Raw genomic sequence first — 96734 nt, 5'->3', positions numbered from 1 at the left:
ACACCTTTCTGGCCCGCGCCCAACCCCGCCCCGGTCGCCACCCGGGTTGACTTGTCGCCGCTACCCCCCTCGCTTGGGGGCGCGGCGCGCCGGCCCCGCCGGCCCGCCGCGCCGCCGACGATCGATCAGCTGCCGAAGAAGACCTCGGCCTCGGCGTACCGCTCCAGCGGCACGGTCTTCAGCTCGCGGGTGGCCTCGGCGAGGGGCACCCGGACGATGTCGGTGCTCTGCATCGCGACCATCTTGCCCCAGTCGCCGTCGTTGACAGCGTCGATGGCCTGCAGGCCCAGGCGGGTGGCGAGCACCCGGTCGAAGGCGGTCGGGGTGCCACCGCGCTGGATGTGGCCCAGCACCACGGTGCGGGCCTCCTTGCCGGTCTTGGCCTCCAACTGCTCGGCGAGCCACTGGCCGATGCCGCCGAGGCGGACGTGGCCGAACGAGTCGAGCTCCTGGTTGGCGAGCACCATCTGGCCGTCGAGCGGCTGGGCGCCCTCGGCGACCACGACGATCGGGGCGTACTGGTGCTGGAAGCGCTTCTCGACGTAGCCGGCCACCTGGTCGACGTCGAACTGACGCTCGGGCAGCAGGATCACGTTCGCGCCGCCGGCAAGACCGGCGTGCAGGGCGATCCAGCCGGCGTGCCGGCCCATCACCTCGACGACAAGGGTGCGGTGGTGGCTCTCCGCGGTGGTGTGCAGGCGGTCGATGGCCTCCATCGCGATGTTGACAGCGGTGTCGAAGCCGAAGGTGTAGTCGGTGGCACCGAGGTCGTTGTCGATCGTCTTTGGCACGCCGACGACGTGCACGCCCAGCTCGTAGAGCTTGGTGGCCACGCCGAGGGTGTCCTCGCCGCCGATCGCGATCAGCGCGTCGACGCCCTGGGCGGCGAGGTTGTCCTTGATCCGCTCGACGCCGTTCTCGATCTTGAACGGGTTGGTCCGGGACGAGCCGAGGATGGTGCCGCCGCGGGGCAGGATGCCGCGAACGTCGGCGATGTCCAGCGGGCGGGACAGACCCTCGAGCGGGCCCTTCCAGCCGTCCCGGAAGCCCACGAACTCGTGACCGTAAGTGGCGACGCCCTTGCGGACCACCGCCCGGATGACCGCGTTGAGACCGGGGCAGTCGCCGCCGCCGGTGAGCACGCCGATACGCATGATCCGCTCATCCTCCTGGAGCATCAGGTAAAGCCCGATATGCCCCAGGGTATGTGTCAGGTCAGACCATCGGCGCCGTTGCCGGCCCGGGGCGGGCCGTCACTGCGAACTGTAGTCGGCCCGCCAGTACGACGACAGCGCGCCCCGGGCATCCACCCCCGGTCAGTAGGTCACCTCGTGGTTCTCGCCGGCCTTCGGTGGCCGGCCGGTGACCGCGGCCCTCGCGTAGTCGAGCAGGTTCACCACTGTGCTGTTCGGCGAGTCCCAGTACTCGGCGGAGCTGGCGTGCACCTTGATCAGCGTGAGACCGGAGGTGTCCAGCCCGTCGGGGAACCACGCCTTGAGCAGCGGGTTCCACAGCCGCTCGGCCCGAGCCCGGTCGAACCCCTCGGTGGCGGTGCCGGAGATCGACACCCAGGCGTTGTGCCTCTGGTCGGAGAAGGCGACGTTGACCTCCGGGTTCACCCGGATCTGGCGGACCTTGGCCGAGTCGGCGTAGGCGAAGAACCACAGCTCGCCGTCGAACTCGGCCTCCTGGAGCCCCATCGGTCGACTCACCTGCCGCCCGTCCAGGGCAGTGGTGGTGAGCATGCAGATCCGCGCGGCCCGGGCCAGGCCGGTGACCCGGGCGCGTGCCTCCGCAGCACTGCTCGGCTGGTCGCTCATGGCAATCTCCCTCGGCTCGGCTGGTCGAACCGTTGCCCGGGACAGAACCGGTCAAACCTACGGCGGCGCGGCCACCACTCAACGGGCTGTCATCGCCCGCCAGCGGGCCAGATTGTGCCGGGCGTCGACCAGAGCGTCGTGCCGGGCCGCGTCCGCGTCCGGCAGGGGCGGCCGACCCCGGTCGTCCCAGAGCTGCCGCAGCTCCTTGGTGTAGCGGGGAATCTCCCGGGGCAGCGCCGGCATCGCGCCCCAGAGCTGGGCGAGCACCACGTGGTCGTACGCGGCGAACCACGCCCACAGCTCCAACTGCTCCCCCGGCCGGTCCCGGATCGGCTCCATCAGGAAGTCGTACAGGTCGTCGCGGATGCGCTCACGCGAGCGCCAGGCCCGGTCCGCCGGGGAGGGCAGCTTGTCCAGCACGTTGCGTCGAACCCAGGGCACGGCGCGGGAGTCGTCGAACTCGGTGGAGACCGCGTAGAACTCGCGGCCGTACTCGTCGACGACACCGATCGAGACGAGGTCGACTGTCGTGCCGTCCTCGATGAACTCGCAGTCGTAGAAGTAGCGGTAGACCATTCCGGGCATCCTCGCCCACCGCCGGGCGGCCGCGTCCGGCGGGGCCCGCCCGGAGGGCGACCGGGTCACGGCGACACCTCGTGAACGGCGCGTCGCAGCTCGTGACGGTCACGGAAGTGCTTCGAGGGGTGTACAGCAAGCGACCGGACCGTCATGATCTGATGTGTACCGCTACCGGACGCCGAATCGGTGTCAGTTCACCTTGTCGGGGCCCATCAGGTTCGCCCGGTGAGCGAGTTGTGGTCCATGACCGGGGGAGGGGTTGGGCCGTGGAGGTTCGCCTGCCGGAGCCGGGTGACGCGCTCACGGGTGTTGAGATGTTCGCCGGGCTGGAGCCCGAGGTGCGGCAGCGCGTCATCGCTGCCGCCGTTCCGCGCACCTACCGCAAGGGCCAACTGCTCTTCGTGGAGAACGACCCCGGCGAGTCCCTGATCGTGCTGCGCCGCGGCGCGGTGGCGGTCTTCCGCACCGCACCCACCGGCGAGCGGGCAGTGCTGTCGGTTATCCGTCCACCGGACGTGCTCGGTGAGGTCTCCCTGCTCGACGCGTCCACCCGGTCCGCCTCGGCGGAGGCCATCGAGGACTGCGCGGCGCTCGCGCTCTCGCGGGGCGCGTTCATGGAGCTGGTGCACTCCAACCCCCGCATCCTGGACGCGGTGATGCGCTCACTGGGCGGGCTGATCCGCCGGCTCACCGAGCAGAACGCCGACCACGTCTTCCTCGACCTGCCTGGTCGGGTGGCGAAGACGCTGGTGCGGCTGGCCGGCGAGAGCCAGGCGCCGATGATCACGATCGAGCTCAACCAGAGCCAACTGGCCGAGATGGCCGGTGGTTCACGACAGAGCGTCAACCAGGCGATCGGCTCGTTCGCCAGCCGTGGCTGGCTGCGTACCGAGGGCCGCCGGATCGTGGTGACCGACGTGGCAGCGCTGCGCCGCCGCGCCGGCATGGCCGACCGCTGACCGACCGGCCCGCGCCGGCCGTCCCGACGACCCGGTCTCCGGTGTGGACGCCCGTCATCCGTTGCCGGCCAACCCACCCGCGCGCACCGTTGATGCCGGCCGCCACTGGCAACCGGCATCAACGAACGGGCTGGACAGACGGGTGCGGCCGGTGGACCGATGGCCCGCCGACCGCACCCGGGAAAATCAGTTCTCCGTGCTGTCGGCCGGCGGCGCACCCGGCCCCGGCCCGATCTTCTTCGGATCGGTCGGCTTACCAGCCGTGGACGTGCTCGACGAGGTGGTCGTGGTCTCCCCCGACCCGCCCGACTGACCCTCAGGCTCTTCCACCATGCCCTGCTCCTCCAGTTCGGCGAGAGTGACCGCATCGACGTCGATCGTGTCCCCCGGCGCCCACAGCGTGCCACCCGGATCGGTCCACGAGGCGGACAGTCGTACCTGCACGGCACTCTCCCTGACATGAAACTTCCTGGTACGGAACACTAACCCCGACCGATCGATGCCGTTGCCCGTCCGCACGTCGGGTACCCGACTGGGCCGATCGGCCGTGATACTGACCTCTTTCGCCGACGGAGCTGAACATCGACCTCAAGTGTGGACACTGCGCACGCGCGGCCGGGCCGGACGACCGCTTCTGCGGCGGGTGTGGCCAGCCGCTCGGGGTCAACTGTGCGCACTGCGGGCATGCCAACAGCACCGAGGTCAATTTCTGCACCAGCTGCGGTCAACCGCTGCGGGACCACGCCGTCGCGGTGCAGGAGGACCGGCGTCAGGTCAGCGTGCTCTTCGTCGACATAGTGGACTTCACCAGCTACGCGGAGCGGGCCGACCCGGAGCAGGCCCGCGGTCTGCAACAGACCTACTTCGCCACCGTCCGCCGGATCGTGCACCAGTACGGCGGGGTGGTCGAGAAGTACATCGGCGACGCGGCGATGGCGCTGTTCGGCGCGCCGGTGGCCACCGACAACGACGCTCTGCGGTGCGTCCGCGCCGGTCTGGAGCTGCAACGGAGCCTGGCCCGCCAGCCCGCCGGTCCGCAGCCGCCGCTGAGCTTCCGGGTCGGCATCGCGACCGGCGAGGCCCTGGTCGACCTCTCCGCCACCCGCGACGGTGGGCAGGCCTTCGTGACCGGAGACGTCGTCAACACCGCTTCCCGCCTACAGGGGTTCGCCCCGCCGGGCGGTGTCGTCGTCGACGAGAGCACCTGGTCGGCAACCCGACACGAGATGGAGTACGCCGACCAACCACCTGTCACCCTGCGCGGCCGGTCCGCGGTGAGCCGGATCTGGCTGGCCGTCCAGGTGCGACCGCACCGGGACCCGCGCGGCGCCGAACTGACCCCGATGGTGGACCGGGAACACGAGCGCGGCCTGCTGGTCAACGCGCTGCACCGGATGGTGACCGAGCGAACCTCCCAGTTGGTGACGGTGTTCGGCCCGGCCGGTGTGGGCAAGAGCCGGCTGTTGCGCGAACTGGCCCGGCACGCCGGCAGCCTGCCCGGCCCGCCGATCACCTGGCTCGTCGGGCAGTGCCCGCCGTTCGGCGAGAACGTCACCTGGGCCGCCCTGTCCGACATCGTGAAGACCTGGGTGGGCGTGCCGGAGGTCGACGACCCGGTTGCGCTGCGCGAGCGGCTGCGCTCCCGGCTGGGGCAGCTCGCCGACCCGCACGCGACCCGGCTGGCCGAGGCGCTCGGGCCGCTGATCGGCGTACCCGGTGAACGGCTCACCCCCGGCGAGACCGAGGCCGCCTGGCGGCGGTTCCTGCTCGCCCTGGCGACCACCGGCCCGACCGTGCTGGTCTTCGAGGACATGCACTGGGCCGACCAGGCGATGCTCGCCTTCGTCGAGCAGTTGGGCGCGTCGGCGCGCGGCGTACCGCTGCTGGTCGTCGCCACCGCCCGGCCGGAGCTGCGGGAACGACACCCGGCCTGGACCGGCACGATCAGTGGCGCGATGTCCATCTCGGTGCCGCCGATGCACGACACCGACATCGACACGCTCTACTCGCTGCTCCTCGGGCAGGCGACACTGCCCTCCAGCTCGCGTACCCCGTTGATCGAGTTCGCCGACGGCAACCCGCTCTACGCTCAGGAGTACGCCCGGATGCTGCTGGACGGCGGCCTGCTCGACGCTGTCGGTTCGGCCGCCCGACCCGACCTCGACGGTGGCGCGGAGATGCCCCGCACCGTGCAGGCGGTCATCGCCAACCGGCTCGACCTGCTGGACCCTGCCGACCGGGCGGTGCTCCAGGCCGCCGCCGTGGTCGGCGTGGTGTTCTGGGCCGCGCCGGTGGCGATGGCGTTGGGACGGCCGGTGGAGTGGGTGGAGCGTGCGCTGGACCGCCTGCAACGCCGCGACCTGGTGTACGAGCAGAGCACGTCGACGATGCCCGGCCAGCCCGAGTACCGGTTCCGGCACATCCTGGTGCGCGACGTCTGCTACCAGCGGCTGCCCAGGGCCGAACGGGTGCTGCGCCACCAACGCACCGCCGACTGGATGGCACAGCTCACCGACGGCCGGCAGTACGACCTGGCCGAGGTGCTGGCCAACCATCGCTGGGCGGCACACGAGATCGCCCGGACCGTCGGGTTGGACACCGCCCCCTACGCCCCGTCGGCGCGGGCCGCGCTGCACCGGGCGGCCCGCCGCGCGTACGAGCTGCACGCGCTGGACACCGCCGCCGCGCTGGTGGGCCGGGCGCTGGCCCTGGACGTCGGGCCGGACCCGGCGCTGGAGCTGTTCGACGCCGAGCTGGCGTTCTACCGGGACGGGGACGCCTTCCTGGTGGCGGGGGGCACCGACACCCTGACCCGGCTGGCCGGGCGGCTCACCACGAGCGGCGACCGGACGGGGGCGGCGCGTGCCTGGACGCTGCTCGCCACCGCCGCCTGGAGTCGGGCCGACCGCTCGACGACGCTGCACTGCCTGGACCAGGCGATCGGCATCTACGGCGACCTGCCGGACAGTCAGGAGAAGGCGGGGGCCCTGCTGGAGCTGGCCCGGGTGCACATGCTCAACGCGGAGACCGAGCCGGCGTGCACGGCGGCGCGGGCGGCGGCGTCCCTGGCCGAGCGGCTCCAGCTGCGCGAGGTCCAGGCCAACGCGCGGATCACCCTGGCCGTGGCGCGCTACCTGGCCGGCTCCGCCGAGGCGTTCCCGGAGCTGGCGGAGGTGACCGAGCACTGCCGGGTGGAGCGGCTGACCAGTCGACGCCGGGCGGTGCAGAACCTGGCCTGGGCGTTGCAGGAGGAGGGCGACCTGGCCGGCTCGGCCCGGTTGGTCGACGAGCAGCTCACCCTCGACCTGGGCGGTGAGCACAGCCTCGCCACCAGCTTCGCCGACCAGTGGGCGCGGTCGTACTACGCGGGTGACTGGACGGCGGCGCTGGCGATGGCGGCTGAGTCGACCCGACGGCCGACCGCGGAGTGGGATCTGCACATCGTGGCGGTCTCGGGTTGGATGCGCGGGCTGGCCGGAGCCGAGCTGGTCGGACCCGACGGGCCCGACGAAACTGCGGGGTCGGACGCAACGGGTGGGGATCTGGTCGAGCAGGCGCTGGTCGCGGCGCGGCGCACCGGATTCCACCGGGTGCTGCGCTCCACCCTGGCGCACGCCGCTCTCTGTCGGGCGGTGCAGGGCCGCCGCGCCGAGGCGATGGCGCTGCTCACCGAGTTGGACGAGGACTGGCAACGGACCCGGATGATTCCGTTCGCGGAGTGGGTGCCGGCCGTCGGGCACGTCGCCGGGGTGCTCGGCGCGGACGCGGCCCGGCTGGTCCGGAAACTGCTCGACCGGGCGCCCCGGATGACCCCGTGGGCTCACGCGGCCGGTCAGGTCGCCGACGCCACGTTGGCCCGGCACGCCGGGGACGCCTCGACAGCGGCGAACCTGTTGCGCTCGGCGGCGGCGAGCTACGCCCGGATGACCGACGTGACCGACGAGGTCATCACGCTGGCGCTGGCCGTCGGCCCGCTGGCCGAGACCGACCCACAGGCCGCCGCGGCGACCCGCGCCCGCCTGCACGACTTCGCCACCCACCACCACGCCCCCGCCCTGCTCCACCTGCCCTGAGCACCGAGCGGGCCGGCACGGCGACGACTCAGGCGGCCAGCGGCGTCGGGACGGGCTGCTTGAGCTTCTGGGCGTAGACGTCGACGTACTCCCGACCGGAGAGCTCCATCAACTCGTACATGATCTCGTCGGTGACAGCGCGCTCGACGAACCGGTCGCCGGCCAGCCCGGCGTAGCGGGAGAAGTCCAGCGGCGCCCCGAAGCGGATCCTCACCCGGTCGATCCTGGGGATGAGCTTGCCCGGCGGCTGGATCTCGTCGGCGTTGAGCATCGCCACCGGCACCACCACCGCGCCGCTCTCCAGGGCGAGCCGGGCCACCCCGGTCTTGCCCCGGTAGAGCCGCCCGTCCGGGGAGCGGGTGCCCTCGGGGTAGATGCCGGCCACTCCCCCGGCCCGCAGCACCTGCAACTGGGTGTCCAGGGCGGCGCGGGCGGCCCGGCCACCGGAGCGGTCCACCGGAATCGTGCCGGTGCCGACGAAGAACATCCTGGTCAGCCAGCCCTTGATTCCCTTGCCGGTGAAGTACTCGGCCTTGGCGACGAAGGTGACCTTCCGGGCGGTGATCAACGGCGTGAAGATCGAGTCGGAGAAGGAGAGGTGGTTGCTCGCGAGGATCACCGGACCGGTCGCCGGCACGTTGCGCAGGCCCTCCACCTGCGGGCGGAAGATCAGCTTGAGCAGCGGACCGAGGATGACGTACTTCAGCAGCCAGTAGAGCACCGGCGTCCTTTCCCGTGGTGTGCCCGCGACAGCGCCAGCCGTCGTCGCCGCCGAGCCTACGAAGCGAGCGCTCTCACCACAACGGACGACGTTCGGGGGCTGAGGCATCGACCCTTCCCGCGATCACCGAGATCGCACTTGTCGCGCAAGAACGGACAAAGGAGCCCCGCCGCGACCTGCGGGAGCAGCCGTGACTTTGGAAGACGCGACACAACGCACTCCCGGAACCATGCCCTGACGTGTCACGATTCAGAGCACGGCGTGCGGACTGGCGCCGAAGGGCAGCGGTGGCCGCGCCGGAAGGCGCGTTAAGGGGGATGTCCGGGTGTCAGCGGGTGGGGCCCGCCGGGGACGGCGGGACAACGGGCTCGACGCGAACGAGTACGCCGTCGTCGGCGATGTCGATCCGCGCGTCGGTGAGCACCTGCTCGACGTGCTGGCCGCCGGTGGGATCGCCGCCTACCTCCAGCCCTCCGCCGACCTCAACCCGGTCACCCGCACCACCACGGTGCCGGCCCGGCCGGTCGACAGGCTCTACGTCGACCGCTCGCACCTGACCACCGCACGGGACTACCTCACCCAGCTCGCCGACGAGACCGCTCCGGAGCAGCCGCCGGCTCGCGACGAACCGGACATCGACGCCGAGTGGGCGCGGATCGTGGCGGGTTTCCACACCACCTCCACGCCCGGTGACCACCCGTGGCCGGCCTCGGAGGACGTGGACGAACGGGACAGCCGGGACGAGCCGACCTCCGGGCCGCTGGCCCGCTCCGGCACCGACGAACCCGGTCCGACCGCCACCGACGTTCGCCGGCTGCCGTCCGCGACGGACATCTCCGGGATTTCCGTCGGGCGCGGCACCCGACCGGACGAGCCGTCGTTGCTGGACGGGCTGGACACCTTCGGCGCCGACCTGCCCGACGACGAGGACGACGAGGGCTACCACCCGCCGCCACCGCCGCCGCTGCCGCGGGTCAGCAAGTACGCGGTGATCGGCGTGCTCGGGGTGGTCGTCGGGTTCGTGCTGTTCCTCTTCCCGTGGCTGCTCCCGATCGACCGCTCTGCGGTCACGCTGTTCGGCTTCACCGGCATCCTGGCCGGTTTCGTCACGCTGATCTGGCGGCTGCGTCCCGGCGACGAGGAAGACGACGACCCGGACAACGGCGCCGTCGTCTGACGGTCGGCCCGCATCCCGGGACAGCAGCGCCCCGCCGGGTGCGTAACAGTGGTGTAACTTACTGTCAGTAGGAATACCGCTGTACGTCACTTCCCCCGCTGACTGACCGGTTTTTCCTTGCTCGCGGCGGTCAGTCCTCTGCTGATCGGAATGCCCGAGATGCGACAGAGTTCTCTCGTGGTGGTGGCCAACCGCCTCCCCATCGACGACAACCAGGCCCCGGACGGGGCCTGCGAGTGGCGGCGCAGCCCGGGCGGGTTGGTCAGCGCGCTGCACCCGCTCCTGCGGCACACCCCGGCGACCTGGGTCGGCTGGGCCGGTGGCACCGGGCCGGCCCCCGCCCTGCCGGACGTCGACGGCGTGCGGATGCACACCGTCGCGCTCAGCCCGGAAGACCTGCGCGACCACTACGAGGGGTTCGCCAACGCCACCCTCTGGCCGCTCTACCACGACTCCGTGGAACAGCCACAGCACCACCGCCGGTGGTGGGAGGCGTACCAGCGGGTCAACCAGCGCTTCGCCGAGGCGACAGCGGAGGTGGCCGAGCCGGGCGCCGTGGTCTGGGTGCAGGATTACCACCTGCAACTGGTCCCCGGTCTGCTGCGCGCGCTCCGCCCGGACCTGCGCATCGGGTTCTTCCTGCACGTGCCGTTCCCGCCACCGGAGCTGTTCATGCAACTGCCCCGCCGGGCCGAACTGCTGCGCGGCATGCTCGGCGCCGACCTGGTCGGCTTCCAGCGGGTGCAGGCGGCGCACAACTTCGCCCAGTTGGTGACCCGGGTGCTGGAGCTGCCGGCCACCGACCGGCGGATCGGCATCGACGACCGGGTCGTCCGCATCGGCGCGTTCCCGGTCTCCATCGACACCGCCGAGATGGCAGCGCTCGCCGACCGCCCGGACGTGGCCGCCCGGGCCCACCGGCTCCGTCAGGACCTCGGCGATCCCCGGCAGGTGGTCCTCAGCGTGGACCGGATGGACTACACAAAGGGCATCGAGCAGCGCCTCAAGGCGTACAGCGAGTTGCTCGCCAGCGGTGACGTCAAGGTCCGCGACACGGTGCTGGTGCAGGTCGCCATGCCGAGCCGGGAACGTGTCGGCCAGTACCAGATCCTGCGCGAGCGCATCGAACGCGAGGTCGGCCGGATCAACGGCGAGTTCGGCCGGGTCGGTGAGCCCGCGATCCACTACCTCACCCAGCCCTTCGACCGGGCCGAGCTGGCCGCGCTCTACCGGGTCGCCGACGTGATGGCGGTGACCCCGTTGCGCGACGGAATGAACCTGGTCGCCAAGGAGTACGTTGCCGCGCGGGTCGACAACACCGGCGCACTGCTGCTCAGCGAGTTCGCCGGCACCGCCGCCGAACTGTCCCAGGCGTACCTGGTCAACCCGCACGACCTGGAAGGGCTCAAGCAGGGCCTGCGCGCGGCGCTGCGGGCCGACCCGGCCGACACCACCCAGCGGATGCGGGCCATGCGCGCCCACCTGCACCAACACGACATCCGGGCCTGGGCCCGCTCCTACCTGCGTGCCCTGGACGAGGGCGGCAGCCTGATCAGTCGCCTGGCCGGCACCGACACCGGCTCCGACGGCGCGGCTCGGGTGCCCCGGCCGGCCACCCCGGCCGGCAGCCCGGCCGTCCACCCGGCCGGCGGCTGAGCGCCGACGGCTGAGCTCCGACGGCCTGGCCTCTCAGCGCGTCACCGGCTCCTTCTCCAGCCAGTCCAGGATCGCGTCGATCGGCTCCGCCCACCGCGCGTCCAGCATCAGGTCGTGGCCCATTCCGGGAAAGAGCAGCGGGGCCGACCCGTACCGGCGGGCCACCCGGGTCAATGTCGACGCCGGCACCACCCGGTCGTCCGGGCTGCCCAGCACCAACACCGGGGGCGAGCCCACGGCCGGCTCGGCCTCCGGCTCGCCCAGCAGCGCCCACTGGGCCCGCCGACCCGCCCGACCGAGGCGTCCGACATACCGCCGGGCCTCCTCGTCGGGCAACTCGCGGCTGAACAGCTGCCCCCGGTTGAGCCGCAACGGCCCACCGAACACCGCCGGCAACGTGCCCGCCGGGTTGCGACGCAACGCCGCGCCCAGCACCCCCCAGCCGCCGAAGACCGGAGCCACCAGCACCGCGCCCCGCGCCGGGTAGCGGGCCAACGCGTGTGCCACCACCAGGGCCCCGGCGCCGTGCCCCACCAGCACCGCCTGCCGCGGCAGGCTCGCGGCCACCTGGACCACGTCGTGGGCGTACGCCCGCAGCGTCGCATCCGGCGCCGGCTCGCTGCCACCGTGCCCGCGCAGGCTCACCGCGTACGCCGGGAACCCGCGCGACGCCACGTGACCCAACCAGTGCTCGGCGAACGCCCACGCGCCGTGCCCGAACCCGGGGACGAACAGCAGCGGCGGCCGCCCCTCCTCCAGCTCGGGGACCGCGCTGAGCACCTCCCGCCGGGCCGGCCGTACCGGCCGGGACCACTCCCGGCCCCGCATGATCCGCAGCTCGCTCGCGCTCACGGTGCCAACCTTTCGTTCGCGACTGCGGTGCTCGCGAGCTCACTCCTCGCGCTCACTTGCCCTCCAGCTCGACCAGTGCGCGTTGGATGGCGCGCAGGTAGTCGGCGTGCCCGACCTCGAACCAGTGCCGGCTGCTGTCCTTGACCGGCCCGGAGTACCGCTCCCCCGCCCGCTCCCGCACCCGAGACGCGAACGCGGTGGCCCGTTCCGGCCGGTCCCGGCGGGCCTGGAGCAGCCTGGCGAAGAGCACCGTCTGCCAGTGCGACAGGGTGAACAACCCGGAGTCAGGTTGCAGCAGGCCGGCGACGGCCAGGGTCGGATGCCCCGGGGTGAACGCGTTGAGCCACAGCGTGGGCCGGCCCGTGCCCGCGCTGTCGGAGAACACCGACGCGTCGAGGAACTCGAAGCGCGGCAGGTAACCGGTGGCGAAGACGACCACCTCGGGGTCGATCTCGCGGCCGTCGGCCAACTCCACCGCGTACGGGTGGAACCGGGCGACGTCCGGCACCGGGCCGATTCCGCCGTGGCCCACGTAGTAGACGAGCTGACTGTTCGCGATCGGGTGCGTCTCGTACACCCGGTGGTCGGGCTTGGGCAGGCCAAAGCGGGTCAGGTCGCCGACGGTCAGCCGCAGCGTCCAGTGGTAGAGCCACTGCCGCACCCGCAGCGGCACCCGCAGCGCCAAGAGGCTGTCGTTCACCTGGTCGGCGGGGCGACCGAGCACGTACTTCGGCGCGTACCAGTAGCCCCGCCGGGTGGAGTGCCAGCAGCGCGACGCCTGCTGGGCGGCCTCCACGGCGATGTCGCAGCCGGTGTTGCCGGCACCGACCACTAGCACCCGCTTGCCGCGCAGCTGCGCCGGGTCCTTGTAGGACGAGGCGTGCATGATCTCGCCGCGGAACTCCTCCAGGCCCTCGTAGCGGGGCAGCTTCGGCGACCAGTTGTGGCCGTTGGCGATCACCACGGCGGCGTACCGGGCGGTGCGCTCGGGGCCGTACCCGCCGGTGGAGCGGGTGGTCACGTCCCACCGGTCTCCGTCGACGGGCTGGACCCGGATCACCTCGGTGCCGAACCAGATGTGCGAACGCAGGTCGAAGTGGTCGGCGTACCGCTCGAAGTAGGACAGCAGCTGACCGTGGTGCGGGTAGTCCGGCCAGGAGTCCGGCATCGGGAAGTCGGGGAACTGGGTGAACGGCTTCGACGAGATCAGGTGGGTGCTGGCGTACACCGGGCTGCGGTCGTGCCGCCAGTTCCAGGCGCCGCCGACGCCCGTCTCCCGCTCGTAGCAGTCCACGCCGAACCCGTGCTCACGCAGGTTCTTGATGGCCGTCAGGCCGCTGGCCCCGGCCCCGATGACGCAGACCGTGTCGCCCCGGTCGGAGACCGGGCGGCCGTCGCTGTTCGCCGCGGGCGAGGTCGCCTCCGGGTCGGGCCGGCCGTGGTCGGTGGAGGTGGACACCGGGGACATCTCCTTTTGGTACGGCAGGCGTGCCGGTCGCCGCGAAATCCTCTCCACAACCGGGCCGGATGTCCAGTCCTGAGCCGGACGCGCCGACGGTCGAGCCGGGGTCGGGGGTCAGCCGGTGGTGGGTAGCAGCAGGTCGACCAGGACCGGGAAGTGGTCGCTGGCCCGGCGGGTCTGCGGGGTGTCCACCACGTCGTAGTCCACCACTGTGATCCGCCGGTCGACGAAGAGCGCGTCGATGCGTCGGCGCGGGTCGGCGCAGGAGTAGGTGAGCCGTTCGGCCCGGTCGGCCGCCACCGCCGCGTCGGTCAACCCGCGCGACACGGTGGCCCAGGCGGGCCCGTCCGGCCCCTCGTTGAGGTCCGCCCCGGCCAGCACCGGGCTGGTCGCCGCGTCCAGGCCACGCTTGAACTCGGTGGCCTGGGAGGGCCGCTCGGCCGGGTCGGTGGACAGGTGCGACCCGGCGAGTGTGAACCGGGCGTCACCGATCCGGCAGTCGGCGTACGCAGCGCCGCGCAGGTGCCGGCCGGGGGTCAGCGGAAAGCGCTGGCAACGGGTGCCCAGCACCTGGACCCGCAGGCTGGTCAGGAGCAGGTTGCCCAGGGCGGGCAGCCCACCGGCGGCCACCACCAGACCGAACGACTCGGCCAACGTGGCGGACTTCTGCCGCCACCGGAACCGGCGCGGCCCCTCCTGCACGATCACCACGTCCGGCGTCGCGGCCCGGACCACCGCCGCCAGCGCGGCGGTGTCGTCGCGCTGGCTGTGGATGTTGTACGACACCGCGCGCAGCGGCACGCCCATCCCGGACCGCCTCAGATCCGGCGGGCCAGGTCAGCGGCGCCAATCACCCCGGCGCTGTTGCCCAGCTCCGCCGGGAGCACCTCGGCCACCGGCAGGCGACCGCGCTGGGCGAGCGCGTCGAGGTACGAGCGGCGGGTGGGGCCGAGGAGCAGGTCACCGGCGTCGATCACGCCTCCGCCGACCACCAGGGTCTGCGGGTCGAGGATCTGCGCCATGTCGGCGAGGCTGGTGCCCAGCCACCGGCCGATCTGGGCGAACGCCTCGGCGGAGACCGGGTCGCCGCCCTGCGCGGCGGCGGTCACCATCGGGCCGGTGATCGCCTCGGCCTCCCCGCCGGCCAGCTTCAGCAGTGCGGTGGCCCGGTCGGGCTCCTGCCGGGCGCCGGCCCGGGCGAACCGCACCAGGGCGCTGCCGCTGGCGTACTGCTCGATGCAGCCCAGCCGGCCGCACCCGCACTGGTGCCCGTCCGGCACGGCCAGCATGTGGCCCAACTCGGCGGCGATGCCGTGCGCGCCGCGCATCAGGTCGCCACCGAGGACGATGCCGCCGCCCACACCGGTGCCGATGGTGAACATGATCATCGAGTCGTCGGCGTCGCGGGCCGCGCCGTAGCGGAACTCGGCCCACGCGGCGACGTTCCCGTCGTTCTCCACGATCACCGGCAGCCCGACGGCCTCGCTGACGTACTCGCGCAGCGGTTCGTCACGCCAGGCCAGGTTGGGGGCGAAGAGCACTGTCGAACGGCTGGCGTCGATCCAACCGGCCGCGCCGATGCCGACGGCCTCGATGGTCCGCCCGGCAGCCAGCTCGCCGACCAACTCGATGATGACGTCGCGGGTCTTCGCCACGTCATCGGCGGGAGTGTCCCGTCGGGTCTGCACGAGGACCGTGCCGGTGTCGTCCACGACACCGCCGGCCACCTTCGTGCCACCGACGTCGACTCCGATGGTCAGCGTCACCGCTACCGCCCCCCTCTGCTGTGCTGTCCGGCCCAGGTTCCGGCACAGTGCCGGTCCGGGTCGGAAGGTCCCGCGCTCAGGCGCCGTCGCCCGATGCTTCCGCGTCGGCGTCATCGGGCACCCGCGAGGCGGGCACCACGGGACGGGTGGTCGGTGCCGGTACGGTCGCCGTCCCGGCCTCGTCGACGGGTGGTGCGGCGGCCGGGGCGAGTGGGTCCGCCGTCCGGGTGGCGACCGACCAGACATCCCGCTCCGGCGCCGGCTGAGAATCATGCCCGGTACGGGTGGCATCGCGCCACACGTGGTCGTCGACTGTCGCGGTGGGCGGGGCGCTCGGGGGTGGTTCGGGGAGCACGTCGTCGGTGCTCGCGGCGGGTGCCGGCGAGGGCGGGCTGGTCTGCTCGGCGGCCGGCTCGGCGGGGCTCGGCGCGGCCGGTTCCGTCGGGGAGAACGCGCGGAGCAGGCTGGCGACGCCCGCGGCGAGGTCTCCGGCGCCGGTAGCGAGCCGCTCGGCGAATTCCGGACTCGGGTCCCGCAACGCGGCGATGCCCCGACAGACCGGACAGACGCAGCATTCGGCCGAACCGGTGGCGAAAGCACCACCGGCGCCGGGGCGGGCGTCCGGCCCGGCGCTGTGACCGAGGACACCGGACAGCATCCCGCCCAACGAGCCGAGCGCGCCGCCCGCCGAGCCGGCGGAGGCCAGTCGCGCCCCCGCCAGCAGGGTGGCGACCAGCCGCTCCGCCTCTTCCCGGGCCGAACCCGGATCCGTTCCGCCCACCGTCGGCTCCTCTACCGTGCCACCGGACACGTCACTGCGCCGCACCGGTTGCTTCTACCCGGCGCTTGAGCTGCTTCAACGCGGTGTCCATGATCATCTTCTCGGCTTTGCGCCGAAACATCCCGAGCATGCCGACCGACAGGTCGACCTCCAGCGTGTAGGTCACCGTCGTGCTGCCGTCCTGGTTACCCACCAGGTCGTACGAACCACGCTGGGCCTTCTGCATCTTCGACGGGGCGACCAGGTGCCACTCGATCCGGGACAGGTCCTCGGCGTACTCGTAGGCGAGCACGTACTCGTCGGCCATCACCCCGGCGTCGATGGTGAATCGCACCTGACTGGCGTAGCCGTCCTCGTACTCCTCGACGACCTCGGCGCGGCGCACCGCCTCGGTCCACTCCGGGTAGCGCGCGAAGTCGCAGATGACCGCCGTCACCCGATCCGGTGCGGCGCCGATGATGATCGACTGGGTGGAGGAGTCCGCCATGGGGGGAGGCTACCCGCCTCCTGGTTGTCTCACCCCGACCGCCCGCCGGGTAGGTTTCGACACATGCCGACGCCCACGGCGGCGGCCAGCCCGACCAGTGCGAGCACGAAGGAGTGCAGGTGCGCGAGTTTTCCGTCCCGCCGATCGTCACCGTTGGCGACGCGGCCAACCTCACCGATCCGGTCTGGGACAACGCCGAAGTCGCGCCCGACACCGTCCAGTTCGCCCGCCCCACTCCACGCACCGACGGCACCGTCACCGAATGGACCGAGGTGACCTGCCTCCAGTTCCGCGACGAGGTGGCCGCCGTGGCCCGCGGGCTGATCGCCGCCGGCATCGAGCCCGGCGTCCGGGTCGGGCTGATGAGCCGCACCCGCTACGAGTGGACGCTGCTGGACTACGCCATCTGGACCGTCGGCGCGGTGACCGTACCGATCTACGAGACGTCCAGCGCCGAGCAGGCCGCGTGGATCCTCGAGGACTCCAACGCGGTCGCCGTCGTGGTGGAGAGCGAGGCGCACGCCGCACTGGTCGCCGGTGTCCGGCACCGGCTGCCCGACCTGAGCCAGGTCTGGCAGATCGACAGCGGCGGCGTCGACGAGCTGGTCAGCACCGGCGCCGCGATCGAGCTGGCCGAGGTCGAGCAGCGGCGCAAGGCCGTCCGCGCCGACGACCTGGCCACGATCATCTACACCAGCGGCACCACCGGCCGGCCCAAGGGCTGCGTGCTCACCCACCGCAACATGTACGCCGACATCGCCAACGCGGTGCCGGTGCTGCCGAACCTGTTCAACGCCGGCGCGAGCACCCTGCTCTTCCTCCCGCTGGCGCACGCCTTCGCCCGACTCATCCAGATCGGCGTCGTGCAGGCGCGGGCCACCATGGCGCACTGCGCCGACACCAAGAACCTGGTCGCCGAGCTGCAGGCGTTCCGACCCACCTTCGTGCTCTCCGTACCCCGGGTCTTCGAGAAGGTCTACAACGCCGCCAAGCAGAAGGCCGAGGCGGACGGCAAGGGCGGCGTCTTCGCCCGCGCCGAGCAGGTCGCCATCGCGTACAGCGAGGCGCTGGAGACCCCGGGCGGACCGGGCCTGGCGCTGCGCGCCCAGCACGTGGTCTTCGACCGGCTGGTCTACCGCAAGCTGCGCGCCGCGCTCGGCGGCCGGTGCCGGGACGCGATCTCCGGCGGCGCACCGCTCGGCGCCCGGCTCGGCCACTTCTTCCGGGGCATCGGCGTGACGGTCCTGGAGGGCTACGGCCTCACCGAGACCTCGCCCGCCGCCGCCGCGAACCTGCCCAGCGGCACCCGGATGGGCAGCGTCGGCCGTCCGCTGCCCGGTGTGACGGTGCGGATCGAGGACGACGGCGAGATCCTGATCTCCGGTGCGCTGATCTTCCAGGGTTACTGGCGCAACGAGACAGCGACCGCCGAGACGATCAGCGCCGACGGCTGGTTCCGCACCGGTGACCTGGGCCAGCTCGACTCCGACGGCTACCTGAGCATCACCGGCCGCAAGAAGGAGCTGATCGTCACCGCCGGTGGCAAGAACGTCGCCCCGGCGGTACTGGAGGACCTGGTCCGGGCGCACCCGTTGATCAGCCAGTGTGTCGTGGTCGGCGACCGGAAGCCGTTCATCGCGGCCCTGGTCACCGTCGACGAGGAGGCGCTGCCGACCTGGCTGGAGAGCGCCGGGATGCCCCTCGACACCCCTGTCGAGCAGCTACGCGAGCACGAGAGCCTCCGCAAGGAGATCCAGGCCGCGATCGACGCCGCGAACCAGGCCGTGTCGAAGGCCGAGGCGATCAAGGTGTTCCGGGTCCTGCCCCGCGACTTCACCGAGTCGACCGGCGAGCTGACCCCGTCGCTCAAGGTCAAGCGCCAGGTTGTCCACAAGACGTACGCGGCGGAGATCGCCGATATCTACCGAGGCTGACTACCATCCGTCACGTGCCCGCATCCACAGCCACCGCCCCGCACCCGCATCCCCTCGCCGCGGCCGCCCGCGTGGTGATGCTGGCGCTGGTCGCCATCCTGACCCTGTTCGCCACCCGCGACGTCACCCAGCTGTGGTGGATCGCGCTGCTGGCGGTCGCCGGGCTGCCGTCACTGCTGGCACCGCAGCACCGGCTGGTCGGCCCGCTGAGCCGGGTGGCCGAGGTGCTGGTGCTGGGGCTGGCCGCGAGCCACGTCGCCGCGGTGGCGTCGATCGGTGGCACTGTCGACGGCCTGGGCGCCTCGGCGGTGCTGCCCTACCTGGCGGTTCCGGTGACCGTCACCGCGCTGCGCCGCCGCTTCCCGGAGGGCGCCGCGCTGCTCGTGGTCACCGCCGCCACCCTGCTGCTCAGCGGCGCGCTGACCCGGGTCGACGGTGGTCTCCAGCTCGGCCAGCTCGGTTACCTCGCGGTCTGCGCGCAGTGGCTGATCCTGGCGGCGCTGGGGCTCTATGCCGCCGGCACGCTGCACCGGGTGATGGCGGTCCGCGGTGAGGGCAAACCCCAGCCGTACGCCGAGGCGACCCGGCTGCTGACCCAACTGCGGACGGTGGCCCGGCAGCTGCCCGGGGCGACCCTGGACCCGGGCGGCATCTCCGAGCACCTGCTGGAGGAGCTGCGGACGGTGGCCCGCGCGGACCGGGGCGCGGTGCTGTCGGCCAGCGGCGGCGGTCGGCTCGTGGTACTCGCCCAGGCCGGCGTCGACCGGGTGGACTGGGAGACGACGCTGGACGCCGACTCGGCGATCGCCGACGCCTGGGCCACCCAGCAGGCCACCACCGCCGCCCGGTCGCAGTCCCGCTCGCACCGCGGCGGCGACGTGTCCGCGCTGATCATTCCGCTGGTCGCCGGGGTGCGCACGGTGGGTCTGGTGGTGCTGGAGGCTGACGCCGCGCACGCGTACCCACCGCCGGTGGTGTCCCGGGTGACCGCGCTGACCCGCCCGGCCGCGCTGCGGCTGGAGGCGGCGCTGCTCTTCGACGAGGTGCGCTCACTGGCCACCAACGAGGAACGGCAGCGGCTGGCCCGGGAGATCCACGACGGGGTGGCCCAGGAGCTGGTGATGGTCGGCTACGGCATCGACAACGCCCTGGCCACCGTCTACGACGACGCCGACGAGACCGCCGAGGCCCTGCGTACGCTGCGCGGCGAGGTGACCCGGGTGATCCAGGAGCTGCGGCTGAGCCTCTTCGAGTTGCGCAGCGAGGTGGACCGGCAGGGTGGGTTGGCCGCGGCGATCGCCGAGTACGCGCGCACCGTGGGCGCGTCCGGCGGGCTGCGGGTGCACCTCTCGCTGGACGAGTCCACCGCCCGGTTGCCGGCCGCCACCGAAGCCGAGTTGCTGCGCATCGCGCAGGAGGCGGTGACCAACGCGCGCAAGCACGCCGGGGCGTCGAATTTGTGGGTCACGTGTGAGGTCGACCCCCCGTACGCGCAAATAGAAGTGTCGGATGACGGTCAGGGGATGGCTGACCAGCGCCCGGACGGGCGGTACGGTCTTGCGATCATGGCCGAGAGGGCGGAACGTATCCGGGGCCGGTTGGAGATCAGGCCGCGGCAACCCAGCGGCACGACCGTGGCGGTGGTTCTCGGCACCTCGGCCCGGCGCGATAACGTGCGCGGCAGCGCAGCACCAGAAGGGGAGTAACCCGAGGATGACCACAAGTCCGATACCGGCCACCCGTACCAAGGTCCTCCTTGTCGACGATCATGACCTGATTCGCAAGGGTTTGCGGCACGCCTTCGAGCGCGACCGCCAGTTCGAGGTCGTCGGTGAGGCGGCCACGGCGGCGGAGGGAGTACGCCAGGCCGGCGCCTTGCAGCCGGACGTGGTGATCATGGATCTGCGGCTGCCCGACGGCAGCGGCCTGGAGGCCACCCGCGCACTGCGCAAGTCCAGCGCGTCGATGGGCATCGTGGTGCTGACCATGTACGCCGGCGACGACCAGCTCTTCGGGGCCCTGGAGGCCGGCGCGAGCGCCTTCGTGCCGAAGACCGCCCCGGCCGACGAGGTGGTGGCCGCCGCACGGCACGCCGCCTCCTCCCCCAGCGCGTTCACCGCGGCCGACCTGGCCGAGGCGATGAAGCGCCGGCTCGCCCCGTCCGGCCCGCAGTTGTCTCCGCGGGAGGGGCAGGTGCTGCGGCTGCTCGCCGACGGGATGAGCGTGGCGGGCATCGCCAAGCAGCTGTTCGTCAGCGAGTCCACGGCGAAGACGCACATCTCGAAGCTCTACGAGAAGCTCGGCGCGGCCAACCGGGCTCAGGCCCTGATGACCGCGCTCCGGCTGGGCCTGCTCGAGGCACCGGACGCGCCGAAGTTCTGACCTGCCTCCCGCTCGTCGAGCGGGACGAAACGACCGACGGTCCGCGCCAGCTTCTCCCCGGCGCGGACCGTCGCGCATCGACCGACGTCGGCGAGCAACCTTCGGCGCGCTATGGTCTGGCGTGCGTGGCGGGTGCACAATACCCGCGCGGGCGACGATGCTCGCGTCGCGGATTCGAGGGGTGAAACGCATGCAGCGGCCGGACTGGGCACCCGACACCATCGACATCGAGCGCCCGAGCGTCGCGCGGATGTACGACTACTACCTCGGCGGCTCGCACAACTTCGCCGCCGACCGGGCCGCCGCGCAGGCCATGGTCGCCGCGGTGCCCGAGGCACCTCTGATGGCCCAGGCCAACCGGGCGTTCCTGCGTCGCGCCGTGCACCACCTTGCCGACGCCGGGATCAAGCAGTTCCTGGACATCGGTTCGGGCATCCCGACGGTCGGCAACGTGCACGAGATCGCCCAGCAGCTCGACCCGCAGGCGCGTGTGGTCTACGTGGACGTCGACCCGGTGGCTGTGGCGCACAGCCGCGAGATCCTCGCCGGCAACGAGCAGGCCGCAGTCGTACAGGAGGACCTGCGCAACCCGGAGGCGATCCTGGCCCATCCGGACGTCCGCAAGCTGCTCGACCTGAGCCAACCGGTGGCCGTGATGGTCGTGGCCGTCCTGCACTTCGTCTCCGACGACGACCGGCCGGCGGAGCTGCTGCGGACGCTGCGGGACGCGTTGGCGCCCGGCAGCTACCTGGTGCTGTCGCAGGCCAGCGACGACGGGCGCAGCGAGGACGAACGCGCCGAGGCGGAGCGGGTCTACCGGCGTACCGACAACCCGCTGTCGGTGCGCAGCCGCGCCGAGCTGACCACGCTCTTCGACGGCTTCGAGCTGCTCGACCCCGGCGTGGTCTGGGTGCCCCAGTGGCGACCGGACACCCCGGAGAGCGCGGAGGACGCCGAGCGCGCGGTCTTCATGGGCGGCGTCGGGCGCCTCGGTGGCTGAGTCGCCCGGGGCGAACCCCTGCCCGGGGACGTTCGCCCGGGCCTGGGCGAAGGCGGTCTCCGGCACCAGCTACCTACCGATGACCCAGGCCCAGTTGGAGTCCTTGCTGGACCGGCTCACCGGGCAACTGGCCGGGGCGTTGCTCACCGAGCCGTTCGACCTGCGTGCCGGGCACCGGGTCGGCGCCGAGTTGGTCGCCGCGCACATCGCTTCCGCCGAGGGGCTGGGTCGTACCGTCGAGGTCATCCAGCTCCGCCTGGTGCGCGACCTGGGCTTGGTGGCCGAGGACGTCGAGGACCGGATGGCCCGGCTGCTGGCGGCCGTGACGACCGGCTACGCCCGCGCCCTGCGCGACCGGACCCTCGACGAGCAGGAGTCGATCCGCCGCGCCGCCATGCGCGCCCGCACCCAGGCCGAGCGGGCGCTGCGGGCCAGCGAGGCCCGGTTCCGACATCAGGCCACCCACGACCCGCTCACCGGCCTGCCCAACCGGACGCTGTTCACCGAACGGCTCGCCGCTGCGCTCAACGAGCCGGGCCGGGGCGCGCAGCGGGTCGGGGTCTGCTTCCTGGACCTGGACCGCTTCAAGGTGGTCAACGACACGCTGGGGCACCAGATCGGTGACCTGCTGCTGGCCACTGTGGCCGAGCGGCTGCGCAAGTCAATGGGTGAGCACCTGGTGGCCCGGCTCGGCGGCGACGAGTTCGTCATTCTGGTGGAACGCACCGCCGGCACCGACGACATGGTGGCGGTGGCCGAGACGGCGCTCGCCGCGGTACGCACACCGGCCCTGGTCGACGGGCACGAGCTTCAGATATCGGCGAGCATCGGCATCGTCGAGCGCCAGGTGGCCGGGGCGAACCCCACGGACCTGATGCGGGCCGCCGACAGCACCCTGCACTGGGCGAAGTCCGCCGGTGGGGCGCGCTGGGCGCTGTACGACGCCGAGCGCAACCAACGTGAACTGGCCCGGTACGCGCTCTCCGCGGCCATCCCGGCGGCGTTGGAGCGGGGCGAGTTCTACCTCGACTACCAGCCGCTGACCTCGCTGCGCGACGGCAGCCTGGTCGGCGTGGAGGCGCTGGTCCGGTGGCGCCACCCCGAGTTGGGGGTGCTGCGCCCGGACAGCTTCATCGGGTTGGCCGAGGAGACCGGCCTGATCGTCCAGTTGGGCGGTTGGGTGTTGGCCGAGGCGTGCCGCGAGGCCGAGGCGTGGTCGGCCGGGGGTGTCGCCGCGCCCTTCGTAAGTGTCAACCTGGCGGTACGGCAGGTGCACCGGCCCGGGTTGGTGCAGGAGGTCCGCGCGCTGCTGCGGCGGACCGGCCTGCCACCGGAGCGACTCCAACTGGAGATCACCGAGAGCACGATGATGAGCACCGCCGAGGAGCCGGTCCGCGCCCTGCGGGTCCTCGCCGACCTCGGGGTCCGCATCGCCATCGACGACTTCGGCACCGGTTACAGCAACCTGGCGTACCTGCGGGATCTGCCGGTGACCGAACTGAAGGTGGCCGGGGAGTTCGTGGCGGGCCTGCGGTCGCCCTCCGTCGGCCGCACCGACGAGCGGATTCTCGCCTCCCTGGTCTCGCTGGCGCACGCGCTGGACCTGACCGTCACCGCCGAAGGGGTGGAGACCGCCGGGCAGGCCGAGCGGCTACGCGCGATCGGCTGCGACGCGGCTCAGGGTTGGCACTTCGGCCGCCCGGCCCCCGCCGATCGCATCCTGGCCCGCATCCGCTGAACCTGCCCGGCCCAACCACCCCGACCGACGCACATGATCCACTCGTCTTTCATGATGTCGGGGTATCCCTCGCGCCACGACACCCCGACTTCACGAAACCCCTCACCGGTCTGCGGACGGCAGACCGACCGGGGAGATCCGGCACGGAGGTAGACAGCGTCTACCTCGACTGGTAGACAGTGTCTATGGACGCGGACGAGACAGGGCTGCGGGCGCGGTTGGTGGCCGCCGGGGTGGACCTGGTGCTGCGCGAGGGCCAGTCGGCGGTGTCGCTGCGGGAGATCGCCCGTACTGCCGGGGTCTCGCACGGCGCACCGCGCCGCTACTTTCCCACCCACGTCGACCTGCTCTCCGCCATCGCCCGGGAGGGCTTCGCCGACCTCACCGCCCGGGTCGAGCGAACGTTGCGCGACGCCGACCCGGATCCCCGTACCCAATTGACAGCGTTGGCCCGGACGTACCTGGACTTCGCGGCGGCCCACCGCGGCATGTTCGAGCTGATGTTCCGCCACGACCTGCTGGACAGCGGCCGACTGCGGCTGCGCGAGACGAGCCTGCCGCTGTTCGCCGTGCTGGCCGATCTGGTGGCGCAGGCGCGCCGGCCCACCGACGCGCCAGCGGCGGTGCTGGCCGGCGTGCTGTGGGCGAACCTGCACGGCATCGCCCAACTCTGGGCCTGGGGCAGCCTGCCGCTGGCCACCGGCGCCACCGACGACGATGCCCTGCTGCGCGCCGCGTTGGACGCCCACCTCGGCCCGGCGCGGGCCTGAAACCCGACCCGGAGGACACGTGCCCCTGCTGTACGACGTCACCAAGCTGACCGTCGGCGCCGCACTGCGGTTTGGCTGGCAGCCCCGGGTGGAAGGGCTTGAGCATCTGCCCCGACACGGCGGCGCGATCCTCGCCGGCAATCACCTCTCGGTCGCCGACGAGCTGTTTCTCGTCACCTCGACACCCCGACACGTCACCTTCTGGGCGAAGGTCGAGTACTTCAACGGCCAGGGCCCGGCCGGTTGGCTCAACCGGCGGATCGTCGCCGGCATGGGCGCCATCCCGGTCGACCGCACCGACGGCCGGGCCGCCCTGCGCGCCCTCGACGCCGCCGTCCCGGTGCTGCGCGCCGGCGGCCTGGTCGCCGTCTACCCGGAGGGCACCCGTTCCCCGGACGGGCGGCTCTACCGGGGGCGGGTCGGGATGACCCGACTGGCCCGCGACGCCGGGGTGCCGATCATCCCGGTCGGCGTGCTCGGCACCGCCGAGGTGCTGCCGGTCGACGCACGGCTGCCCCGTCGACACCCGATCACCCTGCGGTTCGGCCCGCCGATCCCGGTCGCCGAACGGATCAACGGGCCGCGGGACATCCGAACTGTCACCGACGAGGTGATGGCGGCGATCCAGCAGCTCACCGGCCAGGAGTACGTGCCGCGCTACGCGCCCGCCCGGGAGAGCTGAACGCGGGCGGCGATCAGCCGGCGAGCAGTGCCGCCATGCGTTCCGCCTGCGCCTCCCAGCGCCACTCCCGTTCCACCCACGCCCGGCCGGCCGCGCCCAGCTGACGGGCCAGGTCCCGGTCGGCGAGCAGCCGGGCTACCCGGTCGGCGAGCTGGGCGACATCCCGACCGCGCACGACGTAGCCGGTCTCCCCCTCGCGGACCGCGTCCGGCGCGCCCCCGGAGTCACCGGCCACCACCGGCAGACCGGCCGCGGATGCCTCCAGGTAGACGATGCCCAGCCCTTCGACGTCGAGGCCACGGTTGCGGGTGCGGCACGGCATCGCGTAGACGTCACCGGCCGCGTAGTGCGCCGGCAACTCGACCGACGGCACCGTGCCGGTGAACACCACATCCCGTTCCACACCGGTCTGGCGGGCCAGCTTCTCCAAGGTCGCCCGGTACGGCCCGCCGCCGACGATCAGCAGCGCCGCGTCGGGCACCCGGCGGCGGATCTCCGGCAGCGCCCGGATCAGGGTGTCCTGACCCTTGCGCGGCACCAGCCGGGACACACAGACGACCACCGGCCGGTCGGTCAACCCGAGCCGGGCCCGGACCTGTTCACCGTCCACGCTCGGGTGGTAGGTGTCCACGTCGACCCCGGGCGCGAGGCGGCGCAGCTCAGTCACCCCGTCCAGCACCCGGGCCAACCGGCTACGGGTGTACTCGCCGAGATAGGTGGTCACGTCCACACCCCGACCGATGCGCCGCAGCGCCGGCCGGGCGGCCGGCACCGCCGCCCAACCGATCTCGTGGCCATGGGTCTGCGCCACCACCCGGCGGATGTCGGCACGCCGCCGCAGGCCGGCCGCGAGAAGGCCCAACGGGGCCGCCGCGCCGAACCACACGGTGTCGCAGTCGTACGAGCGAGCCAACCGGGCCGCCCTGCGGGCGATCAACGGGGTGGGCAGCAACACCCGGGTACGTTCCCGGATCACCTCGAACGGCTGGTCGGCGTCGAACTTCGCTGCCCCGCGCCAGCTCGACGCGTAGACGACCACCGAGCCGGCCGGTTGACGGACCGCGAGGTTGTGCACGAACGACTGGATCCCACCCGGACGGGGCGGAAAGTCATTGGTGATCAGCAGGGTGCGGTTCATCGGCCGGCCTCCCGGGCGTACGCGCGGGCGGCGGCCATCCGCTCCACTGTCGACGGATGTGAGGCCGAATAGAGGTATTCCCAGCGGGGCGGGTCGGGGTCGCCGAGGTTGACCGAGCCGAGCCGGCGCTGCATCGACTCGAAGGACTCCGGGTCGTTGGTGAGCGCGAGCGCGTGCGCGTCGGCCCGCGCCTCCACCCGGCGGGACATCAGCGCCTGCACCGGAGCGGCAACCAGCCCGGCCACCGTGACCAGGGCGACCAGCAGCGGGAACGCGCGCGGCTGGGCCACCGAGTCGACACCCGCCAGCCGCAGCAGCGGCCCCCACGAGCCCAGCAGGTAGAGCGCCACCACGGCGGCCGCGGCACCCAGCGCCCCGGTCAGCGTGCCGGCTGCCACGTCGGAGTCCTTCGCATGCCCCAACTCGTGCGCCACGACGGCGGTCACCTCGGCCGGGGTCGCCTCACGCAGCAGCGTGTCGTAGACGACCACCCGTCGGGTCGGACCGAGACCGGAGACGTACGCGTTGACCGCCCTGGTGCGCCGGGAGGCGTCGGCGACCAGCACGTCACGCACCGGCACCCCGTCGCGGGCGGCCATGCTCATCAGCTCGGTGCGCAGCGGGCCCTGCTCCATCGGGGTGAACCGGTTGAACACCGGCTCCACCAGCACCGGCAACACGAACGACAGCAGCCCCACAAGCACCGCGGCGCCGGCCGCCCCGAACGCCCACCACCAGCGTGGCGCGAGCCGGATGACCGCGTAGAAGGCGAACAGCGCCACCGCGCCGATCACCGCGCTGACGGCGTACGACTTGAGCAGGTCGACAGCCCAGCCGCTCCAGCCGTTGGTGCTCATCCCGTAGCGGGTGAGCACGCTCTGCCGCCAGGCGGCGAACGGGAGCGTCACCAGGTCGGCGACGAGCACCACCGCCAGCCCGCCGAGCACAGCCTGCGCTGCCCAGTGCCCACCGAAGGGCCGGCCCACCAGCTCGACCAGGCGACCGCCCAACGGGGTCAACCCGAGCGCGAGGGCGATCAGCAGCCCAACGGCGAGCGCGGCGTAGCCACCGGGACGCAGCGCGGCCCGGAACTCCCGCCCCTTGGCCACCTGCTCGGCCGGCAGGTCGCCCAGCGCGGCGAGCTGGTCGGCCCGGGGTGCCGGCGGGCGGTGCCACGGGATGAGCAGCGCGGCCAGCACGACCAGCGCGAGGGCCAGCCCGGCCAGGGTCAACAGCGCCCAGCCGCGCGGGGTCACCGCGTCACCACCAGTTGTTCCCCGTTCATCGCGCCGCTCCTCCCGCCGTGACCGATCATCCTATGGCCCGCGAAAAGCCCGCTTCCGGGCGCGGTGTCGCGCTCAGGCGACGCGGCGGGTGGCGCGACGGCGGGCTGCCTGCGGGCGCGCGGGCGCGGCCAGCACCTCCACGTCGAAGCCGGCTCGGGCGAGCACCTCGATGGCCTCGACCTCGGCGGCGACCAGCCCGGCCGCCGGGGACGTCTCGTCGAACAGGGCAGTCAGCGGGCAGCCGGAACAGCCGTCGGCCCGCTTCGCGCACCCGTCGCAGTCGATGAGCATCACGCCCTCCTGATCGGCTCGCGGCGCTCGGGCGACTCCTGCCGTCGCCGAGCGAGCACCGTCGGTGACATCGACACTAACCACCGGGTACGACAGGAACCCAGTCCGACCGCCCGTTTCGGGGCTAGATCCACTCCAGATCAGCGATATCGGGGTATCCCACCCGGCCGGAACCCCCGACATCAAGGAACCGCCGCCGACTACCGACCACCTGACTGGCGGCCGGCCGAGCGTCCGACCGGCGAGCGCCGAAGAGGCCGAGCAGCCGTCGGGGCGAGGGCTCAGCCCTGCGCGTCGAGGTCACGCAGGGCGAAGCGGAGGTGCTGCCACTCCTCGTCGAAGATGACGTGAAGGCAGTGCAGCACCGACACCTGCTTCTCGGGCCACCAGGGGGCCGGCCGAGTCTCGGCGAGCAGATCCGGCGTGACGGCTGCGAGAAAGTCGCGCACCATCGCCTGCCGCTCGGCTCGCAGCTCCGAGGTCGCGGCGAACGTCGGTTGCTCGACGGCGAAGATCGACATGTCGAAGCCGTCCGTCTCGTACTCGGCATGTGGTTGCCCGAGCGGGTGGAAGGGCTGCGGCAGGCGCCGGATCGCCTTTCCCAACCAGGTGTCGGCGGCGAACGCGAGGTGGCGCAGCGTCTGCGCGAACGACCACTCCCCGTCGATCGAGACGTCGACCGCACCCTCGGGCATGGACACGGCCCTGTCGACCGCCGCCGCCCAGGCCCGTTCGAGTGCCGCCCACGCCTCGCGGAGGTCGTCCGGATTCTTGGCCCGGCGGAGGTCGCGCCCGGGGAATCGTCGGTTGAGCTCGGCCTCGACCAGCGGCACGACATCGACGCCGTTGATCAGGAACGTGCCCTCGGCCAGCCACGGCGCGTCGACGTCAAGAGCGTCCACATCGACGCCGCGCATCACCGCACCGGCAAGCGTCGACCTGTTGAACCGGGCACCCCGCAGGTCCCGGTCGACGAAGACCTTCACGTCGTCCTGTGCCATGGCGACTCCCGTCCCTCGGCGGTCGCGGCGATGATAGCGCCGGGGTGGGACAGGTGAGACACAGCGCGACGTGTGGCGCACCGGCCGGGCTCGCCGGGACCGACCCGTCGACCTGTCGGCCCGCTGCGCTCAGGAGCGCGCGAGCCGCCGCAGCAGCGAGTCAGCGCCCAGCGGGTACGCGCCGTGCCGGCGTACCCCGTCGGCGACCTCGCGGTCCGACGAGACCACGACCACCGGCCGGCCCGCCGGCTCGGCGCGGACCAGTCGCCGGATCAGCTCGTCGGCGGTCTCACCCTTGCGGGAGAAGAGCACCCGTACGCCGCGCGGCGCGGGCGGCAGCCCGTGCATCCGCTCGGCGCCGTCGAAGACCACTGTGACCTCGTCGCCGGTCTGCGCGGCGATCCCGCCCAGCCCGGTGATCAGTCGTTTGCGCTGCTGCTCCAGGGACATCTCGCCGAAGCCACGCTTGGTGACGTTGTAACCGTCCACCACGAGGTGCGCCCGGGGCAGGGCGAGCAACTGGTCGAGCCGGGCCGGGTCGTCGGTGTCGCGGGCGCGGGCGGCGGGGCCGGCCGGGGCGGTGCCCGGCTGCTCGGCGAACGCGTCGGCGACGAAGTCGGCGGGGAGCTTGTCCACCGGGTCGAGCGCCAGCTCCCGGCGCAGCCCGACGGCGGCCTGACCGATGGTCTCCAGGAGCAGCCAGAGCCGGGCGTCGTCGACCGAGCGTGCCTCCTTGGCGCTGGCCCGGGCCACCCCGGCGGCGGCCTCGGCCTCGGCCAGCCGGGCCCGGGCACGGCGGAGTTCGGCGTCCACGTCGGCGCTGGCCCGGGCGGCCCGGCCGCGCTCGGTGGCCAGCAGCTCGGTGGCCTTCCGCTCACGGGCCTGGGTCTCCCGCAGGGTGCGGGCCACCTGTCGGGACTCCTCACGCAGCTGACCCAGCTCCTCGCGGACGCGGGCCAACTCGTCGCGGAGCTTCTCGGCCTCGACCCGGGCCACAGCGCGGTCGTGCTCGGCCCGGGTGGCCCGCTGCTCGGCCTCGCGGACCAACTCGGCGACGACGGCGCTGTCCGCCTCGGCGCGCACGGCCGCGCCGCTGGCGTCGATCAGCCCCCGCCAGCCGCGGGGCCGGGCCAGGTAGGCCAGCGCGGCCACCTCGACCGGGTCGGCGGCGGCCGGCGCGGTGCCCTCGACCACTGCCGCGCCGAGGTCACCGGCGTCGGACAGGACCCGCGCGGTGACCCGCTGCCGGAACAGCGGGTCGGCGGTGAGCTGGGCGGCGATGACCGGCGCGCCGAGCCGGGCGCGGCGGTTGGGGGCGAACTTTGCCACCCGGCGCAACGGCACCGGGACCTCGTCGGTGGGGAGGGTGGGCAGCACCGCAGCGGTGAGCGTCACGATCCGCTGCCGGACCGGCTCGGGCAGGGTGGGCTCCGGCTCGGCGGTGGGGCCGTCGTCCGTTGTCGGGTCCGATGCGCCCGATGTGTCGGTGACTACGTTGTCGTCCGGGTTGCCCACAGCACCGTCGAGCGCGACCGGATCCTCCTGCGGGAGGTGGTCGTCGTAAGGCTCGGTGAGGGGCATGTGGCAAGTCTCCCACCGCGACCGGGCCCACCGCCCGGTGAGTGAGCCGATCTCTCATCCTAGCCCCATGGTGACGGATGGGACGGCTGCGACGGGAGTGTCGGACCGGGGCGCTAGCGTGCCGCCGATGGCACAGGCGGAGTACGTCCAGGAGTCACTGGCCGGTCTCGACCCGGCGGTGGGCGGGGTGGACCCGGCGCTGCCGCTCTACGCGACGACCTTCGTGGTGGTCGACCTGGAGACCACCGGCGGCGCGCCGGACGGCGGCGGCATCACCGAGATCGGCGCGGTCAAGGTGCGCGGCGGCGAGCAGTTGGGGGTGCTGGCGACCCTGGTCAACCCGGGCCAGCCGATTCCGCCGTTCATCACGGTGCTGACCGGCATCACCCAGGCCATGCTGGTGCCGGCGCCACCGATCGAGCAGGTGCTGCCGAGCTTCCTGGAGTTCATCGACGACGCGGTGCTGGTGGCCCACAACGCCCCGTACGACGTGGGCTTCCTCAAGGCCGCCTGCGCCAAGCACGGCTACCGCTGGCCCAACCCCCGGGTCCTGGACACGGCGGCGCTCGCCCGCCGGGTGCTGACCCGCGACGAGGTGCCCAACCGCAAGCTGGGCACCCTGGCCGCCTACTTCCGCACCGCCACCCATCCCACCCACCGGGCGTTGGACGACGCGAAGGCCACCGTCGACGTGCTGCACGGGCTAATCGGCCGGCTCGGCGGGCACCGGGTGGACACCGTCGGCGACGCCATCGAGTTCGCCCGCGCGGTCACCCCTACCCAGCGCCGCAAACGGCACCTGGCCGAGGGGTTGCCCAAGGTCCCCGGGGTCTACATCTTCCGGGCCGCCGATGACCGGCCGCTCTACGTGGGCACCTCGGTCGACATCGCCACCCGGGTGCGCAGCTACTTCACCGCCGGCGAGAAGCGTGCCCGGATCTCCGAGATGCTGGGCGCGGCCGAGCGGGTCGAGGCGGTGGTGTGCGCCCACTCGTTGGAGGCGGAGGTCCGCGAGCTGCGGTTGATCGCGGCGCACGCCCCGCCGTACAACCGCCGGTCCAAATACCCGGAACGAATGCTCTGGCTGAAGCTGACCGACGGTCCGTACCCTCGGCTGTCGATCGTCCGCGACCTCTCCCCCACCGACACCGCGTACCTCGGACCGTTCACCTCCCGGCGGGCCGCCGAGCTGGCCGCCGCCGGTTTCCACGACGCGGTGCCGCTGCGCCAGTGCACGCACCGGCTCTCGCTGCGCACCGTCACGCCGGCCTGCGCGCTGGCCGAGCTGGGTCGCTGCCCGGCACCCTGCGAACACAAGATCACCCCCGAGGAGTACGACGACAGCGCCGCCGCGCCCTTCCGTACCGCGACGTCCAGCGACCCCCAGCCGGTGGTGGACGCGCTGCTCGCGCGGATCGACGTGCTCTCCCGCGACCAGCGCTACGAGGAGGCCGCAGTGGTGCGGTCCCGGCTGGCCGCCGTGCTGCGGGCCACAGTGCGGATGCAGCGGCTGGCCGCGCTGACCGGGATCGTCGAGTTGGCCGCGGCCCGGCCGGCTGCCCGGGGCGGCTGGGAGTTGGCGCTGGTCCGGCACGGCAGACTGGCCGGCGCGGGGGTGTCCCCGCCGGGCGTCCACCCGCGTCCCACGTTGACCGCGATCCGGGCCACCGCCGAGACGGTGTCGGGCGGGCACGGTCCGGTGCCGGCCGCGACCGCCGAGGAGTCGGAGCGGATCCTGTCCTGGTTGGAGCGACCGGAGACCCGACTCGTCGAGTTGTCCTCCGGTTGGTCGTCTCCCGCGAGTGGCGCGGGCCGGTTCCGTGACCTGCTGGCGAAGGCCGAAGGCGGCGCGTCCCACCAACTCTCGACCGAACGCTCATGACCAACTGACCGATCGGACTACGTCGACTCGCTTAGGCTGTTAGAGAAGTGCAGTCCTGCCCGATTCGTGGGCCTGCTCCCCCGCCGGGTTCCGGCGATGTGGAGCCGGGGTGAGGAGGTGTCCCTCGTGGACGTCGACGCCGGACACGGCGCCGCCCTGGGGGGCGCCCTGCCGACACAGCCGGGTGAGCTGCCGCTCGCCCGCCGGCTGCGGTCGCTGCTCAGCTGGCCGACCACCGACTCGGACCCGGTCACCCAGCTGGTCCGCACCCACCGGGGCATCCATGCCGGCACCGACCCCGCGGTGCTGCGCCGCGCCTACACGATCGCCGAGAACATGCACCGCGGGCAGTTCCGCAAGAGCGGGGAACCGTACATCACCCACCCCCTCGCGGTGGCGCAGATCTGCGCCGAGCTGGGGATGGACACCACCACCCTGGTCGCGGCGCTGCTGCACGACACCGTGGAGGACACCCGCTACACGCTCCAGGCGCTCTCCGAGGACTTCGGCGGCGAGGTGGCCCACCTGGTCGACGGGGTGACCAAGTTCGACAAGGCGTTCTACGGCAAGGCCGCCGAGGCGGAGACGGTCCGCAAGATGATCGTCGCGGCCGCCAAGGACGTCCGGGTGCTGATCATCAAGCTGGCTGACCGGTTGCACAACATGCGCACGCTCGGGGTGCGCTCCGCGTCGTCGCGGGAACGGATCGCCCGCAAGACCCAGGAGGTGCTGGTCCCGCTCTGTGACCGGCTGGGCATCCAGACCCTCAAACGCGAGCTGGACGACGTGGTGCTGCTGCACCTTGAGCCCGACGAGCACGCCCGGCTGGCCCGGCACGTGCACGATCGGCCCGGCTGGGATTCGTACCTCGACTCGGTGGTCACCCGGGCCCGGGTGGCGCTGCGCCGCAGCCGGGTCGACGCCGAGGTGAGCCCCCGTCCCCGGCACCTCTACTCGATCTGGAAGGACACCATCGCCGGCGGCCACACGGCTCCGTACGACCTGCCCCGCATCGTGGTGGTGGTCGACGGCCCGGCCACCGACTGTTACGCCGCGCTGGGCGCGATCCACGGCACCTGGCGACCGGTGCCCGGCCGTTTCAAGGACTTCATCGCCTCGCCGAAGAACAACCTCTACCGTTCGCTGCACACCAGCGTCTGCGGCCCCCAGGACCGCACCGTGGAGGTGTTGATCCGCACCGAGGAGATGCACCGCTCGGCCGAGTACGGCATCGCCGCCGACTTCCGTTTCCCCAGCTCCGGCAGCAGCAGCACCGCGGCCCGTGCCGAACAGTTGGACTGGCTGCGCCGGGTGCTCGACTGGGAGCCGGACGCCGCCGACCCGGCACAGTTCTACGAGTCGCTGCGCTGCGACCTGGCCGAGGGGCAGATCCAGGTCTTCGCCGACGGCCGGCAGGTAGTGCTGCCGGCCGGTGCCACGCCCGTCGACCTCGCCTACGAGCTGGGCAACGACCGGGGCGACCACTGCCTCGCCGCCCGCATCAACGGTCGGCTGGCCCCGCTCAGTTCGGAGCTGGACGAGGGCGACGTGGTGGAGATCTTCACCGAGAACGACGGCGACAACGGCTTCGAGGCCGGTGTGGCGCCGCGCGGTCCCCGACGGGAGTGGCTGACCTTCGTCAAGTCGCCGCACGCGCAGATGCAGATCAACAGGTGGTTCGCCGAGCACACCGAGCCGGGCATCACGATCAGCGACAAGGTGCGCCTCGGTCGGGCCACCATCGGGCTCGCCCTGCGCCAGCACAACCGGGGCCTCGCCAGTGACCTGCCGCTGCTGCGCCTTTCCGAGGAGTTGGGCTACCCCGACCTGGAGACCTTGCTGGTAGCGGTCTTCGACCGGGCCATCGAACCGGACACCGTGGTCCGCCAGCTCATCGACCTGGTCGACCATCGACAGTGACCCGGCGGGCCCCAGCGCGACCGAAAGACATTCGCGACCACTAGCCTGGAGTCATGATCCCCCGCTCCCGCGCCACCGGTCGGGCCCTCTTCTACCAGGCCTTCTACCGACTGCCGCTGCCGGTGCGTCGACGCCTGGTCCGGCTGGCCGTGCCCAAGTACATCGTCGGCGCGGTGACCCTGGTCCGGGACACCGAGGCGACGGGCGCGGGTCGGTTGCTCATGCTTCGCCAGCCGCCCGGCAAGGGCTGGTCACTCCCCGCCGGCCTGCTCAACAGGGGTGAGCCCCCGGTGGTGGGCGCGGCCCGTGAGCTGTTCGAGGAGTCCGGGGTCCGGCTCCCCCCGTCCCGGCTGCGCCCGGCGGTGCCGAACGCGATCGTGCACGCCAAGGGCTGGGTGGACATGGTCTTCGAGGCCGAGGTGCCGGCGTCCAGCACCGAGCTGACAGTTGACGGCGCGGAGGTCTTCGAGGCCGCCTGGCACCCCCTTGACGACCTGCCCAAGCTGACCTGGCCGACGGCCCGGCTGCTCGCCTACTACGACATCGGGCCGCTGGCCGGGCAGTTCCCGCCGCCGGTGCCCGACGACACCCCGTGACCGGCGCGGCCGGTGTGCCAGCGCAGCTGTGCGCTGTGGTGCTGGCCGCCGGCGAGGGCACACGGCTGCGCCCGCTCACCGAACGGCTACCCAAGGCGCTCTGCCCGGTGGGCAACGTGCCCCTGCTGGATAGGGCGTTGACGCGGCTGGCCGGCCTGGGCCTGACCGGTCCCGACCGGGTCGCTGTGAACGCCTGCTACCTCGGCGACCAGGTGGTGGCGCACGTCGGTGACCGCGCACACCTGTCGGTGGAGCCGGGCGACCCGCTGGGCACCGCGGGCGGGGTGGCCAACCTGCGGGACTGGATCGACGGGCGACCGGTGCTGGTCGGCAACGCCGACGCGTACCTCGCCGACCCGGCTGCGCCCCCGGGCCCCGACGTGGCCGCCCTGCTCGACGGCTGGGACGGGCACACCGTACGCCTGCTCGGCCAGCCCGCCGCGGACCCGACGGCGCCGGGCACCTTCGCCGGGCACTGCTTCACCGGCTTCTCGTTGCTGCCGTGGCGGCTGGTCCGGGACCTGCCTGTCGTCTTCTCGGATTTGGTACGCGCCGTGTGGCGTCCGGCCGAGGCGGCTGGCGACCTGACTGTGGTGCCCTACCCGGGCACCTTCTTCGACACCGGCACCCCGGCCGACTACCTGGCGGCCAACCTGCACTCCGCAGCCGGCGGCGTTCTCGTCGAGGAGTCCGCGACGGTGACCGGCCACTGCGTGGAGTCGGTCGTCGGCGCTGGCGCGCGGGTGGACGGTGACGTGTCCCGCACCGTGGTGTGGCCGGGCGCGACAGTACGGGCCGGTGAGCGGCTGCGGAACGTGATCCGGGCCGGGCGCGACCTGACAGTGCCCTGCCCCGCCGAGGGCTGAGCCCCGACGGCTCCCGCCTCCGGTCTCGGGCCGGAACATCTAGCATGGGCGACGACGCCGACGAACGGAGAAATGCCCCGTGATCACCGCGATCGTGCTGATCGACTGCGCCACCGATGCGATCCCCGAGGTGGCGGAGAACCTGGCCAACCTTCCCGGTGTCAGCGAGGTCTACTCGGTGGCCGGGCACGTCGACCTCATCGCCATCGTCCGGGTCCGCGAGTTCGACCAGATCGCCCAGGTCATCGCGGGCAGCATCTCCAAGGTCCCGGGAGTGCTCAACACCGAGTCGCACATCGCCTTCCGGGCGTACTCCCAGCACGACCTGGAGGAGGCGTTCGCGATCGGTCTGGCCAGCTCCGACTGACCCGCTCGCCGTTTCGGGTCCGCGCCGGCCGCATGGCGGCGCGTGGCGCGCACAGGGCGGCCGGCCCACCCCGAGGGTGGACCGGCCGTCTGCTGTGGCTACGTCAGCTCTCGCTGGGAGCCGGAACCTCGGTGCTGCCGCCACCCGGAGCCGGCGACTCGGTGCCGGTGCCGCCCGGAGCCGGCGACTCGGTGACAGTGCCACCCGGAGCCGGGGACTCAGTGCCGGTGCCACCCGGGCTGGGCGTACCGCTGGCGCTGGTCTGCGGAACCGGGATGCCAAGCTTGTTGGCGAGCGCCACCAACTCGTCGTAGTGCGTCTGCAGCGTCGGAAGCGCCGTCTGCGCCAACTGGACCACCGACTGCTCGGAGCCCTGCGAGATCTCCGTCTGGGTGGCCTGGATGGCCTGGACGTGGCCAGCCAGCTCACTGGTCACCCAGAGCCTGTCGAACTCCGCGCCGCTGGCGTTGTTCAGCTTGTCGATGACCGCCTGCTGATCGGCGCTGGGCTCGTTCGGCAGTTCCACCCCGAGCTGCGACGCGGTCTGCTGCACCGTCTGGTCCAGTTGGGTGTGGTCGGTCTTCAGCATCGCGCCCAGGTCCTTGACCCCCTGGTCCTGGCCCTTCTGCTGAGCCAGGTCACCAGCGGTGATCTCGAACAGGTTGACCTGGTGTACCGCCTGCAGGTACTGGGTGTCCTGCGTTGACGGCTGTGCCGCGGCCTGCGCGGCCGCAGCCGGCGCGACACCGACAAGTACCAGCGCGGCCAACAGGCCGAGGCGTTTGATACCCAACATGCTTCCCCCCCTTGAGACGTTGGACCGCACGGATACCCGGCTCACCGGGGTTATTCCTGCGATCGCCCGTCGCCCGGGGTCGACCGGTCCCGTCAGGGCCGTCCGACTCCTGGTCGGATGGGTCGGGGGGTGTGGATAGGAAGGGGCGCCCGCCGGAATCCGGCGGGCGCCCCTTAACTGTGTGACTGGGCGGTCAGCGGCGGCTCTCGCCGCTGCCGATCTCCTCGCGCTCGGGTCGGGCCTCGACCGGCGGGTGCCCCGGCGAGACCGGCGCCTCGACCGGCTTCTCGATCGGGTAGAAGAAGCCCCGGATGGCCGGGCCGAGGGCCCCCAGCCGGTTCATCTTCTTGGGCACGACCCAGCCGACGTAGTCCAGCTGGCCGTGACCGTCCGCGTGACCGTTGGACGCGCTGAGCGGCTGGTGCACCTCGACGAACCGGCCGTCCGGCAGGCGCCGGATGATGCCGGTCTCCACGCCGTGCGCGAGCACCTCCCGGTCGTGCTGCTGCAGACCCAGGCACAGCCGGTAGGTGACGTAGTACGCCAGCGGCGGGACCACGAGCAGGCCGATGCGGCCCGCCCAGGTCATCGCGTTCAGGCTGATCTGGAACTTGTCCGCGATCACGTCGTTGGCGCCGGAGAGCGTCAGCACGATGTAGAACGAGACGGCCATGGCGCCGACGGCGGTCCGGGCCGGAGCGTCCCGGGGACGCTCGAGCAGGTTGTGGCTCTTGCGGTCCTTGAGGTGCCGGGCTTCCAGGAACGGGTACATCGTCGACAGGCCCACCAGGATGCCGGGCAGCACCACCGTCGGCCAGAACAGCGGCGGGATGACGTACCCGTCGCCGATCGGGATGGGGATCTCCCAGGCCGGCATGAGTCGGGTCGACCCGTCGAGGAACATGACGTACCAGTCGGGCTGGCTGGCGGCCGAGACCACCCACGCCTCGTACGGGCCGAACAGCCAGATCGGGTTGATCTGGAACAGACCGCCCATCAGCGCGATGACGCCGAAGACGACCATGAAGAAGCCGCCCTGCTTCAGCGCGTACCGCGGGAACATCCGCTCGCCGACCACGTTGTTGTTGGTCCGGCCGGGGCCGGGCCACTGGGTGTGCTTCTGCTTGAAGACCAGACCCAGGTGGACGCTGATCAGCGCGACCAGCAGACCCGGGATGAGCAGCACGTGGGCGATGAAGAACCGGCTGATGATGATCGTGCCCGGGAACTCGCCGCCGAAGACCGACGAGGTGACCCAGGAGCCGATCACCGGGATGGACAGCATGATCGCCGAGGCGATCCGCAGGCCGGTGCCGGACAGGCCGTCGTCCGGCAGCGAGTAGCCGGTGAAGCCGGCCAGAAAGCCGACCCAGAACAGCAGCGAACCGATGATCCAGTTGGTCTCGCGCGGCTTGCGGAAGGCGCCGGTGAAGAAGACCCGCAGCATGTGCACGACGATCGCGGCCATGAACAGCAGCGCCGCCCAGTGGTGCATCTGCCGCATCACCAGACCGCCGCGGACGTCGAACGAGATGTCCAGGCTGGAGGCGTACGCGGCGGACATCGGGGTGCCCTGCAACGGCGCGTAGCTGCCGTCGTAGACCACCTCGGTCATCGCCGGCTCGAAGAAGAAGGTGAGGAACACACCGGTCAGCAGCAGCACGATGAACGAGAACAGCGCGATCTCGCCGAGCAGGAAGGACCAATGGTCCGGGAAGACCTTGTTCAGCAGCTTGCGCAGCGGGGTGGCCACCGCGAAGCGGTCGTCCACTCCCACCGCGGCCTTGCCCGGCGTCGCCGCAAGGTCAAACTTTCGACGCTTCATGGCCGCTCCCAGAAATCAGGCCCGACGGTCTCGGTGTAGTCGGACTTCGCCACGAAGAAGCCCTCGGAGTCCACCTCGATCGGCAGCTGCGGCAGCCGCCGGCTGGCGGGGCCGAAGACTGGCCGGGCGTTGTCGGTGATCAGGAACTGGGACTGGTGGCACGGGCAGAGCAGCCGGTTGGTCTGCTGCTCGTACAGGCTGGCCGGGCATCCCGCGTGCGTGCAGATCTTGGAGAACGCCGCGTAGTTGCCCCACATGTAGTCGCCGTGGCCGACCTTCTCGTTGGCCCGGCGCGACTCCTGCGCGTCCGAGTCGCGGAGGTGGATCAGCAGCGTCGGCGAGTCGGCGTGCTTGTTGCTCACACCGTGGTCGATGCCGGGGAAGACGGTCAGCTGCCCACCGGTGCTGATGTCCGCCGGGCGGATCGGCCGGCCGTCCTCGCGGACCAGGCGGATCCGCTGGCCACCCTCGGCCGCGGCGAACCCGGTGGTGAACATCTGGTTGTTCTTGTGCGGCTGCGAGATCAGACCGCCGACCAGCGGCGCCGCTGCGACCGCGGCGACCGGCGCGAGACCGGCCAACAGCGAGATGCCGAGCAGGGGGCGACGCTTCACGCCCAACTCGTCAGCCATGTAGAGCATGGTCTGCCCGGTGATGGTGCGGCCTTCGGAGTCCACCTGGCCCTCGTGCCGGTCCTGGATCGAGACCTCCTTGGGCAGCAACTTCTTGCCCCAGGTCAGGATGCCGAAGCCGACGGCGAGCAGCGCCACGCCGAGGGTGAAGCCGAGCAGCGGGGTGTAGAACTTGTCGCCGCCCCGGCCCGCCTCGTACTGCCACGGCCACCAGATGTAGATGGCCAGGAACGCGGTCGCCGCCAGGCCGGTGATCAGGAAGAAGCCGGCGACCACACGGGTCAGCCGACGCTCCGCCTTGGTGCCCGGCAGCACCTGCGGCTCGTAGTGGACGATCTCGATGTCGTCCCGACGCGCGCCCTCGCGGACGATGTCGAACCGGGTCAGCTTGGGGTCGTTCACGTCGAGCGGCTCCGGGCCCTGTTGGGCCTGGTGCTCGGTGTGGGTGCTCATGCCGTCACCTCGCTACGGGTGGCGCCGAGCGGCACCACAGCACTGAATCGGATGGCCTGCTCGATCACGACTTACCCGCAATCCACAGGCTAGCGAAGACGAGCGCCACGATGCCAACCAGGAAGATCGCCAGGCCCTCGGTGGACGGGCCGTACCGTCCGAGGTTGAACCCACCCGGGTCCTGGTCGTGCTTCAGCGTCTCCTGGATGTAGGCGATGATGTCGGCCTTCTGCTCCGGCCGGAGCTGGTTGTCGCCGAACACCGGCATGTTCTGCGGGCCGCTCAACATCGCCGCGTAGATCTGGCGGTCGGTCGCGGGGTGCAGGCTCGGGGCGAACTTGCCCGAGGAGAGCGCACCGCCGCCGCCACCGAAGGCGTGGCACTGCGAGCAGTTGATCCGGAACAGCTCACCGCCGGCGGCGATGTTGCCGTCCTCGCGGAGGTCGTCGCCCTCGGGCACGACCGGGCCGCCGCCAAGCTCCTGGATGTACTGGGCCAGCTGACGGGTCTGCTCGTCGGTGAAGACCGGGGGCTTGCGGTGCGCCTGGGCCTCCTGGCGGGCCAGCGGCATCCGCCCGGAGCTGACCTGGAACTCGACCGATGCCGCGCCGACGCCGATCAGGCTCGGCCCGCGACCCTCGACGCCCTGGGCGTTGCGGCCGTGGCAGGTCACGCAGCTCACGTCGAACAGCGCCTTGCCCTCGGCGGCGGCGCCGGTCAGCTGCGGGTTGTCCTGTGCCTGGGCGCCCGGGGCGAAGACGGTGTACGCGCCACCGGCGAGCATCAGCGCGGCGATCAGCCGGACCGCGGCGCCCAGCCGGCGGCGGCCCCTGCTGCGCACGGCGGGCCGCTCACGCAACCGCGCGAGCAGACCGCGTCGGCGGTCGTTGTCAGAAGTCATGAGCGGTGTCCTTAACCGGTTGGACCTGTCTCAGGGGACGGAGCAGCAGCGCGGAATGTGACGCGCAAGATCACTGGAGCCAGTAGATCATGGCGTACAGCCCGATCCACACGACGTCGACGAAGTGCCAGTAGTACGACACGACGATCGCCGACGTCGCCTGCGCCGGAGTGAACCGGCCCATGGTCGTACGGACCATGAAGATGATGAAGGCGATAAGTCCACCGGTCACGTGCAGGCCGTGGAAGCCGGTGGTCAGGTAGAACACCGACCCGTACCCGTCTCCGTTGATCTTGATGCCGTCGGCGACCAGGTGCCGGTACTCGTTCAACTGGCCGAGGACGAAGATCAGACCCATCACGAAGGTGACGGTGAACCAGCGCCGCAGCGCGTGCACGTCACCCTTCTCCGCCGCGAAGACGCCGAGCTGGCACGTCACCGAGGACAGCACCAGGATCACCGTGAAGGTGGTCGCGTACGGGATGTTCAGCGCTTCGGTGTGCTTCTCCCACTGCTCCGGCGCAGCCGCGCGGATGGAGAAGTACATCGCGAACAGCGCCGCGAAGAACATGAGTTCGCTGGAGAGCCACACGATCGTCCCGACGCTGACCATGTTTGGTCGGGTCAGAGAGTGGATCCGGCTCTTGTCAATGGCTGGGGCCGCAGTCACGCCGTCATTATTGCCCCTGACCGGGGCCGCCGATCAGCGGGGTGGCAAACCTGCGCCTTCCGTGGCCCGAGCGTCAGGGTCCGGTTCGCCTGGCCTAGCCTGAAAAGCGTGCTGCACGTCGATCCGATCTTCGCCGCCACCTCGGCCCCGCCGCCGTTCACCGTCGGCGCGGTGCTGACCGAGACCAGGCTGGACAGCTGGCTGGCCCTCGGCCTGGTGCTCGCCGCCGGCCTGTACCTCTACGGGGTGTACCGGCTGCGCCTGCGCGGTGACCGCTGGCCGATCACCCGTACCGTGTTCTTCCTCGGCCCCGGCCTGGGTGGCATCGCGCTGGTCACTGTCAGCGGGCTGCACGCGTACGACACCGCGCTGCTGTCCGTGCACATGATCCAGCACATGGTGCTCTCCATGGTGGCGCCGATCTTCCTGGCGCTGGGCGCGCCGATGACCCTGGCCCTGCGGACCCTGCCGGTCGGGCCGCGCAAGCGCCTGCTCGCGATCGTGCACAGCCGCGTCGCCCGGGTCTACAGCTTCCCGCTGGTGGCGTTCGCCATCTTCGTGGTCAACCCGTTCGTGCTGTACTTCAGTGATCTGTACCGCTACACCCTCGAACACGCCTGGGCGCACGAGCTGGTGCACGCGCACTTCATCATGACCGGCTGCGTGTTCTTCTGGCCGCTGCTCGGCCTCGACCCGCTGCCCGGCCGCTGGCCGTACCCGGCGCGTGCGCTGCTGATGCTGCTCTCCGTGCCGTTCCACACAGTGCTCGGCCTCACCGTCATGCAGAGCAGCACGCTCTTCGGCGGTGACTGGTACCCGTCGCTCAACCTCGGTTGGGTCGACCCGTGGCAGGACCAGGTGGTGGCCGGCGGCATCCTCTGGGCCGGTGGCGAGTTCGTCAGTGTGACCATGCTCGCGGTGCTCGTGCTGCAGTGGGTCAAGCAGTCCGAGAGGGAGGCCCGCCGGGTGGACCGCGAACTGGACCGCCAGGAGGCCCGCGAACGCGCCGCCGACGCCGCGCCCGCCTGAGCTGCCCGGACGGTACGCCCCGACGCGTGACGCCGGGCGGGATGTCGGCTACGTCACGCCGACCGGTACGATCTGCGGGCAGCTACGAGGTGGGAGTTCCGGCATGACCGATCGTCTTTGCACCGTGTTGCTCTACAGCGACGACCCGCAGGTCCGTGATCGGATGCGGATGGCTGTCGGCACCCGGCCAGCTCCTGGTCTGCAGATCGAATTCGTCGAGGCGTCGACCTACGCGGAGACCATCCGGCTGGTCGACGACTACGAGATCGACCTGCTGCTGCTCGACGGTGAGGCGAGCCCGGGCGGCGGCATCGGCATCGCCCGCCAGGTCAAGGACGACCGGGACGACGCTCCCCCGACCTGCCTGGTGATCGCCCGCGCCGCCGACCGATGGCTCGCCGCGTACGCCGAGGTCGACGCGACGCTGGTGCACCCGCTCGACCCGGTGACCACCGGCGGCACGGTGGCCGAGCTGCTGCGGACGCACGCACCCGCCTGACGTCCCACGCTCCTCCGGCACCCCCACGGCGCCGGATCTCCTCGGCGCCGGTTCCAGCCCACCCGCACTTCGCATGCTCGGGAGGCCCGCCATGGGCGATCGGACCTGGCCGCACCTGCTCAACGCGCTGCTGCGCGGTGACGAACTCTCCACCGCCGACACCGCCTGGGCGATGGACGAGATCATGACCGGCTCGGCGAGCGCGGCGCAGATCGCCGCCTTCGCCGTGGCGCTGCGGGCCAAGGGTGAGACGCCAGCGGAGCTGGCCGGCCTGGTGGAGGCGATGCTCGGTCGCGCGGTCCCGGTGGCGCTCCCGGAGGAGCTGCGCCGTACCGCGCTCGACGTGGTCGGCACCGGCGGTGACCTCGCCCACACTGTGAACATCTCCACGATGACGGCGCTGGTGGTCGCCGGCACGGGTGTCCGTGTCGTGAAGCACGGCAACCGGGCAGCCTCCTCCCTGTGCGGCACCGCGGACCTGCTGGAGTTCCTCGGCATCCCGCTGGATCTCGGCCCGGAGCAGGTTGCCCGCTGTGTCGAGGAGGCTGGCATCGGGTTCTGCTTCGCGGCCCGCTTCCACCCCGGGATGCGGCACGCCGGCCCGGTCCGCCGCGAGGTGGGCGTGCCCACCTTCTTCAACTTCCTCGGCCCGCTGACCAACCCGGCCCGCCCCCGGGCCGGCGCGGTCGGCTGCTTCGACCTGCGGATGGCCCCGGTGATGGCCAGCGTGTTCGCGGCCCGTGGCGACTCGGCGATCGTGATGCGCGGGGAGGACGGGCTGGACGAGTTCACCACCGCCGCGCCGACCAGGATCTGGGCGGCCCAGGGCGGCACCGTACGCGAGGCTGTGCTGGACGCGACGGACCTGGGGGTACCCCGGTCCACCCTCGCTGACCTGCGGGGCGGTGACGCCGCGTACAACGCGGGCGTGGCTCGTCGCCTGCTGGCCGGCGAGACGGGCCCGGTCCGGGACGCGGTGCTGGTCAACGCGGCGGCGGCGCTGGCCACCCAGGGCCCGCTGGACGGCGACCTGACCGAGGCGCTCCGCGCCGGCCTGGCCCGTGCGGCCGAGTCGATCGACTCCGGCGCGGCCGCCGCGACCCTGGATCGCTGGATCGAGACCGCCACCGCCTGACCTCACCACCACCCGACCCGTCGGGCGGCGGCGTCTCGGCCGGTGATCGACTCGGGTTCCTTGAACCCGTGGTGTCCGGGCAGCTCGAATGCCCCGACTTCACTGAAGTCGAGTGGATCACGCGTGAGTGCCGACCGGTGGGCGACGGTGCGCGGAGATTTGTCGGACCCGTCTGGGAAACTACAGGTGAGTAGTTCTCTGCTGCCGTCGGTGCGTCGTTGTCGCATCCGGGGGCGGTCCGCCTGGTATCCGAGAGGAGACGCCCGTGTCGCACCGCGAGCTCTACTGCGACGTCTGCGAGGGCGTGGCGCTGTTCGAGGCGCCGCCCTGCGTCGACAGCCACGGCACCGACTGTCCAGAGCTGATCTGCACCGACTGCGGCGCCGCCGTGGTGGTCGGCACGTTCGCCTTCCCGGTCACCCGGTTGGCCGCCCGCCGACGCCAGCCCGCCCGCCGCGCCGCCTGACCTCAGCGCCGCCCGACGGCAGCACCGCCTCACCGCCCGCGCCGCCTGACCGCCCGCACCGCCGCACCGCCTGACCGCCCGCGCCGCCTAGCCGCCGCGCCGCGCCAGCCGAGCCGAGATGGCGCATGACCGAAGGCCCGCTCCCCACTCGGGGAACGGGCCTTCGTCGTGCCTGGTCGGTCGCGACGGCGACCGGATGGGTCAGTGCTCGGCGGTACGCCGGGTGCCGCTGTAGTACTCGAACAGGAGCCCACAGGCGGAGAAGACGACGGCCACCAGGCCGGCACCGATCAGCCAGTACTGCCAGAACACCAGGCCGAGCGCGGCGATCGCGGCGGCCAGCGCCAGACCGAACGGCCAGTAGCTGCCCGGGCTGAAGAAGCCGACCTCACCAGCGCCGTCGGCGATCTCGGCGTCCGGGCGGTCCTCCGGGCGCAGGTCGATGCGGCGGGAGACGAACCAGAAGAAGCCACCGCACATCGAGCAGAGCAGGAACGACAGCAGCAGGGCGACGGTGCCGACCCACTCGACGCCGCCCGACTCACCGTTCGTCCAGGCGCCGTAGAGGATGGTGGCGCCGAAGAGGAACCCGGCGATGATCAGGAAGATACGCCACTCGGTCTTCATGCGGCTGCCTCAGCTTCCCGTGCGGGCCGGAACGTCGTCCGGGTTGAAGTTGTCCTGCGTCCGCCGCGTGTCGAACGGCTGCGTGGTCGTCGCGTACGGCTGCTCACCGATCGCGGACAGCGCATCCTGGGTGGACTTGCCGCTCTGCTTGGCCGCGAGGAACTGGTCGTACTTCTCCGGCGAAACCACCCGCAGCTCGAAGTTCATGAACGCGTGGTAGCTGCCGCACAGTTCGGCGCAGCGGCCGACGTAGGCACCCTCGGCGTCCAGGCTTGAGACCTCGAACACGTTGCGGATCTTGCCCGGCATGACGTCCCGCTTGAAGAGCAGCTCCGGCACCCAGAACGAGTGGATGACGTCGCGGCTGGTCTCCTCGAACCGGATGGACCGGTTGGTCGGCAGCACCAGCACCGGGATGACCTCACTGGTGCCGAGCGTCGACGCGGTGGTGCGGGCTTCCGTGCCCTGGCCGTCCCGGTAGTTGAACTGCCAGTTCCACTTGAACGCGACGACCTCGACAGTGACGTCCGGGTTCTTCGACAACTTGTCGACGTCGGTCTGCACGATCGCCGTGTAGTAGAAGAGCACGGAGACGATCAGAATCGGCGCGATGGTGTAGAGGAACTCCATCGGCATGTTGTAGCGGGTCTGCACCGGCAGCGCGTTGCCACGCTTGCGGTAACGCACGACGCACCAGAAGATCAGGCCCCACACGAAGACGCCGACGGCGAGCGCGGCGATGCAGGAGGCGATCCACAGGTCGTACATCCGCTTGGACTCCGCCGAGATGCCGCCCTGCGGCCAGCCGAAGCCGTCGAACGTCCGACCGACGTCACAGCCCGTGAGCAGAACCAGCAACGCCACGCCACCGAGACCGAGCCCGGCCAGGCGACCAGCACCACGCCCCCGGCGTCCACCAACCCCTGGGGAAGCGCTGTGCCGTACGGCCGACGGCCGTACCTCCGAACTCCTTGCGACCACCTGGTCCTGCCTCCCTAGCGCGCCGCGGTGCGTCTTTCCTCGGCACCCGCGGCAAAGGCGTCACCGACGGTCGCAGATTACTCGACCATGACGGACTCGGCCGTGGTGGGGTCACTGTCCGACCCCCATCGGGGGGATCCTGGGCATACCGCCGCGATAGCGTCTTGGTCTGTGAAGGCGAGGAGTGAGCCGGGGTTGCGAGCCCCGCAGCCACGAACGAAGGCGGGTCTGTGAGCGCATCCCCGGTCTACCTGGACGCGGCGACCGCCGCGCCGATGCATCCGGTCGCGCGGCAGGCTCTGCTGGCCGCGCTCGACGACGGCTGGGCCGACCCGGGCAAGCTGTACACGCAGGCCCGCCGGGCCCGGCAACTGCTCGACGCCGCCCGCGAGGCCACCGCCCTGACGCTCGGCGTCCGCGCCGACGAGGTCTCTTTCACCCCCAGTGGTACGACAGCGGCCCACGGGGCGGTGCTCGGCGGCCTGACGGGGCGACGCCGGGTCGGGTCGACGCTGGTGCACTCGGCGATCGAGCACTCGGCGGTGCTGCACGCGGCGGAGCGGCACGTCGGCGCGGGCGGGACCGCCACAGTGGTGCCGGTCGACCGGTTGGGCCGGCTGGACCTGACGGCGTGGTCGACAGCCGTTCGGGCCCCGGGGGTCGCGCTGGCCGCGCTGATCACCGCCAGTCACGAGGTGGGGACGGTGCAGCCGGTCGCCGAGGCGGCGGCGGCCTGCGCCGACGTGGGTGTGCCGCTGTACGTGGACGCGGCGCAGTCGGTGGGCCGCGTGCCACTGCCGGCCGGCTGGTCGGTGCTCACGGCGAGCGCCCACAAGTGGGGTGGGCCACCCGGCGTGGGGGTGCTGGCGGTCCGGAAGGGCGTTCGCTGGGAGTCACCCTGGCCGGCCGACGAGCGGGAGGGCGGACGTACCCCCGGGGTGGTGAACCTGCCCGCGGTCGTGGCGGCGGCGGCGAGCCTGCGGGCGGCGGCGGCCGACGCGGCGGCCGAGGCGACCCGGTTGACCGCCCTGGTGGACCGGGTCCGGGAGCGGGTCGCGGCGGAGGTGCCCGACGTCGAGGTGGTCGGCGACCCGGTACTCCGGCTCCCCCACCTGGTCACCTTCTCCTGCCTGTACGTCGACGGGGAGGCGTTGCTGCACGCCCTGGACCGGCGGGGCTTCGCCGTGTCGTCCGGCTCGTCCTGCACGTCGTCCACGTTGCGTCCGTCGCACGTGCTGGAGGCGATGGGGGTGCTCTCGCACGGCAACGTGCGGGTCAGCCTGCACCGGGAGACGACCGAGGCGGACGTGGAGCGGTTCCTGACCGAATTGCCGGGAATCGTCGCCGGGCTGCGCGCCGAGGCCGGGGTGGTGGGGCTGTGACAGCGCCGGACGAGGTGATCGACTGCCGGGGGCAACGCTGCCCGCTACCGGTGATCGCGGCGGCGCGACGGATGCCCGAGGTGCCGGTCGGCACTGTGGTCCGGGTGCTGGCCGACGACCCGGCGGCAGCGGTCGACATCCCCGCCTGGTGCCGGATGCGCGGCCAGGAGTTCCTCGGCTCCGTCAACGGCCCGGACGGCCCCGCCTACGACGTACGCCGCACCCACTAACCCCACCCTGCCCCGCTCCCCGCGATCTTGCAGTTTCTGCGTGGATAAAGGGGTGCAGAAGCCGCGATACGGCGACAGAAAGTGCAAGATCGCCGGGGTGGGGGCGGGGGTTACGCCGGGAGGAGGTGGGGGCGGACCTCTTCTGCCGCGGAGTCGCCGTAGGACTCGGCGAGCCGCTTGACGAACAGGTCGCGGCGGACGTCGTACTCCTGGGTGCCGACGGTCTCCAGGACCAGCGTGGCCAGCAGCGAGCCGACCTGGGCGGCGCGTTCCAGGCCGAGACCCCAGGAGAGCGCGGTGAAGAAGCCGGCCCGGAAGCCGTCGCCGACGCCGGTCGGGTCGACCGCGCGGATCTCCCGCGCGATCGGCACGTGGATCGGGTCGATGCCACGCCCGGCGATCTCCACACCGTGCTTGCCCAGCGTGGTGACCCGCACCTTGACCAGGTCCAGCAGTTGGTCGTCGCTGAGCTGCGCCTTGCTCTGCAGCAGCGACTTCTCGTAGTCGTTCGTCATCAGGTACTCGGCGCCCTCGATCAGCGCCACCACGTCCTCGCCGGGCATCCGGGCGAGCTGCTGGGACGGGTCGGCGGCGAAGGCGTACCCGCGGGTGCGGCACTCGGCCGAGTGCCGCAGCATCGCCTCGGGGTCGTTCGCGCCGACCAGCACCAGGTCCAGACCGCCGAGCCGGTCGGCGACCGGGGCCAGCTCGATGTTGCGGGCCTCGCTCATCGCACCGGCGTAGAACGACGCGATCTGGCACATGTCGGTGTCGGTGGTGCAGACGAAGCGGGCGGTGTGCGCCACCTCGCTGATGTGCACCGAGTCGCAGTCCACACCGTGGCGCTCCAGCCAGGAGCGGTAGTCGGCGAAGTCGGCGCCGACCGCGCCGAGCAGCACCGGGCGCAGCCCGAGCTGGCCCATCCCGAAGGAGATGTTCGCCGCCACGCCACCGCGGCGGAGCACCAAGTCGTCCACCAGGAAGGAGAGGGACACCTTGTGCAGTTGATCGGCGATGAGCTGGTCGGCGAAGCGGCCGGGGAAGCTCATCAGGTGATCGGTGGCGATCGAGCCGGTGACGGCGATCTTCATGTCAACCCTCGGGGTCGGGAGCAGGGCGCGGTCAGCCTACCGGGACGGCAACGCGATGGTCACCGCTCGGTCGGACAACGGCAACCGACCCGCCACGGCCCCTCCCGGACCGGTGCGACAGCCGACCGGTACGGCGATGGGGCCGTCCCGAAGAACGGCCCCATCGTCGCTGGTGTGTGGTGTGACTCAGTTGAACGAGTCACCGCAGGCGCAGGAGCTGCCCGCGTTGGGGTTGTCGATGGTGAAGCCCTGGGCGTCGATCCGGTCGGCGAAGTCGATCGTCGCGCCGGAAAGGTACGGGGCGCTCATCCGGTCGACGACGACCTCGACACCACCGAAGTCGGTCACGACGTCACCGTCGAGCGAACGCTCGTCGAAGAAGAGCTGGTACCGCAGGCCGGAGCAGCCGCCCGGCTGCACGGCGACGCGGAGCCGCAGGTCGTCGCGGCCCTCCTGCTCGATCAGGGCCTTGACCTTCTGCGCCGCGACGTCGGTGAGGACGACGGAAGTAGGGGCCTGGGCCTCGGTCGACTCGGTCTGCGCTGGCGTGGTCACGTGGAAGTCTCCCTGCGCGGTTTGGGTCCGGACGTACTGGCCAACGTCGCGCGCCGTCCAGTGATTCCCGGTTGTGGTCCTCAACCGATGGTACGCCGCCTTGGCCGAGCTCACCCGCGTGGCGTGACCCCCGCCGCAGGTCGACCCTCAGTCGACGCGGGCGCACGGGGGCTCGGGGCGCTCAGCGGCTCCACTGCCGGGCCAGCCGGGCGCCCAGCTCGCGCAACCCCTCCGCGGGCCGGCTCAGCGCCGCGTCGAGCCCGCCGCCCTCCTCGCCGCCGAAGTGCTCCACCAGGCTGTACGCGTCGGTCACCCCGGCCGAGGCGGCCTCCCGCCGGCCGGTGCTCACCTGCCCGGCCACCACCACGCAGGGCACTCCCCGGTCGCGGGCGGCGCCGGCCACCCCGGCGACGACCTTGCCGCGCAGTGACTGGTGGTCGAACGACCCCTCGCCGGTGATCACCAGGTCGGCGGTGTCCAGCGCGGTGTCGAGTCGGGTGGCCCGGGTGACCAGGCCGATCCCCGACTCACAGTCGCCGCCCAGGGCGAGAAGCGCGGCGCCGATGCCGCCGGCGGCCCCGCCCCCGGGCAGCGCGCCGAGCCCCGCCGGGCAGCCGGCCAGGTCCCGTTCCAGCACCGCCGCGAAACGCTCCAGGGCCGCGTCGAGCAGCAACACGTCGGCGCGGTCAGCGCCCTTCTGCGGGCCGAACACGTTGCTGGCGCCGTGCAGGCCGAGCAGGGGGTTGTCCACGTCGGTGGCCGCGACCAGCCGGACGCCGCGCAGCCGTGGCGCGCCGTCCAGCGCGTCGACCGCGGCGAGCGCCGCCCCGCCGTACGGCAGCGCGGCGCCGCCCTGGTCGAGCGGGGTCACGCCCAGCGCGGCCAGCATTCCGGCGCCGGCGTCGTTGGTGCCGGAGCCGCCCAGCCCGATCACTACCGTGCGGGCACCGCTCTCCACGGCGGCGGCCACCAACAGACCCAGCCCGTACGAGGTGGTGGTCTTCGGGTCGCGCTCGGCCGCGGAGAGCAGGTGCAGGCCGCACGCCTGCGCGCTCTCCAGGTAGGCGGTCGAGCCGTCGGCGGTGAGCAGCATCTCACCAGCCGCCGGGCGGCCCAGCGGATCGACTGTCGACACCGGCACCCGCCGGCCGCCGAGGGCCTCGGCGAGCACCTCCACGAAGCCCGGTCCGCCGTCGGCGAGGGGCCGGATCAGCAGATCGTCTCCGTCGGTGACGGTCCGCCAACCGACGGCGACGGCGGCGGCCACCTCCGGTGCGGACAGGGTGCCGGCGAACTTGTCCGGGCAGAGCAGCACGCGCATGCCGAGCAGTGTGGCAGCCCACACCGAGCGAGGCTGCGCCGCGCTCGCGCTGTGGGACCATGGGCTACGTGACTTCGACCTGGGTGGAACCCTCCAACACGGCGACGGCTCTGCTGCTGCTCGGCCGGGGCAGCGACCCCGACACCGAGCGCGGCGTCGAGTGTCCGGGCGACCTGCCGGCGCCCAGCGATCCGGATCTGGTGGCCCGCGCCACCGCCGCGAAGGCGAAGCTGGGCAGCAAGGTCTTCGTGCTGGGGCACCACTACCAGCGCGACGAGGTGATCCAGTTCGCCGACGTGACCGGCGACTCGTTCAAGCTGGCCCGGGAGGCCGCGGCCCGCCCGGACGCGGAGTACATCGTCTTCTGCGGCGTGCACTTCATGGCCGAGAGCGCCGACATCCTCACCACCGCCACCCAGCGGGTGATCCTGCCGGACCTCGCGGCGGGTTGCTCGATGGCGGACATGGCGGTGCTGGGCCAGGTCGAGGCCGCGTGGGACACGCTGACCGAGCTGGGCATCGCCGGCGACACCGTGCCGGTGACGTACATGAACTCCTCGGCCGACATCAAGGGTTTCGTGGGCCGCAACGGCGGCGTGGTCTGCACCTCGTCAAACGCCAAGCGCGCCCTGGACTGGGCCTTCGAGCAGGGGTCGAAGGTGCTCTTCCTGCCGGATCAGCACCTGGGCCGCAACACAGCGGTTCTGGAGATGGGCCTGTCGCTGGACGACTGTGTGCTCTACGACCCGCACAAGCCCGGTGGCGGGCTCACCCCGGAGCAGCTGCGCGACGCCAAGATGATCCTGTGGCGGGGGCACTGCTCGGTGCACGGCCGGTTCACCCTGGAGAGCGTCAACGACGTGCGGGAGCGGGTGCCCGGGGTCAACGTCCTGGTCCACCCGGAGTGCCGGCACGAGGTGGTCACGGCTTCCGACCACGTCGGGTCCACCGAATACATCATCAAGACCATCGAGGCGGCTCCGGCCGGCTCGGCGTGGGCGCTCGGCACCGAGCTGAACCTGGTCCGCCGGCTCGCGCTGGCGCACCCGGACAAGCAGATCATGTTCCTGGACAAGGCCGTCTGCTACTGCTCGACGATGAACCGGATCGATCTGCCGCACCTGGTCTGGGCCCTGGAGGAGCTGGTCGCGGGCCGGGTGGTCAACCAGATCACGGTGGACGCCGACACCGCGTACCACGCCCGGGTGGCGCTCGATCAGATGCTCGCGTTGCCCGGCGCGGACACTCCGCCGCCGACGGTGTCCTGATCACGATCCGTAGCGCTCTTGGTACGCAAAAGTGCCGGATCACCGATTAATGCCACACACGCCGATGTGACCGAGTCCTTTTTCGTCACCGAGGGCTATGCTGCCCAAGCGACGACACACGCGGGCCGTTTCGACATGGCCGCATCCGGGGTAGCGACAACGTTCAGGCGCCCCACCATCAACACGGCAGCACCCGACGCGCTGGAGGTTGCGTTGACCGACGACGTCCTGGTTGTGCACGGAGGTACTCCGCTCGAAGGGCGGATCCGCGTGCGCGGCGCGAAGAACCTGGTTTCGAAGGCGATGGTCGCCGCGTTGCTCGGCGACAGCCCGAGCCGACTGTTCGACGTGCCCAAGATCCGTGATGTCGAGGTGGTGCGAGGTCTGCTCGGCCTGCACGGCGTCAAGGTCACCGACGGCACCGAGGACGGCGAGCTCGTCTTCGACCCGGCGAACGTGGAGAGCGCCAGCACCGACCAGATCAACGTGCACGCCGGTTCCAGCCGGATCCCGATCCTGTTCTGCGGCCCACTGCTGCACCGCCTCGGGCACGCGTTCATCCCGGATCTGGGCGGCTGCCACATCGGCCCGCGCCCGATCGACTTCCACCTCCAGGCGCTGCGCGAGTTCGGCGCCACAGTCGAGAAGCGGCCCGAGGGGTTGCACCTGTCCGCGCCGAACGGGCTGCACGGCACGAAGTTCGCCCTGCCGTACCCGAGCGTCGGCGCCACCGAGCAGGTGCTGCTGACCGCAGTGATGGCCGAGGGCGTCACCGAGCTGCGCAACGCAGCAGTGGAGCCGGAGATCATCGACCTGATCTGCATCCTGCAGAAGATGGGCGCGATCATCAAGGTCCACACCGACCGGGTGATCGAGATTCAGGGCGTGCCCAAGCTGCACGGCTACACCCACCGGCCGATCCCGGACCGGATCGAGGCGGCGAGCTGGGCGGCCGCCGCCCTGGCCACCCGTGGTCACGTCGAGGTGCTGGGCGCGCAGCAGGCCGACATGATGACCTTCCTGAACATCTTCCGCTCGGTCGGCGGCGAGTACGAGGTCACCGACGCCCGCGCGCCGAAGCTGGGCGACCCCGGTCAGGAGGGCGGCATCCGCTTCTGGCACCCGGGTGGCGAGCTGAACGCTGTGGCGTTGGAGACCGACGTGCACCCCGGCTTCATGACCGACTGGCAGCAGCCGCTGGTCGTGGCGCTGACCCAGGCCCGCGGCCTGTCGATCGTCCACGAGACGGTCTACGAGCAGCGGCTGGGCTACACCGAGGCCCTCAACTCGATGGGTGCCAACATCCAGGTCTACCGGGACTGCCTCGGCGGCACCCCGTGCCGCTTCGGCCGGCGCAACTTCAAGCACTCCGCGGTGATCGCCGGGCCGAGCAAGCTGCACGCCGCCGACCTGGTCATCCCGGACCTGCGGGCCGGGTTCAGCCACCTGATCGCGGCGCTCGCGGCCGAGGGCACCTCCCGGGTGTACGGCGTGGACCTGATCAACCGGGGCTACGAGGACTTCGAGGCGAAGCTCGCCGACCTGGGCGCGCACGCCGAGCGTCCGTAACCTCGCTCACCCATCGTTCGGCTACGACGGCTCCAGGTCGCCCTGCGACCTGGAGCCGTCGGTCGCTGTACCGCGATGTGCAGTGGGCGCGGACCGTTGGCTACCCTTGCCGCGTGCCGTCGCTCTTTCGCCGCAAGTCCACCGACCTCGTCGACGAGGCCGTCACCTCGGTGACCCCCGAGGAGACCGCTGAGCGTTCCCGGGGTTACACCCCGGCCAAGGGTCGGGAGACGCCCAAGCGGCCGACCGTCGGCCGTCGCCCGGCCGGCCCCACCCGTCCCCTCACCAAGGAGGAGGAGCGGGAGCGTCGCCGTCAACTGCGCGCCGAGGCGGCGTCGGAGTTCCGCCGTGAGGGTGGCCCCCGCGACCGTGGCCCGGAGCGGCTGCTGGCCCGCAACGTGGTCGACTCCCGGCGTACCGTCGGCACCTGGTTCTTCGGCGGCGCGCTGATCGTGCTGGTCGGGTCGAACGCGGCAATGCCGCCGTTGGTCCGACTGATCTCCAACGTGCTCTGGGGCGCGCTGGCGCTGGGTGTGGTCGTCGACTCGGTGCTGATCTGCCGCAAGATCAGCAAGCTGGTCCGGGAGCGCTTCCCGAAGACCGACCAGCGGATGGGCTCGCTCTTCCTCTACGCGGTCATGCGGTCGATCACCTTCCGGCGGATGCGCGCTCCGGCGCCCCAGGTCAAGCTGGGCGACAAGGTCTGACCCCGGCCTCCCACGCCCTCCAAGATCCGCGCAACAACGGCGAAACTGCTGCCTCAGACATCTGCGGGGCAGCAGTTTTGCCGTAACTGCGCGGATCTTGTCGTGCGTTCATCATGCTGAACGGGTCGTTGTTCGACAGACCGAACGTGTGACCAATGGAGCGAAGGCATGCCTTCGGAACCGACTGCCCCTCTGGCCACCATCGCCGCCGCCCTGCGCCGGGAGCGGGAACGGGTCGGTATCTCGCTGACCGAGCTGGCCCGCCGAGCAGGGGTGGCCAAGTCCACCCTCTCCCAACTGGAGTCGGGCACCGGAAACCCGAGTGTGGAGACGCTCTGGGCGCTGGGCGTCGCACTCGGTGTGCCGTTCAGCCGGCTGGTGGAGCCCGTCGACGACGGCGTACGGGTCATCCGGGCCGGGGACGGGCCGCACGTCCGCTCGGAGCAGGCCGACTTCAGCGGAACACTGCTCAGCGCGGGTGCGGCGCACCTGCGCCGGGACGTCTACCTGATCACGCTTGAGCCCGGCGCGGTCCGAGCCGGGCACGGACACACCCCGCGCAGTATCGAGCACGTGGTGGTCGCTGCCGGCCGGCTGCGGGTGGGGCCCGAGGGGGCACCTGTCGAACTCGAACCGGGCGACTACGCCACGTTCCCCGGCGACGCCCCGCACCGTTACGAGGCGCTCGCTCCCGGTACGTTCGCCGTCCTCATCATGGAGCACCCCTGAACGAGGACGGCGATCCCGCCGCAGCCTGGCGGTCTTCGAGTGCGATAGGGTCGGAGGCCAGATTCGCTTATAGGACCAAATGTCCGAAACCAATGGGATAACGTTTGCGCCGGTGGGCGGCACCACAGTGGCGGTGAGCGAGCCCACGCCGTTACCCTCCATCCGCAGCTACGGCCTGCCGGAGCGGCGATCTGACCGGCACGTGCGGCCCCAGCGCGACAATTTGCAACGAGGTGACAACGCGTGAGCGAGCGGACGCGAGCCGGCCACCGGGGCGTGGCAGGCGGCGACCGGACGCCCAGCGGTCACCCGACGGCGGCTGCGGACACCTCACCCCCGGCGAGAATCGGCCCAGCGGCCGGGTGTGGCGACGGGCTCGGCGGATGAACGGCCGCTACACCGACCGGTGGTCAGACCCGAACGAACCGTCCTGGGTGGGCGAGCCGACCGCCGAGTGGCACCCCCAGTTCCCCGGCCAGCGTTACGCCGGCGACATCGGCATGCCGCACCAGCCGCCACCGCGCGGCCGCGCGACGGTGTCCGGTCGCGCCGAGGTGCCGCCGCTGGCGCCCACCCGCCCGGACGGCACCTACCTCGGCCGGTCCTGGTCCGACGAACCACCGGCGGAACAGACACCGCACGGCCGTTCCTGGGTGGACGACGAGCCAGGCGGGGCATCGGCCTACGGCCGACTCGGCAGCGACGAGCGCTCAGCGGACACGTCCGCCTACGGCCGGCCCGACAGCGCTGACTCCCGCCACTACGACCATGAGCCGTACCGTCGTCCGCTGCCCGAGCCACCCCGCCGCGACGAACGCCGCTCGCCCGAGTCGGACCGACGTACCGCCTGGTCCGACCGACGCCCCGCCGACGAGCGAGGGCCCGCGCGGGAAGCCGCCTGGCACCGGGACCAGCCCACCACCGAGCGGTACGACAGCCGCCGCCCCCGGCAGGAGCCCACCGAGCGGGATCGGGGTTACCGGGGCTCTCCGCCAGTCTCCCCCGCGCCCCGGCCCGAACCCGGCTGGGTGCCCGAGCCGGACGACACACCACGTCGGCGCGGTACACCGGAGCGAACAGCCGCCGGTTACGAGCGGCACCCGGGCGACGGGTACGGCGTCCGACCAACCCGCGACCACGACGGGCGGACCGCCGAGCCGGCCGACCCGTGGGCACCCGTGGACGGCCGCACGCGATACCGCGCCGACGGGTACCCGGACCGGGCCGCCGACGACCTGCGCCGCCCAGAGCCGCGCTACCGCCCGGACGACGGAATCGGCGCGGCGCCCTCACCGAACGGTGGACGACGGCGTCGCCCCGAGCCGGACCTGCCCGACCAGCCGCGCCTCGACGACGACCGGCGGCGGCCCGACACCGACCCGCACCGGCAGCAGCCCCGTGAGGCGGCGGCCCGCGCCGAGGCGTACCCGGACCGGCGACCCCGCGAGCAGGCCCGCCCGGACGGGTACCGCGACAACGGGTACCGCGAGGACGCGTCTCGTGAGGACGCGTACCGCGAGCCCCGGCCACAGCCGGGCCAGCGGTCGGACGGCAGTCTGCCCTGGCCGGCGCCGGGTCCGGTGCGCCAGGACCGCACCTCGGACCGCACCCGGGAGCCCGGCCACCGCACCGACCCGCACCGCACCGCGGACCCACACCGCAGCCCCGAGCCGCACCGCACCGCGGAGCCGTACCGCAGCGCCGACCCACACCGCAGCCCCGACCCGGGCATGCCGTCGCGGCCGGCCGCCCGACCCGACCGGCCGGCGGCCACGCCGTCCCGGCCCGAGGAGCGCCCGGCGGCCACTCCGGCACGGCAGGACGAGCGACAGGTACGCCCGGCCGCGACGGCGCCGCCCGCCTCCGGCCGCGCCATGCCGGTCTCCCCGGAACGACCGGTGTCCCCAGCACCCGACTCCCCCGCCTGGGACCGACCGGTGTCAGCCGCCCCGGCCACCCCGGAACGACCGGTGTCCCCAGCACCCGTCTCCCCCGCCTGGGACCGACCGGTGTCAGCCGCCCCGGCCACCCCGGAACGACCGGTGTCCCCAGCACCCGACTCCCCCGCCGCGCGCGGCTGGGACCGACCGGTGTCGGCAGTCCCGGTCTCTCCCGCCTCCGATCGGCCCGTCTCGGGGCCACCCGCCGCGCGTCTGCGGTTGGAATACCTGCCCGCGCCGGTGGACCCACCCGGCGCCGACGAGCGCCCGGACGCCCCGCCAGCATCGGGACGCCGGCCGCTGGCCGAACCGCCACCGGCATCCGGGGCGCATCCCGCCCCGCCGCCGCGTTATCCAGGCCCGGACACCAGTGACCGTCCAGCGGACCAGCGGCGCGGCGAGGAGCCGGGCCCGGACCGCCGTCGGATCGGCGACCCGTTGGCCGGCACCCCACCGACCGACCGCCGCCCGTCCTCCCCGGACCGCCCGCCCGCGGCCGAGCGGCCGCACCCCGCCGATCGCCGAGTCGTGCCGGATCGACCGGCCGCGCAGCAGCGCCCGTACTCGCCGGAGCGACTGGCACCCACGGCGGACGCCCGCCCGTCGGCGGCCCCGCCACCCACCTGGCAGGCACCGCAGCCACCGACGACCCGATCCGACCCGACCCCGGCAGCCCCGGCTCCGGCCGACCCGCAGCCACCGGCGGCGGAGGTCGCGCCGGTGCTTCCGCCGGCCCCCGGTACGCCGCGCCGCTACGTGCCCCCGCCGCCCTCCGAAGAGCCGGTGGCCCCCGTTCGCGAGCCGGACGGCGTCCCGGGTACCCGCGGGCCGGAAGCGTGGTTCAGCCCCGCTCAGCCCGCCGAATCCGACCAGGCCGAGCCGGCCACGGACCGGCGGTCGTTCGACCCGGTCGACGACGAGTCGACGGCCGGTGACCCCGACCTCTCCGCGACACCGGTCGCGCAGACGTCGACGCCGGCAGCCGACACCCACCTCGACGTGGCCGACGAGCACGCCGGCGGGTCGACATCAGACGACGCATTCGACCCGGTCTCCGCGCCGCCCGCCCACCCGGTCTCCGGCGACCGTCGACTGGGGGCGGACGACCCTGACGACGAGCCGCGGCCCGGTTTCGACACGGGAACGGTGGACGGCGACCAGCCCGTTCCCGGCGTACCTGTCGTCGCGATGCCCCACCAGCGGACCGAAGCCGAGGTCGACCGGGAGTCCTTCACCGCTTCGCCCAGCGAGGACACCGATCCGGTCGAGCACGACCCGACGGACGAACTCGCACCACCCGAGGAGCCGACGGAAGCGATCGACGATCCGAGCGCGAGCCCGGCGGATGGCTCGCGAATCGACGAGTGGCGGGACGACGCGACGCTGCATGTCACGGCCGTGGACGACACGAGCCCGCCCATCTCGGCACCACCGGTCTCCGCACCGTCGGTCTCCGCACCGCCCGCCTCGGTCACGCCCGTCTCCGCTCCTCCGGCATCGCCGGTATCGGCCCCGCCCGCAGCGCCCGTCTCCGCGCCACCGGCGCCGACCGCAGCACCAGTGTCCGCGCCACCCGCCGCAGCGCAGCCGTACTCCGTAGCGCCCGTCTCCGCGCCACCCGCGCCGGCACAGCCGTACTCCGCAGCACCGGTCTCCGCACCGCCAGCGGCCGCAGCAGCGCCCGTCTCCGCGCCGCCAGCCGCCACGCCCATGACGGCGCCACCGGCCTCGACACCACCGCCGGCCGCGGTGCCCGTATCCGGGCCGCCGGCGTCGGTGGTGCCGACGTCCGGGCCACCCGCCTCGGCCGTACCCGGCCCGAGGAGCGGCTCGGACGGGGAGAACGAGCAGGTGTCCGCGCCATCCGACGAGGCGCCATCCGACGAGGCGCCATCCGACGCAGCGCCGCCGGTGGTGACCCGCCCGTCGCTGGCCGACCCGGGCGACCCGGAGCAGGTGCTGGCCGCGTACCGGTGGCGGTTGGACCCGGTCACCCTGCGCGAGGAGTTGACGGAGCCGGACGACCTGCGGGCCATCCGGCGGCGGCTGACCGAGAAGTTGGGCTCGGCGGTCGACAACCGTGCCCGGGCCCGGCTGCTCAGCCTGCGGGCGGTGGCCTCGCGGATTCTCGGCGACCTGGACGACGCGCTGGCCGACGGTCGGCTCGCCCTCACCTACGCCGAAGCCACCGGCGAGCTGCGCCGGACCGCGCTGGCCCAGGCCCGGCTGGCCCACGTGCTGCGCTGGCGCGGCGACTTCGCCGAGGCCGATCAGCTCTTCGCCCAGGCCAACTCGGTCGAGTTGCCCGACCGGCTACGGGCCGCGCTGCACGAGCACGCCGGGCGGTCGTGTTACGACCAGGGGCGGCTCATGGAGGCCTGCGAGCATTTCGAGAAGGCACTCGACCTGCGCGGCGCGGGCGACGCCGAACTGCTGGACCGGGTCCGGATCGCCCTCGACGCGGTCACCGTCCGGGCCGAGGCGGATGGCTTCGGGGCGTACCCCCGGGGTCGGGACGAGGTGCTCGACCGGGACCGACCCCCGTTGCCGGACCAGGACGGGCCGCTGTGGGGTTACACCAGCCAGGACGGCGACGTTGTCGTCCCCGCCCGGTACGCCGAGGCGCAGCCCTTCCACGACGGGTTGGCCTGGGTCCGCCGGCCGGACACCGACCGCTGGTCGCTGATCAACCTGCTCGGTACGACGGTGATCCCGCCGTCCTTCCGGGCCGCGCAGCCGTTCAGCGACGGCCTGGCCTGGGTGGTCGGCGACGGTGGTTGGACGGCGATCGACGCGACCGGGGCGGTGCAGGTCGCGCCCAACTTCGCCGAGGTACGACCGTTCCGTCGTGGGCTGGCAGCGGTGCGGCGCGAGGGGTGGGGGGCTGTCGACCGGACCGGTCGGGTCATCGTGCCCACCCGCTACCACGGCTTCGTCACCGAGTTGGCCGACGGCCAGCAGATCGACGGATTCACCGACGAGGGGCTCGCCGTGGTCGACGTGGCGGGTCGGCGGGGCGTGGTGGACCGCACCGGCACGGTGCTGGTCCCGCCGGCGCACCCGATGCTGGTCATCCACCCGGTGGCGTTCCTGGTCGAGAGCGACAGCGGGCGGTGGGGCGCGCTGGACCGGCGCGGCGTGCCGCTCATCGACCCGGTGCACCGCGATCGCGCCGAGGTGATGGAGGAGATCGACCGGCTACTCACCGACGCCAACCCGGTGCTCTGAGGCACCGGTCGCCACTGGTGATCCACTGGAGCTACTGTCGGTGCATGGAATTCCGACACCTGGGCCGTTCCGGCCTGATGGTCAGCGAGATCTCGTACGGCAACTGGATCACCCACGGTTCGCAGGTCGAGGAGGACGCGGCGTTCGCCTGCGTCCGCGCCGCTCTCGACGCGGGGATCACGACCTTCGACACCGCCGACGTGTACGCCGGCACCCGGGCCGAGGACGTGCTCGGCCGGGCGTTGCAGAACGAGCGCCGTGAGGGCCTGGAGATCTTCACCAAGGTCTACTGGCCGACCGGGCCCGGCCGCAACGACCGTGGCCTGTCCCGCAAGCACATCATGGAGTCGATCAACGGCTCGCTGCGCCGACTGCGCACCGACTACGTGGACCTCTACCAGGCCCACCGCTACGACAGCAGCACCCCGCTGGAAGAGACGATGGAGGCGTTCGCCGACGTCGTCCACTCCGGCAAGGCGCACTACATCGGCGTCTCCGAGTGGACCGCCGCCCAGCTGCGCGCCGCCCACCCGCTCGCCCGGGAGCTGCACATCCCGCTGGTCTCCAACCAGCCGCAGTACTCGCTGCTCTGGCGGGTCATCGAGACCGAGGTCGTGCCGGCCAGCGAGGAGCTGGGCATCGGGCAGATCGTCTGGTCACCGATGGCGCAGGGCGTGCTCTCCGGCAAGTACCTGCCGGGCCAGCCGCCACCGGCCGGTTCCCGCGCCACCGACGAGAAGTCGGGTGCGGGCTTCATCTCCCGGTTCATGAACGACGACGTGCTGACCCGGGTTCAGCAGCTCAAGCCCCTCGCCGAGCAGGCCGGGCTCAGCATGGCCCAGCTCGCCGTGGCGTGGGTGCTGCAGAACCCGAACGTCTCGTCGGCGATCATCGGCGCGTCCCGCCCCGAGCAGGTGCACGACAACGTGAAGGCGGCCGGGGTGAAGCTCGACGCCGACCTGCTCAAGGCGATCGACGACATCGTCGGCCCGATCGTCGAGCGGGACCCGGCGAAGACCGAGTCCCCCGCGCAGCGTCCCTGACGCCGTTCCGGCCCGGCCGGCGCGAAACCCTCGCGCCGACCGGGCCGGGTCAGCAATCAGCCCCGCCCGATCAGCCCCGCCAGAAGCGGATCAGCTCCAGGCCGGTGGCGTAGAGCCACGACGGCAGACCGAGCAGGTCACCGACCGCGAAGACCGCGTCGAAGAACCAGCCGCCGATGCGCGGGTTCCACAGCAGCGCGAAGAGCAGGATGAAGCCGTACGGCGCGAACAGGTCGTACATCTTGCGCCACTGCGGGTTGAGCCACGGCTGGATCATGTTGCCGCCGTCCAGGCCGGGCACCGGCAGCAGGTTCAGCACACTGGCGGTGAGCTGGAGGAAGGCGAGCAACGCCACCCCGGCCCAGAACTCCACCGGGCCACCCGACTGGGTGCCGAGCCGCACCGCCGCCACCAGCACCAACGTGAACAGCACGTTTGTCGCCGGGCCGGCGAGGCTGACCAGGGTGTGCCGCAGTCGACCCGGGATGGCGTGCCGGTCCACCCAGACCGCGCCACCCGGCAGGCCGATGCCACCGAGCAGCACCACCGCCACCGGCAGCACTATCGACAGCAACGGGTGGGTGTACTTCAACGGGTTGAGCGTCAGGTAGCCACGATGGGCGATGTCCCGGTCGCCGGCCCGGTAGGCCACCACCGCGTGGGCGTACTCGTGCAGGCAGAGCGACACCAGCCAGCCGGACACCACGAAGAGGAACACGTTGAACCGGACGCTGCCGTACCCGTTCCAGGTCAGCACCCCGCTGACCGCGAAGAGCGCGACCAGGCCGAGGAAGACCGGGCTGGGCCGGAACGCCGCCTTGGGCACGCCGAGGACCAGCCCGTCACCCGGGCGGTCGTAGGCCATCACTCGGCCGTGGGCAGCAGGCTCATCCGGTACTCCACCCGGTCGTCCTCCACGAGCGCGACCGAGGTGACGCCGGACGCCGCGAGCTCCCGCCAGGTCTGACCGATCCAGGATTCGGCGTCGGCCTGGCTGCCGAACGACTCCGCCGGTCCCTCGACCGTCTGGCCGTCCGTGCCCTCGTACCGCCAGCTCCACGCCATGCCGCGTCTCCCCTCGCCGCTGAAGTCCCCGTGGGACGAACCCTCGCCAGCGTAGTCGGCCCGGCGCGCAACGGCCGCTCGCTCGCCCCGGCGGGACCCACGGGGTGGATCAATCCGATCGACGCCGGCCGGTACGGTGGCTCGGTGCTGACACGGGGAGTGCTGCTCGGCGACCGGTACCGGCTGGGCGAGCGGGTGGCGACGGGCGGGATGGGCGCGGTCTGGCGCGGCACTGACGTGCTGCTGGAACGCGAGGTCGCCGTGAAGGTGCTGTTGCCGTCGCTGGTCGCCGATCCGGAGTTCACCGCCCGGTTCCGGGCCGAGGCGCGGATGCTGGCCGCGCTGCGGCACCCCGGCGTGGTGCCGGTGCACGACGTGGGGCAGGCGGCGCTCGACGACGGCAGCCAGGTCGACTACCTGGTGATGGAGTACGTCGAGGGCGAGCCGTTGTCCGCCCGGGTGCGCACGGTGGGGCGGCTGGATCCGGCCACCACGATGTCGGTGCTGGCCCAGGCCGCCGACGCGCTGCACACCGCCCATCTCGCCGGCATCGTGCACCGCGACGTAAAGCCGGGCAACCTGCTGGTCAAGGGCGACGGCACCGTGGTGCTGGTCGACTTCGGCATCGCCCGGTCCCGCAACATGGCCGGGCTCACCGCCGCGAACATGGTGCTCGGCACCGCCTCGTACATGTCTCCCGAGCAGGCCACCGGGCAGCCCGTCTCGGCCGCCACCGACATCTACGCGCTCGGCGCGGTCGCGTACTTCTGTCTTGCCGGGCAGCCGCCCTTCCACGGTGACAACCCCCTCGCGGTGGCGCTGCGGCACGCCCAGGAGGACCCGGCGGCGCTGCCAGCGGACACCCCACCGGCGGTTGCCGCCGTGGTGTCCCGCGCGCTGGCCAAGCGTCCGGAGGACCGGTTCGGCAGCGCCGCTGAGCTGGCCGCTGCCGCCGCCGATGCCCGCGACGCGACACTGGCCAGCATTCCGGTCTCGGCCCGCCCACCGTGGGCGCTGGCCGCTCCCACCCCGCGTGCCTCGGCCCCCGCCACGCCTGGGGTCCCGGCCCCCGCCGGGCCGGTTCCCGCCCCGCCCGCCGGGCCGGTGTCGGCGGGGCTCGCCGCCGCCCCGCCACCGGCGCGCGTCGCGGGCGAACCGACGACCGAACCGAAGCCCACCCGGGAGGACGCGCTCCCGGCCGGGCCGGGCGGCCGACGTCTGCCGCTGTTGCTCGGGGCCGGCGCGGCCGTCCTCGTCGCGGTGATCGTCGCGGCGGCCGTGGTGGCGCTGCGACCCGAGGCGAACCCGGGTGCGGCGGACCCACCACCCGCACTGGCCGGGGAGTCAGCGGTAGCGACCGACGCCCCGCTGCCGGCCGGCGACGCGACCACCACCGGGCCGCGACCCAGCGGCACGCCGGGCGCCACCCGCACCGCGCCGGCCGACCCGACCGGATCCCCCGCCGACGCGCCCGCCAGCGGCGGACCGGCCGAGACCCCGGGAGCGGGAAACGCACCCACCGGTACGGCCAGCAGCCGACCGACGTCCAGCGGCAAGCCGTCGAGCCGGCCCAACCCGTACACGGCCGCGCAGGCGTGCGGCAGCGGCTACCAGGTGATCGACTCGGCGACGCTGACCGGCGGGGACGGGCAGCGCAAGGGTCGGGTCTTCCTGCTGTACCACTCGGGCACCGGCACCAACTGCGTGGTCACCCTCAAGGACAGCGCGGTGGGCGCGAAGTCGGCCGCCTCGGCGTACCTGGAGGTGCAGGGGCGCACACGCAGCACCGACAGCGGGTCCTTCGACTACTACGCCGGACCGGTGAAGGCGGTCGCCGCCGGGACGTGCGTCAAGTGGGGCGGCTCCACCGGCGGGGTCAGCTACGGCAGCGGGTTCGAACACTGCGACTGAGCACCGGTAAGCACCCGGGCCCGCAGGCGCGGCATCGAGGGGTTGTCCGCCTGCCTACTTGTCGCTGACGTAGGTGCCGCGCTGGGGAACGGTCATCACCAGTCCGCGCTCCCGGAGCAGGCGCACCGCCGCCCGGACCGTTCCACGCGCCACGCCGTACTCCTGCTGGAGCGTCGACTCACTCGGGATCGGCCGCCGGGGAGGCAGCTCTCCGTCCTCGATCCGTTTGGCGATCACGTCTGCGAGTTGGACGTAAATCGGCGTCGGAGACAGCGGGTCGATCATGGACGCAAACATAGGAGACGTTCATAGACGTCTAGTCTTTCGGTACGTCTATAGACGTACACAGACGTATACAACTACGGTTGGTTGCGGATGAGCGACCGACCGTAGGAGTTCGAGTGCGGAGAGTTTGGTTCGACGACTACCTCCTCTCAGCGGCATTGACGCTGGCGCGCCGCCACCGGCCGGTCTGGTCGTGGATCCGGTGGCGGAACGTCTGCCGCTGCGGCGCGGAGCTACCCTGCCGATCCCGCCACCGCATCCCGATCAACCGGGGGCACCGGCCGGGTGAGCGCCGATGACGCGGCATGGACCGGTCCTGCCCCTGTGGCTCTGCGAGACGTGTGGCAAGCCGTGGCCCTGCGTCACCCGCCGGGAAGAACTGTTGGGCGAGTACGCCGACGCCTCGTTCACGCTGGCCGTCTACATGGGCACCTATCTGGTCTCCGCCGAGCAGGACCTGAGTTGGGCTCAGCCAGACGGGCTCCGCCGCCGCTTCCTCGGGTGGGTGCCGTGACCACGCTCCACCCCGGCGACATCGTCCGCATCGGGTTGGCGTGCTCGGTGCAGTTCACCGGGGACCGGGTGCTGCGGCTTCGACTCGTGGCTGTCGGGGAGCCCGACCCGTACAACGACTGGATCTGGTTGACGGGCTACGTCCTCGGCCCGAAGGGCAACGCCACCGACAAGCGCGAGGTCTACGTCCAGCGCGCCGGAGTCGTGGTCGTGGAAGGGGTTCCCCGACCAACTCTCTCGACGCGGAATCCGCACGCCCAACCTCACCCCAGGCGCACCCGGGTACGGACGGTCTGAGGTGCGCGTGGCTCGGTGCCGCGCCGACGGTTGGGAACATCGGCCCGCGACGGACGCAGGACGAACTTTCGATCTTCGGTTGGGCTGGGGCGAGGTGCCCGGGTCCAAGGCGGGAGAACTAAGGTACGGGCATGTCCGTAGACGGGTGGAACACGGTCCTGGTGCTCGGCGGTATCCGGTCCGGCAAGTCCGAGTTCGCCGAGTCCCTGGTCACCGACGCGCCGGTGGTCCGCTACGTCGCCACCGCGCCCGAAGGCGACCCGGAGGACACCGAGTGGGCGACCCGGCTGGCAGCGCACCGCGCCCGACGGCCGGGCAGCTGGACCACCGAGGAGACCACCGAGGACCCGCGCCGGCTGGCCGACGTGCTCGAGTCCGCCGAGCCCAACGAGATGCTGCTCGTCGACGACCTGGGCGGCTGGGTGACGGTGCTGCTCGACCCGGACCACCAGCCCGCCGACGACGTGGCGACCATCGCCGAGCTGGCCGAGGCGATCCGCGGGTGTGCCGCCCGGGTGGTGCTGGTGAGCCCCGAGGTGGGGCTGTCGCTGGTGCCGACCACCCCGCTGGGCCGGGCGTTCACCGACGCGCTGGGCGCTGCGAACCGCGCGGTCGCCGACGCCTGCGACGCTGTCGTACTGGTCGTCGCCGGTCAGCCGGTCTGGCTCAAGCCGGCCGTCACCTCGACCGAGCGGTCCGCTCCCGCCACCGTGACCGCGCCGACGGCCGCCGCCACCGCACCGGTCGTGGCGAGCCTGGCCGACACCGAGCCCACCCCCGAGGTGCAGCTGCCCGACGTGCTGACCCCCACGCCGCCGGCCGCCCCGACCGCGGAGTCGGGCAACCCGTGGGCGGCGCCGACCATGGCGCTGCCGATGGTGTCCACCGGGCTTGTCATCCAGCCCGGCATGGAACTGCCGATGCCCGACGAGTACGCCGGCCCGCAGGCTGTCGACCGGCTGGCCACGCTTGACGTACCGGGTGCCGGGTTGGGCGTGCTGGACCGGGTGGTGGGCTTCGCCGCCGCCACCCAGGGCACCTCGACCCCTGTCGCCTGGGGCTCGGTGCGGGTGCTGCTGCTGCACGGCGACCACGCCGGCGGGGCGGCGGCCGGCACCGTCGCCGGTGAGTCGGCGCGCCGCGCCGCGCAGGCCCGCGCCGGTCAGGGCGCGCTGGCACGGCTGGCCGCCGAGAGCGGCGCGAGTCTCCAGGTGGTGGACACTCCGGCCTCCGCGCCGATCGAAGACCAGCCGGCTCTCGCGCCGGAGCAGGTGGAGTCCGCGCTGCGCTACGGCTGGCGACTGGCCGAGCAGGCCGCCGACGCGGGCGTACAACTGCTGGTGCTCGGTGCGTGCGGCGCCGGCACCGAGGCGGCGGCCGCGGCGGTGCTCGCGGCGACCGCGGGCGCGGAGCCACCCGCCGTGCTGGGCCGGGTGATCACCGACTCCGGCGAGATCGACGACGCGGCGTGGATGATCCGCTGCGCGGCGGTTCGCGACGCGCTGCACCGCACCCGGCGTTCGTCGCGCGGCGCCAAGGACATCCTGGCCGAGCTGGGCGGCGGCGACGTGGCGGTGGCCACGGGCGTGCTGCTCGGCGCCACCGCCCGCCGGGTGCCGGTGCTGCTCGACGGGCCGGTCGGGTTGGCCGCCGGCATGGTGAGCCGCGACCTGGCCGGGCAGGCCCGGCACTGGTGTCTGCTGGCCGACCACGGCGGGCACCCTGCCGTGCGGCTCGCCGCCGACGTGCTGGGTCTCACCCCGCTGCTCGACCTGCGGATGGATCTCGGCGAGGGCGCGAACGCGCTGGTCGCGCTGCCGCTGCTGCGCTCGGTGCTGGCGTTGTCCGCCGCGCTTCCGGTGCACCCGTCGCTGACCGGCACCGACGACACCGACCCGGCCGCCGACGAGCCGGAGTCCACCGACCCGAGCTACGCCGACCCGGATCTCACCGAGCCCGACCCGACCGAGCCCGACTTCGCCGAACCGGAGCCGGCCGGACCGGGACCGGCCAGCACCGGGGCGGACGAGCAGCCGGCGTCGAGCTGGCGTGCCGGCTGAGCCACGGCTGCTCGCCGGGGCCCGGCTCGCGGTCACCACGTTCACCACGTTGCCGGTGCGGGCCGGGCGCATCGACCGCCCGGTCGCCGGCACGGCGATGGCCCTCGCCCCGGTGGTCGGCGCGCTGCTCGGCGCCCTACTGGCCGGTGTGCTGCTGCTGGCCGGGGCGCTCGCCCCACCGCTGGTGGCGGCCGGCGTGACAGTCGGCGTCGGCGCGCTGCTCAGCCGGGGGCTGCACCTGGACGGGCTGGCCGACACAGTGGACGCGCTCGGCTCGTACCGGCGGGGCGAGGCCGCCCTGGAGATCATGAAGAAGCCGGACGTCGGCCCGTTCGGGGTGGTCGCCCTGGTGGTCGTACTCCTGGTGCAGGCGGCGGCGCTCGCCGACCTCGCCGGTCGGTCCTGGCCGGCGTGCCTCGCGGCGGTGGTCGCGGCGACCGCTGCCGGGCGGCTCGGTGTCACTGTGGCCTGCCGGCGGGGCGTGCCGGCGGCCCGACCCGACGGGCTGGGCGCGCTGGTCGCCGGCACTGTCGGCCCGGTGGCAGTGGCCGCCGGCGCGATCGCGGTCGTGCTGCTGGCGGTGCCCGCGGTGCCGGGCCGCCCATGGCAGGGGCCGCTGACCGTCGTCGCCGCGATCGCCGTCGCGCTACCGCTGCTCAACCACGTGGTACGCCGCCTCGGCGGGATCACCGGCGACGTCCTCGGCGCGACCGTCGAGGTGGTCACCACGCTGGTCTACCTGGGTCTGGTGCTGTCCGGCTGAACCGGGCCCGGCGGGCCGGGTAGCGTTCGGCTCGACAACACCGGCGCGGCCACCGGGGGAACCCACAATGCTCATCACGGACGACTTCCTGCCCGTTCCGGTGCCGGAGTCGCTCAGCGCGACCTACCTGGTGCCGATGGCGGGGCTACCGAAGGTCAGTGCGAAGACCGCGGTGGCGGCCCTGACCGGCCGGCTGGCCGAGCCGGTGCACGGGCTCGCCCGGCAGATGCTCGACAGCCCGCTGATGAGCGTCGACACCCGGCCGATCGCCGAGTTCCCCGAGCTGCCACCGGACCTGCTCACCGCGTTCGGTGCCACGAAGGAGCAGCTGGACCGGCTGGCGGCGGCGACGCACCTGGTGGTCGTACAGGCCGAGTACCGGCCCGGTTGGCCACCCGCGCACGAGTGGGCCGCCCGGGCGGTCGCGGCCGCCGTGGCGGAATCCGTCGACAGCGACGTCGTGGACGTCTTCGGCCTCCAGTTCCTCGACCCGGCGACCGCGCTGCGCTCGCTCCCCGACGAGAACGGCCGGATCCGGCTTGTCGACTGGGTGCTGGTGCCGTACTCCTCGGACACCGAGGGCCTGTGGTTCACCACGAAGGGGCTGCGCCGCTTCGGTCTCCTGGAGTTGCAGACCCAGGGGGTGCCCGACCACCTCACCCGCGCCTGGGGTGCGGTGATGACCGGGGCGGCCCGCCGACTCCTGCGGGACTGGACCGACGGGCTCACCGGCGAGGAGGTGCCGGCGTTCGTGCAGTTGCCGGTGCTGGCCACTGTCACCGGGCACGACATCGCTGTGGCGTACGGCAACCCGGAGCAGCACGGCGCCACCGCCCCGGTGCTGCTGCGCCTCGAACTGGACCCGGCGACCGACCCGGAGGCCGACTCGTTCCTCAGCCTGCGCCCGCCGGCCGGGCACCCCGGCCCGGACGGGCGCTACTACGCCGCCGCCTGCGCGACCCTGTTCTCCGGGATCCAGCCGGACGTGCGCTACGCCCGCTCCGGTGACGCGATGAGCCGTGCGGTCGCCACCGCCCGGGACGCGTTGGATGACGCGCGGGCCCGCTTCGTCGCCGGCCAGTTCCCCACCGAGTCGCAACTGGTGGTGAAGTACGGCCTGCCCGGGGACGACGGCCCGGAGTACGTCTGGGCGGGCGTCACCTCGTGGGAGACCCCGGAACGCATCGTCGGCGTGAGCGCCAGCGACGCCAACACCGACCAGAGCGTCCGCATCGGCGCCCCAGTGGTCGTGGAGACGTCCGACGTGGTCGACTGGGCCGTCCTGGACGCCACAGGCGTCATAGAAGGCGGCTGGACCCAAGCAGTCCTGGACTCAGGCGAACCCCCAACCCCCTCCCGCTGACCTTCCACAGCCCCACCCACCCACCCACCCACGCACGCACGCACGTTGATCATGAAGTTATTGCCACCGCCGTCGGCGTGTCGTGGCAATAACTTCATGATCAACCAGGGCTTGGGTGGGGGTGGGGGTGGGGTTACTTCACTGAGGGGGTTACGAAGGGGGGTTTGGTCAGGGTCAGGGGGGCTCGGCGGCCTCGGATGTCGATCTCGACCTCGTCGCCGTCGGTCAGGTTGGCGTCGGTGTCCAGCAGGGCCAGGGCGATGCCCTGCTTCCTCGTCGGGCTGAAGGTGCCGCTGGTCACGGTGCCGACCTGGGTGTCCCCCACGTGCAGGGTCATGCCGGGACGCGGGATGGCCCGGTCGACTGCCACCAGGCCGCGCAGCGTACGCCGGGGGCCGGCGGCCTTCTCGGCGAGCAGCGCGTCGCGGCCCCAGAAAGCCGGCTTGTCCCAGCCGACCGCCCAGCCGGAGCGGGCCTGCACCGGGCTGATGTCCAAGGAGAGGTCCTGCCCGTGCAGCGGGTAACCCATCTCGGTCCGCAGTGTGTCCCGGGCGGCCAGCCCGCAGGCGCGCAGCTCGAACGCCGCGCCGGCGGCGAACAGCGCATCCCACACGACGACCGCGTGCTCCGCCGGCACCACCAGCTCGTAGCCCAGCTCACCCGTGTAGCCGGTACGACAGACCGTCAGCTCCACCCCCTCGAGGCTCGCGGCGGAGAAGCTCATGTAGCCGTGTTCGGTGGGCAGGTCCAGGGCGGCCAGCAACTCGGCCGAGCGGGGGCCCTGCACGGCCAGCACCGCGTACGCCTCGTGCTCGTCGGTGACTGTCACCTGCGCGGGAGCGGCGGCGCGCAACCGGCGCACCACCTCGGCGGTGTTCGCCGCGTTCGGGATGAGGAAGACGTGGTCGTCGGCGTACAGGTAGGCGATGATGTCGTCCACCACACCGCCGGTGGCGTCGTCGCAGCAGAGCGTGTACTGCGCCCGACCCGGGCCGATCCGGCCCAGGTCGTTGCTGAGGCAGGAGTTGACGAAGTCGGCCGCGCCGGGGCCGCTCACCCGGGCCTTGCCCAGGTGTGACACGTCGAAGACCCCGACCGCCGTACGCACCGCGGTGTGCTCCTTGAGCACTCCGCCGCCGGCGTACTCCAGGGGCATCTCCCAGCCCCCGAAGGGGGCGAACTTGGCGCCGGCGGCGGTGTGCCGCTCGTGCAGCGGGGAACGGCGCAGCCGGGTCGCGGCGGCGTCGGAGGTCACGTCGGTCATGGGTGGCAACTTACCGGGGACAACGTCGCTGGTTAGCATCGGCGGGAGCCCGCTGGCGCTGTCGGCGGGACAGCCATGACGTCCGGCGGGTAGGTTCCGCCGGAGACCTTCACCGCTGGTACGCGACGCCGCGACCGGCCCGGCCCGCCCGGAGTAGCTTCAGTGACTTCACCCCGCACCACCAACCTGAGCCTGGTCGACACCGACCCGGCCGAGCTCGCCGTCGACGCGATCGTGATCGGCGTGCACAGCCAGACCGGAGAGCAGGGCGCCACCAGCGGCCTCGCCGGCACCCTGCTGCTCGCCAGCGGCGCGGAGAGCATCGCGGCCGCGTTCGACGGCAAGCTGACCGAGACCCTCGCGCTGCTCGGCGCGACCGGCGGGCCGGGTGAGGTCATCAAGCTGGCCACCCTGGGCACCGTGACCGCCCCGCTGGTCACCGCGGTCGGGCTCGGCCCGGAGCCGTCGGGTGCCGCCCCGGCCCCGGAGACGCTGCGCCGGGCCGCCGGTGCGGCGATCCGGGCCCTGGCGGGCGCACCCACTGTCGCGCTGGCGCTGCCGCTGCCCGACGACGCGGACGCGTCGGCTGAGCTGCGCGCGATCGCCGAGGGCGCGCTGCTGGGTGGGTACCGGTTCGCCGGCTACAAGACCCGACCCCAGCCGACCCGGCGCGAGCCGGTGGCCGAGGTGCTCATCGCGGTGCCGGACGCCGGCGACGCGGGCGCCCAGGCGGAGGTCGCCCGGGCGCAGGCGGTGGCGGGCGCGGTCCGGCTCAGCCGGGACTGGGTGAACACCGCGCCGAACGAGCTGCGTCCGCCGTCGTTCGCCGACGCGGTCGCCACCGCGGCGCGCGAGGCGGGCCTCGGCGTCGAGGTGCTCGACGAGGCGGCGCTGGCCGCCGGCGGGTACGGCGGCATCGTCGCGGTCGGGCAGGGCTCTGAGGCCCCGCCGCGGCTGGTGAAGCTGACCTACACCCCGCAGGGCGGCGGCAACGGCAAGCGGGTCGCGCTGGTCGGCAAGGGCATCACCTTCGACACCGGCGGCATCTCGATCAAGCCGGCGCAGGGCATGTGGGAGATGAAGTCCGACATGGCGGGCGCCGCCGCGGTGGGCGCGGCCATGCTGGCGATCGCCGCGCTGAAGCCGACGGTGGCGGTCAGCGCGTACCTGCCGATGGCGGAGAACATGCCGTCGGGCACCAGCTACCGGCCGGGTGACGTGATCACCATGTTCAACGGCAAGCGGGTCGAGGTGCTCAACACCGACGCCGAGGGCCGGATGATCCTGGGCGACGCCATCGCCCGCGCCTGCGCGGACGGCACCGACTACCTGTTCGAGACCTCCACGCTGACCGGTGGCCAAGTGATCGCGCTGGGCAAGCGGATGGCCGGCGTGATGGGCACCCCGCAGTTGTGCGACCGGGTGAAGGTGGCCGGCGACGCCGTCGGCGAGCCGGCCTGGCCGATGCCGCTGCCCGACGACGTCCGTAAGGGCATGGAGTCGGATGTGGCGGACATCTCGCAGGTCAATGCCGGGATGGACCGGGCCGGTCACATGCTGCAGGGCGGCGTGTTCCTGCGCGAGTTCGTGGCCGACGACGTCGCCTGGGCGCACATCGACATCGCCGGGCCGGGCTACCACTCGGGCGAGCCGACCGGCTACTGGACCAAGGGCGGCACCGGCGTTCCGGTCCGCACACTGGTGCAGCTCGTCGAGGATGTCGCCGCCAACGGCTGACCGGACACGCGGAAGGGGCCCCCTGCTTCAAGGGGGCCCCTTCCGCGTTGCTCACTACCGCTCGGGGCGACGTTTGCGCCGTTCGTTGAAGTCGCGCATCCGCTGCGGGTAGCCCATCAGCCGGACGTCGTACACCGGGATGCCCATCCGGTAGGCGAAGCGTCGGGCTCCGTCCGGGCCGTCGATGCGCCGACGGGTCCACTCCCCGTCGTCGGCGATCAGGATGACGGTGGTCTCCGTCACCGTCGTACGGGGTTCGATGAACGCCTCGACGCCGCGCCGACTCCGGATGAAGTTCTCCAAATGGTCCAGATCGCCGCGACTGGCAGCACGGTCATGGCTCGGCACAGCCGTCTGTTTGCGGCGCCGGAACAAGCCCACCGGATCTCTCCCCCACCGTGCGTCATCGACAACGGTGCCAAGGGTACGTGTCGATGACGTGTCGTTGGGCACCTCGGTACGCACCCTGTGCCCAGTGGTGACAAGATGACCGAGGTGGGGTGTGTCCGTGTTACACCTCTGTGACCCCCGATGCAGCGACGCGACCTGGGAGTTGGACGTGAGCGAGCCGAACGAAGCGACCTTCGACATTGTCATTCTCGGAGGTGGCAGCGGCGGCTACGCGACCGCGCTGCGCGCCGTCCAGCTGGGCCTGAAGGTCGCGCTGGTCGAGAAGGGCAAACTCGGCGGCACCTGCCTGCACAACGGCTGCATTCCGACGAAGGCCCTGCTGCACGCCGCCGAGATCGCCGACCAGGCCCGCGAGTCGGAGCAGTTTGGCGTGAAGGCCGAGCTGATCGGCATCGACATGGCCGGGGTCAACTCGTACAAGGACGGCGTGATCGCCCGCCTGTACAAGGGCCTGCAGGGCATGTTGAAGGGCAACAAGGGCATCACGATCGTCGAGGGCGCCGGCAAGCTGGTCGGCAAGAACGTGGTCGAGGTGGACGGCAAGCGTTACACCGGCCGCAACATCGTCCTGGCCTCCGGCTCGTACGCGAAGAGCCTGCCCGGCCTGGAGGTCGACGGCGAGCGGATCATCACCAGCGACCACGCCCTCACGATGGACCGGGTGCCGTCGTCGGTGATCGTGCTCGGTGGCGGCGTGATCGGCGTCGAGTTCGCCAGCGTGTGGAAGTCCTTCGGTGTGGACGTGACGATCGTCGAGGCGCTGCCCCGGCTGGTCGCCGCCGAGGACGAGGAGTCGTCCAAGGCGCTGGAGCGGGCGTTCCGCAAGCGGAAGATCAACTTCAAGGTCGGCAAGCCGTTCGAGAAGGTCGAGAAGACCGACAACGGCGTCAAGCTGACCATCCAGGGCGGCGAGACCGTCGAGGCGGAGCTGCTGCTCGTCGCCGTCGGTCGCGGCCCGAACACCGCCAACCTCGGGTACGAGGAGCAGGGCGTCAAGATGGACCGCGGCTACGTGCTGACCGACGAGCGGCTTCGCACCAGCGTGCCGAACGTCTACGCGGTCGGCGACATCGTGCCCGGCCTCCAGCTCGCACACCGGGGCTTCCAGCAGGGCATCTTCGTCGCCGAGGAGATCGCCGGGCAGACCCCCGCCGTGATCGACGAGGTCGGCATCCCGCGCGTCACCTACTGCGACCCGGAGCTGGCGTCGGTGGGCCTCACCGAGGCCAGGGCCAAGGAGCAGTACGGCGCCGACAAGGTCAAGACGTACAACTACAACCTGGGTGGCAACGGAAAGAGCCAGATCCTCAAGACCACCGGCTTCGTGAAGCTGGTTCGGGTCGAGGACGGCCCGGTGGTCGGCGTACACATGATCGGCGCCCGGGTGGGTGAGCTGATCGGTGAGGCGCAGCTCATCTACAACTGGGAGGCCTACCCGGCGGAGGTCGCCCAGCTCGTGCACGCCCACCCGACCCAGAACGAGGCCCTGGGCGAGGCGCACCTGGCCCTCGCCGGCAAGCCGCTGCACTCGCACGCCTGATCATCCACAACCGCGGCGTCCGGCGACGGGCGAAGATCCCACCAGGGGAATGAAGGAGTCTCAGAAAATGCCGGTATCGGTCACCATGCCCCGGCTCGGCGAGAGCGTCACCGAGGGCACCGTCACTCGCTGGCTCAAGCAGGAGGGCGACACGGTCGAGGTCGACGAGCCCCTGCTCGAGGTCTCCACCGACAAGGTCGACACCGAGATCCCGTCACCCGCTGCCGGCGTGCTGAGCCGGATCGTGGTCGGCGAGGACGAGACCGCCGAGGTCGGCAGCGAGCTGGCCGTCATCGCCGGTGAGGGCGAGTCGACCGGCGGTGGCGAGGCCGCCGGGCAGGAGCAGGCCCCGGCCGAGTCGGTCGAGCCGGCTGCCGAGCCGACGGCCGCCGCCGAGGGCACCGCCGACGAGGTGGCCCAGGACGAGGCCCCGGCCGAGGCGCCGGCTCCGGCCGCCGCCTCGTCGGGCGAGGGCACCGCGGTGAAGATGCCCGCCCTGGGCGAGAGCGTCACCGAGGGTACCGTCACCCGCTGGCTGAAGCAGGTCGGCGAGACCATCGAGGTCGACGAGCCGCTGCTGGAGGTTTCCACCGACAAGGTGGACACCGAGATCCCGTCGCCGGTCGCCGGCACGGTGCTGGAGATCAAGGTCGCCGAGGACGAGACCGCCGCGGTCGGCGCCGACCTGGCGATCATCGGCGTTGCCGGCGGGGCCTCCGCCCCGGCGCAGCCCGAGCCGAAGCCCGAGCCGAAGGCGGAGGCCAAGCCGGCGCCGAAGCCGGCGCCGAAGGTCGAGGAGCCGACCCCCGGCATGTCGTACAACGAGCCCGCCGCGGAGACCGAGAGCTCGGCGCAGCCGGCGAAGACCGAGCAGGCCGCGCAGCCGGCCGCGTCGACCTCGACGCCGCCGCGTCCGTCCGCCCCGGCACCTGGTGCCGGCGAGGAGGCCGCCGGGTACGTCACGCCGCTGGTGCGCAAGCTGGCCAGTGAGCACGGCGTCGACCTGGCCGCGCTCAACGGCACCGGCGTGGGTGGTCGGATCCGTAAGCAGGACGTGCTGGAGGCCGCCGAGAAGGCGAAGGCCGCCAAGGCCGCTCCGGCTCCGGCGGCTGCTCCCGCCGCCGCGCCCGCGGCCAAGCCGGCCGCGAAGCCGCAGCCGAGCACCAAGCGGGGCACCACGGAGAAGCTGCCGCGGATCCGGGCGACGATCGCCAAGCGGATGCAGCAGTCGCTGCACGAGACGGCGCAGCTGACCACTGTCGTCGAGGTCGACGTCACCAAGGTCGCCAAGCTGCGGGTCCAGGCGAAGGACTCGTTCCAGGCCAAGCACGGCGTGAAGCTGTCCTTCCTGCCGTTCTTCGCCCTCGCCGCCGTCGAGGCGTTGCAGACCCACCCGATCATCCAGGCCAGCATGGACCTGGACGGCGGCACGATCACCTACCCGGCCGCCGAGCACCTCGGCATCGCCGTGGACACCGAGCGCGGGCTGCTCGTGCCGGTCATCCACAACGCCGGTGACCTCAACATGGGCGGCATCGCCAAGCGGATCGCCGACCTGGCGGAGCGCACCCGGGCCAACAAGATCACCCCGGACGAGATGGCCGGGGCGACCTTCACGCTGACCAACACGGGCAGCCGGGGCGCGCTCTTCGACACCCCGATCGTGCCGTCGCCGCAGTCGGCGATGCTCGGCACGGGTGCCGTGGTGAAGCGTCCGGTCGTGGTCAACGACCCGGAGCTGGGCGAGGTCATCGCGGTCCGGTCGATGGTCTACCTGGCCATGTCCTACGACCACCGGCTGATCGACGGCGCCGACGCGGCGCGCTTCCTGACTGCTGTCAAGGAGCGGCTGGAGGGCGGCAACTTCGAGGCGGAGCTGGGCCTGGCCTGATCCGCCGTAACGCCGAAAGGGGCGCCCCGGTCGTCGACCGGGGCGCCCCTTCGTCTGCGCCGCTCAGCCCTTGAGCAGATCCGTCGAAACCTGCCAGAGCCGCTCGGCGGCCTCCGGGTCCAGCGCGTAGTCGGCGACACCCGTCCGCCCGCCGGGCTGGGCGGGGGCGGCCCGCTGACAGTCCTCGAAGTAGCGCCCGCCCACTCCGTCGAGCAGCGGCGAGGCGGCGACCAGCACCGAGGTGGCGGCACCCTGTTCGACTGTCTTCCAGGCCGCCGCGTTGCCCGCCCGCATCCGGTCCAGTTCCTCCTTGCTGACGTAGCGCTGGAGGTTGGTCTGGATCGCGCCGGGCATCAGCGAGTTGGTGTAGATGCCGTCGTCGGCCCAGCGGCGGGTCGCCTCCACGGCGAACAGCACGTTTGCCGTCTTGGACTGCCCGTACGCCTGCCACGGCTCGTACTCCCGCTTGTCGTACTGGATGTCCTCGAAGACCACCGGTGAGCGCAGGTGCGCGGCGGAGCTGACCGAGACGATCCTGGCGCCGTCGCCGGCCGCGAGTGCCGGGCGCAGACCGTTGGCGAGTGCGAAGTGCCCCAGATGGTTGGTGGCGAACTGCATCTCCCAGCCCTGCGGGGTGCGCGACAGGGGTGCGGCCATGATGCCGGCGTTGTTGACCAGGATGTGCAAGGGGCCGTCCCAGTTGGCCACGAAGTCGGCGACCGATCCCTGGTCGGCGAGGTCGAGCGGGGCGACCAGCACGCGGTCGTTGCCGGTGGTGCCGGTGATGTCGTTGGCGGCCTGCTGACCCGCGTCGGGGTTGCGGACGGCCAATGTGACCTCCGCGCCGGCGCTGGCCAGGGCGCGGGCGGTCTCCACGCCGATCCCGGAGGACCCGCCGGTGACGACCGCCCGCCGCCCGACGAGGTCCACGCCCCGGATCACGTCCATGGCGGTGGAGTGATGGGCGAACGAGGTGGTGATCGGGTTATTGGTGGTCATTGTCCATCCTTGTCCGGGGTGGGGCGGACCGGCCGGCCCGCTGCGGGAGGCCGCGGTCCCGGTGTTTTCCCGACCCTGGCCGGAGGTAACGCCGGACTCCTTCGCCATCGCCGTTCGGCCTCCGACCAGCCCCGACGCTGCCAGAGTGGGATCGTGGGCGGCTACCGGCGGGGTGGACAGCTGGGACCGGCCGTCCCGATCGCCCCCGGCGCGCGGGTGGACAAGTTCGAGGTCTTCTTCGATCTGGTCTTCGTCTTCTCGTTCTTCATCATCACCCGCGCCACCGCCGCGAACATCACCAGCCGGCAACTGCTGCACGCCGGCCTGGTGCTCGCCGTGCTGTGGTGGATCTGGGTGGTGCACAGCCTGGTCGCCACCCGGGTCCGGCTCGGCGAGGGCTACGTGCCGGTGCTCATGGTGATCGCGATGGTCGCCCTGTTCGCGTTCGCGCTGGCACTGCCACAGGCGTTCACCGACCCGAAGGGGAGCGCCGCCGGCCCGATGCTGGTGGCGATCAGCTACGTCGTGGTCCGTGGCATCCACTGGGTCCTCTATCAGCACGTGGTGCGGGACAGCCCGCAGGAGCGGCGGCAACTGCGGCGGTTCGCCCCGGAGCTGGCGGTGAGCATCGTGCTGCTGCTGGCCGCCGCGCTCATCCCGCCGCAGATCGCCGACCCCGACCAGGCCGCCATGGTCCGCGACGGCCTGTGGATCACCGTGGTGGTGGTGCAGTACGCCACCGGCTTCATCGTCGGGACCTGGGGCTGGGGGGTGACCAGCGCCGAGCACTGGACGGAGCGCTACGACCTCATCCTGATCATCGCGCTGGGCGAGTCGATCATCTCGACGGGCGTGGGCGGAAACCTGCTCGGCAAGCCGGTCACCTGGCCGGCGGTGGCCGCCGCCGCGCTCGGCATCGTGGTCACCGCGGCGCTCTGGTGGGCGCACTTCGACTTCATCGGGCCGGCCGCCCGGATCGCCCTGCACGCGGCGGAGGGCGCCCCCCGGGTGGCGATGGCCCGCGACGCGTACGCGTACCTCTACCTGCCGATGATCGCCGGGGTGATCCTCTTCTCGATCGGCAACGAGGAGGTCCTCCACAAGATCACCGACCCGGCCGGCGGGCTCGCCGAGAAGGTCGAGGGGCCGGCGGTGCCGATGCTCTTCGGCGGCTTGATCTGCTATTTCGCCGTCAACCTGCTCTTCCAGTTACGCACCCTGCACACCGTCACCTGGACCCGCGTCGGCGTCATAGTGGCGCTCACCGCGGCCCTCCCGGTCGGCCAGCACCTGCCGGCGCTGGGCGCGCTCACCCTCGCGACAGTGATCTGCGTGGCGCTGGTGGCCGTGGAGGTGATGGTGATGGCGCAGTCCCGGCACGCGTTGCGGGCCGCCGTCTTCCAGGAGCGGACCACCCACGAGGCCCACGAGGCCGAATGGCGGGCGCGCTGGCACGACGTCCGGGAGACCGACGAACCGACCACTCCGTGACTGCGGCGTTCCCGGGTTGGGGGGCGTGACCGGCCGGCCCTAGACTTCGACGCAGCGTCGCAGTGCACCCGGCCCGAAGGCCGCCGTGGGCATGGAGGCGCGGGGACAGCATGGGACGAAACGTGCACCCAACAGGTTCACCGGCCGGCCGGCTCGCCGCCGTCGGCAATCAGATGATCGAGATCCACCTCTGGCTCAGTGCGGAACTGGCCCGACTGCAGGCAAGCCTCGACACCCCGTCCCGGGACCTGCGGGCGCACTGCCTGACCTTCTGCGCCGCGCTCGGCCGACACCACACCGGTGAGGACGCGGGCGCGTTCCGGTTGCTGGCCGAGGAGGCCCCCGAGCTGCGGCCGGTCATCGACAACCTGATCACCGATCACGAGGTGGTGGCGGGGATCCTGGAACGGGTCGAGGCACTGCTGGGCGGCGACGCGAAGGTGCCGGTCGCCCAGGTGCGCGCCGAGCTGGGCGGGCTGGCCGCCCTGCTGGAGTCGCACTTCCGCTACGAGGAGAAGCGTCTGGTCACCGCCCTGAACGCGCTCACCGGTCGAACCGGAACGACAGAGGAACTGCTCGGTCTGGGCGCGCCCGGTTCCCGCTAGCCGGCCTCCGACCCCGCTGCGGTGCCGGATGGCCGCTCGTAGAAGCTGATCTTCTCCCGGAGGTGGTCGTACTGGCGCTGGAGCAGGCGCATCTGCTCCTCGACCCGCGCCGCGTGGTGGCACAGCAACTCGTGCCGCTCGTCTGTGGTGTGCTCACCGTCGCGGGCCAGTTGCGCGTAGCGGCGCATCTGCGCGATCGGCATCCCGGTGTCGCGCAGGCAGCGGAACAGCACCAGCCAGCCGAGGTCGTCGTCGGTGAAGACCCGCTGCCCGCCCGACGTGCGCTCAACGTCAGCGAGTAGGCCGATCTTCTCGTAGTACCGCAGAGTGTCCAGGCTGAAGCCGCTGCGGCGGGCGGCCTCCGAGGGGGCGTAACCGCTCATGTCGCGAGATGGTAGTGCTTGACCTGGAGCGCGCTCCAGGTTGGAGGCTGCTGACCATGACGACGACACGGACGCTGGGACGCAGCGGCATCACGGTGAGCGCGATCGGAATGGGGTGCTGGGCCATCGGCGGCCCGCTCTGGGGTGACGACGGGCAGCCGTTCGGCTGGGGTGAGGTGGACGACGACGAGTCGATCCGCACCATCCACCGGGCGCTCGACCTCGGGGTGACCCTGTTCGACACCGCCAGCAACTACGGCGCCGGGCACAGCGAGCGGATCCTCGGTCAAGCACTGGCCGGGCGGCGGGACAGCGTGGTGATCGCCACCAAGTTCGGCAACGTCAGCGAGGAGGGCACCCGGCGGGCGCTCGGCACGGACGCCAGCCCGGCCTTCGCGGTGCGCAGCCTGGAAGACTCGCTCCGCCGGCTCGGCACCGACCACGTCGACCTCTACCAACTGCACATCAACGCACTGCCGGTACCCGCCGCGCTCGATCTTGTCGACACCATGGAGGCCCTGGTCGACCAGGGCAAGATCCGGGCGTACGGCTGGAGCACCGACGACCCTGCCTCCGCGGAGGCGTTCGCGGCTGCCGGCCCGCACTGCGCGGCTGTCCAGCACGACGAGTCGGTGTTGCGCGACAACGCGGCGGTGCTGGCGGTCTGCGACAAACACGACCTGGCCAGCCTCAACCGTGGGCCGCTGGCGATGGGGCTGCTCACCGGGTCGACCCGGGCGGTCGGGGCGGATGATGTGCGCGGGCGGGCACCGGAGTGGCTGGAATGGTTCACCGACGGCCGGCCGACGCCACGCTGGGCGGCCCGGGTCGACCAGGTCCGCGCGGCGCTTACCGCCGACGGGCGCACCCTCGCGCAGGGCGCGCTCGGCTGGCTGCTGGCGCGTAGCCCCCGTACCGTGCCGATCCCGGGTCTGCGCACCGTGGCCCAGGCCGACGAGAACCTGGCCACCCTGGAGCAGGGCCCGTTGAGTGCCGAGTCCTACGCCGAGGTGGAGCGACTGCTCGCCGACCTGCGCACCCCCTAACCCCCTCCCCCTCGCCGATCTTGCAGTTGCTGTCCCGACGAAACGGATGTGTCGGGGTGTAACGGCGACAGAAAGTGCAAGATCGGCGAGGGGGTGCGTCCGTCGGCGGCGTTCTGGACGAAGATGGGGGTATGCGGATCCTTCTGGCCGGCGCTTCCGGTTTCCTTGGCACACGACTGGCCGACCTGCTCGTCCGCGACGGGCACGAGGTCACCCGGTTGGTCCGTCGGTCGCCGCGTGACTCGAAGGAGCGGCGGTGGGACCCGGCCGCCGGGCAGCTCGATCCGGCCGTGGTCGCCGAGGCCGACGCAGTGGTCAACCTGGCCGGCGCGGGTGTCGGCGACAAACGCTGGAACGACGACTACCGACGGTTGATCCGCACCAGCCGGGTGGACACCACCACCACGCTGGCGACCACCATCGCCGGGCTCCCCGCCGCCGACCGACCCGGCGTGCTGCTCAACTCATCGGCCGTCGGCTGGTACGGCAACACCGGCGACCGGGCGGTCGAGGAGGACGCACCGGCCGGCGAGGGCTTCCTGGCCGACGTCTGCCGGGTGTGGGAGGCCGCGACCCGGCCGGCCGAGGACGCCGGGGTACGCGTGGTCCGGCTGCGTACCGGTCTGCCGCTGCACAGCGAGGGCGGGTTGCTCAAGCCGCAACTGCTGCCGTTCAAGCTGGGCATCGCCGGCCGGCTGGGCAGTGGCCGACAGTGGCTGCCGTGGATCTCGATGGCCGACTGGCTTGACGCGACCCGCTTCCTGCTCGACCGCGACGACATCGCCGGACCGGTGAACGTGGTGGGGCCAAACCCGGTCACCAACGCCGAGTTCACCCGCGAGCTGGCCCGGCAACTGCACCGCCCGGCGATCATCCCGATCCCCGCGTTGGCGCTCAAGGTGGTCCTCGGCGGCTTCTCCCACGAGGCCCTCACCAGCACCAGAGTCCTCCCCGGAGTCCTCACCAGGGCCGCCTACCCCTACCAGCACCCCACCCTCCCCGAAGCCCTCCACGCAGCCCTGACTCCCTGACCCCGGTGGTTCGGCCCTCGGCAGAATCAGCTGCCAGCGGGTCGTCGGTGGGCCGGCGTGGGCCGATGCTGGACCAATGGCGACCTTCTCCCTCCAGGCCACCCCGACCGACGCGGCGAGCTGGGCCGAGCTGGCCCGTCGGGCCGAGACCGCCGGCTTCGACGCTCTGCTCGCCGCGGACCACCCCGGCGACGTGACGTCACCGTTCGTGGCGTTGGCCGCCGCCGCCCCGGTCACCTCGACGATCGGGCTCGGCTCGTACGTGTCGAACCTCGGCGTACGGGAACCGATGCTGCTCGCGGCCGACGTGGCCACCCTCGATCTGATCTCCCGCGGACGGGCCCGGCTCGGTGTCGGCGCCGGTCACACCCCGGCGGAGTGGCGCGCTGTGGGCCGGGAACGCCCCGACGTGGCCGGTCGGGTCCGCCGTTGCGTGGCCGTCGCCGAGGCGGTCCGTGCCCTGCTCGACGGCGCCTCGGTCAGCGTCGACTCGGCGGAGCTGACGATGCGCGAGGCGGTGCTGCGCGAACCCCGGCCGGTGCAGGACCGGATCCCGCTGACGATGGGTACGGCGAACTCGACGCTGCTGCGCTGGGCCGGCGCGCACGCCGACGTTGTCGGGCTGACCGGGTTCGGGCGTACCCTCGCCGACGGCCACCAGCATGAGGCGCGCTGGCGGGCCGACCAGATCGAGGCGCAGTTGGCCTGCGTTGCCGCCGGCGCCGCCGGACGAGCCGACCCGCCGGCGCTGGAGGCGCTGGTGCAGACGGTGGTGATCACCGACGACGCCGAGGCTGCCGCCGTGGAACAGGCCCGGCGCAACGGCATGACCGCCGCCGAACTGCTGACCACCCCGTTCGTGCTGATCGGCACGGTGGGCGAGATCATCACGGCGGTCGCCGAGCACGAACGGCGCTGGGGGGTGACCCGGTTCGTGGTCCGCAGCGACGCGCTGGATCCGCTCGCGCCGGTCCTGGCCCGCCTGACCTGAGCCCCCGCCCCCCTAACCCTGTTGATCAAGAGGTCTGCGTCATTCGGGAGCCGGAATCTGACGCAAACCTCTTGATCAACAGGGGCAGGCGGGTGGGTGGGGGGCTCAGCAGCCGATCACCCAGTAATTGGGGGCGGTTTGCTTGAGGGCGCTGGTGTAGAAGGTGTTGTAGAGGCCCATGCGCTGGTTGGAGCCGTTGGCGTAGGCGTAGCCGCCGGACTGGTACGCCCGACCCGCTGCCACGTGCGCGTAGTTGCTGGCCGTCACGCAGGTCGGCGGCGTGGTCGGGGTGGCCGTCGGGGTCGGGGTGGCCGTCGGGGTCGGCGTGGGGGTGGCCGTCGGGGTCGGGGTCGGGTTGGTCCCGCCGCCGTTCAGACCGAAGAAGAGCGCGTCACGGTACGTCGAGCAGATGGTGTCCAGGAAGTACGCGCCAGCGGTGCCGCACTGCTCGGCCGCCGAGCCTGGGTCGACCGGGGTGCCGTGGCCCATCCCGGAGATCCGGTAAAGGCGTACGTCGTCGTTGCCGTACACCTCCAGGCTGGTGTTGCCGGGCAGCGACGAGGTGCTGGTCGGGGTCTGCGACACGCCTCGCACGTTGGTCCACTGGTCGCGCGACTCGGTGCCGTTGAGCGGGGCGACAGTGGTGTCCGAGGTGCCGTGCCAGATGGCCACTCGGGGGCGCGGGCCGGTGTAGCCCGAGTACGCGCCCCGCACCAGGTCGCCCCAGGCCGCGGGGGTCTTGTCCGCACCCGGGTTCATGCAGCTGAACGCGTTGACCATGCTTGTGGCGCAGCGGTACGGAATCCCCGCGATGATCGATCCGGCGGCGAAGACGTCCGGGTAGGTGGCCAGCATGACCGCGCTCATCGCCCCGCCCGCGGAGAGCCCGCTGACGTAGACCCGGGAGCCGTTCACCCCGAAGTTCGCGTTGGCGTGGTCGACCATCTGCTTGATCGACAGCGCCTCACCCTGACCTCGGGCGGTGTCCCCCGCCTCGAAGAAGTTGAAGCAGGAGTTGGCGTTGTTGCCGCTGGGCTGCTGGGCGACGATCAGGGCGAACTTCCACTGGTCGGCGTACTTCTGCCAGCCGGAGTTGGCGAAGTAGCCGGAGGCGTTCTGCGTACACCCGTGCAGCAGGACGACGGCCGGGGAGTTGGCCGGCAGGCCGTCCGGCCGGTAGGCGTACATGGCGAGGTTGCCGGGGTTGGAGCCGAACCCGGTGACCTGCGTGAGGGTGGCGGCTTGGGCTGGTGCGGCGACGGCGACCGCGCCCGCGACGGCGAGGGCGAGCCCGGCGACCGCACCGAGCAGCCGGGTGAGGGTGGACGAGGAGCGGCGCACGGCGGCCTCCTGAAGGGGCGGACTGTGAACTGGGTCACGGTCGAGTTGCCGAGACGTTACGACGATGTGTCGCCGCTATGACATGGGGCACACTCACACATTCACGACGGACGCTGTGTACGTCAGACAGTCGACGTGGCGGACCGAATCCGTCCCCAACGGTCCCGTCCTTGCAGGTCTGACCGGCCCGTCCAGGTCCGGTTGGTAACGTCCGCTGCGTGCCGTCCTCCCCGTCGCTGGCCACCGGGCCCGCACCCGTGCCACCGCCGCACACCGTCCGGGACCGCCGGGCCGACCTGATCGTCGTGCTGGTGGCGCTCGCGCTCGCCGTCTGGGTGACCAGTGGGCTGTGGCGGGACCCGAACGTCCGCACCATCACCGTCAACTCCAGCGACCAGGCGTTGTTCGAATGGTTGCTGGCCTTCGGCGGGCACGCGGTCACCCACTGGGAGAACCCGCTCTTCACCTACCTGATCAACGTCCCGGACGGTGTGAACCTCGCGGTCAACACGACGATCACCGTGTACGCGGTGGTCTTCGCCCCACTCACGTACCTGATCGGGCCACCGGCGACGTTCCTGGTGATCCTCACCCTGAACCTGCTCGCCACAGCCCTGGTCTGGTACTGGCTGCTCTCCCGGCACCTGGTCCGCAGCCGGCTGGCCGCCGGGGTCGGCGCGCTGTTCATCGCCTACTCCCCCGGCATGGTGTCGCACGCCAACGCGCACCTGAACTGGACCGCCGGTTGGCTGGTGCCGCTGCTGATCTGGCGGCTGTTCGCGCTACGCCGCGCCGGGCACTGGCTGCGGGACGGGGTGATCCTCGGCGTGCTGGTAGCGGTGGCCTTCTCGATCGCCGCCGAAGGGCTTTTCTTCGCCGCGCTGGCGCTGGGGTTGTTCGTCGCCATCTGGGCGCTGCACCCGGCCAACCGGGCCGAGGCCCGCGTCGCGCTGCCCAATTTCCTGCGCGGGCTCGGGGTGACCGCCGTGGTCGCCGGTGTGCTGCTGTCGTACCCCTTGTGGTTGCACTTCGCCGGGCCGCAACGGTTCCACGGCACCGGCTTCGACCCGGTGATCCACTCCGAGGACATCGCGGCGTTCGCCGCCTTCCCGCGCCGCTCGCTGGCCGGTGAGGCGGGGCTGGGCACCTCGCTGGCACCGAACCCGACCGAGGAGAACTCGTTCTTCGGCATCCCGCTGCTGGTGCTCAGCGTGCTCTGTTTCGTCGTGCTCTGGCGGCGGGCCGACCCGCACCGCCGGGCCACCCTCTGGGCGCTGGGCGCCGTCGCGCTGATCTTCTCGGTGCTCTCCTTCGGCCCGATCGCCAAGGTCGACGGGCGACGCACCGACCTCCCCATGCCGTTCGACCTGCTTGGCCAACTGCCTGTGGTGAACGCCGCGCTGCCCGCCCGGCTGGCGCTGGTGGTCGCGCCGGTGATCGGGCTGCTGCTGGCGTACACGGTCGACCAGTTGCGCGCCGCACCACCCCGGCACCGCTCCACGGAACTGGCCTGGCTGCTGGGTTTCGCGGTGGCCTTGGTGCCGCTGCTGCCCACCCCGCTGCTGACCGACGAGCGGGAGCCGATCCCGCGCTTCATCACCTCCGGCACGTGGCGGGACTACGTCTCACCCGACGGGGTGCTGACCCCGGTGCCGCTGACCGTGGACATCTACCCGGACGGCCAGCGCTGGCAGGCGTACGCGTTGTCGCACCGGCAGGGCGAGTTCGCCATCCCGGGCGGCTTCTTCCTCGGCCCCGGCGGGCCGGACGGCCGGGGCCGGATCGGTCCGGTTCCGCGCACCCTGAGCGCCCTGATGGACCAGGCCGGTCGTACGGGCCTGGTGCCCATCGTCACCGACGGCACGATCCGGGAGGTCCAGTCGGATCTGCGGCACTGGCGCATCGAGACGGTGGTGCTCGCCGACCAGGTGCACGGCGCGAAGTTCGAGGTTGACGAGGAGGCGCTGCTGCGTACCGGCACCGCCCTGTTCGGCGAGCCGCAACGGGTCGACGACGTCTGGGTGTGGCGCATCCCGCCCGCCGATCGGTAGACCGCGACGCGGCCGGCCGGGGCATCACGACCGGCCGCCGTCGCGTCTAATGGGCCGATGAGATTGACCGGTGGGCGATTGCGGCGTGCCGCCGTGGTCGGGCTCGCGCTGGGGCTCGTCGCGCTCAGCGCGCCAGCCGCGAACAGCGTCGCGCTCGGCGCGCCAGCCGCCAGCGCCGCGAACAGCACTGCCACCGACAGCACGGCCGGCGGGAGCACGGCCGGCGGGAGCACGGCCGGCGGGAGCACGGCCGGCGGGAGCACGGTCGGGGTGGTGCCGAGCCGGGTGCGCGATCCGTGGCTGTGGCAGGCCACCGTGGGGCAACGACCCGCCGGTCCGGCCGCGTTGGTGTTCTTCACCGACCGCACCCGCTACTTCGAGTCGACAGGCGTGCTGGTCGCCCGGGACGGCGCCTACCGGCTCATCCCGATCGGCATCGCCGAGGGGCACGGGCTGCTCTCCCCCGACGGGCGGCACTACCTGCGGCCGCAGTCCGGCGAGCTGCTGGACCTCACCACCGGCCGGCAGCGCCGCACAGTGAAACCCGGGCTGCACCCTTTCGCCTGGTCGCCGGATGGGCGGCGCGTGCTCGGCACCCGCAGCAACGACGATTCGGTGATCAGCTACGGGCCGGACAACCAGCAGCTGAACGACCCGGAGAAGCCCGACGACCTGCTCGTCGTCGACCCGTACCAGGGCACCGAACAGGTCGTCGCGGCCGGCACCTTCGCCGCCCACAACCAGGCGGCCTGGTCACCCGGTGGCGACCTGGTGGCGGTCACCGGCCCACCGGACGTGCCTGCCCAGCTCGCCGAACGCCAGCGACTGGTGGTCGTCGACCCGGCCGGCGGCGGTCCTCGCTGGCAGGTCGACCTGGGCGACCGGCGGACACTGGCCGGCCCCGCCGCCTGGCACCCCGACGGCCGGCGGCTCGCGCTGCTCGCCTTCGACGGCTGCGCCGGGCCCAGGTGCACGGCCGAGCAAGCGGCGGCGCGCACCTGGCGAATCGAGTTCCTGGACACGGCCACCGGTCAGGCGGTCGGCCAGGCCCTGCCGGCCGGCACCTCGGCCAGCGGGATCATCGGCTGGCGCGCGGACGACCCGATCCTGCGGTATGTCAGCGATACGGAGCAGGACACGGACCGGCAAGCCCTCCTCGCCGCGCTGTCGCCCGACGGCGGTCGCGAGGTGCTGGTGACCACGCCGGTCGGGTCGACCGACCTGATGGTGCCGGCCGACCTGCTGACCCGGGCCGCGTTCAATGGGCCGGAGCCCCGGCCGTCACCGTTCGCCGCCCCGCTGTGGGTCTACCTGACGCTGGGCGTGCCGACGCTGCTCGCGATCGCTCTCATCGTTCGCCGCATCCGCCGCCACCGCGCTGCGACGGTCCCTGCTCCGGAGTGACAACGAGCCGCCGAGCGGTGCGGCCGAGCGACACGACGACGTCCTCGTGAGGCGGCTCACCAGGGAAGAACGCCTCTGACGGGACTAGGCTGGTTGCCGTGACGACGACGACCCCCGGCCTCACGGCCGTCCGTGCCGGCCTGCTCGACTACCAGGCCGCCTGGGACGAGCAGCGACGCCTGCACGAGTCGGTGGTGGCTGGCGAGCGCGGCGACACAGTGCTGCTGCTGGAGCACCCGAGCGTCTACACCGCGGGCAAGCGCACCGAACCGTGGGACCGACCGACGGACGGCACTCCGGTCGTCGACGTGGACCGCGGCGGCAAGATCACCTGGCATGGGCCGGGGCAGCTCGTCGGCTACCCGATCCTGCGCCTGCCCGACCCGGTCGACGTGGTCGCCTACGTCCGCCGTACCGAAGAGCTGCTCATCGACGTGTGCGCCGAGTTCGGGCTGACCGCAGGCCGGGTCGAGGGGCGCAGCGGGGTGTGGGTTCCCGAGGACGACAGGGGGCCGGCCCGCAAGGTCGCCGCCATCGGCATCCGGGTGGCCCGGGGCGTCACCCTGCACGGCTTCTCGATCAACTGTGACTGCGACCTGACGTACTTCGACCGGATCGTGCCGTGCGGCATCCGGGACGCGGGCGTCACCTCGCTCACCGCCGAGCTGGGCCGCCCGGTCACCGTGGCCGACGTGCTGCCGGTGGTCGAGCGCCGGCTGTCCACCCTCGTCACTGTCTGACACCGGCCGCGCGCCGGGTGACCGAGGGTCGCCTACCCTCGGTCGGGTGCAGATCGATCTCGTCACCGTCGTCGTCACCGAGTACGACCCGGCCATTGCCTTCTTCACCGACGTTCTCGGCTTCGAGCTGGCCGAGGACACCCCGTCGCTGACCAACGACGGGCGGCCGAAACGCTGGGTGGTGGTCCGCCCGCCGGGCGGCGGCACCGGGCTGCTGCTGGCCCGCGCGGACGGCGAGCGGCAGCAGGCCGCGGTGGGCGACCAGACCCACGGCCGCGTCGGGTTCTTCCTCCAGGTCGACGACTTCGACGTCACCTACCGCCGGATGGCCGAGATGAACGTCGAGTTCGTCAAGCCGCCCCGCACCGAGCCGTATGGCCGGGTCGCCGTCTTCCGGGACGTCGCCGGCAACCTCTGGGACCTGCTCGGTCCCGTCTGAGCCCCTGCCGGCCCGCTCCACGCGAACGAGTGGGCCGGCAGGGCACAGTGCTACGGAGTCAGGCGGTGCAGGTCCCGCGGGAACGCGGTGACCTCCCTGATGTTGGCCGCGCCGACCAGCCGGGCCACGAACCGTTCCAGGCCGATAGCGAAACCGCCGTGCGGTGGCATGCCGTGCCGGAACGCGTCCAGGTAGCCGGCGTACGGCTCGACCGGCTCGCCCCGGGCCGCCAACGCCGCCAGGTAGTCGGCGTGCCGGTGCAGCCGCTGCCCGCCGGTAACCAGCTCCAGACCGCGAAAGAGCAGGTCAAACCCGTTCGAGTACGCGGGCCGCGCCGGGTCCGGGTGGGTGTAGAAGGGCCGCTTCGCCATCGGGTAGCCGGTGACGAAGAGGAAGTCCGACAGGTGTTCGCGGCGGGCCCACTCGCCCAACGCCCGTTCGTGGGCGGGCGCCAGGTCCGGTTCGTCGGCGGGCGCGCCGGCGATCGTCAGCGCCTCGGTGAAGTGCACCGCCGGGATCTCCGTGGGCACCTGCGGCGGCGTGACGCCGAGCGTGGCCAGCGCGCCACCGGCCCGCTCGCCCACCGCGCCGAGCATCCCGTCGAGGGTGTCGCGCAGCACCCGCATCACGTCCCGGTGGTCGGCGACGAAGCCCAACTCCGCGTCGAGTGACGTGTACTGCGCGAGGTGCCGGACGGTGTCGTGCGGTTCGGCCCGGAACACCGGCCCCACCTCGTAGACGCGTTCGAAGACGCCGACCATCAGCTGCTTGTAGAACTGCGGCGACTGGGCCAGGTACGCGGGCCGGCCGAACCAGTCCAGCGCGAACACGTTCGCCCCGCTCTCGGTGCTGGAGCTGACCACCTTCGGCGTGTGGACCTCCACGAAGTCCTGGGCGTCGAGTGCGGCCCGGAACCCGGACACCGCTGCCGCCGAGATCCGCAGCGCGGCCGACCGGGTGGGGTGTCGCAGCGCTGTGGGCGCGTTGTCCAACTGGGTGGGCAGGCTCGCGGTGAGCGCCGGCCGGTACAGGTCGAACGGTGGCGGTGCGGCGGGCGGCCCGAGGAGACGTACCGTCGGGTCGGTCAGCTCGACCCCGGCGGGCGCGGCGCCGTTCGCGGTGGCCGTCGCGGTGACCTCGACGACCGTCTCCTCGGTGAGTTTCTCCAGCTCGGCGCGGACGGCCGGGTCGGTGACGACCACCTGGGCCAGGCCGGTGGCGTCGCGCACGATCAGGAAGGCAACCGACTTGAGCAGTCGGCGGCGGTGCACCCAGCCGGCGATCCGCACTGTCGTGCCGATCCTGGCGGGCAGTTGCTGGGACAGGGTTCGTTGCATGGCGGGCTGCTCCTCGGTCGATCGCCACGCCGTCGCCGCCCTGGGGTGGCGAAAGCGTCGCATCAGCCCCAGGGAGGTGTGGGCGAGCGGGAACCTCGCGGTGCCACCACACCTTCGCCCCCGCCTAAGCGGGGGCCTCGTTCGTCGCCTGATGACCGGGGCCAGCCGGGCGGGCTCTACTGGGCGCGGGGAGCCCGCGGCCGTTCTTCCCGCAGCTCGGGAGGGTCTTCGCGCCCCGGTGCCAGACCGCCTCTCAGCACCGGCGGCTCTCTGCACTGGCGGGTCGGGGGCTACTCGGCTCCGTCGTCGCTGTTGCCGGCGACCGTAGCACCCGATTCCCCGATCTGTGACGCCCTTTTCCAACCGGCCGGTGTCCGGCGTCACAACGTTCGGGGCGTGACGCCGGTCGCCTGACGCACATAGACACCCGCCGTCCAGCGTAGGCTCATTTTCGTGACGATCGAGCACTCCGCGCCGACGACCGGCCAGGCAGCGCGCACCGCAACGGCGGCCCCCGAGGGGCGGCGTCTGCTGCGGATCGAGGCGCGTAACGCCGAGACGCCGATCGAGCGCAAACCGCCATGGATCAAGGTCAAGGCCAAGATGGGCCCGGAGTACACCCAACTGCGCGGGCTCGTCTCGCGCGAAGGGCTGCACACCGTCTGCCAGGAGGCCGGCTGCCCCAACATCTACGAGTGTTGGGAAGACCGGGAAGCCACCTTCCTCATCGGTGGTGACCAGTGCACCCGGCGCTGCGACTTCTGCCAGATCGACACCGGCAAGCCGGCCGAGTTCGACGCCGACGAGCCGCGTCGCGTCGCCGAGTCGGTGGTCTCGATGGGGCTGCGTTACGCCACCATCACCGGTGTCGCCCGTGACGACCTGCCCGACGGCGGCGCCTGGCTGTACGCCGAGACCGTCCGACAGATCCACGCCCTCCAGCCCGGCTGCGGCGTCGAGCTGCTGATCCCGGACTTCAACGCCGTCCCCGAGCAGTTGGCCGAGGTCTTCGGCTCCCGCCCCGAGGTGCTGGCCCACAACGTGGAGACCGTGCCGCGCATCTTCAAGCGCATCCGGCCGGCGTTCCGCTACGACCGCTCGCTGGACGTGATCCGGCAGGCCCGCGCCGACGGCCTGGTCACCAAGAGCAACCTCATCCTGGGCATGGGCGAGGAGCGGGCCGAGGTCTCGCAGGCGCTGCGCGACCTGCACGACGCCGGCTGTGAGCTGATCACCATCACCCAGTACCTACGGCCCTCGCCCCGGCACCACCCGGTGACCCGCTGGGTCAAGCCGGAGGAGTTCGTGGAGCTGCGCGAGGAGGCCGAGGAGATCGGCTTCGCCGGGGTGATGAGCGGGCCGCTGGTGCGTTCGTCGTACCGGGCCGGCCGGCTCTACAAGCAGGCCATCGACGCCCGCGCCGCCGCCTCGGTCGCCACCGCCAGCTGACTCCGTCGGCAGCGCCGCACGGCCGTTCGACGCCCGGGTGTCATGATCCTGTGATGACCGTCGGGGTACGCGAGCAGCCGCGCGGCGCTGGCTCGCCCCGCCCGCGGCCCGGCGCACGTCCCGGCCTGGTCGGTTGGCTCACCGGGTTGGCCGTGCTCGCCGGGGTGGGTTACCGGCTCTGGCTCCTGCTGCACGCCGCGCCGCCGACGAACAGCGACGAGGCCACCATGGGGCTGGCCGCGCTGCACATCGCCCGGGGCGAGGGCTTTCCGGTCTGGTTCTACGGCCAGCAGTACATGGGCACGCTGGAGGCGTACCTGGCCGCGCCGGTGTTCGCCCTCGCCGGTGGGCCGTCGCTGCTCGGGCTGCGGCTGCCCACGCTGGCCCTGTACGCGCTGTTCCTGCTGTTGGCCTGGCGGTTGACGCTGCGGCTGACCGGGGACCGGTGGTTCGGGTTGCTGATGGTGGCGCTGCTGGCCCTCGGCTCCGACCGGGTCATCAAGAACCAGCTGATCGCCGGCGGCGGCTACCCCGAGATGAACGCGGCCGGGGCGGCGCTGGCCCTGCTCACAGTGGATCTGGCCACCCGTCGCCCGGGGCGGCGACCGGCCGACGGTGGGCGACCCGACGGGCGGGCGGCAGACACCGGGCGACCCGGCTGGCGGCTGGCGCGCTGGGCCGCGTGGGGGTTCCTGGCCGGGCTGATGCTCTGGGTCGACCCGCTGGTGCTGCCGTACGTCGCGGCGACCGGCGCGGTCCTCGTCGGGTTCTGCCGCCGGGAGCTGTGGGGTGCCGCCGGGGCGCTGCTCGGGGCGGCGGCCGTGCTGGGGGCGGCCCCACTGCTGCTGCACAGCCTGTTGACCGGGCGAAACCCGCTGCACGCCGTGCTCGCGGCCAGCGGTGCGGACGCCAGCGCGGGCTGGCCGGACCGGCTGCACGGCGGCCTGGTGCTCGGCCCCGGACTGGGCATGGGCTTCTGCGCTCCCGGCCAGTGCGCCACCTGGCAACTGTGGTGGTCGCTCGCCCTGCCGCTGCTGCTGGTCATCGCCGCCACCACCGCCTGGCGGGCGCTACGCACCCCCGACCCCGATCCTGCTGGCTCTGCCGCTGTCGGCCCCGACGCGGTGTCGCCTCGGGTGGCGGCGGCCGCACGGTTGGCGCTCGTGCTGGCCGCGGTGGCCACCCTCGGCGCGTACACGGTGAGCAGTTCCGCCGGCCTCACCCCGGTGGAGAGTTCCCGCTACCTGTCCTGCCTGCTCATCTCCCTGCCGGCGCTGCTCTGGCCGGTGTGGACGGTGGCCCGGCACGGGCTTCGTCCGGCGGCGACCGGCCGGCGCGGAGTCGGGTCGACGCTGGCCCGATCGGTCGCTGTGGTGTCGCTCGCCGCCACGCTGGGCACCGCCGCCCACGCCACCTGGCGGGCGGCCCAGACCGCCCCGGCGACCCGGGCCGCCGAGGCCCGGCACACCGAGTTGGTGAGCACCCTGCGTCAGCTCGGCGTACGGCACGTACGCGCCGGCTACTGGACCTGCAACCGACTCACCTTCGCCAGCGCGGAGCAGGTGGTCTGCGCTGTCGTCGACGACACCCTGCGCCAGGGTTTCGACCGCTACCCCGCGTACCGGCGGGAGGTGGACAACGCGGCGGCACCGGCCTGGGTCGCGCCGGCCGGCTCGCCCCTGGCGGAGGTGCTCGACGAGCGGCAGCGGGCCACGCCGGGCAGCCTGGACCTGGTCACCATCGAGGGCTGGCGCATCTACCTGCCACGCTGACCTCGACCACCCACGTCGGCGCGACGGGCTCAGCGCGCGCGTCAGCGCGGCGAGCTCGGTGCGCGCCTCAACGCGGCGCGGCGCGGTGCGCGCCTCAACGCGGCGCGGCTCGACTGCGCGCCTCAGCGCGGCGCGGCGGGCTCGGTGAGCAGGCCGAGGCGGTGGGCCAGGGCGGCGGCCTCCACCCGGTTGGTCACACCCAGCTTCGCGATGATCCGGGAGACGTGCACGCTTGCCGTCTTCGGCGAGATGAACAGCCGCTCGGCGATCCGGCTGTTGCTGTGCCCCTCGGCGACCAGGCGCAGCACCTCCCGCTCCCGGGCGGTCAGCAGGTCCGCGCCGACCCCGCCCCCGGAGCGCAGGCCGACTCGCCGCGCCAGGGTGGCGGCCGCCTCGACCAGCGGGGTCGCACCCAGCCGCCGGCCGATCTCGGTGGCCTCGATGACAGTCGCCGCCGTCTTGTCGCGGTCCCCGGCTGCGGCGGTCGCCTCGGCCAGCGCCAGCAGCGCCCTGCCCAACGGGTAGGGCTGCCCGTCGGCTCGCCACGCGTCGACTGCCGCATGCCACGCCGGCAGCGCCTGGTCGCCGACCGCGAGCAGCGCGGTGACCTGGGCGGCGTGCGCGCGGGCCGCCGGGTGCCGCGCGGGCAGGTCGGTGGCGAGCGCCGCCACCGCGGCGGCCAACTCCCTGTCGCCCACCCGTGCCGCGGTACGCGCGGCGGCGCTGAGCACCGGCCAACCCTCCCTGGGCAGCCGCGACAGGCTCTCGTCGGTGACCGCGACGCGGGCCGCCCGTACCGCCTCGATCTTGTCGTCAGCGGCCAGCGCCGCCTCGATCGCCAGCTCGTGCAGGGGCAGGCGGTGGTTCGGCCACAGGTACGGTCGGTTGAGGAAGGTGAGCGCCCGGTCGACCAACTCGTCGGCGCCCGGATGGGCGCGGGCCAGCCGCAGCCCGGCGCCCAACTGGAGCCAGTGCAGACCGGTGACACCGGACAGGTCGATTCGAGCGGCCTCCGCGCAGACCGCCTCGGCCTCGTCCCACCTACCCAACGCGATGAGCGCCTCGGCCCGGTTGGAGAGCAGGTACGCCCCGGTGGAGCGGCTGATCCCCACCCGTCGCGCCTCGACCACACCTGCCTCGGCGGCCTGCGCGGACTCGGCGTAGCGGCCCAACTCGCAGAGCATGTCCGACTCGAACACCATGGCGAGCACCAGCGTCGGCGCGTCCCCCGCCGCACGGGCAGCGGCGGCCGCCTGGCCCAGCTCGGCCAGCCCGCCGGTCAGGTCCCGCTCGCCGTGGCAGAGCAACGCGATCCGCGTCGACAGCAGGGCCACCTGTTCGTCGAGCGCCTCGGCGTCGGCGGCGGCCTCGGCTGCCACCCGGGCCGCCTTCTGCGGGTCGATCTTGACCAGGTGGGTGGCGATGTCGGCGAGCAACCGGACCCGCTCCGCGCCGGGCGGGCCAGCGGCCGCCAGCCGGTACGCCTCATCCAACTCGGGGCTGCCGTCGCTCTTGCCGAGCAGGGCCATCAGTCGACCGCGCTGGTCCAGCAGGCGGGCGGCACGCAACGGCGCGGCGTCGGCGTCCACCTCGGCCAGCCCGGCGCGGGTCAGGGTGATGGCCCGACTGAAGTCGCCGGCGGTCACCGCGGCGTCCAGGGTCTGCTCCAGCAACGCCAGGTGGTCCATGCCGAGCAGGTCGGCGGCGTCCGGCACCAGCTCCCACAACTCCAGCGCCCGCTCCAGCAGTCGGCGCTGCTCGGCGTACGCGTACCGCTCGGCGGCGGCGCACGCGGCGGCTCGTGCGGCGACGAGGGCGCGCGGGTGGTTGTGCGCGGCGTGCCAGTGGTGGGCGATCTCGGCCGGGGCCCGGCCGGCGGCTACCAGATGGGGCTGGGCCTCGATGGCGGCGGCGAAACGGGCGTGCAGCCGGGCGTGCTCACCGGGCAACAACTCGTCGTGTACCGCCTCGCGGACCAGCGCGTGTCGGAACTCGTAGTCCCCGTCCCGGTCGGCCACCACCAACTGGGCGGCGACGGCGGCGCGTAACGCGTCCTCCAGCTCGGTCTCGGGCAGCCCGGCGACCTCGGCGAGCAGGTCATGGGCGAAGCGGGTGCCGCCGGCGGCCGCGATCCGCAACACCCGCTGGGCCGGCTCGGGGAGCCGGTCCACCCGGGCCAGCAGCAGGTCACGCAGCGTCTCGGGGAGCGCGGCGCAGCCGATCGGGTCACCGGCCACGGCCAACTCCTCGATGAAGAAGGGGTTGCCCTGGGTGCGGTCGTGGACATCGTCGACGGTGCGGGCGAGCGGCTCGGCGCCGAGCAGGTCGGTGAGGATCGCGGCGGTGCCTTCGCGGTCCAGGCGTGCCAGCTCGACCCGCTCCACACCCCGGGCCCGATCCAGCTCGGCGAGGAACGGGCGCAGCGGGTGCCCGCGTTGCAACTCGTCGGTGCGGTAGGTGCAGACCAGCAGCAGCCGGCCCGGCCTCGCCGCCCGGACGAGGAAGCCGATCAGGTCGCGGGTGGAGCGGTCGGCCCAGTGCAGGTCCTCGATGATCAGGACCAGTGGGCGGGCGTCGGCCAGCCGCTGGAACAGCTCGGCGACCAGGTCGAACAGGTATCCGCGCGGGGCGTCGCTGAGCGGGACGGCACGCGGGGTGGTCAGTGCCGCGGAGGCGCGGCCCAGCTCCGGCAGGAGCGGGGCGAACTCCGCCTCGTAGCCGGCGAAGGCCTCGGGGCCGTCGGCGCGCAGCACAGTGCGCAACGCGGCGGCGAACGGCGCGAACGGCAGACCCGCCTCGCCCAGCTCAAGACACTGGCCGACCAGCACCCGCGCCGCGCCGTCGATGGCCCAGCCCGCGAACTCCTCCAGCAGCCGGGTCTTACCCACACCCGCCTCGCCGCCGACAAGCACTGTGGTCGGCTCCCCGGCCCGCGCCCGGCCCAGCGCGCCCCGTAGCGCCCCGGTCTCGCTGTGGCGCCCGACGAGGACTGAGCTGGCGGCGCGTACGGTCACGTGTTCGAGCATGCCATGGCGGCCCACCCCGCCGACCCCGCCGATCGGCCGGCGGCCGGGCGGCGGGGTCGGATCGGGTCGAGCGGCCAGCCCGACGGGTGTGGCGGACGTGACGGCCGCGCCGAGCGCTGTCGGCGTGGCGGCCGAGCTGGGCCTGGCGGCCGAGCTGGGCGCGGTCACCGGCGGGCGTCGCCGGTGCGACCGGCCTGCCTGCGCCGGCCCAACCACCCGCGGCTCACCGGACGGGACAGCGACCGGGCGAGCCGGTCCGCGGCCGCGTCGGCGCGCAGCTCAGCGGCGTGGGTGCGGTGCAGGGTGAGCAGGAAATCTGCGTCGTTGCCGAACATGTCGGGCTCCTTCGTGGCGTCGTCGTCTTCTGCTGACGACTCTTCGCGCGAAGGCCCCACCCGGGCATGGGCATGGCGCCTCATCTTCCCCGCCCACAGCCTCCTTACCCGGCCGCTCCGGGCGCGTACGGCGACGTAAGGTACTCAGCTGCCCCGGCACCCGGACGCGGATCAACCGGGCCGGCGGCGACCACTAGACTCTGCGGCATGGCAAAGCCCCAGGAGAAGGTCTCGTTCGGCCAGCGGCTGAAGCAGATCGGGATGGTGTTCCAGTTCACCGCCAAGCAGGACCGGTGGTTCGCGCCGTTGGTCGCCGCAGCGGTGCTGCTCCCGCTCGCGCTCACCGTTGT

86 protein-coding genes (1 of these 86 running past the window's edge) are annotated in these 96734 nt (G+C 72.4%); 49 read left to right on the top strand and 37 right to left on the bottom strand.

Annotation, left to right across the window (positions count from 1 at the left end; translation table 11 throughout):
• Window positions 1–125: 125 nt before the first annotated feature.
• From AB0K35_RS20045 to AB0K35_RS20035, 3 genes are all read right to left on the bottom strand, one after another.
• On the bottom strand, window positions 126–1154 hold the full coding sequence (locus AB0K35_RS20045; RefSeq protein WP_091408060.1) for a 6-phosphofructokinase: 1029 nt from the start codon (window positions 1152–1154) through the stop codon (window positions 126–128).
• 162 nt (window positions 1155–1316) lie between these two features.
• Window positions 1317–1820 (bottom strand): pyridoxamine 5'-phosphate oxidase family protein, encoded by a 504-nt coding sequence (locus AB0K35_RS20040; RefSeq protein ID WP_238667416.1) that lies wholly within the window; start codon window positions 1818–1820, stop codon window positions 1317–1319.
• Between the two features lie 78 nt (window positions 1821–1898).
• Window positions 1899–2396 carry a polyadenylate-specific 3'-exoribonuclease AS gene (locus AB0K35_RS20035; protein ID WP_091407578.1) on the bottom strand — a complete coding sequence of 166 codons (498 nt, stop codon included), beginning with the start codon at window positions 2394–2396 and terminating at the stop codon, window positions 1899–1901.
• Window positions 2397–2665: 269 nt separating this feature from the next.
• Between AB0K35_RS20035 and AB0K35_RS20030 the strand changes: the two genes are divergently transcribed.
• The gene (locus AB0K35_RS20030; protein WP_091407574.1) at window positions 2666–3358 is read left to right on the top strand and encodes a Crp/Fnr family transcriptional regulator; all 693 of its coding nucleotides are present in this window, start codon (window positions 2666–2668) and stop codon (window positions 3356–3358) included.
• 186 nt (window positions 3359–3544) lie between these two features.
• Here the strand turns inward: AB0K35_RS20030 and AB0K35_RS20025 are convergent, their stop codons facing one another.
• Window positions 3545–3802, bottom strand: coding sequence for a hypothetical protein (locus AB0K35_RS20025; protein WP_084597913.1), 258 nt, complete (start codon window positions 3800–3802; stop codon window positions 3545–3547).
• A gap of 131 nt (window positions 3803–3933) precedes the next feature.
• Between AB0K35_RS20025 and AB0K35_RS20020 the strand changes: the two genes are divergently transcribed.
• Window positions 3934–7431, top strand: coding sequence for an adenylate/guanylate cyclase domain-containing protein (locus AB0K35_RS20020; RefSeq protein WP_363886949.1), 3498 nt, complete (start codon window positions 3934–3936; stop codon window positions 7429–7431).
• Between the two features lie 28 nt (window positions 7432–7459).
• On the opposite strand, the gene AB0K35_RS20015 is transcribed toward AB0K35_RS20020, so the two are convergent.
• On the bottom strand, window positions 7460–8152 hold the full coding sequence (locus AB0K35_RS20015; RefSeq protein WP_238667417.1) for a lysophospholipid acyltransferase family protein: 693 nt from the start codon (window positions 8150–8152) through the stop codon (window positions 7460–7462).
• A 325-nt stretch (window positions 8153–8477) separates the two neighbouring features.
• Between AB0K35_RS20015 and AB0K35_RS20010 the strand changes: the two genes are divergently transcribed.
• Window positions 8478–9329: a DUF308 domain-containing protein gene (locus tag AB0K35_RS20010; RefSeq protein ID WP_238667418.1), complete on the top strand. Its 852-nt coding sequence runs from the start codon at window positions 8478–8480 to the stop codon at window positions 9327–9329.
• Between the two features lie 159 nt (window positions 9330–9488).
• Window positions 9489–10985 (top strand): trehalose-6-phosphate synthase, encoded by a 1497-nt coding sequence (locus AB0K35_RS20005; protein WP_363886946.1) that lies wholly within the window; start codon window positions 9489–9491, stop codon window positions 10983–10985.
• A 33-nt stretch (window positions 10986–11018) separates the two neighbouring features.
• Here AB0K35_RS20005 and AB0K35_RS20000 read toward each other — a convergent pair whose 3' ends face one another.
• From AB0K35_RS20000 to AB0K35_RS19975, 6 genes are all read right to left on the bottom strand, one after another.
• Complete coding sequence (locus tag AB0K35_RS20000) at window positions 11019–11813, bottom strand: alpha/beta fold hydrolase (RefSeq protein ID WP_363886943.1); 795 nt, start codon at window positions 11811–11813, stop codon at window positions 11019–11021.
• A 76-nt stretch (window positions 11814–11889) separates the two neighbouring features.
• On the bottom strand, window positions 11890–13296 hold the full coding sequence (locus AB0K35_RS19995) for an NAD(P)-binding domain-containing protein (protein ID WP_357362935.1): 1407 nt from the start codon (window positions 13294–13296) through the stop codon (window positions 11890–11892).
• A gap of 117 nt (window positions 13297–13413) precedes the next feature.
• Window positions 13414–14121, bottom strand: a complete 708-nt coding sequence (locus AB0K35_RS19990) for an endonuclease/exonuclease/phosphatase family protein (protein ID WP_363886940.1) — start codon at window positions 14119–14121, stop codon at window positions 13414–13416.
• A complete protein-coding gene (locus AB0K35_RS19985) occupies window positions 14118–15065 on the bottom strand; it encodes an ROK family glucokinase (protein WP_363886777.1) in 948 nt (315 codons plus the stop codon). The genes AB0K35_RS19990 and AB0K35_RS19985 overlap by 4 nt, the downstream gene beginning before the upstream one ends.
• Before the next feature lie 76 nt (window positions 15066–15141).
• Window positions 15142–15846: a hypothetical protein gene (locus tag AB0K35_RS19980; protein WP_363886774.1), complete on the bottom strand. Its 705-nt coding sequence runs from the start codon at window positions 15844–15846 to the stop codon at window positions 15142–15144.
• Between the two features lie 31 nt (window positions 15847–15877).
• On the bottom strand, window positions 15878–16333 hold the full coding sequence (locus tag AB0K35_RS19975) for an SRPBCC family protein (RefSeq protein ID WP_238667422.1): 456 nt from the start codon (window positions 16331–16333) through the stop codon (window positions 15878–15880).
• 119 nt (window positions 16334–16452) lie between these two features.
• Here AB0K35_RS19975 and AB0K35_RS19970 point away from each other — a divergent pair, with 119 nt between their 5' ends.
• The 7 genes from AB0K35_RS19970 to AB0K35_RS19940 all read left to right on the top strand — a co-directional run bounded on the left by AB0K35_RS19970 (window position 16453) and on the right by AB0K35_RS19940 (window position 24839).
• Window positions 16453–18267 (top strand): long-chain fatty acid--CoA ligase, encoded by a 1815-nt coding sequence (locus AB0K35_RS19970; RefSeq protein ID WP_357362940.1) that lies wholly within the window; start codon window positions 16453–16455, stop codon window positions 18265–18267.
• 14 nt (window positions 18268–18281) lie between these two features.
• Entirely contained in the window at window positions 18282–19973 is a 1692-nt protein-coding gene (locus AB0K35_RS19965) for a GAF domain-containing sensor histidine kinase (RefSeq protein ID WP_357362941.1), read from the top strand.
• A 7-nt stretch (window positions 19974–19980) separates the two neighbouring features.
• Complete coding sequence (locus AB0K35_RS19960; RefSeq protein WP_030337723.1) at window positions 19981–20649, top strand: response regulator transcription factor; 669 nt, start codon at window positions 19981–19983, stop codon at window positions 20647–20649.
• Between the two features lie 190 nt (window positions 20650–20839).
• Complete coding sequence (locus AB0K35_RS19955) at window positions 20840–21649, top strand: SAM-dependent methyltransferase (RefSeq protein ID WP_238667425.1); 810 nt, start codon at window positions 20840–20842, stop codon at window positions 21647–21649.
• A 79-nt stretch (window positions 21650–21728) separates the two neighbouring features.
• A complete protein-coding gene (locus tag AB0K35_RS19950) occupies window positions 21729–23387 on the top strand; it encodes a bifunctional diguanylate cyclase/phosphodiesterase (RefSeq protein ID WP_238667489.1) in 1659 nt (552 codons plus the stop codon).
• Between the two features lie 185 nt (window positions 23388–23572).
• Entirely contained in the window at window positions 23573–24157 is a 585-nt protein-coding gene (locus AB0K35_RS19945; RefSeq protein WP_363886770.1) for a TetR/AcrR family transcriptional regulator, read from the top strand.
• 19 nt (window positions 24158–24176) lie between these two features.
• A complete protein-coding gene (locus AB0K35_RS19940; protein WP_363886768.1) occupies window positions 24177–24839 on the top strand; it encodes a lysophospholipid acyltransferase family protein in 663 nt (220 codons plus the stop codon).
• 13 nt (window positions 24840–24852) lie between these two features.
• Here the strand turns inward: AB0K35_RS19940 and AB0K35_RS19935 are convergent, their stop codons facing one another.
• The 5 genes from AB0K35_RS19935 to AB0K35_RS19915 all read right to left on the bottom strand — a co-directional run bounded on the left by AB0K35_RS19935 (window position 24853) and on the right by AB0K35_RS19915 (window position 30136).
• Complete coding sequence (locus AB0K35_RS19935; RefSeq protein ID WP_238667428.1) at window positions 24853–25977, bottom strand: glycosyltransferase family 4 protein; 1125 nt, start codon at window positions 25975–25977, stop codon at window positions 24853–24855.
• Complete coding sequence (locus AB0K35_RS19930) at window positions 25974–27233, bottom strand: M48 family metallopeptidase (RefSeq protein WP_363886766.1); 1260 nt, start codon at window positions 27231–27233, stop codon at window positions 25974–25976. Before AB0K35_RS19930 ends, AB0K35_RS19935 begins: the two co-directional genes overlap by 4 nt.
• Window positions 27234–27335: 102 nt before the next feature.
• Window positions 27336–27554 carry a hypothetical protein gene (locus AB0K35_RS19925; protein WP_363886763.1) on the bottom strand — a complete coding sequence of 73 codons (219 nt, stop codon included), beginning with the start codon at window positions 27552–27554 and terminating at the stop codon, window positions 27336–27338.
• 281 nt (window positions 27555–27835) lie between these two features.
• A complete protein-coding gene (locus tag AB0K35_RS19920; protein WP_363886761.1) occupies window positions 27836–28555 on the bottom strand; it encodes a DinB family protein in 720 nt (239 codons plus the stop codon).
• A 129-nt stretch (window positions 28556–28684) separates the two neighbouring features.
• Window positions 28685–30136, bottom strand: a complete 1452-nt coding sequence (locus tag AB0K35_RS19915; protein ID WP_363886759.1) for an NYN domain-containing protein — start codon at window positions 30134–30136, stop codon at window positions 28685–28687.
• Window positions 30137–30263: 127 nt separating this feature from the next.
• Between AB0K35_RS19915 and AB0K35_RS19910 the strand changes: the two genes are divergently transcribed.
• From AB0K35_RS19910 to AB0K35_RS19890, 5 genes are all read left to right on the top strand, one after another.
• Window positions 30264–32018 carry a DEDD exonuclease domain-containing protein gene (locus AB0K35_RS19910; protein ID WP_363886756.1) on the top strand — a complete coding sequence of 585 codons (1755 nt, stop codon included), beginning with the start codon at window positions 30264–30266 and terminating at the stop codon, window positions 32016–32018.
• Window positions 32019–32144: 126 nt separating this feature from the next.
• Window positions 32145–33938, top strand: a complete 1794-nt coding sequence (locus AB0K35_RS19905) for an HD domain-containing protein (protein ID WP_363886937.1) — start codon at window positions 32145–32147, stop codon at window positions 33936–33938.
• Window positions 33939–33991: 53 nt separating this feature from the next.
• Complete coding sequence (locus tag AB0K35_RS19900) at window positions 33992–34534, top strand: NUDIX domain-containing protein (RefSeq protein ID WP_357278304.1); 543 nt, start codon at window positions 33992–33994, stop codon at window positions 34532–34534.
• Window positions 34531–35400 carry a sugar phosphate nucleotidyltransferase gene (locus tag AB0K35_RS19895; protein ID WP_363886754.1) on the top strand — a complete coding sequence of 290 codons (870 nt, stop codon included), beginning with the start codon at window positions 34531–34533 and terminating at the stop codon, window positions 35398–35400. Before AB0K35_RS19900 ends, AB0K35_RS19895 begins: the two co-directional genes overlap by 4 nt.
• A 79-nt stretch (window positions 35401–35479) precedes the next feature.
• The gene (locus AB0K35_RS19890; RefSeq protein ID WP_238667436.1) at window positions 35480–35767 is read left to right on the top strand and encodes an Lrp/AsnC ligand binding domain-containing protein; all 288 of its coding nucleotides are present in this window, start codon (window positions 35480–35482) and stop codon (window positions 35765–35767) included.
• 103 nt (window positions 35768–35870) lie between these two features.
• Here AB0K35_RS19890 and AB0K35_RS19885 read toward each other — a convergent pair whose 3' ends face one another.
• The 5 genes from AB0K35_RS19885 to AB0K35_RS19865 form a co-directional block, all read right to left on the bottom strand.
• Complete coding sequence (locus AB0K35_RS19885; RefSeq protein WP_238680080.1) at window positions 35871–36563, bottom strand: DUF4142 domain-containing protein; 693 nt, start codon at window positions 36561–36563, stop codon at window positions 35871–35873.
• Between the two features lie 193 nt (window positions 36564–36756).
• Window positions 36757–38388 (bottom strand): cytochrome b N-terminal domain-containing protein, encoded by a 1632-nt coding sequence (locus AB0K35_RS19880; RefSeq protein WP_357362961.1) that lies wholly within the window; start codon window positions 38386–38388, stop codon window positions 36757–36759.
• On the bottom strand, window positions 38385–39473 hold the full coding sequence (locus AB0K35_RS19875; protein WP_357362963.1) for a Rieske 2Fe-2S domain-containing protein: 1089 nt from the start codon (window positions 39471–39473) through the stop codon (window positions 38385–38387). The genes AB0K35_RS19880 and AB0K35_RS19875 overlap by 4 nt, the downstream gene beginning before the upstream one ends.
• Window positions 39474–39537: 64 nt before the next feature.
• Entirely contained in the window at window positions 39538–40374 is an 837-nt protein-coding gene (locus AB0K35_RS19870) for a cytochrome c (protein WP_357362965.1), read from the bottom strand.
• 70 nt (window positions 40375–40444) lie between these two features.
• Complete coding sequence (locus tag AB0K35_RS19865; RefSeq protein WP_091408043.1) at window positions 40445–41044, bottom strand: heme-copper oxidase subunit III; 600 nt, start codon at window positions 41042–41044, stop codon at window positions 40445–40447.
• Between the two features lie 99 nt (window positions 41045–41143).
• Here AB0K35_RS19865 and AB0K35_RS19860 point away from each other — a divergent pair, with 99 nt between their 5' ends.
• The 4 genes from AB0K35_RS19860 to AB0K35_RS19845 all read left to right on the top strand — a co-directional run bounded on the left by AB0K35_RS19860 (window position 41144) and on the right by AB0K35_RS19845 (window position 44173).
• On the top strand, window positions 41144–42073 hold the full coding sequence (locus AB0K35_RS19860; RefSeq protein WP_238667491.1) for a cytochrome c oxidase assembly protein: 930 nt from the start codon (window positions 41144–41146) through the stop codon (window positions 42071–42073).
• Between the two features lie 103 nt (window positions 42074–42176).
• A complete protein-coding gene (locus tag AB0K35_RS19855) occupies window positions 42177–42572 on the top strand; it encodes a hypothetical protein (protein WP_091407513.1) in 396 nt (131 codons plus the stop codon).
• 91 nt (window positions 42573–42663) lie between these two features.
• On the top strand, window positions 42664–43707 hold the full coding sequence (gene trpD / locus AB0K35_RS19850) for an anthranilate phosphoribosyltransferase (protein WP_091407511.1): 1044 nt from the start codon (window positions 42664–42666) through the stop codon (window positions 43705–43707).
• 265 nt (window positions 43708–43972) lie between these two features.
• Complete coding sequence (locus AB0K35_RS19845) at window positions 43973–44173, top strand: hypothetical protein (protein ID WP_357362967.1); 201 nt, start codon at window positions 43973–43975, stop codon at window positions 44171–44173.
• Between the two features lie 201 nt (window positions 44174–44374).
• Here AB0K35_RS19845 and AB0K35_RS19840 read toward each other — a convergent pair whose 3' ends face one another.
• Together AB0K35_RS19840 and coxB are read right to left on the bottom strand one after the other, a co-directional pair.
• Window positions 44375–44800: a cytochrome c oxidase subunit 4 gene (locus AB0K35_RS19840; protein WP_238667443.1), complete on the bottom strand. Its 426-nt coding sequence runs from the start codon at window positions 44798–44800 to the stop codon at window positions 44375–44377.
• 9 nt (window positions 44801–44809) lie between these two features.
• Window positions 44810–45781, bottom strand: a complete 972-nt coding sequence (gene coxB, locus AB0K35_RS19835; RefSeq protein ID WP_238667444.1) for a cytochrome c oxidase subunit II — start codon at window positions 45779–45781, stop codon at window positions 44810–44812.
• A 230-nt stretch (window positions 45782–46011) separates the two neighbouring features.
• Between coxB and AB0K35_RS19830 the strand changes: the two genes are divergently transcribed.
• Both AB0K35_RS19830 and AB0K35_RS19825 read left to right on the top strand, forming a co-directional pair.
• The gene (locus AB0K35_RS19830; RefSeq protein ID WP_357362969.1) at window positions 46012–47163 is read left to right on the top strand and encodes an aminotransferase class V-fold PLP-dependent enzyme; all 1152 of its coding nucleotides are present in this window, start codon (window positions 46012–46014) and stop codon (window positions 47161–47163) included.
• On the top strand, window positions 47160–47393 hold the full coding sequence (locus tag AB0K35_RS19825) for a sulfurtransferase TusA family protein (RefSeq protein ID WP_363886747.1): 234 nt from the start codon (window positions 47160–47162) through the stop codon (window positions 47391–47393). Before AB0K35_RS19830 ends, AB0K35_RS19825 begins: the two co-directional genes overlap by 4 nt.
• 110 nt (window positions 47394–47503) lie before the next feature.
• On the opposite strand, the gene AB0K35_RS19820 is transcribed toward AB0K35_RS19825, so the two are convergent.
• The 3 genes from AB0K35_RS19820 to AB0K35_RS19810 all read right to left on the bottom strand — a co-directional run bounded on the left by AB0K35_RS19820 (window position 47504) and on the right by AB0K35_RS19810 (window position 50360).
• Window positions 47504–48484 carry a carbohydrate kinase family protein gene (locus AB0K35_RS19820; RefSeq protein ID WP_238667447.1) on the bottom strand — a complete coding sequence of 327 codons (981 nt, stop codon included), beginning with the start codon at window positions 48482–48484 and terminating at the stop codon, window positions 47504–47506.
• Window positions 48485–48670: 186 nt separating this feature from the next.
• Entirely contained in the window at window positions 48671–49039 is a 369-nt protein-coding gene (gene erpA / locus AB0K35_RS19815) for an iron-sulfur cluster insertion protein ErpA (RefSeq protein ID WP_030337969.1), read from the bottom strand.
• A gap of 181 nt (window positions 49040–49220) precedes the next feature.
• Complete coding sequence (locus tag AB0K35_RS19810; protein WP_363886935.1) at window positions 49221–50360, bottom strand: glycerate kinase; 1140 nt, start codon at window positions 50358–50360, stop codon at window positions 49221–49223.
• 68 nt (window positions 50361–50428) lie between these two features.
• Between AB0K35_RS19810 and nadA the strand changes: the two genes are divergently transcribed.
• The 6 genes from nadA (at window position 50429) to AB0K35_RS19780 (ending at window position 60844) form a co-directional block, all read left to right on the top strand.
• Window positions 50429–51628 (top strand): quinolinate synthase NadA, encoded by a 1200-nt coding sequence (gene nadA / locus AB0K35_RS19805; protein WP_363886745.1) that lies wholly within the window; start codon window positions 50429–50431, stop codon window positions 51626–51628.
• A 213-nt stretch (window positions 51629–51841) separates the two neighbouring features.
• Window positions 51842–53197, top strand: a complete 1356-nt coding sequence (murA, locus tag AB0K35_RS19800) for a UDP-N-acetylglucosamine 1-carboxyvinyltransferase (RefSeq protein ID WP_110564159.1) — start codon at window positions 51842–51844, stop codon at window positions 53195–53197.
• A gap of 113 nt (window positions 53198–53310) precedes the next feature.
• Window positions 53311–53904: a DUF3043 domain-containing protein gene (locus tag AB0K35_RS19795; protein ID WP_091407492.1), complete on the top strand. Its 594-nt coding sequence runs from the start codon at window positions 53311–53313 to the stop codon at window positions 53902–53904.
• Between the two features lie 168 nt (window positions 53905–54072).
• Window positions 54073–54633 (top strand): XRE family transcriptional regulator, encoded by a 561-nt coding sequence (locus tag AB0K35_RS19790; RefSeq protein ID WP_238667450.1) that lies wholly within the window; start codon window positions 54073–54075, stop codon window positions 54631–54633.
• A 383-nt stretch (window positions 54634–55016) separates the two neighbouring features.
• Window positions 55017–59801, top strand: coding sequence for a WG repeat-containing protein (locus AB0K35_RS19785; RefSeq protein WP_363886741.1), 4785 nt, complete (start codon window positions 55017–55019; stop codon window positions 59799–59801).
• Window positions 59802–59845: 44 nt separating this feature from the next.
• A complete protein-coding gene (locus AB0K35_RS19780) occupies window positions 59846–60844 on the top strand; it encodes an aldo/keto reductase family protein (protein WP_238667452.1) in 999 nt (332 codons plus the stop codon).
• A 70-nt stretch (window positions 60845–60914) separates the two neighbouring features.
• Here the strand turns inward: AB0K35_RS19780 and AB0K35_RS19775 are convergent, their stop codons facing one another.
• Window positions 60915–61709 carry a site-2 protease family protein gene (locus tag AB0K35_RS19775; protein ID WP_238667453.1) on the bottom strand — a complete coding sequence of 265 codons (795 nt, stop codon included), beginning with the start codon at window positions 61707–61709 and terminating at the stop codon, window positions 60915–60917.
• The gene (locus tag AB0K35_RS19770; RefSeq protein WP_030337978.1) at window positions 61709–61909 is read right to left on the bottom strand and encodes a hypothetical protein; all 201 of its coding nucleotides are present in this window, start codon (window positions 61907–61909) and stop codon (window positions 61709–61711) included. Before AB0K35_RS19770 ends, AB0K35_RS19775 begins: the two co-directional genes overlap by 1 nt.
• A gap of 144 nt (window positions 61910–62053) precedes the next feature.
• On the opposite strand from AB0K35_RS19770, the gene AB0K35_RS19765 reads away from it, so the two are divergent.
• A complete protein-coding gene (locus tag AB0K35_RS19765) occupies window positions 62054–63820 on the top strand; it encodes a protein kinase (RefSeq protein WP_363886738.1) in 1767 nt (588 codons plus the stop codon).
• A gap of 54 nt (window positions 63821–63874) precedes the next feature.
• On the opposite strand, the gene AB0K35_RS19760 is transcribed toward AB0K35_RS19765, so the two are convergent.
• The gene (locus AB0K35_RS19760; protein WP_238667454.1) at window positions 63875–64105 is read right to left on the bottom strand and encodes a winged helix-turn-helix domain-containing protein; all 231 of its coding nucleotides are present in this window, start codon (window positions 64103–64105) and stop codon (window positions 63875–63877) included.
• Between the two features lie 295 nt (window positions 64106–64400).
• On the opposite strand from AB0K35_RS19760, the gene AB0K35_RS19755 reads away from it, so the two are divergent.
• From AB0K35_RS19755 to AB0K35_RS19735, 5 genes are all read left to right on the top strand, one after another.
• The gene (locus AB0K35_RS19755; protein WP_238667455.1) at window positions 64401–64619 is read left to right on the top strand and encodes a hypothetical protein; all 219 of its coding nucleotides are present in this window, start codon (window positions 64401–64403) and stop codon (window positions 64617–64619) included.
• Complete coding sequence (locus AB0K35_RS19750) at window positions 64616–64915, top strand: hypothetical protein (RefSeq protein WP_238667456.1); 300 nt, start codon at window positions 64616–64618, stop codon at window positions 64913–64915. The genes AB0K35_RS19755 and AB0K35_RS19750 overlap by 4 nt, the downstream gene beginning before the upstream one ends.
• Before the next feature lie 131 nt (window positions 64916–65046).
• Window positions 65047–66975: a bifunctional adenosylcobinamide kinase/adenosylcobinamide-phosphate guanylyltransferase gene (locus AB0K35_RS19745; protein WP_238667457.1), complete on the top strand. Its 1929-nt coding sequence runs from the start codon at window positions 65047–65049 to the stop codon at window positions 66973–66975.
• The gene (locus tag AB0K35_RS19740) at window positions 66965–67738 is read left to right on the top strand and encodes an adenosylcobinamide-GDP ribazoletransferase (protein ID WP_238667458.1); all 774 of its coding nucleotides are present in this window, start codon (window positions 66965–66967) and stop codon (window positions 67736–67738) included. The genes AB0K35_RS19745 and AB0K35_RS19740 overlap by 11 nt, the downstream gene beginning before the upstream one ends.
• A 67-nt stretch (window positions 67739–67805) precedes the next feature.
• Window positions 67806–69101: a DUF2314 domain-containing protein gene (locus AB0K35_RS19735; RefSeq protein ID WP_238667459.1), complete on the top strand. Its 1296-nt coding sequence runs from the start codon at window positions 67806–67808 to the stop codon at window positions 69099–69101.
• Between the two features lie 133 nt (window positions 69102–69234).
• Here the strand turns inward: AB0K35_RS19735 and gcvT are convergent, their stop codons facing one another.
• Window positions 69235–70365, bottom strand: a complete 1131-nt coding sequence (gene gcvT / locus AB0K35_RS19730; RefSeq protein ID WP_363886736.1) for a glycine cleavage system aminomethyltransferase GcvT — start codon at window positions 70363–70365, stop codon at window positions 69235–69237.
• A gap of 162 nt (window positions 70366–70527) precedes the next feature.
• Here gcvT and AB0K35_RS19725 point away from each other — a divergent pair, with 162 nt between their 5' ends.
• Window positions 70528–72102 (top strand): leucyl aminopeptidase, encoded by a 1575-nt coding sequence (locus AB0K35_RS19725; RefSeq protein WP_363886733.1) that lies wholly within the window; start codon window positions 70528–70530, stop codon window positions 72100–72102.
• A gap of 54 nt (window positions 72103–72156) precedes the next feature.
• Here AB0K35_RS19725 and AB0K35_RS19720 read toward each other — a convergent pair whose 3' ends face one another.
• Window positions 72157–72483 (bottom strand): hypothetical protein, encoded by a 327-nt coding sequence (locus tag AB0K35_RS19720; RefSeq protein ID WP_357289769.1) that lies wholly within the window; start codon window positions 72481–72483, stop codon window positions 72157–72159.
• A gap of 178 nt (window positions 72484–72661) precedes the next feature.
• Here AB0K35_RS19720 and lpdA point away from each other — a divergent pair, with 178 nt between their 5' ends.
• Together lpdA and sucB are read left to right on the top strand one after the other, a co-directional pair.
• Window positions 72662–74053: a dihydrolipoyl dehydrogenase gene (lpdA, locus tag AB0K35_RS19715; protein WP_238667463.1), complete on the top strand. Its 1392-nt coding sequence runs from the start codon at window positions 72662–72664 to the stop codon at window positions 74051–74053.
• A 67-nt stretch (window positions 74054–74120) separates the two neighbouring features.
• The gene (gene sucB / locus AB0K35_RS19710; protein WP_363886730.1) at window positions 74121–75944 is read left to right on the top strand and encodes a 2-oxoglutarate dehydrogenase, E2 component, dihydrolipoamide succinyltransferase; all 1824 of its coding nucleotides are present in this window, start codon (window positions 74121–74123) and stop codon (window positions 75942–75944) included.
• Between the two features lie 63 nt (window positions 75945–76007).
• Here the strand turns inward: sucB and AB0K35_RS19705 are convergent, their stop codons facing one another.
• Complete coding sequence (locus AB0K35_RS19705) at window positions 76008–76943, bottom strand: SDR family NAD(P)-dependent oxidoreductase (protein WP_363886728.1); 936 nt, start codon at window positions 76941–76943, stop codon at window positions 76008–76010.
• A gap of 153 nt (window positions 76944–77096) precedes the next feature.
• Between AB0K35_RS19705 and AB0K35_RS19700 the strand changes: the two genes are divergently transcribed.
• The gene (locus AB0K35_RS19700) at window positions 77097–78434 is read left to right on the top strand and encodes a low temperature requirement protein A (RefSeq protein ID WP_238667466.1); all 1338 of its coding nucleotides are present in this window, start codon (window positions 77097–77099) and stop codon (window positions 78432–78434) included.
• 110 nt (window positions 78435–78544) lie between these two features.
• Entirely contained in the window at window positions 78545–79039 is a 495-nt protein-coding gene (locus AB0K35_RS19695) for a hemerythrin domain-containing protein (protein ID WP_363886725.1), read from the top strand.
• Here AB0K35_RS19695 and AB0K35_RS19690 read toward each other — a convergent pair.
• Complete coding sequence (locus tag AB0K35_RS19690) at window positions 79036–79422, bottom strand: MerR family transcriptional regulator (RefSeq protein WP_238667468.1); 387 nt, start codon at window positions 79420–79422, stop codon at window positions 79036–79038. The two genes, AB0K35_RS19695 and AB0K35_RS19690, sit on opposite strands and share 4 nt — an antisense overlap.
• A gap of 56 nt (window positions 79423–79478) precedes the next feature.
• Here AB0K35_RS19690 and AB0K35_RS19685 point away from each other — a divergent pair, with 56 nt between their 5' ends.
• From AB0K35_RS19685 to AB0K35_RS19675, 3 genes are all read left to right on the top strand, one after another.
• Window positions 79479–80468, top strand: a complete 990-nt coding sequence (locus AB0K35_RS19685; RefSeq protein WP_238667469.1) for an aldo/keto reductase — start codon at window positions 79479–79481, stop codon at window positions 80466–80468.
• 131 nt (window positions 80469–80599) lie between these two features.
• Window positions 80600–81499, top strand: a complete 900-nt coding sequence (locus AB0K35_RS19680) for a TIGR01777 family oxidoreductase (protein ID WP_363886721.1) — start codon at window positions 80600–80602, stop codon at window positions 81497–81499.
• Between the two features lie 76 nt (window positions 81500–81575).
• The gene (locus AB0K35_RS19675; protein WP_363886719.1) at window positions 81576–82490 is read left to right on the top strand and encodes an LLM class flavin-dependent oxidoreductase; all 915 of its coding nucleotides are present in this window, start codon (window positions 81576–81578) and stop codon (window positions 82488–82490) included.
• Between the two features lie 105 nt (window positions 82491–82595).
• Here AB0K35_RS19675 and AB0K35_RS19670 read toward each other — a convergent pair whose 3' ends face one another.
• A complete protein-coding gene (locus tag AB0K35_RS19670) occupies window positions 82596–83831 on the bottom strand; it encodes a PHB depolymerase family esterase (protein WP_363886716.1) in 1236 nt (411 codons plus the stop codon).
• A gap of 218 nt (window positions 83832–84049) precedes the next feature.
• On the opposite strand from AB0K35_RS19670, the gene AB0K35_RS19665 reads away from it, so the two are divergent.
• The 4 genes from AB0K35_RS19665 to AB0K35_RS19650 all read left to right on the top strand — a co-directional run bounded on the left by AB0K35_RS19665 (window position 84050) and on the right by AB0K35_RS19650 (window position 88465).
• Window positions 84050–85882, top strand: a complete 1833-nt coding sequence (locus AB0K35_RS19665) for a DUF2079 domain-containing protein (RefSeq protein ID WP_363886714.1) — start codon at window positions 84050–84052, stop codon at window positions 85880–85882.
• A 57-nt stretch (window positions 85883–85939) separates the two neighbouring features.
• Window positions 85940–87286, top strand: coding sequence for a hypothetical protein (locus AB0K35_RS19660; protein ID WP_363886711.1), 1347 nt, complete (start codon window positions 85940–85942; stop codon window positions 87284–87286).
• Window positions 87287–87384: 98 nt separating this feature from the next.
• On the top strand, window positions 87385–88026 hold the full coding sequence (gene lipB, locus AB0K35_RS19655; protein WP_363886708.1) for a lipoyl(octanoyl) transferase LipB: 642 nt from the start codon (window positions 87385–87387) through the stop codon (window positions 88024–88026).
• A 46-nt stretch (window positions 88027–88072) separates the two neighbouring features.
• Complete coding sequence (locus AB0K35_RS19650; protein ID WP_363886706.1) at window positions 88073–88465, top strand: VOC family protein; 393 nt, start codon at window positions 88073–88075, stop codon at window positions 88463–88465.
• A 50-nt stretch (window positions 88466–88515) separates the two neighbouring features.
• Here the strand turns inward: AB0K35_RS19650 and aspS are convergent, their stop codons facing one another.
• Window positions 88516–89802, bottom strand: a complete 1287-nt coding sequence (aspS, locus tag AB0K35_RS19645; protein ID WP_363886703.1) for an aspartate--tRNA(Asn) ligase — start codon at window positions 89800–89802, stop codon at window positions 88516–88518.
• A gap of 453 nt (window positions 89803–90255) precedes the next feature.
• Here aspS and lipA point away from each other — a divergent pair, with 453 nt between their 5' ends.
• Window positions 90256–91251, top strand: a complete 996-nt coding sequence (gene lipA, locus AB0K35_RS19640) for a lipoyl synthase (RefSeq protein WP_238667478.1) — start codon at window positions 90256–90258, stop codon at window positions 91249–91251.
• A gap of 53 nt (window positions 91252–91304) precedes the next feature.
• The gene (locus AB0K35_RS19635; protein WP_363886700.1) at window positions 91305–93023 is read left to right on the top strand and encodes a hypothetical protein; all 1719 of its coding nucleotides are present in this window, start codon (window positions 91305–91307) and stop codon (window positions 93021–93023) included.
• A gap of 122 nt (window positions 93024–93145) precedes the next feature.
• Here the strand turns inward: AB0K35_RS19635 and AB0K35_RS19630 are convergent, their stop codons facing one another.
• Window positions 93146–96217: an AAA family ATPase gene (locus AB0K35_RS19630; RefSeq protein ID WP_363886697.1), complete on the bottom strand. Its 3072-nt coding sequence runs from the start codon at window positions 96215–96217 to the stop codon at window positions 93146–93148.
• Window positions 96214–96384: a hypothetical protein gene (locus AB0K35_RS19625; protein ID WP_167362519.1), complete on the bottom strand. Its 171-nt coding sequence runs from the start codon at window positions 96382–96384 to the stop codon at window positions 96214–96216. The genes AB0K35_RS19630 and AB0K35_RS19625 overlap by 4 nt, the downstream gene beginning before the upstream one ends.
• Before the next feature lie 207 nt (window positions 96385–96591).
• Between AB0K35_RS19625 and AB0K35_RS19620 the strand changes: the two genes are divergently transcribed.
• Window positions 96592–96734: the beginning of a DUF4191 domain-containing protein gene (locus tag AB0K35_RS19620; RefSeq protein WP_145779624.1), read on the top strand. It continues 544 nt past the right edge of the window; 143 of the gene's 687 nt are visible here — the first part of the coding sequence; it begins with the start codon at window positions 96592–96594; the stop codon falls past the right edge of the window.

Origin of the sequence: Micromonospora sp. NPDC053740 (assembly GCF_040677775.1) — a bacterium.
Lineage (GTDB): Bacteria > Actinomycetota > Actinomycetes > Mycobacteriales > Micromonosporaceae > Micromonospora > Micromonospora alfalfae.
The sequence above is the reverse complement of the archived record's forward strand: the minus strand, read 5'-3'. Positions and strand labels throughout refer to the sequence as shown.

Bases quoted from the DNA above. Each gene is read 5' to 3' on its own strand.
- AB0K35_RS20045 (WP_091408060.1), bottom strand. From the start codon at position 1,154: ATGCGTATCGGCGTGCTCACCGGCGGCGGCGACTGCCCCGGTCTCAAC.
- AB0K35_RS20040 (WP_238667416.1), bottom strand. From the start codon at position 1,820: ATGAGCGACCAGCCGAGCAGTGCTGCGGAGGCACGCGCCCGGGTCACC.
- AB0K35_RS20035 (WP_091407578.1), bottom strand. From the start codon at position 2,396: ATGGTCTACCGCTACTTCTACGACTGCGAGTTCATCGAGGACGGCACG.
- AB0K35_RS20005 (WP_363886946.1), top strand. From the start codon at position 9,489: ATGCGACAGAGTTCTCTCGTGGTGGTGGCCAACCGCCTCCCCATCGAC.
- AB0K35_RS20000 (WP_363886943.1), bottom strand. From the start codon at position 11,813: ATGCGGGGCCGGGAGTGGTCCCGGCCGGTACGGCCGGCCCGGCGGGAG.
- AB0K35_RS19975 (WP_238667422.1), bottom strand. From the start codon at position 16,333: ATGGCGGACTCCTCCACCCAGTCGATCATCATCGGCGCCGCACCGGAT.
- AB0K35_RS19960 (WP_030337723.1), top strand. From the start codon at position 19,981: ATGACCACAAGTCCGATACCGGCCACCCGTACCAAGGTCCTCCTTGTC.
- AB0K35_RS19955 (WP_238667425.1), top strand. From the start codon at position 20,840: ATGCAGCGGCCGGACTGGGCACCCGACACCATCGACATCGAGCGCCCG.
- AB0K35_RS19950 (WP_238667489.1), top strand. From the start codon at position 21,729: ATGACCCAGGCCCAGTTGGAGTCCTTGCTGGACCGGCTCACCGGGCAA.
- AB0K35_RS19945 (WP_363886770.1), top strand. From the start codon at position 23,573: ATGGACGCGGACGAGACAGGGCTGCGGGCGCGGTTGGTGGCCGCCGGG.
- AB0K35_RS19935 (WP_238667428.1), bottom strand. From the start codon at position 25,977: ATGAACCGCACCCTGCTGATCACCAATGACTTTCCGCCCCGTCCGGGT.
- AB0K35_RS19925 (WP_363886763.1), bottom strand. From the start codon at position 27,554: ATGCTCATCGACTGCGACGGGTGCGCGAAGCGGGCCGACGGCTGTTCC.
- AB0K35_RS19920 (WP_363886761.1), bottom strand. From the start codon at position 28,555: ATGGCACAGGACGACGTGAAGGTCTTCGTCGACCGGGACCTGCGGGGT.
- AB0K35_RS19915 (WP_363886759.1), bottom strand. From the start codon at position 30,136: ATGCCCCTCACCGAGCCTTACGACGACCACCTCCCGCAGGAGGATCCG.
- AB0K35_RS19910 (WP_363886756.1), top strand. From the start codon at position 30,264: ATGGCACAGGCGGAGTACGTCCAGGAGTCACTGGCCGGTCTCGACCCG.
- AB0K35_RS19900 (WP_357278304.1), top strand. From the start codon at position 33,992: ATGATCCCCCGCTCCCGCGCCACCGGTCGGGCCCTCTTCTACCAGGCC.
- AB0K35_RS19885 (WP_238680080.1), bottom strand. From the start codon at position 36,563: ATGTTGGGTATCAAACGCCTCGGCCTGTTGGCCGCGCTGGTACTTGTC.
- AB0K35_RS19880 (WP_357362961.1), bottom strand. From the start codon at position 38,388: ATGAAGCGTCGAAAGTTTGACCTTGCGGCGACGCCGGGCAAGGCCGCG.
- AB0K35_RS19875 (WP_357362963.1), bottom strand. From the start codon at position 39,473: ATGAGCACCCACACCGAGCACCAGGCCCAACAGGGCCCGGAGCCGCTC.
- AB0K35_RS19870 (WP_357362965.1), bottom strand. From the start codon at position 40,374: ATGACTTCTGACAACGACCGCCGACGCGGTCTGCTCGCGCGGTTGCGT.
- AB0K35_RS19855 (WP_091407513.1), top strand. From the start codon at position 42,177: ATGACCGATCGTCTTTGCACCGTGTTGCTCTACAGCGACGACCCGCAG.
- trpD (WP_091407511.1), top strand. From the start codon at position 42,664: ATGGGCGATCGGACCTGGCCGCACCTGCTCAACGCGCTGCTGCGCGGT.
- AB0K35_RS19840 (WP_238667443.1), bottom strand. From the start codon at position 44,800: ATGAAGACCGAGTGGCGTATCTTCCTGATCATCGCCGGGTTCCTCTTC.
- AB0K35_RS19820 (WP_238667447.1), bottom strand. From the start codon at position 48,484: ATGAAGATCGCCGTCACCGGCTCGATCGCCACCGATCACCTGATGAGC.
- AB0K35_RS19810 (WP_363886935.1), bottom strand. From the start codon at position 50,360: ATGCGCGTGCTGCTCTGCCCGGACAAGTTCGCCGGCACCCTGTCCGCA.
- AB0K35_RS19790 (WP_238667450.1), top strand. From the start codon at position 54,073: ATGCCTTCGGAACCGACTGCCCCTCTGGCCACCATCGCCGCCGCCCTG.
- AB0K35_RS19785 (WP_363886741.1), top strand. From the start codon at position 55,017: ATGAACGGCCGCTACACCGACCGGTGGTCAGACCCGAACGAACCGTCC.
- AB0K35_RS19780 (WP_238667452.1), top strand. From the start codon at position 59,846: ATGGAATTCCGACACCTGGGCCGTTCCGGCCTGATGGTCAGCGAGATC.
- AB0K35_RS19775 (WP_238667453.1), bottom strand. From the start codon at position 61,709: ATGGCCTACGACCGCCCGGGTGACGGGCTGGTCCTCGGCGTGCCCAAG.
- AB0K35_RS19770 (WP_030337978.1), bottom strand. From the start codon at position 61,909: ATGGCGTGGAGCTGGCGGTACGAGGGCACGGACGGCCAGACGGTCGAG.
- AB0K35_RS19760 (WP_238667454.1), bottom strand. From the start codon at position 64,105: ATGATCGACCCGCTGTCTCCGACGCCGATTTACGTCCAACTCGCAGAC.
- AB0K35_RS19755 (WP_238667455.1), top strand. From the start codon at position 64,401: ATGACGCGGCATGGACCGGTCCTGCCCCTGTGGCTCTGCGAGACGTGT.
- AB0K35_RS19745 (WP_238667457.1), top strand. From the start codon at position 65,047: ATGTCCGTAGACGGGTGGAACACGGTCCTGGTGCTCGGCGGTATCCGG.
- AB0K35_RS19735 (WP_238667459.1), top strand. From the start codon at position 67,806: ATGCTCATCACGGACGACTTCCTGCCCGTTCCGGTGCCGGAGTCGCTC.
- gcvT (WP_363886736.1), bottom strand. From the start codon at position 70,365: ATGACCGACGTGACCTCCGACGCCGCCGCGACCCGGCTGCGCCGTTCC.
- sucB (WP_363886730.1), top strand. From the start codon at position 74,121: ATGCCGGTATCGGTCACCATGCCCCGGCTCGGCGAGAGCGTCACCGAG.
- AB0K35_RS19705 (WP_363886728.1), bottom strand. From the start codon at position 76,943: ATGACCACCAATAACCCGATCACCACCTCGTTCGCCCATCACTCCACC.
- AB0K35_RS19695 (WP_363886725.1), top strand. From the start codon at position 78,545: ATGGGACGAAACGTGCACCCAACAGGTTCACCGGCCGGCCGGCTCGCC.
- AB0K35_RS19690 (WP_238667468.1), bottom strand. From the start codon at position 79,422: ATGAGCGGTTACGCCCCCTCGGAGGCCGCCCGCCGCAGCGGCTTCAGC.
- AB0K35_RS19685 (WP_238667469.1), top strand. From the start codon at position 79,479: ATGACGACGACACGGACGCTGGGACGCAGCGGCATCACGGTGAGCGCG.
- AB0K35_RS19680 (WP_363886721.1), top strand. From the start codon at position 80,600: ATGCGGATCCTTCTGGCCGGCGCTTCCGGTTTCCTTGGCACACGACTG.
- AB0K35_RS19675 (WP_363886719.1), top strand. From the start codon at position 81,576: ATGGCGACCTTCTCCCTCCAGGCCACCCCGACCGACGCGGCGAGCTGG.
- AB0K35_RS19660 (WP_363886711.1), top strand. From the start codon at position 85,940: ATGAGATTGACCGGTGGGCGATTGCGGCGTGCCGCCGTGGTCGGGCTC.
- aspS (WP_363886703.1), bottom strand. From the start codon at position 89,802: ATGCAACGAACCCTGTCCCAGCAACTGCCCGCCAGGATCGGCACGACA.
- AB0K35_RS19635 (WP_363886700.1), top strand. From the start codon at position 91,305: ATGACCGTCGGGGTACGCGAGCAGCCGCGCGGCGCTGGCTCGCCCCGC.
- AB0K35_RS19625 (WP_167362519.1), bottom strand. From the start codon at position 96,384: ATGTTCGGCAACGACGCAGATTTCCTGCTCACCCTGCACCGCACCCAC.